Raw genomic sequence first — 115,343 nt, 5'->3', positions numbered from 1 at the left:
GAAATGTTCCAATGCGTGTCCAAAGGTCTTGACGAATGCCCCTGGCGCACTCCACGGAGCCGCGCGTGTTTCAGAGCCGCCCGCGCGCCTTCACGTCCAGGTACGCGTTGAGCGCGGCGGCGCCGAACGCGCGGGCCGGCGCGCGCACCACCAGGGCCCCGGCGTCCCGCAGCGTGGTGGCGGTGCGGCGGTATTCGGCCTCCATGCGCACGGCGACCTGGCGCGCGTAGGCGGCCGTCGCGTCGCCGGGCACGTCGGTGGCGGCGGCCTCCAGGTCCTCATCCAGCAGCGACGCGACGACGGGCAGGTGCCGGGGCCGCAGGGCCAGCGTGCGCGTGAGGAGCGTGGCGGACGCGTCCGGATCCACCAGGTCGGTGAAGAGCACCACCAGCGCGCGGCGCGTCTGGCGGGCGAAGGCGAAGTCGAACGCGCGGCCGTAGTCGCTCTCCTCCAGGCCGGCCTCGGCGCGGTAGAGGGACTCGGTGATGAGGCGCAGGTGTTCGGCGCCCTTGCGCGGGGGGAGGAAGGCGCGCACGTCGCTGGCGAAGGCCACGACGCCCACCACGTCGCCCGCGTCCAGGCTCACGCGCGCGAGCCTCAGCGCCGCGTCCACCGCGTGGTCCAGCTTGCGCCGTCCCTGCACGCGGCCCGCCATGTGACGGCCGCAGTCCAGCAGCAGCAGCACCGGCTGGTGACGCTCCGGTTGCCACGTGCGCACCAGCGTGTGGCCGTGGCGCGCGGAGGACTTCCAGTCGATGTGGCGGAAGTCGTCGCCCGGGCGGTACTCGCGCAGGGACTCGAACTCGCGTCCCTCCATGGCCTTGCGGCGCTGCGTGCGCGCGGACACGGCCTCCGACGCGCGCGCCAGCGTCAGCGCTTCGCGTGAGAGGGCGCTCAGGTCCGGATACACCTTCACGTCCCGGGACGCGGGCAGGCGCACCTGCCGCGAGCACAGGCCCAGCGGCCCCAGCAGGCGCAGGTGCACGTCCCCGAAGCGCGCATCGCCCCGAGACGGCGGACGCACGCGGTACGTCAGCAGGGTGGGGGACGCGCCGGCCTCCAGCGTGAAGGGCTGGCGGTGGCCGTGGCTCTCCACGTCCAGGGGCGGCTCGTCGCGCAGCTCTCCGCGCACGGTGCCGTCGGTGCGCGCGTGCAGCACCCAGCGCACGGCGTTGTCCACGCCGGAGGAGAGGATGGGCTCCACCTCGCGGCGCGCTTCGACGTGCTCCGCCCGGGGGGCGCGCGCGAAGTCCACCGCGCACAGCAGCAGGACGGCGACGTCCACCGCGAGCGCCAGCCACCCGAACGCGGGGCTCGCCACCGTGAGCGCCGCGGGCACGAGCGCCCCGGCGAACAGCGCCACGGCGAGGCCGGTGGGGACGGGACGCCCGACGCTCACCGGGGCACTCGCACCCGTTCGAGCATCTGCCGGAGGACGTCGTCCGCGGTGACGCCCTCCACCTCCGCCTCGGCCTTGAGCAGGAGGCGGTGGTTGAGGACGCTGGAGGCCACGGCCTTCACGTCGTCCGGGGTGACGAAGTCGGTGCCCTTGAGCGCCGCGTGCGCCTTGGAGGCCGCGAGCAGGGCCTGCGCCGCGCGGGGGCTCGCGCCCAGGCGCACGCGCGGGTGGGCCCGGGTGTCGCGCACCAGCTGCACGACGTACTGGAGGATGGAGTCGTCGCACGCGACGCGGGCCGCGCGGTCCTGGAGCTCCGTCAGCGTGGCGGCATCCAGCACGCGCGACACGCCGGGCGGCTTGCCCTCGCGCTGGTGGTAGGCGCGCAGCAGCGACGTCTCCGAGTCCGCGTCCGGGTAGCCCACGCGCACGCGCATGAGGAAGCGATCCAGCTGCGCCTCGGGGAGGGGATAGGTGCCCTCCAGCTCCAGCGGGTTCTGCGTGGCGACGACGAAGAAGTGCGGCGGCAGCGGGTGGGTGACGCCGTCGATGGTGACCTGCCGCTCCTCCATGGCCTCCAGCAGCGCCGCCTGCGTCTTGGGCGGGGTGCGGTTGATCTCATCCGCGACCAGGACCTCCGTGAAGACGGGGCCCTTCATGAGGCGGAAGGACTGGGACTGGGGCTGGAAGATGTTGGTGCCCAGGATGTCCGCGGGCATCAGGTCCGGCGTGAACTGCACGCGGGAGAAGGACAGCCCCAGGGCGCCGGCCATGCTGCGCGCGGTGAGCGTCTTGGCGACGCCGGGCACGCCCTCCAGCAGCACGTGGCCCCGCGCGAGGAAGGCCGTCACCAGGTCGGCGAGGACGCGGGGCTGGCCCACGACGGCCGAGCCCAGCGCATCGAGGAGGCGGGAGAGGGGCGTGGCGTCGGACATGGTGGCCGGCGACGGTAGCCCGCCTCCCGGCCGGCACGGCAGCGAAATCCTCGCCGCCGGGGCCCGTGGCCAATCGCTAATCCGCCGGGCGGCGCAGGCCCATCAGGCTCCCGAGCAGCGCGACCACCGCGCCCAGCACGCCCAGGAAACAGCCGATGCTCGGCGATGAGTTCATCATCTCCGAGTTGCCGAGCGGCGACGGCACCATGTGCGTGTCCGACGACAGCTTCAGGAAGACGAGCGACCAGACGAGACAGATGACGCTGCTCGCCGTCTGCGCGCCCCACGGCAACATGGGGTTCACCCAGGCCATGGTGTTGCGCACCCGGATGCCGACGAACACCATCGTGGAGACGGCGAAGAGGAACGAGATGAAGCCCAGACTGATGAGGCCCAGGAAGTCCCCGTCCTCGGCCGTCTCCTTCCAGGGCATGAAGCAGGAGAGCACCACCAGCGCCGCGCCCCAGAAGGCGATGCGGTCCGCGCCCTCCAGCTCGCCCAGGAACGAGCGCGCGTCGGCCAGCAGGACCTCCGGATCCTCGATGGGGGCCCGGCTGGCGCCCGGGTCGCGCCCTTCGCGAGCCCAGGGGTCGGACGCGCCGCCGTCGGAGTCCAGGTCGTCCTCGTCGCGGGACACGGGGGCCGGGGCGGGAGCGCGGCGGGCGGCGGTGCTTCGCGCCGGAGCGGCCTTCGCGGCGGGCCCGCTGCGCGTCGGGGGACGCGCAGCGCGCTCCTTGGCGATGTCGTCCATGCTCCGCACGTTGGTGGAGTCATCGCTGGACGGCGGGGCCGCACGGGCGCCCGGTTTGGGACGGGCCGGGGCCGGGCGCGCGCGCGGGACGGGGGCGGAGGGGCGCGACTTCGGCTGCGGTCCGACCCCGGTGCTCACGTCATCGGCAGCCTCTTCCTCGGCGCCCGCGAGGAAGGACTGGTCGATGATGTAGTCACATTCGGGGCAGATGGCGGTGTCGTCCGCGACCTTGCTGTTGCAGCCTGGGCAGTTCAGGGCCGGTGCTCCGGGAGGGGGGAACGGCCCGGCATCTTCCCGGCCCTCGCGCGCGCGTGTCAAACCCGTTCAGCGCCATAACCCCTGGATTTTCGCGGGGAATTGACCTACCCCCTCCCGACATGGCCCGTCTGCCCGCCGCCGTGTCCACTGGCCTCCTCCTGTTGACCGCGTGTGTGCGCGCGGTGCCGCCGACCGACGTGGGAGGGCCTCCAGATGCCACCCTGGAGCGGATCGCGGACTGGGAGGACCGCCGCTCGCTGGGTGGGGGAGAGCTCGTACGACTCGCCACGGTGGCCCCGGACCCGGCGGTCCGGCGCCGTGCCCTGCGGGCGCTCGCGCGCATCCAGGACGTGACGACGCTGGACGCGGTGCGCTCCGGCCTGACGGCCCCGGACGCGACCGTGCGCGACGAAGCGGCGTTCGCGGCGGGGGAGCTGGGGCTGTCGTGGGAGCCCCTGCTGGACGAGGCCCGGGCGGCGCTGACCGACGCCCTGGTCCAGGCCGAGTCCACGGAGGCCGACGCCACGGTGCGCGCCACGCTGCTGGAGTCGCTGGGCAAGCTGGCCACGCCCGGCGCGGTGGAGGCGCTGACGGCGCGCCTGTCCCCGCCGGACGGTGTCTGGGCGGCGCCCGCGGCGAAGGCCCTGGGCGTGGCGGCGCGCAAGGCCGGGGCTCCCTCGGTGGCGGGGGTGCCCCTGCCGACGATGGTGGCGCTGACGCAGCCCGAGCGTCCCCAGGTGGTGCGCTACGGCGGTGCCTACCTCCTGGCGACGGCGAAGCGCCCGGACGCGGTGCCCGCGTTGCGAGCCTGCGCGGGTGACGCGGATCCGGACGTACGGGCGCTCTGCGCGAAGGGGCTAGGGGACGTGGGCGGAGTCGCTGACACGCAGGTGTTGGCGCCGTTGCTCGAAGACGCGACGCCGCGCGTGGCGGCGGAGGCGGCGCGGACGCTGGCGAAGTGGGGGGCGAAGTGCCCGCCCGACGAAGGGACCCGGTGCCTTCCCCTGAGCGCCCTGACCACGCTCGAAGGCAAGGTGTCGCGGGTGGCCTCGGGGAACGCGGCGCAGGCCCATGCCCTGCTGGCGGTCGCGCAGCAGGGGCTGCCGCTCAGCGGTCAGCCCCTGTTGAGCCGCTTCCGCCGTGCGCTGGCGGACGCCGACCGGAGCGCGGTGTCCGACGAAGCGCGCGAGGATCTCGCGTGGCTGGACTGCCGGTTCGCCGCGGCGATGGACCGACAGACGGGCGAGCTGGCGCAGGTCCGTGGGTGCGGCTTCGGCCGGGTCTCCGAACCCCGGCGCCTGTCGCTGGGCCTGCACGAGGTGGCGCGCTTCACGCCAGCGGCTTCCGCGGCGTCGGGCCACGGCGCCCCAACGTCCGGTGCCGCGTCCTCCGTCGCATCACCGCCGGGCAAGAGCGGCTCCTCCGCCGGTGCCGCCTTCGCGGTGCCGCTGCTGAACCACGAAAGTCCCCTGGTGCGCGGCGCGGCGCTGGACGCGCTGTCCGAGCGACCGGTGCCGGAAGCCTCGGCCCCGGTGCGGGCCCTCATCGCGGGAGACGACGCGGTGGTGGCGGGGCTCGCCGCAGCCACGGCGGGCAAGCTGAAGGACACCGGGGCGTTGCCCGCGGTGGAGGCCCTGGCGGCGCGCGTGCCCGGTGAGCCGGACCTCGCGGAGTCGGTTGCGGGCGCGCTCGTCGCGCTGCAGGGAGGGGCCGCCGAACCCCGGCTGCGGGAGTGGCTCGCCCATCCGCACGCGAACGTCCGGCGGGTGGCGGCCGAATCGCTCACGACGCTGACGGGCGCCCCGGTGCGCTCATCCCGCGTGGAGCTGCCCGCGGACACCTACCGTCCCCCGGCCGCGCCCCCGGGCACGACGCTCACGCTGCGCACGCGCAAGGGGGACATCACCGTCCTGCTGGACCCCGACGCGCCGCTCACGGGGGGCAACCTGGTGGCGCTCGCGAAGCGGGGCTACTTCCGGGGCATCACCTTCCACCGCGTGGTGCCGGACTTCGTCGCGCAGGGGGGAGATCCGCGCGGAGACGGGGAGGGCGGCCCGGGGCACTCCATCCGCTGCGAGATGACGCGCCGTCCGTACACGCGCGGCGTCGTGGGCATGGCGCTGTCGGGCAAGGACACCGGCGGCAGCCAGTTCTTCTTCACGCACGCGCCGCAGCCCCACCTGGACGGTCGCTACACGGTGTTCGGCCAGGTCGTCGCCGGCATGGACACCGTGGACGCGCTGCTGGAGGGCACGGTCATCGACGACGTCATCGTCGGCACCCGCGCTCCGTAGGATGCGGGCCTCAGGCCCCGCTGGCGCGCGCGGGCTCCGTCTCGCCCTTCGCGTTGAGCTGTCCGCCGTTCCAGCGGCGGTCCTCCGCCTCCTCCATCACCTCCACCTCGCGGCGGATGCGGGCCCACTCGGTCTCCGGCAGGTTCAGGAAGGCCTCCGCGAGCGCCGGATCGAACTGCGTGCCCGCGCAGCGGCGGACCTCGTCGCGCGCCACGCTCATGGGGCGGCCCTTGCGGTAGGGGCGGTCGGACGTGATGGCATCCAGCGTGTCCACGAGACAGAAGATGCGCGCGCCCACGACGATGTCCTCGCCCTTGAGCCCCAGCGGGTAGCCCTTGCCGTCCCAGCGCTCCTGGTGCTGCAGGACGATGAGCGCCGCCTCGTGCAGGTAGGGCATCTTCGCCAGCATCCGGTAGCCGAACTCCGGGTGCTGCTTCATCTCCACCCACTCGTCCGGCGTCAGCGGGCCGGGCTTGAGCAGGATGGAGTCCCGCACGCCAATCTTTCCAATGTCGTGCAGCAGCGCGCCCTGCTCCACCACGTCCAACGCGGGGCCCGTGAGGCCAATCTCCTGCGCCAGCCGCCGCGCGTACAGCGACACGCGCCGCGAATGCCACTGCGTCTCCGTGTCCCGGTAGTCCAGCGCGCTGATGAGTCCGTCCAGGAGCCCCGCGGTGCGCTCGATGACCCGGCGCTCCAGGTCCTGGTTGATCTCCAGCAGCTCCTCGTTCTTGTCCGCCACCTCGCGCGTCAGCCGCGCGTTGGCCTCCACCAGCCGGCGGTGCTCCACCGCCTGCCGCACGCTGCTCGTCAGCTCGCTCAGCGCCCACGGCTTGCCCAGCAGGCGGAACACCTCGCCCCGGTTCACCGCCTCCGACGCCGTCTTGAAGTCCGCCGCCGCCGTCAGCATCAGCCGCACCGCCCGGGGGTTCTTCTCCCGGAGCGCCGCCAGCAGCTCGACGCCGTTGAGGTACGGCATCATGAAGTCCGTCAGCACCACGTCGAAGCCCTGCTCCCGCGCCGCCTGCATGGGGTCGCTGTGGGTCACGACCTCGTAACCTTCCGCCTGCAGGATGCGAGACAGCGCCGAGAGGATCAGCACGTCGTCGTCCACCACGAGGATTCGGGCCATGGGTGCGTACACTCCGAGTGAGTGGGGCTGCGCGATTCTCAAAGTCTTATACCGGGTTCGGGAGCGGCCAGACAGGCCCCCCCAAGCTTTCCAGTACCGCTAAACTGCCGGAATCCTTGAAGATTCACCGTAACCCGTGCTCGCCGGACTCCACGTCACGCTTGCCTGCCTGCGGAGGCGTGTTCTATGGTGCGTCCCTACCCGCCGTAAATGCTTGTAACCCCTTGGAATTCGGGAGCAATTTCCGATGGCTAAAGCCCCTGATGGGCCAGTGCCGGTCGTGGTGATGGGGCTGGGGTTCATCGGGCAGGAGATTGCCAAGGCGGCCCTGTCGTCCCAGGAAGTGGAGCTCATCGGCGCGGTGGACTCGCAGCCCACGCTGGTGGGTCGCCCCCTGGGCGACGTGCTGGGGCAGGCGGGGCCGCGCTTCAAGATCTCCGAATCCCTGGAGCGCGCGGTGGGGCGCCGCAAGGGCGTGGTGGTGCTGCACGCCACCAGCTCGCGGCTCGCGCAGGTGATGGACCAGCTGATGGAGGCCCTGAAGCTGGGCCTCCCGGTGGCGAGCACCTGCGAGGAGCTGGCGTTCCCGTACCTCAAGTACCCGGAGCTGGCGGAGAAGCTGGAGCGCGCGGCGCAGAAGGCCGGCGTCGCCATCGTGGGCACCGGCGTGAACCCGGGCTTCGTGCTGGATCGGCTGGTGGCCACGGCAGGCCAGGTGTGTGGTCCGGTGCGCAAGGCGACGGTGAGCCGGGTGGTGGATGCCCGCACGCGGCGTGAAGCCCTCCAGCGCAAGGTGGGCGCGGGCCTGACGGAGGAGGAGTTCTTCGACCTGGTGGACCGCGAGGAGCTGGGCCACGTGGGCCTGATTGAGTCCGCGGCGCTGGCCGCGCTGGGCCTGGGCCTGGACTGCGACGACTTCGAGGAGGAGGTCGCGCCCGTGTTCGCCGAGGAGGACATCACCGGCGGCGCATTTGTGGTGAAGAAAGGCCGCGTCGCGGGCATGTTCCAGTCCGTGGTGGGATTGGAGGAGGGTCAGGAGCGGGTGCGCCTGGAGCTGACCATCGCGGTGGGGGCGGAAGATCCAAGGGACCGCATCGAAATCGACGCGGACCCCAGACTGGTGCTGGAAATCCCGGGGGGAGTGGCGGGCGACCGGGCCACCGCGAACGCGCTGGTGAATGCCGCGCCACGATTGACGGCCGCGGAGGCAGGGCTCCTGACGGTGCTCGAGCTTCCGGCAGGACGCTGAAGACTCATCAGGAGAGGGAAATGCTGGACAAGAATGCGATTGGCCGCGCCTCGCCGCCGACGCTCAACGAGGTGGAGAAGGGCGCCATCCGGCGCTTCGCCGAGGCGATTGGCGATTACAATCCCATCTACTACGACGAGGAGTACGCCCGGGCCTCGGGCTACCCCACCATCGTCGCGCCGCCCACGTTCCCCGCGTCGTTCCATTCCGCCGCGGACCTGCGGGAGCTGCTGGGGGTAGGCATCAAGAGCCTGCTGCACGCCGAACAGGGGTTCGACTACGAGCGGCCCATCTTCGCGGGGGACCGCATCTACGTGTCCACCCGCGTCTCGGACGTCTTCGAGCGACCCAACATGTCCGGCAAGATGGACATCGCGGTCATCGAGGACGAAGGCCGTGACGAGGAGGGCAACCTCGTCTTCCGCGCACGCCGCACGCTCGTCGTGCGGGCCGCCAAGGAGAACGTTTGATGCCCGCGCGCAAGCTCTACTTCGAATCCATCCGCGTCGGTGACGAGCTTCCGGCGCTGGCCAAGGCCCCGGTGGATCGCGTGCAGCTGTCCCGGTACGCAGGCGCCTCCGGCGACTACAACCCGGTGCACGTGGACGAGCTCTACGCCAAGAGCGTGGGCATGCCGTCCGTCTACGCCCCGGGCATGCTCGTCATGGGCATGCTCGGCCAGCTCATCAGCGACTGGGCGCGCGGCGGCCAGCTGCGGCGCTACAACGTCCGCTTCATCAAGATGGTGTGGCCGGGCGACACCGTGGTCTGCAAGGGCCGGGTGAGCGACCGCCACGGCTCCGGCGGCCGGTACTTCGTCGAAATCGACCTCTGGGCGGAGAACCAGAAGGGCGAGCTCGTCATGAAGGGCGGCTCGCAGATCCAGCTCTTCTACTCCCTGGAGGACGAGAACCGGCAGCGCTCCGGCCAGTCCCCCATCGTGGTGGAGGTGCCCCGGGAGAGCCTGGTCGTCCCGGCCCCCCAGAGCGCCACCCCGGAGGCCGCCTCCAGCGCGCCCACCGCCCCCGAGGAGGAGGACGACGAGGACGAGGAGTCGGACGAGCCCCGGACCGGCGCCTCGTCCAAGAAGACCGCGCCCCGGGAGAAGCCCGCCGCCAAGACGGCGTCCCTCCCCGTGGCCAAGAAGGCGAAGAAGTAGGCGCTCGCAGTCCAGGTCCCGCGTTCGAGAAGGGCGACTTCGCTCGCTGCTCAACGCGGGGTGTCATTCAGGGTTGACTCAAAAATCAGCCGACGCCACACTTCCTACGTCAGCTGGGCCGCTGACCTCCTCCCGCCAGACGGGTAGGGGGCAGCGAGCCCCCACGCAGGAGTGGCCATGTCCGCCGGCATCAACACCTACAAGACCGACCTTCGAGAGATCTTCTTCACGCTGTTCGAGCAGTTCGGCTTCGGCCAGGTGGCGGGACAGGCTCCCTACGACGCCTGGGGTCCGGACGAGGCGAAGGCGGTGCTGACGGAGACGTACCGCTTCGCGCGCGAGGTGCTGGGGCCCCTCAACGCGTCGGGCGACCGCGAGGGCTGCCGGGTGGAGAACGGCGCCGTCTTCGTGCCCAAGGGCTTCAAGGACGCGTGGCAGAAGCTCTACGAGCAGGGCTTCAAGACGGTGGCGGTGAGCCCCGACCACGGCGGCCAGGGCGCGCCGATGATGCTCCAGGTGACGGTGGAGGAGATCCTCTCCGGCGCCAACACCGCCTTCAACATGTACCCGGGCCTGGCCTTCGGCGCGGCGGAAGTCATCGCGGAGTGTGGGACGCCCGCGCAGCAGAAGCAGTTCGTGGAGCGCATGCTCAACGGCACCTGGGGCGGCACCATGTGCCTCACGGAGCCGCACGCCGGCTCCGACGTGGGCGCGGCCAAGTCCACCGCGCGCCGCAACGCGGACGGCACGTACAGCATCCGGGGCACGAAGATCTTCATCTCCGGCGGCGACCACGACATGGCCGGCAACATCATCCACCTGGTGCTCGCGCGCGTGGATGGCGCTCCGGCCGGCACCAAGGGCCTGTCGCTGTTCATCGTCCCCAAGCTGCGCATCAACGAGGACGGCTCCGCGGGTCAGGCCAACGACGTCACCGTGGCGTCCATCGAGCACAAGATGGGCATCAACGGCTCGGCCACCTGTGTCCTCAACTTCGGTGAGAACGACGCGTGTCTGGGCGAGCTCGTCGGCACCGTCGAGCACGTCGGCATGAGCCAGATGTTCAAGATGATGAACGGCGCGCGCATCGCCGTGGGCATCCAGGGCGTGAGCCTCGCGGCGGCCGCGTACTACAACGCGGTGGACTACGCGAAGGACCGCAAGCAGGGCTCCCACTTCACCAAGTGGAAGGACCCGTCCGCGCCCCGCGCGCCCATCATCGAGCACCCGGACGTCCGCCGCATGCTGCTGGACATCAAGGCGCACGTGGAGGGCATCCGCTCGCTCATCATCAAGCTGGCCATGCACCTGGACAAGGCGAAGCAGCTGGCGGGCAAGGACGACGACGCGGCCAGCTACCACCGGGGCCAGGTGGAGGTGCTGACGCCGCTGGTGAAGTCCTACGGCTCCGACCAGGCCTTCCGCCTGTGCGCGCAGGCCATCCAGGTCTACGGCGGCGCCGGCTACATCCAGGACTACCCGGTGGAGCAGTACACGCGCGACTCGAAGATCTTCTCCATCTACGAGGGCACCAACCACATCCAGGCCATGGACCTGGTCGGCCGCAAGATGGGGCAGGCGGGCGGCGCGCACTTCCAGCAGTTCATGGGCGACGTGGGCAGCTTCGTGGAAGCGCACCGCGAGCACCCGGTGCTGGGCGAGGCCGTGAAGACGCTGGCCGGCGCGCAGGAAGGCCTGATGTCCAGCGCGATGGCGCTGTTCGGCTGGTCGCAGGACCAGGGCCGCTTCCCGCTCATCCCGCTGTCCGCCAACCGCTTCCTCAACATGATGTCGGAAGTGGCCGTGGGCTGGCTGCTGCTGGACGCGGCCGTCATCGCGGAGAAGGCGTCCGCCTCCGTGAGCGCGGAGCACCCGGACAAGGCCTTCTACGAAGGCAAGAAGTTCAGCGCCCTGTGGTACGCGCGCAACGTGCTGCCCAACGTGGAGTACGCCGCGCGGCTCATCGCGGCCGAGGACACGTCGCCCATGGACATCACCGACGCGGCGTTCGCGTCCGTCTAGGGGACAGCGCTCCAGGCTGAGAAGCAGAAAGGCCCTCCGGCAGTCGTGCCGGGGGGCCTTTGTCTTGGGGGGCGCTGACGGCTTCAGTTGCCTTCGCGCACGCCGATGGCGAGCTGTCCCAGGCCGGCCTGCTTCGCCAGCTCCATCACCTGCACCACGGTGCCGTGGGAGACGCCTTCGTCCGCCTGCACGATGACCACGGTGTCCGGGTTCAGCTCCTTCGCCTTGTCGAAGGCCTGCTTCAGCTCCGCCTCCGCGACGACGTTGCCGGCGAGCACGTAGCGGCCGTCCGACAGCACCGCCACGGAGATGTCGTTGGTGCGCGCGGTGACGTCCGCGGCGCCGCCCTTGGGCAGGTTCACCTTCAGGCCCGTCTTGGTGCCGCCGCCCGGGCCCTGCTGGGTGATGACGGAGCTGGTCACCATGAAGATGATGAGCAGCACCAGCATCACGTCCACCAGGGGCGTGATGTTGATCTCCGCGAAGCCCGCGCCGTCGCCCTCATCGTCGGAGGAGCCCGGCGTCTTTCCCATGGCCATGGTGGACGTTCCCTCCGGTTACGACGAGGCGGGCTGCGGATCCGCGCGCGGGGCGGGCGGGGGGGCGGTTTCGCGCGACGGGGGCGGCTCCGGCAGGACGGCGCCGGTGGCGCGCTCCTTGAGCAGCTCGGAGAACTCGTCACCCAGCAGGCGCAGCTCCACCAGCACCCGCGCGAGCCGGGCCTGGAAGTAGTTGTAGAAGACCATCGCCTGCACGGCGACGAGGATGCCCACGGCGGTGGCCACGAGCGCTTCGGAGATGCCCGCCATCACGGCCGCGGAGCCGCCGGTGCCGCCGGCCTCCACGTCCACGCCCAGGTCCTTGAAGGAGCGCATGATGCCGGCCACGGTGCCGAAGAGGCCCACGAAGGGCGTCGTCGAACCGATGGTCGCGAGCAGCCACAGGTTGCGCCGCAGCTTGAGGCCCACCTGGGCGCGCTCGCGCTCCACGGCGGACTCGATGCCATTGCCCCCGCTGGCGCGGCTGCGCTCCCAGCGATCGAAGCCCGCGAGGAAGATGTCGGCGGCCACCGCGTCGGAGCGCTCGGCGGCGGTGCGGGCCGCGGCCACGTCCCCGCGCAGCAGGTGCTTGTTGACGATTTCGCCCAGGTTGCGGGAGCGCTCGCTCACGCCCCAGAGGGCGATGAGCCTTTCGATGGCCACGCCCAGGGCCACCACGGAGGCGCCCAGGAGGAGGGCGAGGGTGACGCCGCCCAGGCGAAGGTAATGAAGTAGATCGTTCAGGCTCATGGTTGATGACCGGGCAGGGAGCCCTGGCTCACACTAGGACATATGAACCGCGCAGCCGCCGCAATCTTCCTGGCCCTCCTCTGTTCGGCCTGCCCCAAACGCCTCGAATTCGGCCCGGAGGGCCGCATCGAGGACGCCCAGACGCTCTACCAGCACGTGCAGCAGCGCCAGGGGCAGGTCGTCACCCTGGAGGGCGACTCCAAGCTCCGGGTGGACTCCCCCCAGGGCAGCGGGACCCTCTCCACCTTCCTCTCCGTCACCCGCCCGGGCCTCATCCACCTGGAGACGTACGACTTCTTCAACCGCCCGGTCGCCTCGCTCGTCTCCAACGGGGCGCGCTTCGGCGTCTACCAGGCCCAGGGCAACACGTACTACCAGGGGCCCGCCAGCCCGGAGAACGTGTCCCGCTTCCTGCCCATCGTGCTGCCGAGCGAGGAGCTGGTGGCCGTCATGCTGGGCCAGGTGCCCCTGCTGCCCCCGGAGTCCATGACCCTGGCGCTGGACGAGAAGGAGCGCGTGTACGTGCTGACGCTGGTGCGGGGGGCGGCCACACAGACACTCCGCGTGGATCCCCGACACCTGCGGGTGGTGAAGAGCGAGGTCCGGGGCGTGCCGGGCTACGACCTGGCGTTCGAGGACTTCAAGCAGCGCGGCGAGCTGCTCTTCCCCGGCAAGGTCATCCTCACGGCGGACCAGGCGGACACGCAGCTGGAGCTGCGGTACACGGAGATCACCCTCAACGGCCGGCCGGACCTGACGCTCTACGAGCTGACGCCCCCGGAGGGGGCCCGGGTGGTGGACGTGGACGAGCGGGGGCGGGAGCTGGGCGGGGGCGCGGTGTCGCCGCCGCCCCCAGCGCCGGGTTCCTGAGCTTCCAGGCGTCGAAAGGCAGCGCCCCGGCCCAAGTCGGGTACACTGACGCGCACGACATGGCACAGATCAAGCTCGGAGAACTGCTGATCAAGGCGAACGTCCTGCAGGAGAGCCAGCTCAAGGCGGCGCTCGCCGAGCAGGCCAAGTGGGGCGGGAAGCTGGGAGAGATCCTCGTCCGGATGAACCTCGTGTCCGAGGACATCCTCGTGCGCGCCCTGTCGAAACAGCTGGGCATGCCGGCGGTCAACCTGGACGCCGTGCAGATGGTGCCGCCGCACGTGAAGGCCAAGATTCCCTCGCAGACGGCGCGCGACTTCTCCGTCGTGCCGCTCCAACTGCGCGACGACGGCAAGACGCTGGTCGTGGCCATGTCGGATCCGCTCAACGTGCGGGTGCTCGACGAGCTGCGGGCCCTGTCCAAGTGCCGCATCGTGGCGAACGTGGCGGGGCGCACGTCCGTGGCGCGGGCGTTCGCGCGCCTCTACGAGGAGTCCGCGGAGCTGGAGGACGCGGACACGAACTTCAAGGTGGTGGACGCCCAGGGGCGCACCGTCGTGAAGAACCTCAAGGACCTGGATCCGGCCGCCGCCGTCGCCACGTCCGCCCCGGCCCGGCCGGCCGCCCCCGCCGCCCGGCCCGCGCCGCCCGCGGAGGCCCCCCGCGCGGCGGCCTCCGGCAGCCCCGCGGAGCTGCTCAAGAGCGTGGAAGAGGTCCAGCGCAAGGAGGTCGCCGCGCTCAAGGCCATGGTGGAGCTGCTCATCGAGAAGGGCGTTTTCTCCCGCGAGGAATACCTCGCCAAGGTCAAGCGGTAGCCAGCGGCCATGCGCAAGAAGATTGGTGAACTCCTCGTCCAGGCCGGAGTGGTCACGGACGAGCAGGTGAAGCAGGCGCTGGCCTCCGGGCGGCGGGGTCAGGGCCGCAAGCTGGGCGAGGTGCTGATGTCCATGGGCCTGTGCACGGGCCGGGACATCGCGCGCGCGCTGGCGGCGCAGCACGAGCTGCCCTTCGTGGAGATCCCCGAGTACATCCCGCACGGGGTGGCCTCGCTGGTGTCCATGGACTTCCAGACCGAGCACCGCGTGCTGCTCTTCGCGCTGGAGCAGGACGGCCGCAGCGAGAAGCTCCACGTCGCCGTGGAGGACCCCGGCAACCTGATGCTGGTGGATGAACTGCGCTTCCAGCTGCGCAAGCCCCTGAAGGTGTTCGTCGCCTCGTCGGACGACATGGATCAGGCGCTCGCGCGCGGCCGGGGCGAACCGCTGGACATCGTGGAGGCTGAACCCATGGATGAGATGGACGACGCGGACGACTCGCCGGACATCCTGCCGTCACCCCCGGCCGCGCCCGCGCGGCCTTCGTCGCGTCCGCCCGCGCCGCCTCCGACGCTGGACTGGGACCTGCCCCCGCCGCCGCCCTCCGACTCGCGCTCCGACGGCGCGGACGTGCTGGAGGACCTGCTGGGCGCGAAGCCCCGCGCCGCGCCGCCTCCGCCGCCCAGGCCCGCCGCGCCCAGGGCGCCGCCGCCCCCTCCGCTGGAGGACGCGGACCCCAGCAAGCCGCGCGTGCCGGTGGTGGTCTTCGGCGGCGCCGCCCAGGGCGCGCGTCCGTCGGTGGCGCTGACGCCCACGCCGGACTTCTCCGAGGAGGACCTGGCGGTGCTGGACGACATCGAGCGCATCTCGCGCGGCGAGGAGGCCAGCCTGGACACGGAGAAGGTGAAGCCCGCGCGCATGGTCGCGAGCCTCATCCGCCTGCTCATCCGCAAGGGCCTCATCCAGGAGTCGGAGTTCCTGGAGGAGCTGGCCCAGAAGTGACCGGGGCCGCGCCGCCGTCCGACGCCCCGGCCCCGCTGCTGGACGTGCGCGGGCTCACCACCCAGCTGTCGCTGGAGCGAGGGCCGGTGCGCGCGGTGGACGGCGTGTCCTTCACCGTCCCCCCGGGAGGCACGCTGGGGGTGGTGGGGGAGAGCGGCTGCGGCAAGAGCCTCACGGCGCTGTCGGTGATGCGGCTCGTCCCGGAGCCGCCCGGCCGGGTGGTGGCAGGCGAAGTGCTCTTCCGGGGACAGGACCTGCTGCGCCTGCCGGAGCCGGAGATGCGGCGCGTGCGCGGGCGGCACGTGGCCATGGTCTTCCAGGAGCCCATGACGTCGCTCAACCCGGTGTTCACCGTGGGCGAACAGATTGGCGAGGGCGTCCGGCTGCACCTGAAGGCGTCCCGGGCCCAGGCGCGCGAGCGCGCGGTGGAGATGCTGCGGCAGGTGGGCATCCCGGCCCCCGGCGAGCGCGTGGACGCGTACCCGCACCAGCTCTCCGGCGGCATGCGCCAGCGGGTGATGATCGCCATGGCGCTCGCGTGCGACCCGGCGCTGCTCATCGCGGACGAGCCCACCACGGCGCTGGACGTCACCATCCAGGCCCAGATCCTCGACCTGCTCAAGCGCCTGCAGACCGAGCGCCACATGGCGGTGATGCTCATCACCCACGACCTGGGCGTGGTGGCGGGCAGCTGCGACGCGGTGGCGGTGATGTACGCGGGCCGCATCGTGGAGCAGGCCCCGGTGAAGGAGCTGTTCGCCCGGCCCGCGCACCCGTACACGGCGGGCCTGCTGCGCTCCATCCCGTCCCTGCACGACGCGGGCGCGGCGGTGGAGGGGGAGAAGCGCCGGCTGAAGGCGATCCCCGGCATGGTGCCCTCGCTGGGCGCGCTGCCGTCCGGCTGCGCGTTCCGCGACCGGTGCGACCGCGCCTCCGAGCTGTGCGCCCGCGTCACGCCCGCGCTGGAGCCCAAGCGCGGAGGCCAGTGGGCTGCCTGCCACCACCCGGTGCCCGCGCCATGAGCGAACCGCTGCTCCAGGTGCGCGACCTCAAGGTGCACTTCCCGGTGCGCGGCGGCTTCTTCGGGCGCTCGAAGGGCGCGGTGCGCGCGGTGGACGGGGTGTCCTTCGACGTCGCGCGCGGCGAGACGCTGGGCCTGGTGGGGGAGAGTGGCTGCGGCAAGAGCACGCTGGGGCGCGCCGTGCTGCGCCTGCTGGAGCCCACGGCCGGCTCCATCCGCGTGGACGGACGGGAGCTCACCGGCCTGTCCCAGCGCCAGCTGCGCCCCCTGCGCCGGCGCATGCAGCTCGTCTTCCAGGACCCCTACGCGTCGCTCAACCCGCGCATGACGGTGGGGGACATCCTCGCGGAGCCCTTCGCCATCCACGGCCTCGCGAAGGGCCGGGCGCGCGAGGAGGAGGTGCTGGCGCTGCTGGACGCCATGGGCCTGCCCCGCGAGGCCCGGCACCGCTACCCGCACGAGTTCTCCGGAGGGCAGCGTCAGCGCATCGGGATTGCTCGTGCCATCGCGTTGCGACCGGACCTGGTGGTGGCGGACGAGCCCATCAGCGCGCTGGACGTGTCCATCCAGGCGCAGATCGTCAACCTGCTGGTGGACCTGCAGCGCGAGCGCGGGCTCACCTACGTCTTCATCGCGCACGACCTGAAGATCGTGGAGTACGTGTCCACGCGGGTGGCGGTGATGTACCTGGGCCGCATCGTGGAGGTGGCGCCGTCGCGCGCGCTGTACGCGGCGCCCCGGCACCCGTACACGCAGGCGCTGCTGTCCGCGGTGCCCGTGCCGGATCCGGAGCGTCCCCGCGCGCGCCTGCTGCTGCCGGGGGAGCCGCCCTCGCCCCTGTCGCCTCCGTCCGGGTGCGCGTTCCACCCGCGCTGCCCCTTCGTGATGGAGCGCTGCCGGCGTGAGTCGCCGCCGCTGTATCCCCTGGGCGGAGGCCATGCCGCCGCGTGCTTCCTGGCGGAGGGGGATGCCCGGCGTTCGGGGCCCGTTCCCACCGATGCCGCGTCCGACGGAGGTCCCGGTGTTCTGGCTCAGCCATCATCACGCGGATGAGTACAACCGCACGTACGTGCTGGGGGGCGTGCGCGTCTGCGCGCGCTGTCTGGGCACATATCCGGTGCTCGCCGCCGCCTTCGTGGGGCTGTTCGTGCTGCGGGCGCCGCTCGCATGGACGTGGGACGTGCCGGTGGGCGTGGCGCTCACGCTGCCCGCGCTGGTGGACTGGGCGGTGGGGCGCTTCCGTCCGGCCTCGGGGAACAACGCGGTGCGCACGCTGACCGGGGTGCTGCTGGGATTGGGACTTGCCCGCTCGCTCTACATCCACGTGCAACGGCCCCTCCCGGCGGTGCTGCTGGCGCAGGCACTTCTGGTGACAGGGGTGGCGGTCCCTGTCATTCTCGCCACTTACCGGCGTCCACGGCCGGAATAGACCTTTCCCGCGTGCCTGTCCGTTACAGGCAACGGGCGGGAAGGGGATGGCACCCGTGGCTTCATGGGCACAGGGGGAGAGTTGGCACCCGAAACCTCAGACGAGCGGCTGATGCTCGCCTTCCAGGCGGGAGACGCGCGCGCGTTCGAAGCGCTGATGCGAAAGCACCGCGCGCCGGTGTTCAACTTCATCCTGCGCTTCGTCGGGCAGCGGGCGCGCGCGGAGGACGTGCTGCAGGAGACGTGGCTCAAGGTGGTTCGCAGCGCCCGGGAATACACGCCGAAGGCCCGGTTCACGACCTGGCTGTACACCATCGCGAGGAACCTCTGCGTGGACAGCACGCGCAAAGAGAGCTACCGCCAGACGACGTCCCTGGAAGCCCCCGTGGGTGGCACGGACGGGGACGAGGGACGTCCGTTGGGCGAGGGGCTGCCGGACTCCGGTGTCAGCCCGGAGCGCGGGGCGCACAACGCGCGCCTGCGGCCCCTGCTGGAGCGGGCCCTCGCGGGTCTGCCGGAAGAGCAGCGTGAGGTGTTCGTGCTGCGCGAGTACAGCGGCATCCCGTTCAAGGAGATCGCCGAGGTGACGGGCGTGTCCGAGAACACGGTGAAGAGTCGGATGCGCTACGCGTTGGAGGGACTGCGCCGTCGTCTGGGAGAGCTGGGCGTGGATGGCGACCTGTCGGAGGATGGAAGGACGGTGGCGGGATGAGTGCCCAGAATGCCCATGCGCACGAGGACCGGCTCCTCGACTTCGCCTACGGCGAGCTTCCGGCGTCGGAGGCCGAGTCGCTGGAGCAGCACGTCCAGGGCTGCGCGCGCTGTGCGAAGGCCCTGGCGGACATCCGTGGCGTGCGCTCCACGATGGCGCGCCTGTCGGTGGAACCCGCGCCGGACGCCGGCCTGGAGTCGCTCCTGGCGTACGCGCAGCAGTCCGCGCGCCGCGCCGCCGCTGGGCCCGAACCGAAGCCCTCGCGCTGGCGCCGCTGGCTGCTGCCCATGGTGGGCCTGGCCTCGGTGAGCACCTTCGGCCTGCTGACGCTGGAGGTCAGCAAGGGCGTCAACCTGGAGCCGGCGCTGTCACAGCGGGCCGCGCCCGCCGCGAAGAATGACCTGGCCGCCGTGGCCCCGCCCCCGCCCTCGCCCAAGGCCGCCATGAAGGCCGAAGCGTCCCCCCCGCGGGACGTGGCGGAGGGCGCGCTCCTGGACCGTGCGCTGGAGCAGCAGGCCTCCTCCGCCGTTGGAGGCAAGGGCGGACTTGATGGACGGCCCTCGGACTGGATGAACGCGGGCAGCGGTGGCGCGATGCTGGAGCGGCGCCGCGCGGCGGGTCTGGAGTCGAAGAAGCGGATGTCCGACTCCAAGAAGGCGGAGGCGGAGGAGTACGCGGCGCCAGCGGCCCGGAAGGAAGCCAAGGCGAAGGGCTCGGTGCTCGCGGAGGCCCCCGCCGCCTGGGCCCCTGCCGCCAGCATGGACTCCGCGTCCGGTGCGGACGACAAGCTCCAGAAGCAAGAGGGAGAATCGCTGCGGCTGGGCGGTGCGTCCTATGGACGGGGCCTCTCCAAGGATGATGCCGACGCCGAGGAACAGCTCGCAGCGCCCCCACCGCCCTCGCCCGTGGTCGCCGCCGCGCCCGTGGCGCCTTCCATGCCGGCGCCCACCGGCTCCGTCCAGCGTGAGCAGGGGGCCCCCGGCAAGTCGATGCCCGCCCAGGAGCAAGCGCCCGCGGCCGTCGCGAAGCCCGAGCCCAGGCCCGCGGAGAAGTCGGCCCGCGCGGATGCGATGACCGCCCGCGATCTGTCGCGTCAGGCCCAGGACGCCGCGAGTCGGGGTGACCGCGCCCGGGAGTCCCAACTGCTGCGCGCCGCGCTCGCGGCCGGTGCGAGCGGAAGCGAACGCCTGTCGCTGCTCTCGCGCCTGTGCGAATCGGAGTACGCCCAGGGCCGCAGGTCCGAGGGCGCGGAGGTCTGCGCGCGGATCATCGCCGAGGCGCCCGACTCCGCCGAGGCCCAGCGGGCCGGGCGTTGGCTGGGCCAGGGCGTGGGGGCGACGGTGCCCGTGCCCGCGAAGCGCGCGGCCCCGGCCTCACCCCCCGTGAAGGGTGGCCCGTAGCGTGGGCGGAAGGCCGCGGCCCGCGGCGTCGGAAGTCCAGATGACCGATGCATGGGGCCGCCAGAGCCTGGATACTGGGAGCATGAGGCCGGACGTGGATCATCCCCCCGTGAATCCCCCCCGGAAGGCAGCGCCCTCCGCATGGCGCCGGGCCCGCCGCGGCCAGGCCCTGGTCGAGTACTCCGTGCTCAACTGGGTGCTGCTCGTGGCGCTCGTCGTCGGCGCGACGGTGAAGATCCGCTGGAGCGAGGACCGTCAGGCGAACGTCATCGACCTGTTCCTCGAGGCCTACGAGATCTATTACGACTCGTTCTACTTCGTGCTGAACCTGCCGTTCCCCTGACACACGGGGACGACGCGGATCACCGGGTAGGGCGGGCCATCCAACCCGGCAGGCGGGGAGGCTCGGGGACCCCTGGGTCTCCCGGGATTCCGTTCTATCATGAGAGGTGGTTTTGACACCTGCTCTGGGGCATGGCTAACATCCCACCCGTTCGCGCCCTGGCATCGCCCCTCGTCAAAGCTGTCTTGCCGCCACGACGGCGCCCCACCGTTCTGGAGGACCTTGAACCATGTTGAAGGGTAAGACCCCGCTCGTCGTCGCGCTGGTGCTCGGTTTGCTCGCGGGCATCGTGGCCTATTCGGCCATCAAGAAGAAGGAATCGGATGTGCGTCGCGGGTGGAACCTGGTGCCCGTGGTGGTGGCGGGCCAGGACATGCCCGAAGGGACGGTCATCACGTACGAGATGATCTCCCAGCGCTCCGTGCCGGAGCAGTTCGTCACCTCGTCGGTGGTGAAGCCGGACTCGGCCAACTACATCGTGAACCAGAAGGTGCTGGTGGCGCTGCAGGCCGGCGATCCCATCCTCTGGAGCCAGTTCGAGACGACGAAGGCCGCCGAGCGCCTGTCGACCAAGGTGCAGAAGAAGGCGCGCGCCATCACCATCGAAGCGAAGCAGACCACGGCGGTGGGCGGTTGGATCCGGCCCAACGACCACGTGGACATCATCGGCACGTTCCGCGATCCGCAGACGGACGAGAGCGTCGCGGTGACGCTGCTGCAGAACATCATCGTGGTGGCGACGGGCAAGATCACCGGCACCACCAACATCAACCTCATCCCGGAGAACCAGCGCGAGTACAGCAACGTGTCGCTGATGGTGCTGCCGGAAGAGGCGGAGATCCTGGTGCTGGCGGCGGAGTTGGGCAACCTGACCCTGTCGCTGCGCAACGAGGACGACGTGGACCTCATCGAGGAGCGCGGCCGCGCCACCATCAGCACGCTGCTGTCCGGCGAGCGCACCCGGGTGCTGGAGCAGAAGCGCCGGGAGATCATCCAGATCATCAAGGGCGGTGGCAGCGAGAAGGCCTCGGCCGGCTCTCCGTAGTGGCCCGCGGGGGCTGCTTCGTCTGAAGCGGCCCCGCCGGCTTCTCCCTCCACCCCCGGGGATTCGCGCCCATGCTCGCAGGTATCGTCCTCCTCCTCGTCACCGGCTCGGTGTTCTTCTTCAGCCTGGTGATCTTCAGCGTCCTGTCGAAGGCGTATGAGCAGTACCAGGAGCGCTACGTCGCCAAGTCGATGAACGACTTGAGCGACATGTTCCTCTTCATCGACGCGCGGCAGATGTTGATCCTCAACATCGCCTGCATGTGCCTTCTGGGCATCCTCAGCTACATCATCTTCAACCCCATCCTGGCGGTGCTCGCGACCATCTTCGGCTTCTTCCTGCCGATGCTGATGGTGAAGCACTACCGCAAGCGCCGGATCAAGAAGTTCAACGTGCAGCTGGTGGACGCGCTCCAGGCCATGGCCAACGCGTTCAAGGCGGGCCTGACGTTCCCCCAGGCCATCGAGCACGTGGCGCGCGAGGCGATGCCGCCCCTGTCGCAGGAGTTCGGCCTCTTCGTGAAGGAAGTGAAGCTGGGCGTCCCCCTGGAGGAGGCCCTGGTGAACATGGGCCGCCGCGTGGGCAGCGACGACCTGGAGCTGGTGGTGGTGTCCACCAACATCGCGCGCCAGCTGGGCGGCAACATGGCGGAGATGTTCGAGACCATCTCCACGGTGATCCGCGAGCGCTTCCGCCTGGAGGGCAAGATCGACGCCCTCACGTCACAGGGCAAGCTGCAGGGGTGGATCGTCGCGGCCATGCCGGCGGTGCTCGGCATGGTGCTCAACTACATGCGTCCGGACCTGATGGAGCCGATGTTGGATCACTTCTTCGGCTACGTCCTGGTGACCATCATCGCCATCATGGAGATCATGGGCATCCTCATCATCCGGCGCATCGTCAACATCGACATCTGAAACGAGGCGTACCGTGCAGGAGATCCTGACAGCGTTCCTGATCGGCGGCTCGGCGCTGCTCACCGCGGGTGCGGTGGCGTTCCTGGGCGTGGGCCTCTACCACAACGTCTTCGAGCACTTCCTCACGGAGGTCCGCGACGAGTCCGCGGGCGGCGTGAAGGGCGTGGGCTCCGTCGCCATCCGCAAGCTGGGCGCGATGAACCGCCGCTTCATGTGGCCGGGCTACGAGTCCAAGACGCGCCGCAAGCTCATCAAGGCGGGTGAGCCGTCGCAGTACAAGCCCGAGGACATCATGGCGCTGCAGGAAGTCAGCGCCTTCCTGGCCCTGCTCGCGGGCCTCTTCGTCGTCAACGGCATCGGGATGAACCTGGCCTGGTCGCTGCTGGTGATGCTGCTGGGCCTGTTCTATCCGCTCATCTGGTTGAACGATCAGGTGAAGCGCCGTCACCTGGCCATCAGCCGCGCGCTTCCGTACAACCTGGACCTGCTGACGCTGTCGGTGGAAGCGGGCATGGACTTCACGGGCGCGCTGGCGAAGGTGGTGGAGAAGGGCCGTCAGGGGCCGCTGCGCGAGGAGCTCCAGCTCGTGCTCAAGCAGCTCAAGATGGGCAAGACGCGTGAAGAGGGCTTGAAGAGCATGATCGCGCGCGTGGACCTGCCGCCCCTGACGACGTTCGTCACGGCGCTGATCCAGGCGGACAAGATGGGCACCAGCCTTGGAAAGGTGCTGCGCATCCAGTCCACGCAGATGCGCATTGACCGGACGCAGCGCGCGGAGAAGCTGGCGGGTGAAGCGCCGGTGAAGATGCTCTTCCCGCTCATCGCCTGCATCTTCCCGACGGTGTTCATGGTGCTCTTCGGGCCCATCGTGTTCCAGTTCATGTACGGCAACGTCGGGGGCTAGTCCTCTGCCCATCCTGCTCACCATCACCCAGGGGCTCCAGGTTGGGAGGGAGCTCGCCTTCGAGCAGGCCGAAGTGAAGATCGGCCGTACCTCGGAGAACGATCTGGTGCTGCATGACCACGGGGTCTCCCGGCGTCATGCACGCATCACGACGAGGGACGGGCGCTACTTCGCCGAGGACGTGGGCAGTGCCAACGGCACGCAGCTCAACGGCCAGCCGCTCGGGGGCCAGAAGCAGCTGTGCGACGGGGATCGCATCACCGTCGGGCCGGTGGAGTTCACCTTCGTCTGGGTGCCACAGGACGAAGAGGCGGACGTCACCCGGCCCATCCGCAGGGTGCTCGCGCCGCCGCACGCGCAGGTGTCGCCCCAGGGCCTGGAGCAGGCCTCGCTCGCGGCGATAGAGGCCGCGCCCACGAGCTTCCAGCAGTCGATACCCGCGATGACGCCGCCGTCGTTCCTGCCGACCCCGCGCTCTGACGCCGGGGCTCGAAGCATGGCGACGACCGCGGTGCCGCTGGTGCCCATGCCCGCGAGGAAGCCGGAGGCCCTGGCGCCTTCGCCGAAGCAGTCCTCCGCGCCGGATGTTCCGGCGGTCGGAGCGCCCGCGCCGGGCCGCTCCTCCGCGCCGGGTCTTCCATCGGTTGGGGTATCCACGCCGAACAAGGTCGCGCCTGCCGCAGGGGCGACTCCCGCGCAGGGCAGGGCTTCGGGTCCGGGCCTTCCGTCGGTCGGGGCGTCCGCTCCGGACAAGGCGGGCCCTCCTGGGCCTCCCGTGCTTGATGCCGCCGCGCCGAAGAAGGCTGAGCCGCGCCTGCCTGCTGGTGCGCCCGCGCTGAACCGCCCCGCACTCGGTCGCGGCGCCGCGGCGGCGAAGTCACCGGCGCTCCAGCCGAGTCCTGACGCTCCATCGATTCCTGCGGGAGCGCCTGCCCCGCGAAAGGACGCGCCGCCCCTCGCTCCCGCTGCCAGTGGCAAGGCGCCCGCGCCAAGGAGCGCGGTGGCGTCGGTGCCACTGCTGCCGTCCGTCCCTGCGCTGACGGCTCCCGTGGCGTCCACATCAGCGCGTGGCGCGCCGGCGTCGGTGCCACTGCTGCCGTCCGTCCCGCCGCTGACGGCTCCCGTGGCTCACCCGTCAGCGCGTGGCGCAGTGGCTTCGGTGCCGCTGCTGCCATCCGTGCCGGCGTTGACGACTCCCTCGGCCGAGCGTGGCGCTCCGGCGCCCGTGGCTCCGGGCCTTCCCGTGCTGTCGCCCCCGGGGTTGATGCCCCCGCCGCCTCCAGTGGCCACTGCCGCCGCTTCGTGGGCCGCGCCTCCGCCGGGCCTGCCCCTGGTGGACCTGGACGAGCCCGAGGAGCGCACGCTGATGGCGATCTCCACGGTGGCGTCGCCGGAGCCAATTGCTTCGCCGCCCCCGGTGGCCTCCTTCGACCTGGCCTTCCCGGATCCGGACGAGCCCGAGGAGCGCACGCTGATGGCGATCTCCACGGTGGCGTCGCCGGAGCCATTCGCTCCGCCGCCCCCGGTGGCCTCCGCCGACCTGGCCTTCCTGGATCCAGACGAGCCCGAGGAGCGCACGCTGATGGCGATCTCCACGGTGGCGTCGCCGGAGCCATTCGCTCCGCCGCCCCCGGTGGCCTCCGCCGAGCTGGCCTTCCCGGATCCGGACGAGCCCGAAGAGCGCACGTTGATGGCGATCCCCGCCGTCCAGGCCCCGCCCGAACCCCCACCCGGGAACGCCCCACCGCCGGAAGTCGTCGCGGCGGCGGCGCCCCCTCCGTTGGTGCAGGAAGAGGAGGTCGAGGAGCGGACCGTCCTCGACCTGCGGCCCATCACGCAGGTCAACCCGCTCGTTCCACGCCCCGTGCTTCATGTCGCGCCCGCGGCGAAGCCCGCCGTCCCCGTTACCCCCGCCGTCAGCGAGGAGCCGGCGACCTACGTGGGCAAGGACCAGGCCCTCCCTCCCTCCCCGCCGGACGAGCCCTCCGAGACGAAGACCTTCATCGGACAGGATGGCCCCGTTCCGCCGCCGCCTCCGATGCCCGATCCGGTGACGTTCGTGGGCAAGGAGCGACGGGACGTCGCGGCGCCCCCGGCGATGCTGGCCGGCGCCTCGCCGTCAGGAGGCGCAGACCTGCTGGCCCTGCTGAGCCCGGAGGAGAACGACTCCACCCAGTCCCTCCCGCCGTCGGACTCGGAAGCGTCCTCCGTGCAGCCGGCGCGTTCCGTGACGGTGGTCGCGAAGGTCGAACCCTCGACCGCCGCCGACAGGGCCCGGAGGCGCCGTCAGCTCGCCCGGACGCTGGGGGGCCAGGTCATCCTCGCCTGGAACCGCCAGTCCCGGCTCCGCCGCGTCGGCTTCGTCTCCCTGGCGTGCGTCGTCGTGCTGGCGACGCTGTTCGGCGTCGTCTCCCTCGTGTCCCGCAGTTCGCTCGGGCTGCCGGGCCGGGAGCCCTTCAAGCTGGGCCTGGAGACGGTGCCGGACTCGTTCGGCCTGGGGCAGGGCGTCCGCTGGATCCACGCGGACGACAAGGTCTTCGACTTCCGCTTCGTGTCGCCCACGCGCGCGGTGGCCGTGCTGCACTACCAGGCCAGCAACATCTCCAAGGACGAGGTCAACCTGTCGCTCAACGGCGTGTCCCTGGGCTGGGTCCCCCCCGACACGGCCCAGACGCAGGAGCGCGAGCTGGAGCAGGTCATGCCCCCGGGCCTGCTGCGTCGCAACGAGAACAACCAGGTGCTCTTCGACAACGCCCTCAACCCTCCAGGTCAGGAGAGCTGGCGCATCTGGAACCTCCGGCTGGAGATCATCCCGGTGCCGGAGCTGCCGCCGGACCAGCTGCTGGCTTCCGCTCGGGAGGCCGTCACGGCGGGTGCCCGGTTCTACGAGCTCAAGGACGTGGGCGGGGAGAACCTCTTCAGGGCCTGGCAGCAGTACCGCTCCGCGTGGATCACCCTGGAGGCGCTCGACGAAAAGCCGGACCTCTACGGCGAGGTCCGGGAGCGGATCGCCCAGATCTCAACGGAGCTGGACCACCGCTGCGGGAAGCTGATGCTGGAATTCCAGCAGGCCGTCCAGTTCCGCAGCCGACGCCAGGCGGTCGCGGCCCTGGCGGAAGTGCGGAGACGCTTCCCTAGCACCGAGCATCGCTGCCACAATCTGGCCGTGGAAAAAGCCTATGAGCATGAACTCTAGCCTCACGGTTCGTGCCCCCCTCATCAGGACGCGGTGAACACCATGTCGAACGGTCCTCCCCCAGCCCGCCGAAGGCCTGCTTCGGGCACGCCCTCTTCCGGGACCGGACAACGCGCGCCGGTCCGTCGGTCGACCGCGGGTGCCGCCGCGGTCAAGCCCGCGAAGCTCGTGGTCATCGCCGGTCCCAGCGAGGGCGAGGAGTTCCCGCTCGCAGACACCGAGTACACGGTGGGCCGTGCGTCCGACAACCCCATCTGCCTCCAGGACACGTCCGTCTCGCGCAAGCACATCACGCTGCGCAAGGAGTCCGCGGGCTGGTTCGTCAGCGACATGAAGTCGGGCAACGGCACGCTCGTCAACGGCGAGCCCGTCACCGACGAGACGCTGCTGGCCAACGGCGACGTCATCACGATGGGCGACTCGGAGGTGCGCTACGAGGACACGGCCAACAGCACCGCCAAGGTGCAGGCCCCGTCGAGCCCCCGTCCCCGTCCGGCGGGCTCCGGGAGCCGCTCCTCCGCGTCGGTCCCCGTGCGTCCCAGCCCCCGGGGTGAGGGTCGGGCGCGCCCGCAGACGTCGCGGGCCTCCGCCGCCGCGGAGCTGACGCCGGAGGTGCAGCGCAAGCGGATGCGGATGAAGCTGGGCGCCGCGGGCGTGGTGGTGGTGCTCCTCGCCGGCCTGGGCATCGCTCGGGCGCGCATGAAGGCGCAGGAGGAGGTGCAGATCCGCATCGAGCAGGAGCAGATCGAGTACCGCGCGCAGCTGGGGGGCCTCTTCCAGGAGGCCAAGAACCTGGTGCGTGAAGGCCAGTGGCAGCAGGCCAAGGTGAAGCTGCAGGAGCTCCAGGAGCGGGCGCCCGAGTACCCAGGCGTGGCCGACTACCTGAGCGCCGCGGAGAAGGAGATCCCCAACCAGGGGCACCTGGCCGCGGCGCAGGCGGCCATCACCAAGGGGGAGCTCGCCACGGCGCAGGCGGCGCTCGCCAAGGTGAGCAACGACACGCAGCTCTACGAGCAGGTGAAGACGGTGCGCCGGGCGCTCGCCGACGCGGCGGACGCGCGCACGAAGGAGGCCAACACGAAGATGGCCACCCGCCAGCTCGAGGACGTGCAGAAGGCCAAGGCCATCACGGACGACGTGCTCGCGACCTTCCCGGAGCACCGCGACGGCAAGCTCATCAACGAGGAGGCCCAGCGCATCATCGCGGACCTGACCCGTCCGGGGCCCGTCAAGGTGGTCGTGGCGCCCAAGCCGTGGGAGCCCGCGGTGGACCGCTTCCGCGACGGTGACATCTCCGGCGCGGTGGCCATCCTCAACACCTGCATGGGCAAGACGCCCCAGTGCAAGCAGATCATGGGGCAGATGACGGAGTTCGGGAATCTCTACAAGAAGCTGGAGGACCTGGACGCCAAGGGCCTGACGCGACTGCTGGCGCTCGACAAGGACATCACCGACGGCCGGGGCAGCAAGATGGCGCGCAACGCGGGCACCCGCGCGGCGACGACCTTCTACAAGAGCGCCGCCGCCGCGAAGGCCTCCGCGCAGTACACGCGCGCGATGGAGTTCGCCCGCCGCGCGCTCCAGGCGGACCCCAACCACGCGGGCGCCGCCAACATCGTCAGCGACCTGCGGGGCAAGGCGAAGGACCTGTACATGCAGGCCTACTCCATCAAGGACTCCAGCCCGGACGAAGCGCTGCCCCAGTTCAAGGACGTCGTCTCCATGACGCCGCCCGACGACGAGCTGCACGGCAAGGCCCGGGGCTGGGTGGAGAAGCTGTCGCGATGAAGAAGCGCAAGGGCGCGGAGCCGCCGCCCCCCGAGGATCCGGGGCAGGGCGATCTCTTCGGCACGTCGCTCCTGCCGCCCCTGCGTCCTTCCACCACGGTGGCGAAGCTCGCGGCGGAGAAGCCCTCCGCCGCGCTCCCGCCGAAGGCCGAACCCGCCGCGCCGCCCCCGGCCCCCATCCCGGTGCCGCGCCCGGAGCGCACCGTGCTGACGGTGGGGGAGCTGACCCGCCAGATAAAGCAGACGGTGGAGTCGCGCTTCCCGCGCGTCCTGGTGCGCGGCGAGGTGTCCAGCTTCCGGGGCGCCAACGCGCGCGGCCACTGGTACTTCACGCTCAAGGACGCGGACGCGTCCATCGACGCCAAGGTGTGGGCCTCGATGGCGTCGCGGATCCGCTTCGCGCTGCGCGACGGCATGGAGGTCCTGGCCGAGGGCAGCGTGGACCTGTACGAGCCGCAGGGGCGCTACAGCCTCATCGTCAGCCGGCTGGAGCCGGTGGGCGAGGGCGCGATGGCGCTCGCGTTCGAGCAGCTCAAGCAGCGGCTGGCGGCCGAGGGCCTCATCGGCGACCGGCGCGTGCGGCCACCCCGGGCCGTGCCCTTCCTGCCCCGGCGGATCGGCGTCGTCACCAGCCGCACCGGCGCGGCGCTCCAGGACTTCCTGCGCGTGCTGCACTCGCGCAACCCCCGGCTGGGCGTGCTGCTGGCGGACGCGCGCGTGCAGGGCGAGGGCGCCGCGGAGGACGTGGCGCGGGCCATCGAGCGGCTGGGCCGCACCGACGTGGACGTCATCGTCGTGACGCGCGGCGGAGGGTCCGTGGAGGACCTCTGGACGTTCAACGAGGAGCGGGTGGCGCGCGCCATCCACGCCTCGCCGGTGCCGGTGGTGTCCGCCATCGGACACGAAATCGACTTCACCATCGCGGACTTCGTCGCGGACCTGCGCTCGCCCACGCCCAGCGCGGCGGCGGAGCGGCTGTCGCCGGTGCTGGCGGACCTGGAGCTGACGCTGGCCACGCAGTCCGGGCGGCTGCGCCGGGCGTTCGAGCGCCGCGTGCTGGAGCTGCGCGAGCGCCAAGGCCAGCTCGCCGCGCGGCTCACGGATCCACGCCGCGCGGTCAACCAGCAGCGCCTGCACCTGTCCGAACAGGTGGAGGCGATGATGCGCGTGCTGCGTCCCCAGGCGCGCGAACACCGCGAGCGGCTGCGCGCCCTGCAGGAGCGGCTGCAGCGGGCGCGGCCCCAGACGCGGCTGGGGGAGCAGCGGGCGCACCTGCTCAAGCTCGCCATGCGCCTGTCGGAAGCGGCGCGCGCGGGGGTGTCCCGGCGGCGGGGCGGGCTCGCGGACGCACGGCTGGGCCTGGAGCGCGCCACGCCCACGGCGCGGGTGGCGGAGGAGCGGGCGCGGGTGGCCCGGGCGCGCTCGCGGCTGCTCGAGCTCCAGCGCGGGGCGCTGTCCTCCGCCCAGACGCATTTCGGACGCCTGGGCGGGCAACTGGACGCCCTGAGTCCGCTGAAGGTCATGTCGCGCGGCTACGCGGTGACGTTCCGGCAGCGGGACGGCGTCGTGGTGCGTTCCATGGGGGACGTGGTGGTGGGGGACGTGCTGGGCATCAAGCTGGCCGCCCATGGCGCCCAGACGCTGGGTGGGTGTGAAGAAATCGAAGCCACCGTCACCGGCCTGAAAGGGCCGGTGGACTGCTAGCGGGCCACCCTCTACATTCCGCGCCCCGCTCGGGGAGGTGGATGGCCGTGGCGAAGTCGGAAAAGAACCCGAAGGTGGAGGCCGCCCCCGAGCAGTACGGGGACGTGGTGTCGCGTCTGGAGCAGACGGTGTCGCGGCTGGAGAGCGGCGAGCTGTCGCTGGAGGACTCGCTCAAGGCGTTCGAGGAGGGCATCCGCCTCGTCCGCCGGGGAGAGAAGCTCCTCACGGAGGCCGAACAGCGCATCGAACAGTTGCTCGTCGACGAGGACGGCCAGGAGGTCGTCGCGCCGTTGGCGGTCGCGTCGCGCCCCGCTCCCCAGGCTGCTCCCCGGGCGAGCGGCGCGGCCCGCCCGCCACCGGAGGACGACGTGCCGTTCTAGGAAACAGGGGAAGGGCGGAGGCCGGGAATGTCGAAGCCGAAAATCACCATTGTCGATGACGACCGTGACACGCGCGAGCTGCTCTCCGAGGCCCTGGGCTCGGAAGGCTTCGAGGTGACTTCAGCGGCCAACGGCCTGCGGTTGGTCGCGTCGCTGGAGCTGCACCGGCCGCACGCCATCCTCCTGGACGTGAACATGTCCTGGATCAACGGCTTCGAGCTGTGTCAGGCCGTGAAGCAGAACAAGCAGTTCCGGGACATCCCCATCATCTTCATCAGCGGGCGGGGAGACCCGGAGGACAAGCGGCGGGGCATGGAGGTCGGCGCCGCTGACTACTTCGTGAAGCCGCTGGAACTGGACACGCTCGTCCAACGCATCCGCGAACTCATCCCCACCGACACGGTGCAGGAGCCCTGAAGCCGATGGCCGCCTTCGAACTGGAACCCTTCATGCGCTCGCACCAGTCGCGGGTGGAGGAGCTGCTGCGCGAGCGCGCCGACCGGCTGGTCCCCGCCGGCACGCCGCCCCGGCTGGCGGAGGCCATGCGCTACTCGCTGCTCGCGGGCGGCAAGCGGCTGCGCCCCGTGCTGTGCATCGCGTTCGCGGACGCGGTGGCGAAGGCCAGCTCCCTGAACCCGGTGGCCGTGGATGCCGCGTGCGCGGTGGAGTACGTGCACACGTATTCGCTGGTGCACGACGACCTGCCCTGCCTGGACAACGACGACCTGCGCCGGGGCAAGCCGACGAACCACAAGGTCTTCGGCGAGCCGCTGGCGCTGCTGGCCGGGGACGGCCTGCTCACGGAGGCCTTCACGGTGCTGGCCACCGGGCCGGAGCCGGTGCGCGGCCTGCTGTGCGCGGAGCTGGCGCGCGCGGCGGGCGCGGCGGGCATGGTGGGCGGCCAGGTGCTGGACATCGCGAAGGACCGCGAGGCGACGCTCGCGTACCTGCTGCGGCTGCACCGGATGAAGACGGGCGCGCTCATCCGCGCGGCGTGCCGCCTGGGCGTGCTGGCCGGTGGGGGCGACGCGGCGGCGCTCGCGAGCGCGGAGACCTACGGCGACGCGGTGGGGCTGGCGTTCCAGATCGCCGACGACGTGCTGGACGTGACGTCGAGCGCGGAGCAGCTGGGCAAGCCCGCGGGCGCGGACGCGGAGGCCGGGCGCTTCACCTTCCCGGCGGTGCTGGGGCTGGAGGAGTCGCGGCGCATGGCCCGGGAGCTGGTGTCGAAGGCGCAGGAGGCCGTGCGCCCGCTGGAGGGCAGCGACGGTCCGCTGGCCGCCCTGGCGCGCTACTCGGTGGAGCGGACGTCCTGATGGCGGACGTGCTGTCCGGCGTGTCCTCTCCCGCGGAGGTGCGCGCGCTCCCCGAGGATGCGCTGCCCGGCCTGTGCGAGGCGCTGCGCGAGGCCATCATCACGCTGTGCGGCCGCGTGGGTGGACACCTGGGCGCGTCGCTGGGCGCGGTGGAGCTGGTGGTGGCCCTGCACCGCGTCTTCCACACGCCGCAGGACGCGCTCCTCTTCGACGTGGGGCACCAGGCGTACGCGCACAAGCTGCTCACCGGCCGGCGCGACCGCATCCACACGCTGCGGCAGGCGGGCGGCATCGCGCCCTTCCTGGATCCGCGCGAGAGCCCCCACGACGCCCTGGCGGCGGGCCATGCGTGCACGGCCATCTCCGCGGCGCTGGGCGTGCTCGCGGGCCGGCGGCAGCTGGGCCACCGGGGCCACGTCGTGGCGGTGGTGGGGGACGGGGCGCTCACGGGCGGCCTGAGCTTCGAGGGCCTCAACAACGCCGGGGGCAGCCACCTGCCGCTGGTGGTGGTGGTCAACGACAACCAGATGTCCATCAGCGCGAACGTGGGCGCCATCCCCGCGCTGCTGCGCACGCGCAACGCCCGCGCCTTCTTCGAATCGCTGGGCTTCACCTACCTGGGCCCGGTGGACGGGCACGACCTGGGCGCGCTCACGCACGCGCTGCGCGAGGCGAAGGCCTCCGGGCGCCCGGTGGTGGTGCACGCGCTGACGAAGAAGGGGCGCGGCTTCCCGCCCGCGGAGGCCGACGAGCAGACGCGCGGCCACGCGATGGGGCCGTACGAATGGCGCGCCGGCAAGCTCGTGCGCTCGCGCGGCGGACTGCCCACCTTCAGCGAGGCGTTCGCGACGGTGCTGGGCGAGGCCCTGGAGAAGGATCCGCGCGTGGTGGCCGTCACGCCCGCGATGCTGGAGGGCTCCGCGCTCACCGGCCTGAAGGCGCGCTTCCCGGACCGCGTGCACGACGTGGGCATCGCGGAGCAGCACGCCGTCACCTTCTGCGCCGGGCTGGCGGCGGCGGGGGCCCGGCCGGTGTGCGTCGTCTACTCCACCTTCCTCCAGCGCGCGTATGATCAGGTGGTCCACGACGTGTGCCTGCCGGGGCTGCCCGTCGTCTTCGCGGTGGACCGCGCGGGGCTCGTGGGCGCGGACGGCGCCACGCACCAGGGCGCCTACGACGTGTCCTTCCTGCGGCCCCTGCCGGGCCTGACGCAGTGGGCGCCGGTGGTGGGGGAGGACCTGGCGCCCATGCTCACCACCGCGCTCCAGGCGTCCGGGCCGTCCGTGCTGCGCTTCCCGCGCGGCACGCTGCCGGCGGTGCCCCCGGAGCTGCTCGTGGGGGACGCCCCCGTGTCGGGAGCCCGCTGGCTGAAGCGCGCGCAGGCGCCCCGGCTGACGCTGGTGACGCTGGGCCCGCTGGGGCTCGCGGCCCTGGAGGCCGTGCGGGACGAACCGGACTGGAGCGTGCTGGACGCGCGCCGGGCCTGGCCGCTGGACGAAGCGGCGCTGCTGGAGGCCGCGGCGTGCGGGCAGGTGGTGGTGGCCGAGGAGGGCACCACCCGTGGCGGACTGGGCAGCGCGGTGCTGGAGCTGTACGCGGCAGTCGGTGTGCACCCCCGGGTGAAGCTGCTGGGCATGCCGGACGTGTTCCTGCCGCACGGGGACGCGCGGGTGCAGCGCGCGGAGCTGGGGCTGGACGCGGTGGGCCTGCGGCGCGCGGGCCGGGGGCTGCTGGGAGAGGGGGCCCCGTGAAGTTGAAGAAGGAGCGGCTGGACGTGCTGGTGGTGGAGCGGGGCCTGGCGGAGTCGCGCACCAAGGCCCAGGCGCTCATCCTCGCGGGCCAGGTGGTGGTGGGGGACCAGCGCGTGGACAAGCCCGGCGCGCAGGTGCTGGTGGAGTCCGACCTGCGCCTCAAGGGGGAGGTGCTGCCGTACGTGTCGCGCGGCGGCCTCAAGCTCAAGGGGGCCATGGACCGCTTCGGCCTGGACGTGACGGGCCGCGTGGGCGCGGACATCGGCGCCAGCACGGGGGGCTTCACCGACTGCCTGCTCCAGCACGGCGCGGTGCGGGTGCACGCCATCGACGTGGGCTACGGGCAGCTCCATGAGAAGCTGCGCAAGGACCCGCGCGTGCGCTCGCGCGAGCGGGTGAACGCGCGCTACCTCACGGAGGAGGACCTGCCGGAGAAGGTGGGCGTGGTCGTCATCGACGTGAGCTTCATCTCGCTCACCCAGGTGTTGCCGTCGGTGCTGACGTACCTGTCACCCGGGGGGCTGCTGGTGGCGCTGGTGAAGCCCCAGTTCGAGGTGGGCCCGGACCGGGTGGGCAAGGGCGGCGTGGTGAGGGACCCCCTCGCCCGGCAGGACGCCATCGACACCGTGACGGCGTTCGTGCGCGCGCAGGGCCTCACCGTGCGCGGGCTGATGGACTCGCCCGTGCCCGGGCCGGCGGGCAACGTGGAAGCGCTCCTCGTCGCCGACCGGCCCTGAGCCGTCCGCTACGGCCGGACCGCGCGGTACTCGGACAGGGGCAGCGCCTGCACCAGCCGGTTGCCCACGCGCATCCACAGCCGCTCGGCATCGTCGATGGTGCACGACAGGGTGCTGGCGACCTCGTAGCGGAACAGCTCGCCGCGCTCGGCGGAGTCGATGGCGACGATCTCCTTGGGCAGGGTGGGCAGGCCGGTGTTGTCCGGAGGCGCGCCGTTGAGCAGGATGACCGAAGGGCTGGTGTTGCGGCCCAACTGCACCTGGAGCACCTGCAGGCTGCCGGACGTATCCAGCGACTTGCCGTCCTTGTTGACGACGGCGCCCAGGTTGTTCGTGTCGAGGAACCACACGCGCTGCAGACCGATGGCCGCCAGCCGTGAGCCGCCCGCGTAGGGCAGGAGGAACTGGAGGGGCGCGGGCAGGTCGATGCTCTGCCACTTGAACGCGTTGCCCTCGCAGCCATCCGCGTTCGCGGCGCACGCGATGACGCGCGAGTGTTTGTTGGCCAGGCCGAACGCCATGTAGACGGTGTCACCGTCCGGGCTGAGCGACGTCACGGGGAGGACCTCGATGGCGCCGGCGTAGTCGTAGATCTTCCGCTCCTGCACCAGCACGCCCGTCGCCGCGTCCAGCGTGGCCACGACGACCTGGAGCACGTCCGACGTGCCGACCTCCTTGTAGTTGGCGTACGGAACCAGCACCACCTCGGCCTTCTGCTGGGGCGTGGCGATGGGCTGCAGCGGCGGCTTGTACGTCCAGTCGAAGCTGCCGCCCATCGAGGTGTGCTTCATGCGCGAGACGCTCACCACGTCCCGCACGATGGCGTCCCCGTTGGTCATCACCGACAGGTCCTTCAGCTTGTACGTCGTCGCCGTGCGGCCGCTGATGACGAAGTTCGAGCTCACCGCCACCGCGCCCACGCCGGGCGTCCAGACCCAGCGCTTGTTGCTGACGCTGTTCAGGGGGGTGATGACCGTGTAGGGCGAGCACGGGATGCCCATCTCCACCTGGGCGAGCACCTCGCCCGTGGCGCCCACCCGGTAGAGCGTGCCCACGCCCGTCGTGGGGTTGCCGCACCCGATGAAGCTGATGTTGGAGCCCGAACCGTCGGCGACGAAGAAGTCCGTCACCACCTGGGCGTTGGGATCCGGGTCCTTGATCACCTTCGTCACCGGCAGGAACGTGGTGGCCTGGGGCTGGGACACGTTGCTGCGGCCGTCCGAACAGGTGGCCCGGGCATTGAGCGCCAGCCTCACGGCGATGCCCTTGGTGTACTTGATGTCCTTCGCCAGCAGCTCGAACTCCATGGCGCCGCTGGTGTAGGGGAACGTCTGGAGGAACGTGTCCTGGTCATAGATGGACAGCTGCGACACGGTGTCGCAGCCGGACACGCTCACGCGGAGCATCAGCGAGGGGGCCGCCGAGTTGGGCTCGATGACCGAGAGCTCCACCACCGGCGGATCCGGCACGGGCGGCGGCTTCGGATCGCCACAGGCCGCGAACGCGGCGAGGGCAGAGAGGGCGAGCGAGGCCTGGAGGGCCCGCGACGCGAACAGGCGCGGTAGTGCGAGGTTCATGGGGCGCCACTCTACCGTGCCTCCCGGACAACCGGGCGGCACCCGGGGCACCGCACCCCAGGCTCCAGGAGCTTCTCCAGGAGACGCTTGGGCGGGATTCCTGATCGCGAACCACCCCTCGCACGCCCCGCCCGGTCGTCCGCGATCCACCCACCCGCCGGGTTTCCCCTGCCTGCTGGCCCTGCGTTCGACCGGGCATCCCGTGGCGGTAGGGGAAGAAAGTCACAGCCGTGGCGTTCCGGTGGGGGCCAGGTTGCTGCCCCCAGGAAGCCCATGGCCCGGGTCGTTCCCGGTCATCCCAGCGTCACGCATGCGCGGAATCCCGGGCGTTCACCTCTGGCCGGGGTATACGTCGCGCGCCTTCACTCACCCCTCTGCCTCGGAAGAGGCCCGTCCATCCGCTGGCTCACGGACGGGTTAGACGGCATGATCCAGAATCGACCATGACCCCTTACGCACCCAACGGGCTTTCGCAGTGTCGTTCCCTGTCTGGGCGGGGCGGAGGCGTGCCGTGAGGATCGAGATGTTGTCGGAGCAGCGGGGACGGGTGCTGGTGCTGGCGGCGAAGGCCGCGGGCGACGCGCTGGTGGAGCGGCTGACGGCGAGCGGCTACCAGTGCGGCACCACGGAGCGGGAGAGCGGGCTGGCGGAGATGGTGGATCAGCTCCAGCCGGAGGTGGTGCTGCTGTCGGTGACGGCCAAGCGGGCGGCCGAGCTGCTGGAGACGGTGCGCAAGGTCGACAGGCTGAACCGGCTGCCGGTGCTGGTGGATCAGGGCCGGGCGCGCTCCGCGGAGGCCTTCAAGCGGCTGGCGGTGGACGACTTCGTGCGCGGCGCGGATGAGCTGGTGCCCCGGCTGGAGTCCGCCCTGCGCGCCTGGAGGCTGAAGGAGCGCGAGGAGCGCATCCGCCTGCGCATGGGGATGCTGCTGGAGATCACCCAGGCGGCGACCAGCTCGCTGGAGCTGGAGGAGATCCTCCGCATCGCGGTGGACAAGGTGGGCCAGGTCACCGGCACGGACCGCTGCTCGGTGGTGCTGGTGGAGGGCAGCCACGCGCGCACGGCCACGGTCGTCGCGACGCAGGAGGACCCGAGCCTCGTCCAACTGGACATCGAGGTGGCGCGCTACCCGGAGCTGCGCCGCGCGCTGGAGACGCGCCAGCCGGTGTTGATCGAGGAGGCGCAGCGCGATCCGCTCATGGCGGAGGTGCGCACGTCGCTCCTGCCGCAGGGCGTGAAGTCCATCCTGGTGCAGCCGCTCATCTGTCAGGACGACCTGCTGGGCGCGCTGTTCCTGCGCGTGTCGCGCGGGGATGCGTCCATCGGCCGCGACGAGCAGGAGTTCGCGCAGGCGGTGGCGGGCGTGCTCGCCAACTCCATCCGCAACGCGCGCCTGCACACGGCGGTGAAGAAGAAGCGCGAGGACCTGGAGCTGGCGTACGTGGAGCGCTACCGCGAGCTCAACGACGCGAACCGCCGCCTGAAGGAGCTCAACCGCCTCAAGGATGAGATCATCGCGGTGTGCAGCCACGACCTGCGCGCCCCCCTCCAGGTGCTGCTGGGCCACGGCCGGCTGCTGCTGGAAGGCCCGCTGGAGACGCAGCAGAAGCAGTCCGCGGAGGCGATGATCCGCCAGGGCCGGAAGATCCTCACCCTGGTCGAGTCCCTGCTGGAGAAGGGCAAGGGCGAGGCGGCGCGGTTGTCCATCGAGCCGCGCGTCCTGGACGTGGCGCAGCTGTGCCGCGACGCGGTGGGGGAGCTGGAGATCCTCGCCGCGGAGAAGGCCGTGGCGCTGCGCTCCGAGTGCCCCGACAGCCTGATGCTGATTGGCGACGAGGTGAAGCTGCACGAGGTGCTGCAGAACCTCATCAGCAACGCCATCCAGCACGCCAGCGACACCCGGGGCGAGGTGGTGGTGCGCACGCAGCGGCTGTCGCGTCCGGACGGCGACGCGGTGCGGGTGATGGTGAGCGACAACGGGGTGGGCATCCCCCCGGACGAGCTGCACCTCGTGTTCGATCGCTACCGGCACGGGCCCAAGGGCACGGGGCTGGGGCTGGCCATCTGCAAGGAGTTCGTGGAGCTGCACGGCGGGGAGATCTGGGCGGAGAGCCCGTCCGACGGCGGCTGCACCTTCGTCTTCACGCTGCCGCTGGCGCAGGAGGCCGCGCGCAACCCCCGGCCGCAGCCCGCGCCCGGCTCCGCGCCCGAGCAGCCGCGCGTGCTGGTGGTGGAGGACGAGCCGGAGATCGCCGCGGTGCTGTCGGAGGTGCTGCGCTCGAAGTACCGCGTGGAGGTGGCGCGCGACGGCGCGGAAGGCCTGGCCAAGGCGCGCGCGTCCCGGCCGGACCTGGTGGTGATGGACGTCTTCCTGCCCAAGCTGGACGGGTTGGACGCGGCCATGGCGCTCAAGTCGTCCTCGGACACGGCGCACATCCCCGTCATCCTGCTGTCCGCCCACCAGGGCGTGGCCGACAAGGTCCGCGCGCTCAACCTGGGCGCGGTGGACTACATGGCCAAGCCCTTCAACGCGGTGGAGCTGCTCAACCGCACCGAGCGGGCCCTCAAGCTGCGCCAGGGTGAGAAGGATCAGCAGGACAAGGCGACCCCGCTCCAGAAGCGCACCGGCAGCGACCCGGCGACGGGGCTGCATGATCGGCGCGGGCTGTTGCTGCGGCTGGAGCAGGAGGTGGCCCGCAGCCGGCGCTACCACCGCGCGCTCACGCTGGCGGTGCTCCGGCCGGATCGCACGCTGGAAGCGCTGCCCTCCAACATGGCGGACGTGATGCGCAAGCGGGTGCGACACCCGGACGCCATCGCCCACCTGGGGCAGGGCGTCTTCGCGGTGGTGCTGCCCGAGTGCAACGCGGACGCCGCGCGCACGGTCATCAACCGGTTGATGCCGGACGTGGAGAAGGTGACCTCCATCGAGTACCGCGCCGCCCTGGCGGACGTGAGCCAGGACAGCGACCCGGTGGAGAAGCTGTTGGAGAAGCTGGGCGCACCGCCGCCCGAGGCCCTCTAGTCCTCTGGTCGCGCCCCCTGCCGCGGGAAAAAGGGGGCGCGCCGCGCTACACTTGGCTTTCGCGTGCGCAAGCTCCCGTTCCTCAGCCGTGCCGCCGTGCTGTGCCTCGCCCTGGCCACCGGGAGCGCGGGCGCCGCGCCAGCGCCCCAACGGGCCGCCGCGAAGGCCCCGGCGAAGAGGGCTCCGGCGAAGAAGGCCTCCCACGTGGACCGCGAGGCGATGCTCGAGGCCATGGACGCGGCCGCGCACGACGACCCGGCCGCGTCGTCCGCCAGCTACGCGCACTACCTCCAGTCCCGCCTGCTGCACCTGGCGGGCAACCACCGGGGCGCGGTGGACGAGCTGCGCCTGGCGCTCGCCACCGACGACGGCAACCCGCGGCTGCTCACCCAACTGGGCGAGGAGTACGCGCGCCTGGGCGACCTGGAGCGCGCCGAGCGCGAGCTGCGCCGGGCGGTGGAGAAGTCCCCCAGGTACTACCCCGCCCACGTGCTCCTGGGGCGGGTGCTGATGGAGTCCGGCCGGCTCGCGCGGGCCCGCCAGCACCTGCGCCGCGCGGTGGGCCTGCGCCCGCGCGACCCGGAGGCGTACCTGGTGCTGTCACAGCTCCACCTGGACGCGAAGGCGCCGGACGAAGCGGTGAAGGTGGTGGAGGCGCTCGCGCACGCGCTGCCCGGTGAGGCCTCCGGCTACCGGCGCCTGGGGCTGGCGCTGGCCGAGCGCGGCGACACGGCCCGGGCCGAGAAGCTGCTCGCGAAGGCCGCCGAGCGCGATCCGGGGGACGTGGAGGTGTGGTCCACGCTGGCCCGCCTGTACGAGGAGGCGGGGCGGGCGAAGGAGGCGGAGGACGCGCTGGCGCGCGCGCTGGAGGCGGATCCCGACAGCCGTGAGGTGTTGCTGTCGGCGGGGCGGGCCGCGCTCAAGGGCGGTTCGCTGACGCGGGCCCGGGCGTACTTCGACCGGCTGCTGTCGCTGTCGTCCTCGCCGGAGCTGGCGGTGCGGGTGGCCTTCAGCTACCTGTCCGCGCACCAGTCCGCCGCCGCGGAGGCCGTGCTGGTCGCCGCCCGGAAGGACGCGCCGGACGAACCCCGGCTGGCGTACTACGCGGGCCTCGTCGCCGAACGGATGCGCCGCTTCTCCGCCGCCGCCACGGCCTTCGCCGACGTGCCCCCCAACGCGGAGGTGTTCCCCGACGCGCGCGTGCGCCGGGCCCGCTGCCTGTCCCTGGCGGGCGACCATGCCCGGGCGCTGGTGCTCTACCGCGCCGCCGTGAAGGAGGCGCCCGAGGACCTGGAGCTGCGCGTCGCCTACGCCCGGGCGCTGGAGCGCGGCGGCGCGCCGGCGAAGGCGGAAGGCGTGCTGCGCGAGGCCCTGGGAGGGGAGGGCGCCGCGATGGCCTACGAGGCCCTGGCCTCCCTGCTGGAGCGGCAGGGGCGCCCCGGCGAGGCGCTCACGCTGCTGCGCGACGCCGTCGCCCGTTCGCCCAGGAACCAGGACCTGCTCTTCTCCCTGGGCGCCGCGCTGGAGCGCCAGGGGGATGTGGCCGGGGCGCTGTCGCGCATGCGCGCGGTGCTCGCGGTGGCGCCGGAGCACTCCGCGGCGATGAACTTCATCGGCTACCTGCTGGCGCAGCAAGGCCGGGACCTGGACGAAGCGGAGCGGCTGGTGCGGCGCGCGCTGGCGCTGCGGCCGGACAGCGCGGCCTACGTGGACTCGCTGGGGTGGGTCTATTTCCAGCGCGGCGAGGCGCGCAAGGCGGTGGAGCTGCTGGAGCGCGCGGTGGAGCTGGCCCCTGACGAGCCCGCCATCCTGGAGCACCTGGGGGATGCCTACCTCAAGGCCGCCCGCGCCTCGGACGCCGCCGCGTCCTGGAAGCGCGCGCTGGACGTGCTGACCCTGGAGCCGGAGGCCGCGGAGCCCGCCGGCCAGCGCACGGCGTTGGAGCGCAAGCTGAAGGCGCTACCCTCGACAGCGCCGGGCCGCTAAGGTCCCGGCACCCATGGCCCGCCACGACGAAGGCTTCTTCACCGGCAAGGACAACACCCGGCTGTTCTGGACGCTGGACCAGCCGGACGCGGGTGCTCCGCGCGCGCACGTCGCCATCGTCCATGGCTACGGCGACCACATCGGCCGCTACCGGCCCGTCATCGACGCGCTGGTGGCGGAAGGCTTCGCGGTGCACGGCTTCGACTACCGGGGCCACGGCCGCGCCGACGGACGCCGCGCCTACGCGAACAAGTGGCCCGACTTCCTGGAGGACCTGGACGGCTTCTGGCAGCGCGTGCGCGCCGCCGCCGGCACCCAGAAGATCTTCCTCCTGGCGCACAGCCACGGCGGCCTGATGGCCGTGCACGCGCTGGCCAAGGGGATGGAGGGCCTCAGCGGGGCCATCCTCTCCGCGCCCTACCTCAAGCTGGCCATCACCCCGCCCGCGGCGAAGGTCCTCGCCGCCCGCATGGTGGGCTCCCTGGTGCCGTGGCTGCGCGTCAGCTCCGGGCTCACCCCGGACATGCTCAGCACCGACCTGGACATGCAGAAGGCGGTCGGCGCGGACCCGCTGTACGTCCCCTTCGCCACGCCGCGCTGGTTCGTGGAGTCCACGCTGGCCCAGGCGCAGACACAGCTTTTGGCGCCGAAGATTCAAGTGCCGCTGTTCATCCTGTGCGGCCAGGAGGACGGGGTGGCGCTTCCCGCGGCGGCGCGGGCCTTCTTCGAAGTGGCGGGGACGGCCGACAAGAAGTTCAAGGAGTACCCGGGCATGCGGCACGAACCGCTCAACGAACGGGATCGCTCGGCGGTGTTCCAGGACATCTCCGGCTGGATCTCCGCGCATCTCTGACATAATCAGGTCGCCCCGCTCCGGAATGGAGCAGGCGCTGGCGAGGATCACCTCATGGCACAGGGTGAAACGGGCATCATTGGCAAGGGCATCGTCATCAGGGGCAACCTCACGGGCGGAGGAGACCTGGTCATCGAAGGGCGTGTGGAGGGGCAGATCGCCCTGAAGAACCACCTCACCATCGAAGGCACCGGCAAGGTGCAGGCGGACATCCGCGCCGAGGAGCTGACCATCAACGGCGAGGCGAGCGGCAACATCGACGCGTCGACCCGTGTGGCCATCAACGCCTCGGCGAAGGTCGCGGGCGACATCAAGGCTCCGCGCGTCGTCATCGAGGATGGCGCCGTGTTCAACGGCTCCATCGAGATGGACGTGAAGTTGCCGGACGACATCTAGCATCCACCGGGGTTCGTCCCACGGACCCCCCAGGCGCAAGCTTCGAGAAGGCGGACAACACTCATGGCGAATACGGTCATTGGTTCGAGCATCGTCATCGACGGGGAGATTTCCGGTGACGAGGTCCTGGTCATCCAGGGCACCGTGAAGGGGAAGATCTCCCTCAAGGAGAGCCTCTACGTGGAGGGCTCCGGCGTCGTCGAGGCGGACATCGACACGCAGAACGTGGAGATCGCCGGCCGGGTGACGGGCAACATCGTCGCCAGCGACAAGGTGGAGCTCAAGACGGACTGCCGCGTGGTGGGCGACATCAAGGCCCCGCGCATCCTCATCGCCGATGGCGCCTCCTTCAAGGGCAACGTCGACATGGACATGAAGGAGCGCTGATCCGTGGCCACCGCCAAGGAGCTCGCAGACAATGCCGTGGACAACACCGTGGTGGGGCCGTCCATCCTCATCAGCGGTCGTCTCACGGGTGACGAGGACCTCACGGTCCGCGGGCGCGTCGAGGGTGAACTGACCCTCAGCCGCACCCTCATCGTGGAGCCCTCGGGCGTGGTGAAGGCCAACGTGGCGGTGAAGAACGCCATCGTCAGCGGCGTGGTGGTGGGCAACATCAACGCCACCGAGAGCGTGGAGCTCACCCGCGAAGGCCGCATGGTGGGCGACATCCGCGCCCCCCGCGTCATCATCGTGGACGGCGCCAGCTTCCGCGGCCGCGTGGACATGGGCGACGTGGAGCCGGGCCGTCTGCCGGCCGAGCGCCCCGCGGTGGCGCGTCCCCAGGCCGTCACGCGTCCCACGGTGCGCCCCGGCGCCACGCCGCCGCGCCCCCCGACGCCTCCGGCGGCGCCCTCGCGCGCCCCGACCCCGCCGCCTCCTCCGGCGCGCCCCGCGCCCACGAGCTCGGCGCCCGCGACCGTGGTGTCCCGGCCCTCGGCTCCGGCCAGCAAGCCGCTGCCGCCGCCGCCGCCCGCGACGCCCACGTTCACCCCGCGCGCGCCGGAACCGCCGCGTCCGCCACCCACTGAGCAGGCGAGCAGTGCCTCGGGACCCATGTCCCGCGTCGTGGCCGCTGGCGCGAAGAAGAAGGTCGTGGTGAAGAAGTCCCGCTAGAGCCCGCCCACCGCGCCGCCGTTTCCGGCGGCGCGGGGGTGGAACAACCGGGGGTGCCACCATGGACGCCGAGCACAGGGCCGAGGGACAGGAAGGAATGCCGGGCACACCTGGGGAGAACGCGACGTCGTCCCCGCAGGAGGGCGCGTCCGAAGCGTCCCCGCCGGGGCCTGGCGAAGGCGTGGCAGGGACCTCGCACGCGCAGGGCGAGGGTGGGGAAGTCATTTCGGAAGGCGCCTCTCAGGCGGGAGCGGGTGGCGAGGCCGTGAGTGGAGCGCGCGCGGAAGCAGGCGGGACGGACGTGTCCGGAGCAGGTGACGCATTCGGAGCCCCGGTGGAAGCTGGCGATGGGACCCGGGATGCGGGCACCGCGTCCGCGAAGCCCTCCGATGCCGACACGGCGTCCGGAAGTGGTGTCGACGCGGGTGACTCGTCCGGGATGGGCTCCGAGGCTGGCGCGGCGTCCGGGAGCGACTCCCTGGCAGGCGCCGATGCGGGGGCCTCCCCGATGACGGGCTCCGACTCAGGCAACGTGTCCGACGCGGGTGCTTCTTCAATGACGGGTCCTGAGGCAGGTGGCGAGTCTGGCGCCGGCCACGATGCGGGGGCGTCGTCCGCGATGGACCCCGGGGCGGATGCCTCGTCCGGAGCGGGCTCCGATACCGGGGCCTCGTCCGGAGCGGGCTCCGACACGGGCGCGTCGAACGAGGCAGGCGCGGCCTCCGCGCAGGACGCCTCCCAGGAGCCCTCGGGTCCGGGCCGCTACGTCGAGCTGTCGTCAGGCGGAGACGGGCCAGAGGCTTCCGGTGGGGACCCGGCCAGTGAACCGAAGGACGCGACGCGCTCCGGCCCGGTGTCAGGGGTGGACGCGGCGCTGCTGAGCGCGGGCATCTGGGACGTGGCGAGCCGCGCGAGCCAGGAAGAGGCCCCCGGCCCGGATGGCGGCTCCGAAGAAGACGTGGCGACCCCGGGTGAGGCACCCCTCGCGGAGGCCATGGAGCCCCGCGTGATGGGACAGGTGACGGCGATGGTGTTGCCGCTGGAGCGACTGGAGGAGGACACCACCTTCCGTCTGCGGGACGAAGGCGACGTGTCCGAGCTGGCCACGGACCTGGCGCGCCTGGGACAGCTGTTCCCGGTGGACGTGCGCCCGCGCGGGGACGAGCGCTACCAGCTCATCTGCGGCTTCCGGCGCGTGGCGGCGCTGCGCTTCCTCAAGCGCGACCAGGTGCAGGTCCGCGTGCACGAGGAGCTGTCCGACGAGGACGCGCTGCTCTTGTCCCTGGCGGAGGCCATCCACGCCACGCCGGTGGAGCACGACACGCTGGAGGCCAAGCGGGACGCGCTGGAGGCCGAAGGCCGGCTGACCGCGCCGGTGCGCGACATGCTGGAGAAGGCGCTCGCCACCGACGAGACGCTGGCCCCGGAGGGCGTGGAAGAGGAGATCGACGCGGATGAGCTGGCGGCGGACGTCGCGCAGCGCATGGGCGCCCTCAACCAGGACCTGTCGCTGCTGGCGGACGTGTTCTCGTCGCTGGACGAATCCCGGCGCGCGGAGCTGTTGATGCAGGTGCGCTACTCGGCGGAGCTGGTGAAGTACCTGGAGGGTTTGTAGGCCATGGCGGAACCGTTCACTCGCGACCGCGCCCGGCTCCTGGAGGTGCTCACCCAGCGCTCCTTCGAGCGGCGGCGCGTGGTGCTCTCCTCCGGCAAGGAGTCGGACTTCTACATCGACTGCAAGCGCACGGCGCTGCTCGCCGAGGGCCACTACCTCATCGGCCGGCTGCTGCTGGAGGCCATCCGGCGCGACGCCCCGTCGGCGGTGGCCGCCGGCGGCCTGACGCTCGGCGCGGATCCGCTCGCGTCGGCGGTGAGCCTCACCAGCTTCCTGGAGGGCTCCCCGCTGCACGCGTTCATCGTGCGCAAGGAGCCCAAGGGCCACGGCACCGGCCAGTGGATTGAAGGCCTGTCCGCGCTGGGCCCCGGCGCTCCGGTGGCCATCGTGGAGGACGTGGTGACGACGGGCGCGTCCACGCTCAAGGCCATCGAGCGCGCGAAGCTGGAGGGCCTGACGGTGCTGGGCGCCTTCGCGCTGGTGGACCGGTTGGAGGGGGGACGGGAGGCCGTGGAGGCCTCGGGCCACCGTCTCACCACGTTGTTCACGCGCAAGGACTTCATCCCGTGAGAAGGCTGCTGAGGGCCGTGGTGCTGCTGGGCGTGCTGGGCGGCTGCGCCAACACGCCCCCCGTCGTCGGGGAGCCCGCGCCCACGCTGGATGATCCGAAGGCGGAGGCCGCGTACATGGCGGTGTTGGATCGCTACTCGGACCGCAAGGAGATCTACGACGGCTTCGACACGCGCATCTTCGCGGGGGCCACGCTCCAGACGCCCGCCTTCCGCGATGCCCGCGTCCGTCGCCGCGCGCTCTTCCAGTCGCTGCCGCCCGCCAAGGTGGAGGCGCTGCTCGCGGAGGAGCAGGCCGAGGCGGCGAAGTTCCACGAGTTCTTCATGGGCGTGCACGTCAACGACTCGCGCTACGAAGACTTCGCCAACCGCAACAGCATCTGGCGGCTGGCGCTGGTGACGCCCGCGGGAGAGGTGACGCCGGTGGAGATCCGCCGCATCGGCCGGTCGGACCTCAACGTGCGCGCGTACTACCCGTACACCAGCCTCTTCTGGGTGGGCTACCGCGTGCGCTTCCCGCGCACCTTCGCGGAGGGCCAGCCCGTCATCCCCGAAGGCACCGACCAGGTGATGCTGCGCGTGGCCTCGTCGCTGGGCAACGCGGAGCTCAAGGTGAAGGCGCACTGAAGCGCTGGGGCCGCCGGCCTACGTCTGCTGGCCGTCCTTGAGCCACTTCGCCGTCACCGGCATCGTGGGCCCCGCGAGCAGGCGGTCCAGGAGCGCGTCCGGCGAAGGCTCCACCGCGAAGGGCATCGCCTGCGTCTCCGGCACGAAGCCGGCCTCCACCATGCGCCGCACCAGCGCCAGCAGCGGCTGGAAGAAGCCATCCACGTCCAGGAGGCCCATGGGCTTGCGGTGCAGCCCCAACTGGGCCCAGGTGACGATCTCGAACAGCTCGTCCAGGGTGCCGAAGCCGCCGGGCAGGGCGAGGAAGGCGTCCGCGCGCTCGGCCATCAGCGCCTTGCGCGAGTGCATGGAGTCCACCCGGTGCAGCTCCGTCAGGCGCGGGTGGCCCAGCTCCTTCGCGTCCATGAAGTGGGGCAGCACGCCCACGGCCCTGCCGCCGCCCGCCAGCACCGCGTCCGCCACCGCGCCCATCAACCCCACGCTGGCGCCGCCGTAGACGAGCGTCAGCCCCCGCCGGGCCAGCGCGGCGCCCAGCTTCGTGGCCGCCTCGCGGTACTCGGGGCGCACGCCCGAGCGCGAGCCACAGAAGACGCAGACGCTGCGCACGTTCGTGTCCGCCATGTCAGAAGCCTCCGTGCCGCTCGGGGTGGGAGGCGACCAGGGCCAGGGCCGCGGCGATGAACAGCAGCACCGGGATGGCGCGCGCGTAGAACTTCCGGCCCTGGCGCAGCGCCATGCCGCACGGGAGGCCGAAGAGGAACCCGCCCAGGTGTCCCGCCCAGCTCACGCCGGGCAGCAGGCTGATGACCGCCACCTGCACCAGCCAGAAGTACAGGTCCTTGCGGCCCTGCTGCGTGGCGATGGGCAGCATCGCGCCGCCCCAGCCCAGGATCATCCCGGAGGCGCCCACCGTCTGGACGTTGAAGTTGAAGAAGAGCGCGAACGCGGAGCCGCCCAGCGCGGTGACGAGCGACAGCGCCAGGAAGCGCAGGCTGCCGATGCCGCGCTCCAGCGTCTGGCCCATCGTGAAGACGACGGACATGTTGAAGAACAGGTGCAGCGCGTTGCCGTGCTCGAACACCATGCCCAGCAGGCGCCAGTACTCGCCCGCCCGCACCGACGGCCCGAAGAGGGACAGCGGTTTCAGGACCCCCACCACCGTCCCGTCCGGGGCCACCATCGTCTGCCCCAGCGAACCGCCCAGGAAGAACATCCCCACGGCGCCGGCCATCAGCGCGTAGCAGACGTACGGGCGGGGCAGGGCGCCCTGGGGATGCGGCGGGCCGGGCGGCGGACCGTCGCCGTCGTGGCCGCGCGGGGTGGGGGCTTGCTCGTCTCCCAGGCCGGAGGGGCCCGGCAGATCATGCTGCGTACGGCGCGGCGTCGACATGGCGGCTCACAGCTCCCGGGACAGCACGGTGTCTCGCGTGCCCTGGTGCTCATCGGTGTGGGGGTAGTCCAGGGTGTAGTGCAGCCCCCGGCTCTCCTTGCGACGGCTGGCGCAGTCCACGATGAGGTGCGCCACCTCCGCGATGTTGCGCAGCTCGATGACGTCGCGGGTCACCTTGAAGCGCCAGTAGTAGTCGCGGATCTCCTCGCGCAGCAGCTCCAGCCGGCGGCGCGCGCGCATCAGCCGCTTGTCCGTGCGCACGATGCCGACGTAGTTCCACATCAGGCGGCGGATCTCATCCCAGTTGTGGGTGACGACCACGCTCTCATCGGAGTCCACCGCGCTGCCGGAGTCCCACGCGGGCGGCTCCTCCTTGAGGTGCGACAGCGCGGCGATCTCCTCCGCCGCCACCTGCACCGCGCGGTGGCCGAACACCAGGCCCTCCAGCAGCGAATTGGACGCGAGCCGGTTGGCGCCGTGCAGGCCCGTGGAGGACACCTCGCCAATGGCGTAGAGGCCCGGCACGTTGGTGCGCCCGTTCAGGTCCGTCACCACGCCGCCGCACTGGTAGTGGGCCGCGGGCACGACGGGGATGGGCTGCACGGCCATGTCGATGTTGAAGGCCTTGCAGGCGGCGTAGATGTTGGGGAAGCGCTCGGTGAGGTACGCGCGGCCCAGGTGCGTCATGTCCAGGTAGACGCTGTCGTTGCCCGTGCGCTTCAGCTCCGCGTCGATGGCGCGCGCCACCACGTCGCGCGGGGCCAGCGCCCCCATGGGGTGGTAGCGCTCCATGAACGTCTGCCCGCCCTTGAGCCGCAGCTTGCCGCCCTCGCCGCGCAGCGCCTCGCTGATGAGGAAGCTCTTGGCCTCCGGGTGGAACAGGCAGGTGGGGTGGAACTGGTAGAACTCCATGTTCGCGATGCGCGCGCCCGCGCGGTACGCCATGGCCACCCCGTCCCCCGTCGCGACGTCCGGGTTGGACGTGTACAGGTACACCTTGCCCGCGCCGCCGGTGGCCAGCACCGTCACCTTGGCCAGGAAGCGCTCGATGGCGCCCGTCTCCAGGAGCGCGTACACGCCCACGCACCGGCTGGCGGAGGGCGCGTGCGGACGCCGGTCGAGCATCAGGTCGATGGCGGCGGTGTTCTGGAAGAAGGTGATGTTGGGCTGCTCGTCGCACGCGGCCAGGAGCGCGCGCTGCACCTCGCGGCCGGTGATGTCGCCCGCGTGGACGACCCGGCGGGCGGAGTGGCCGCCCTCGCGCGTGAGGTCGAACTCGCTGCCGCGCATGTCGAACTCCGCGCCCAGCGCCACCAGCTCCTTCAGGCGGGTGGGGCCCTCGCGCACCGTCACCTCCACCGCGTCCCGGTGGCACAGGCCCGCGCCCGCCACGAGCGTGTCCTCGATGTGGGCATCGAACGTGTCGGTGGGCGCCAGCACCCCGGCGATTCCGCCCTGCGCGTAGGCGGTGTTTCCCTCGCCCCGCTCACGCTTGGTGAGCACCGCGACGGTGCCATGCCGGGCCGCCTGCAGGGCGAACGACAGGCCTGCCACGCCTCCGCCCAGGACCAGGAAATCAAACCGATGGGGCATGGCGAACAGCCATAATGGCGGTAAGTGCCGGAAACAAGGCGTTTTCTTGAGGACTTTCCGGCCGTTGTCTAAGGTTTCGGCCGCCGCCATGCGTGTCCTGACCGCCCTCCTTGCCCTGCTGTCCCTCGCCCCCACGGCTGCGTTCGCCGACGGCATCTACAGCTACGTGGAGAAGGACGGCACCATCGTCTACACGAACGTGCCGCCGGGGGGCTCGCGCAAGGCGCGCAAGCTGGCCGGGACCTTCACGCCCGCGCCCGCCACCAACGCGCCGGTGCGGGGCCGCTCGCGCACGCCCCAGGAACTGGATCCGCACATCGCCAAGGCGGCCCTGCGCTACCGCATCCCGTCCGCGCTGGTGCGCGCCATCATGCACACGGAGAGCAACTTCAACCCGAACGCGCTCAGCCACAAGGGCGCCAGCGGGCTGATGCAGCTCATGCCGGCCACCGCGTCGGACATGTACGTGAAGGACATCTTCGACTCGAAGGAGAACATCGAGGGCGGCGTGCGCTACCTGCGCGTGCTGGCCAACATGTTCGACGGCGACATGGTGAAGATGGTCGCCGCGTACAACGCCGGGCCGGACGCCGTGAAGAAGTACAAGGGCCAGGTGCCGCCCTACGCGGAGACGCAGGCGTACGTGCGCAAGGTCGTCCAGCTCTACTACCACTACAAGGAGCGCGAGCGGCTTGCGCAGGCCGAGGCCAGCAGCCGTGAGCCCACACCCGAGAATGACGACGCGCACGAAGGGGACGAAGGAGCAGGGCCCCGCTGACGAGGAGTTCCTCCAGCAGTTGTACCGTGGCGGGGAGCTGCTGGGCGCCGGCAAGGTCATTGAAGCGAAGGACTTCCTGGAGCGTGCGCACCAGCTCCAGCCGCGGCACGAGAAGGCCCAGAACCTGCTGGGCCTGGCGTATTTCAAGCTGGGCCTCTTCGACCGCGCCGCCGACCTGTACGAGATGCTCGTGCGGGACAACCCGGTGGACCCCACGCTGCGCGTCAACCTGGGGCTCGTCTACCTGAAGACGAACGCGCTCCAGCGCGCGGCGCGTGAATTCGAGACGGCCACCGACCTGGCCCCGGACCACAAGAAGGCCCACAACTACCTGGGCCTGACCTTCGCCCAGATGGGCGAGTACGGCCGCGCGCGCGAACACTTCCTCCTGTCCGGCAGCGACGCCATGGCGGAGAAGATGTCGCGCGCCATCGCCGGCGAGGGCTTCAGCCGTCCCGCCGCGCAGCCCCGCGCGCGCGACGCGGAGGGCGGGGAAGGGGAGGCGCCCGGCACCGGCGAGAGCGACTGGGGCGCCCAGTTCGGCCTGGACGAAGCGCCTCGCGCTGGCGGTCGCACGGCCCGCGCGCCCACCAAGGCGACCCCGCCGCCCCGCCCAGCGGACGACGAGCTGAGCTTCGCCGACGACGAGGGGCCGAGGGCCTCGGGCTCCGAAGCGGTCCTGGCCGCGGAGGAGACGGCCTCCGACGACGAGGAGGCCCGGGCGCTGGCCGCGACGACGGACGCGGACACCTCCGGTGACGACGTGGAGGTGTCGGACGAGCTGCCCCCCACGCCGGTGTCGGAGGAGATCGAAGTCTCCGAGGAGCCGCCCGTCCTCGCCTCCGACCTGGAGTCGGAGCCCGGCGCCGCCTTCGAGGAGACCTCCGCCGCGCTGGCCGCGAGCGGATCCCCCGCGCCTCGCACCGCCGTCATGCCCGCGACGCCTTCCCCCGCCGCGAGCGGATCCGGACCTGGCGTGAACCCGCCCCTGCTCACGGAGTGGGTGCCCACGGTGGCGCTGCCGGGCGTGTCGCCGGGGCAGCCCTTCGTGCAGGGGCCGGCGGGCTGCGCCCTGACGGTGAACGGGGAGCTGCTCACGCGGCTGGAGGGGCTCGTCGCGGTGCAGGGACAGGTCACCTTCCAGCCGGAGATGAAGCGCTTCCGGGGCCGGGCCACGGACAAGCCCTTCGGCGAGGGCGAGCAGGCGATGGTGCGCGCCCGGGGCCAGGGCACGCTGCACCTGGAGCCGGCCGGCGGGCGGCAGCTGGTGGCGGTGGTGCTGGACGACGAGTCCGTCTACCTGCGCGACCCGTGCGTCTTCGCCTTCGAGGAGCCGGTGGTGTTCGAGAACGGCCGCGTGCCGTCGGACCTGGCGCCGGACCTGGACCTGGTGCACCTGCGCGGGCAGGGGCGGGTGCTGCTGAGCCTGTCCGGGCCGCTGCGCTCGGTGGCGGTGACCATGGACGCGCCGGTGTCGGTGCCGCTGTCGCATCTGGTGGGCTGGCTGGGCAACCTCACGCCCCGCGTGGTGCCGCTGCTCCAGTCCGCGGGCGGGGAGACGGTGCGCTCGGCGGTGGAGCTGGGCGGTGAAGGTTTTGCCCTCATCGCACTCGGGGTCCGGTAGAAAGCGCGCCCATGGCCACGGACCGAGCTCTCAGGAAGCAGAAGAAGCGCGAGGAGCGGGCCCGCAAGCGCGCCTCCCGCCGTCCCAGCATCCTGGTGCAGGAGTTCTGGAACCTGCCCAACATGCTCACGCTGGGGCGCATCCTCATCATCCCCCTGTTCGTCTGGCTCACCTACGACGCGGATCCGCTCCACTCGCTGCTCGCGGGGCTCGTGTTCGCGGTGGCCTCCATCACCGACGTGGTGGACGGCTACCTGGCCCGCAAGTGGAACCTCATCACCGTGGTGGGCAAGTTCATGGACCCGCTGGCGGACAAGCTCATCGCCATGGCCGCCCTGGTGATGATGGTCCGCCTGGGCCGCATCGCCGCCTGGGTCGTCATCGTGCTGCTGGCGCGCGAGTTCATCGTCAGCGGCCTGCGCACCATCGCCGCCAGCGAGGGCATGGTCATCGCCGCCGGCCAGGAGGGGAAGTGGAAGACGTCCCTCCAGTTGGTGGGGATCATCTCCCTGTGCGTCCACTACGTGCACCCCCTGGACCTGGGCTTCCAGACCGTCACCGTGGACTACAACCAGGTGGGCAAGGTGCTCGTCTACCTGTCGGGCGCCTTCTCGGTCTGGAGCGCGGTCGTCTACTTCCGCGCCTTCCTGTCCATGCTGGCCCGGAGGGGGGCCGCGGATCCGGATGCGAAAAGTGTTTGACGGGTGCGAAGGCCCTCTGTATACCCCATCTCACTTCCGGCGCGGCACCGCCCGACGGAAAGCAGCAAGCGGTTGGCAGTACGGCAGTCCTGATGCGGGAATAGCTCAGCGGTAGAGCATCGCCTTGCCAAGGCGAGGGTCGAGGGTTCAAATCCCTTTTCCCGCTCCAAAAATAAAGGCCCTCTGGGAAACCAGGGGGCCTTTTTCTTTTCCGGGAGGGGCGTCGCGGCGGCGTCCAGCGGCAGCGCGGCGCACCGGGGCGAGCGGCCGGATGGGCGGGCCCGCGAGCGCATGGAAGTCCCGTTGCTCACCTCTTCCGCTTCGCATGATGTATGGATGGCCCTGCATGCTTCGCAACCTGCGTGAGCTCTACCAATACCGGGGCCTCCTGCTCAGCCTGACCCAACGGGAGCTCAAGGCGCGGTACCGGAATTCGGTGCTCGGCTTCCTGTGGACGTTCCTCAACCCCATGCTGCAGATGGGCGTCTACTCCCTGCTCTTCACCGTCTACATGCGGCAGAACATCCCGGGGTACACGTACTTCGTGTTCGTGGGGCTGCTGCCGTGGATCTGGTTCGCCACGTCGCTGGGGGGCGGTGCCAGCTCCATCAGTGATCGGCGCGACCTGCTCACCAAGGTGCGCTTCCCGGCGCAGGTGCTGCCGGCCACGGTGGTGGTGACCAACCTGTGCAACTACGTGCTGTCGCTGCCCCTGATGCTGGGGCTGGGGCTGCTCCTGGGCTACGTGCCCACGTGGCACGTGGTGGCCTTCCCGGTGGTGCTGCTCACCCAGCTGAGCATCACGGTGGCGCTGGTCTACATCGTGTCCGCGCTGAACGTGACGTTCCGGGACCTGCAGCAGATCATCGGCAACCTGCTGACCATGTGGTTCTTCGTCACGCCCGTCTTCTACCAGGTGCACACGCTGCCCGAGGCCGCTCAGGGTCCGCTCGTGCTGCTCAACCCGATGGCGGTGATGGTGACGTCCTACCAGGCCATCTTCTACGAGCACCAGCTCCCCCAGCCCGGCCCGCTCCTGCTGTGGATGGGCATCTCCATGGGGCTGCTCTGGGTGGCCGCCGGCATCTTCGAGCGTCGGCGCGAGGACTTCGCGGAGTTCATATGAGCAGCGACATCGCGTCGCCAGACGCCATCGTCCTGCGGAACGTGGTGAAGCGCTTCCGCAAGAGCACCATCCGCCGCGAGTACACCACCATCAAGTCGGAGCTCATCCGCATGCTCCGGGGCAAGCGCGACGTGGACGGCAAGTCCATGATCGAAGCGCTCCGGGGCGTGGACCTCGTGGTGCCCCGTGGCAAGACGGTGGGCATCATCGGGCGCAACGGCTCCGGCAAGAGCACGCTGCTCAAGCTCATCTCCGGCATCTACACGCCCACGACGGGCACCATCGACATCCACGGGCGCATCAGCGCGCTCCTGGACCTGGGCGCGGGCTTCCACCCGGACTTCTCCGGCCGGGAGAACATCCTCATCAACGGCATCATCCTGGGCATGACGCGCGCCGAGGTGAAGTCCCGGATGCAGGACATCATCACCTTCAGCGAGCTGGGCGACTTCATCGACGAGCCGGTGCGCACCTACTCCAGCGGCATGTACATGCGGCTGGCGTTCTCGGTGGCCACGCACGTGGATCCGGACATCCTCATCATCGATGAGATCCTGGCCGTGGGCGACGAGCACTTCGGCAAGAAGAGCCTCGCGAAGATGACGGAGTTCAAGCGGGCCGGGAAGACCATCGTCATCGTCACCCACGACCTGGGGACGCTGGAGCGCTGGTGCGACCTGGGGGCGTGGATCGACGCCGGCCGCATCCGCGAGTTCGGTCCTCCCGCGGACGTCATCAAGAGCTACAAGCGCGCGGTGGAGCTGGCCGAAGAGCGGGGCATGTCCATGGAGTCGCCCGCGCTGGCGTCGGATGGCGGGGCCCTGCCTTCGCTCGCGGCGCCCATCGCCGCGCCGTCGCCGCTGGAGCTGGACGCGGTGCGGCTGCTGCGCCGGGACGGCACCCCGGCCGAGTGGGTGGACACCGAGGACGGGGTGGAGCTGTGCGTGGGGTTCACCACCCGGACGTCCTCGCCGGCGCTGGGCTTCGGCCTGGAGCTGACGCGCGCGGACGGGGTGGTCGTCTACGGCACGAACACCTTCGTGGAGCGCGTGCCCTTCCACGCGGAGACACCCGGAAGCGGGACGGTGCGCTTCGTCGTCGACCGGCTGGGGCTCACCGCGGGGCGCTACGCCTTCACGGTGACGGTCCAGGACGCGGCCGGGCAGGTGCTGCAGAAGCGCGAAGCCGCGTGCTCCTTCGAGGTGCGCTCCGGTGTCCAGGACGTGGGCGTGACGCGGCCCGCGCATCGCTGGGTCGTGGAGGGTGTCGGGGCGCGCGTGGCGCAGGTGCGAGACGTAGGCTCGTGAGCGGGCGGGATGCGGCAGGCCGGGGGGAGCCGGGCATCTGGCTGGGCATCGTGCTGTACCGGAACCCGGCGCGGGAGCTGGAGCGACTCAGCGCTTCGCTCCAGTGGAACCGCGACGCCGCGGGCGCTCCCGCCTTCCGCGTGGTGTGGCTGGACAACTCGCCGGACGACTCGCTGCGGGCGGTGGTGGGCGGCCTGGATGCGCGGGCGGACTACCGGTACTCCGGACAGAACCTGGGCTTCGGCGGTGCGCACAACCGGCTGATGGCGGAGGCCTTCGGGAAGGCCGGGGCGCGCCACTACATCTGCGTGAACCCGGATGGGGTGCTGCACCCGGACTGCGTGCGGGAGCTGGTCCACGAAGCGGACCGGCAGTCGGACACCGGCCTGGTGGAGGCGCGCCTGTTCCCGGATGAACACCCCAAGCCGTATGATCCGGCGACGGGGGAGACGCCCTGGTGCAGTGGGTGCGTGCTGCTCGTCACGCGGAAGCTGCATGCGCGGGCGGGCGGCTTCGACGAGCGCTTCTTCATGTACTGCGAGGACGTGGACCTGTCGTGGCGCGCCCGGGGCCTGGGGCTGTCCATCCGGGTGGCTCCGGCGGCACGCGTGCACCACTACACCGTCACCCGCGAGGAGAGCCCGCTGCGGGAGCGGATGGTGCGCCGCAGCGCGGCCCTCCTGGGGGCGAAGTATGGGAATGCCGCCTTCATGCACGACCGCCTCCGGGAGTACGCCGCGCTGGGAGGCGAGCCGTTCGCCGTGCCGGAGCTGGTGAAGCCGGGATGGCGCCTCTCGCGGATCGCCGAATTCGGCCACCACCTGGAGTTCGCGCGGAGGCGCTGGTGAGCGCCCGACCGGAGACGGTCGCGCCCTTCGATGCCGGGGCTCGGTGGACCGCGCTCGTGCTGTCGCGCGTGCGCGCCGGGGCGGTGGTGTGCCTCGTGGGCGAAGCGAAGCCCCTGGCGGTGGCGCTGCGCGCCCACGGGTGTGACGTGCGGGAGCAGCCCGGACCGGGGTGGACGCGTCCCGAAGGGGCCGAGCCGTCCCTGGTGGTGCTCACCGGTGACGCCGTGGCGCACGTGCTGACGGGCGGGCTGGAGGTGCTGCGACAGGACGCGCCCCGGGCGGAGCTGCTGTTCCGCCTGCGCAACGCTGGCTCGGCCAGCGCGCTCCTGGAGACGTGGCTGGGCACCGCGCCCGTCCGTGCCGGCATCTCGGAGCAGGGGATGCTGCGGCGGCTGTCCGACGTGGGCTATCGCGTCGCCCACCGGGAGGTTCAGCCTGGGGCGCCAGGCAACACCGGGCTGGCGACGGACACCGAACAGGCCCTGCGGGCGTTGCTGGCCCAGCTCTCCCCGTCCACGCAGGTGGAGGAGGGGCTGTACGTCGTCGTCCCGGATGCGCCCGCGCGGGCGCTCGAACCGGGGCTGCTCAGCGTCGTGCTCACGCATGATCCGCGCGCCTCCGCCGCGACCCTGGACGAAGCCCTCTTCGCGCTGGCGTGTCAGGAGCAGCAGCCGCTGGAGCTGCTCCTCGCGGCGCCGGAGGGCAGCGCCCTGTCCGCCGCCCAGGCCTCGCTGGAGCGCTACGCGACGCTGGGCACCTTCCAGCCTCGCACGGTGCGCGCGCCCGCGGGTGAGCTGCACGCGGAGGCGCTCCGTCAGGCCCGGGGCCAGTACGTGTCCCTCCTGGATTCGCGGTGCCTGGTGTATCCGCGCCACTACGCGCGGCTCGTCCAGGCGCTCCAGCAAGGCGGCGCGGCGTGGGCCGTCTCCCGGTCCTTCCGCACCGAGTGGGCGTCCACGTCCGGGGCCATGCCCTACGTGGGCTCGAAGGAGCCGTTCCCGCTGGGGGAGCGGTTGGAGGTGGATCAACTCACCCTGCACCCGGAGCTCGTCCACGCGCTGGTCATCGACCGGACGCGGATCGGTCCCTTCCCGTTGACCGGGGCGGGGCAGGGGGCGGGGATCGCGGACCTGACGGTGCGGCTGGCGGCGCTCTTCGTGCCCGAGTTCCTCGGCGGCATCGCCTCGTGCGAGGTGCGCGGGCCCCGAAGGGCTCCGGTGGACGGTGAGGCTCCGGTGTCGCCGGAACACTGGCTGCTGCGCTCCGTGAGTGCCTGGACCGGCGCCGTCGGACAGGCCCGTGAGGAAGCCCTGCTGGCGCGCGAGTTCCGTCACCGCCTCGTGGACGGGGTGAACGCGCGGCTTCACTCCATCCCCTGGATCCACGACACGCTGCGAGCGCTGGCGGATCGGCTCAAGCCCGACCGCACCCCCTGAGGCGGCCATGAACCACTCCACCCGCAGTGGGGGGCTCCCGCCGCCGCTCGACGCCTTCACGCAGGTGCTCGGCTTCGATGTGCCCCCATCCCACCGGGAGCGCTGGAGCACGGCCATCACCACCGCGAAGCGCCTGGGCACGGCGGGGCTCGGCCCCGTGCAGCGGTTGCTGCTGGCGCGCCAGGTCTGCTTCAACGCCGTGCTGACGGAGCTGCTGCGGCACCCGGAGCGGACGCTGCCGGAGCGCGCGCGTGGGGAGCTCGCGGGACTCGTGAATCCGCTGCCCGTGGCCCTGCCGGGGCCGGTGGCGAAGCGTGCCGGGTGGCTCCTGGCGGCGCCGGGACTGCGTGAGCAGCGGGCCTGGAACGCGGCCGTCGTGGCGTTGCTCTCCGGGCCGGGCTGGCCGCGGCGCACCGATGGCGTGCGCGAACCCCTGGACGCACTGGAGGCCCGCTGTGACGTGCTGGCGCGGGAGCCGCGGACGTCCGTGGGGATGCCACTGTGGCGCGAGGTATGGCGACGGCAAATAGGCTTCAACCATGCCTGCGTCCGGACCTTGCGGCACATGCTGGGCGCGGCCCGGCCCGTCGTGGTGATGCCCGAGCCGGAGGCCTATGCGCGCGCCGCCCGCGAGCAGGAGGCCCACGACGTCGCGGTGGCCACCGCCGCCTTGGAGCGCCTGACGCATCGGCCCCTCATCAGCATCATCACGCCCGCGTGGGAGACGCCGCTGGACGTGCTCCAGGCCTGCGTCGCTTCCGTGACGGCGCAGGTGTATCCGCGCTGGGAGCTGTGCATCGTGGACGATGGTTCGCGGGGTGGGGAGGTCGCCGCCACGCTGCGACGGCTCGCCGCCGGGGATGCGCGCATCCGCTTCGAGCGGCTGTCGGAGAACCAGGGCATCGCTCGCGCGACGAATGCAGCGCTGGCGATGGCCACGGGGGAGTACGTCGGGTTCCTGGACCATGACGACCTGCTGGCCCCGCACGCGCTCGCGGAGATGGTGCTGCGTCTGGCGTCCGCTCCCGACACGGACGTCCTCTACTCGGACGAGGACAAGGTGGACGCGCGGGGGCAGCGCTTCGCGCCCTACCTGAAGCCGGAGCTGTCTCCGGAGATGCTGCGCGCGGTGAACTACGTGTGTCACTTCCTGGTGGTTCGCACGTCGCTGCTCCGGGAGGTCGGTGGCATCCGGCCCGGCTTCGAGGGGGCGCAGGACCATGAGCTGCTCCTGCGTCTGATGGAGCGCACGCGGCGCTTCGCCCACATCCCGAAGGTGCTCTACCACTGGCGCACGTTGCCCGGCTCCACGGCCACGGACGCCAGCGCCAAGCCCGCGGCATCCGAGGCAGGTCGTCGCGCCGTGGCCGCGCACCTGGAGCGCTCGGGAGAGGCGGCGACGGTCGAGACCTCCGCACCAGGGCTGTATCGGATCCGCCGTCCGCTCGGCGCTCGCCCGCGAGTGTCCGTGCTGATGTCGGCTGCGAGCACCGAGGCGGAGCTCGCCGCGCTGCTCGCCCTGACGGATGGCCTGGACGTGGAGGTGCTCGTCCCCGTTTCTGGGGAGGACAGCCCGAAGGCTTCCGCGCCAGATGCGCCGGCAGGGATGGAGCCGCGTTCTACGCGCGACAGCATGGAGTCTCCTGCTTCGCCCGGAGGCAATGCGCGGGCCGTGCGCGTCCCGGTGGACGGGGCGCTCACCCCCGGGGCCGTGGCCAACCGCCTGCTCCGCGAAGCCCAGGGAGCGCTGGTGTTGTGCCTGGAGGCGGGCACGTTGCCGACCGAACCCGGATGGCTGACCGAGCTGGCGTCGCAGGCCCTTCGCCCCGACGTGGGCGTGGTCGGCGCGCAAGTCGTCTCGCCCGGAGGGCACGTGCTGCACGCGGGCCTGGGGCTGGGCGCGGAAGGTCAGGCGCTTCGGCCCTTCGCGGGGCTTCCGGCTCCCACGCTCTCCACCTTCGGGGGCTCCCACTGGCCGCGTGAGCTGCTGGCCGTCTCCACTGCGTGCTCGATGAGTCGGCGCGAGGTGCTGGAGTCACTGGGCGGATGGGACGAGGGCTTCACTTCGTCGGAGGCGCAAGGCGTGGACCTGTGCCTGCGTGCGGGGGCTCGGGGCCTTCGCGTGCTGTACACCCCGCATGCACGACTGGTGCGGACGCACGCGCGAGTCGATGGGGCCTGGCGCGCGCCGGAGATCGCAAGGCTGCGTGAGACCTGGGCGCGACAGCCGCGCTCGGAGCGGGGCGATCCCTTCGGTCATCCCCGGCGCGAGCGGGCAGGGCAGGGCGGCCCGGAAGGAACAGGACCATGAGTGAGGATCGACACGGAAGCCGCGGACGCAGGTTGTCGCGGCGCATGCGGGAGACCCTGCACCAGGTTCACCGGGGGCTGACGCGGCCCACGGTTCACCTGACGCCAGCTCCTGGCGCGGGCGTGACCGCCGAGCACGGCGGTCCCTTCGAGTGGCGCGCGGACGGCGCCGGGGCCCACCTGGCGCTTCTTCCCGGCGCGGCGGCCCTGCCCACGGGGTGGACGGAGTTCTCCTTCCGGCTCCTGACCGGGGAGGCCGGCGCCGCGTCGCCCGTGCTCATCGTGGACACGGACGTCGCTGGAGCCGAGCAGAGCATCCGCCTGCCGCTCGACGCCGACGGTCGTGCGCGGATGCTCGTCCGTCTTCCAGAGGCCGTGCTCGCCCTGCGCCTGGGCCCGGTGAACGGCCCCACGCGCTTCCACCTGTCCGACGTGCGCGCGGTGCAGGTGGCGCCCGCGGAAGCCGCGGTGCGCATGACGTGGCCCCTGGCGCTGCGACTCGCGCGGGAGCCCGAGCGCATTCCGCGCGTGGCCCGCCGTTACCTGGACGCGCTGCGCACCGGGGGCCTGCGGGCCGTGGACGGCGTGCTGGGCCAGAAGTCCAACGGCCATCTCTCGCTCGAAAGCTACGAGGCCTGGGTTCGCCAGTACGACACGCTCGGTGACGCGGACCGGGAGGCGCTCCGCCACGCGGCGGAGGCGTTCGCCTGGAAGCCGCTCGTGTCCGTGGTGATGCCGACCTACAACACCCCGGAGGTGTGGCTGCGGCGGGCCATCGACTCCGTGCGCGCGCAGCTCTATCCGCACTGGGAGCTGTGCATCGCGGACGACGCCTCCCGTCAACCGCACGTGCGCGCCGTGCTGGAGGAATACGCCCGGCGCGATGCCCGCATCCGCTACGTCGTCCGGCCCGCCAATGGGCACATCTCCGCGGCCTCCAACTCCGCCCTGGAGCTGGTCCAGGGCCAGTTCATCGCGCTCCTGGACCATGACGACGAACTCACGGAGGACGCCCTGCTCCGGGTGGTGGAGGTCCTCAACGCGCACCCCGACGCGGACATCGTCTACAGCGACGAGGACAAGATTGATCCGCAGGGCCGCCGATTCGATCCGTACTTCAAGCCCGCGTTCAACCTGGACCTGTTCCGCACCCAGAACCTCATCAGCCATCTGGGCGTCTACCGCACGGAGCGCGTGCGCGAGGTGGGCGGCTTCCGCGTGGGCTTCGAAGGCAGTCAGGACCACGACCTGGCCCTGCGCGTGGTGGAGCGCACCTTGGCGGATCGCATCCAGCACGTTCCGCGCGTGCTCTACCTCTGGCGCGCCATCCCCGGCTCCACCGCGCTGGACGCGGGGGAGAAGAGCTATGCCAGCATCGCGGCGAGCAGGGCGCTCCAGGAGCACCTGGACCGGACGGAGCCTGGCGCGCGCCTCGAGCCGGGACCCAACGCCTCGCTCCACCGCGTCCGCCACCCGCTCCCCACGCCCAGGCCCCACGTCACGGCCATCCTCCAGGCCCGCACGGCCTCCGAGGCCATGGTTCGTCTGGACGCCTGGCGGGCCACCGCGGAAGGGTGGGACGTGGATTGGCGCGTGGCCTCGGGAAGTCCTGAGCAGGCCTCCCTGTCCGCCAACGAAGCCGCGCGCGACGCCCCTGGCGAAGTGCTCATCTTCCTCGCCGCGGACCTCTCTCCGGAGGGGGCGGACTGGCTCGCGGAGCTGGTCTCGCAGGCCCTGCGTCCGGAGGTGGGCGCCGTGGGCGCGAAGCTGCTCGCGCCGGACGGTCGCGTCGAACACGCGGGCTTCGTGCTGGGCATGGGCGCGGATGGCGTCGCCGGAGGTCCGTACCGGGGCCTGTCCCGCGAATCCACCGGCCATATCGGTCGCGCGGCGGTGCAGCAGCGGGTGTCCGCGGTCAGCGCGGCGTGCCTCGCCGTGCGACGAAGCGTCTTCGAGCGCGTGGGGGGCTTCGACGCGGCCGTCCTGCCGGGGCCCTGGCGCGACGTGGACCTGTGCCTGCGGCTCGCGCAGCACGGCCTGATGACCGTCTGGACGCCGCACGCGGTGTTGATCCACGCCACCGCCCCCATGTCACCTGATGCGGACCCGCTGTCCTCGTCAGCGGCCACCGCGTTCAAGGCCCGGTGGAAAGAAACAGTGGGCGATGAGCCCTTCCACAGCCCCAACCACGCACTGGGAAATGGCCCCCTGCGCTTCGCCTGGCCACCTCGCCGGGCGCGTTGATTCGCCCGCTGGAGAAAGCCGCGGTGCTGGTTCCCTCCCTGTGGGGCGAGCGGCCTGCCAGTCTTGACGCTCCCCAGGTGTGATGACATGGAAGGGCTTTCACCCTTGGGGGGCGCCTGTTCGAGACTCCGCCTCCCGCGCCAACGCCTGGATAGGGGGGCGTGCCTTCCATTCGCGAGGGCCGCGTCTTTCCGACACCACGACCATGCACCCACTGCTCAATCCCCTGGAACACCCTCTCAGCCTGACGCTCCCCAATCGGCTGCTGGCCTCCTCCGCGTGGGTGGAGCACGTCCCGTTCGCGATGTTCATCGTGGACCTGCTCCGGCCCGGGACGCTGGTGGAGCTGGGGACGCACACCGGGGTGTCGTACTCCGCGTTCTGCCAGGCGGTGGACGCGCTGAAGCTGGAGACCCGGTGCCACGCGGTGGACACGTGGCAGGGGGACCCGCACGCCGGATTCTACGGTCCGGATGTGCTCGCGGACCTGCGCGCGCACCATGACCCGCTCTACAGCGGGTTCTCCCAACTGCACCAGATGACCTTCTCCGAGGCCGCCAGCGTCTTCGCGGACGGCTCCATCGACCTGCTCCACATCGACGGCTGCCACGAATACGAGCAGGTGAAGGCGGACTTCGAACAGTGGCTGCCCCGGATGAGCTCGCGCGGCGTCATCCTCTTCCACGACACCCGGGTGCGGGAGCGCAACTTCGGCGTCTGGCGGCTGTGGGAGGAGATCTCGGGCCGCCATCCCTCCTTCGAGTTCTTCCATGGCCACGGCCTGGGCGTCCTCGCCGTGGGGGCGGAGCAGCCGGAGGGCCTGCGCGCGCTGGTGGAGACCCGGGGCGAGGACCGGGAGCGCGTGAAGGCGGTCTTCGCCGCCCTGGGCGCGCGGCTGTCGCTCCTCTTGGAGGGACAGACCCTCAGGACGGAGTACGGCCGGGTGAGCCAGCAGGTCGCGGAGGGCGCGCAGCGGCTGGAGCGGCTCCAGGCGGAGCTGGAAGCCTCTAACCAGCGGGCACACGGCGCCGCCGCCGACCTGCGGGAGCAGCAGGGGCGGCTCGCCAGGATGGGCCTGTCCCAGCAGCTGCTGCAGGAGGAGCTGGCGCGCAAGAACGCGCGCCTCGCGGAGCTTGATGCGCTGGCGTCGCACCAGGGAAGCCAGCTGGCGCACATCTCCGGGAGCCTCGCCTGGAAGACCATCAACCGGTACTGGTCCGTGCGCGAGCGCGTGCTGCCACCCGGCACCCGGCGCGGCAACCTCTACCAGCGCGGCAAGCGGACGCTGCACTCCGTGGGCGCGAAGCTGGTGGAGCTGCCCGCCGCGCGCCGCACGGCCCGTGCGCTCAAGAGCGCCGCGGCCACGGTCGTCGTCCCGGCGCACACCCCGCCCCCGCCCCCCCCGGCACCCTGGACCCTGCCTCTGACGGAGCGCTCGCAGGCGAGCATGGGTCGGCGCGTGCTCATCATCGCGGAGCTGTCGCTGCCCCAGTGCAAGCGCTACCGCGTGGACCAGAAGGTCGCGATGTTCCACCGGCTGGGCTACGAGGTCACCGTCCTGCCGTGGAATGACCACGTGGAGTGCAAGACGGCGCTCCAGTTCCACGGCCTGGTCATCTACTACCGGGTCCCGGCGTTCCCTTCGGTGGTGGAGACCCTGGAGGAGACGAAGCGCCTGGGGATTCCCCACTTCTTCGACGTCGACGACCTCATCTTCGACGTGGAGGAGTACCAGCGGAACAGCAACGTGCAGCGCCTGCCCCAGGAGGAGCGAGACCTGCTGCTCAGCGGCGCCGCGCTCTACCGTAAGACGCTCAGCCTCTGCGAGCATGGCATCGCCAGCACGCCGACCATCGCGGAGCACATGGCGCGCGTCGTTCCCGGGAAGGTCTACGTCGTCGAGAACTGCCTGGACGACGGCATCCTGGAACTCGCCCGGGAGATGGAGCAGCGGCCGTTCTCGGTGGATCCGGGCACGATCACCATCGGCTACGGCAGCGGCACCCGCACGCATGACGCCGACTTCACCATCGCGGCGGACGCCATCCTTGCGGTGATGGAGCGCCACGCGAACGTGCGTCTGGCCATCCACGGCTTCCTGGAGTTGCCCAAGGACTTCGAGCGCGTCTCCGAGCGCGTCTTCCGCATCCCGTTCCTGGACGCGGATGACTACCTGCGTGCGCTCGCGTCGTGGCAGATCAGCATCGCGCCGCTGGAGCCCACGGTCTTCAACGACGCCAAGAGCAACATCAAGTTCATCGAGGCGTCCATCTTCCGCGTGCCCGCGGTGTGTTCGGGCGCGGGACCGTTCCGTGAGATCGTCGAACACGGCCGCAACGGGATGATCGCCACGACCCGCGAGGAGTGGGAGTCCGCCCTGTCCGCGCTGGTGGAGGACGCCGCCTTGCGCCAGCGGCTGGGCGAGGAGGCGCACCGCAGCGTGATGGCGCGCTACCACCCCGCGGTGGTGGCCACCGAACGGCTCCAGCCCGTCCTTTCGCACCTGCCGCCCGCGCCCCCGCCGCGCCTCAAGGTGTTGGAGGCCAACGTCCTCTTCGCGCCGCTGAGCTTCGGCGGGGCCACGCTCGTCGCCGAACAGGTGGCGCACCGGCTCCAGGCGGAGGGCTGCGACGTCACCGTGTTCACCGGCATCATGAACTCGCCGCTGCCGGCCTACACGGTGGTTCGCTACGAGACGCAGGGCCTGCCCGTCATCGCCACGCAGCTCGCGCACGGCGGTGACCGCGCGCTCGACTACCAGAACCCGCGCATGGGGACGACGTTCGTCCAGGTCCTCAAGACCGTGCGCCCGGACGTGGTGCACTTCCACTCCATCCAGATGCTGAGCGCGTCGCTGGCGACGGCGTGCGCCGCGGAAGGCATCCCCTACACCATCACCCTGCACGACGCGTGGTGGCTGTGCGAACGCCAGTTCATGGTCAAGGAGGACGCCACCTACTGCAACCAGAAGGGCATCGACCTGCGCGTCTGCTCCAAGTGCGTGCCGGACACCCGCTTCACCTTCAAGCGCACGGTCGCGCTGCGCAAGGTGCTGGACGGCGCGGCCCTGCTGCTCACGCCCAGCGAGTTCCAGCGCCAGCTCTACATCGCCAACGGCATCGCGCCGGAGCGCATCGTCGTGAACAAGAACGGCGTGCTGCTGCCCACGCAGCCCCGGCCCACGCGGGATGAGCAGTCCCCGGTGCGCTTCGCCTACCTGGGCGGGCGCGCGGTGCACAAAGGCTACTTCTGGCTCAAGGACATCCTCGAGGCAATGCCAGAGTCCCGCTACGTCCTGAAGATGACCGACATCCAGCTGCGCATGGGAGCGGCGTCCATCGACGCGAAGGACTGGAAGGTGGCAGGTGGCGTGGAAGTCGTCCCTCCGTATGATCAGGACGGCCTGGATGCCTTCTTCGAAGGCATTGACGTGTTGCTCATGCCCTCCCAGTGGAAGGAGAGCTTCGGCCTGGCGGTGCGCGAGGCGTTGGCCCGCGATGTCTGGGTCGTCACCACGGCGTCAGGCGGCGTCACCGAGGACATCGTGGAGGGCATCAACGGCAACATCCTGGAGATTGGCGACCGGGAAGGCTTCAGCCGCGTGCTGCGCGAGCTGATTGCCCACCCGGAGCGGCTGGCGCGCTTCCGCAATCCCAAGCGCGCCACCGTGCGCGACTATGTGAAGCAGGCCCAGGAGCTCCGGACCCTGCTGGATGGTATTGTGAGCAACCCGGTCCAGAAGCGGGCCGCGAGCTGAGCCCTGGGCCGCAGTGAACACAGTCACTGCCTGAATGGAGACTCCCGTGCGTCTTTCCCAACTGCGGTCGCTGATTCCTAGCTCGTTCAAGTCGGTCATCCGTGAGTCGCTGGGCGTCGCCCAGCTCCACACCCGCCTGTCCGAAACCGAGAACCAGCTGGCGGCGGTGCGGGAGCGCCTGGGGCCGTCCCCATCCCCATCCCCTGCGCCCACGACGGCCCTGCCCGGCATCACCCGGGAGCTCATCGCGGCCCAGTACCTCCGGGGTGAGGGTCTGGAGATTGGCGCCCTCCACAACCCGACGAAGGTGCCCGCGGGAGTCCGGGTCCGCTACGTGGACGTGGCGCCCATTGAAGTGCTGCGCGCCCGGTTCCCGGAGGCCGGGGACCGCATCACGGTGCCCGACATCGTGGACAACGGGGAGGAGCTGGGCCGGGTGGCGACGTCATCCCAGGACTTCATCATCGCCAACCACTTCCTGGAGCACTGTGAAGATCCCATCGGCGCGATGAAGAACTTCATCCGCGTGCTGAAGCCGGGGGGCATCATCTTCATGGCCGTCCCCGACAAGCGCTTCACCTTCGACAGCGTCCGGGACGTCACCACCACCGAACACGTGGTGGAGGATCACCTGAAGGGCCCGGAAGTGTCCCGCCGCGACCACTACGACGAGTGGCTGCGCATCATCGACAAGAAGAGCGGCGATGAGCTGGCGCACCTGACGAACCTGTTCGTCCAGGACCGCGTGAACATCCACTTCCACGTATGGACCTTCGACGGGATGTTCGAGCTGTTCTCCGCGGCCAGGAACCGGGTGGGCCTGCCCTTTGATATCAAGATGGCCTTCCTGGACCCGCCCTGCCTGGAGGTGGTGTGGATCCTGGAGGTCACCAAGCCGCGGGACTGAGCCTCACACCGCGCCGTAGTAGCGCTGGTACACCGTGGTGAGCGTCACGCCGACGGACAGCGCGATGAAGCCGGCGATCAACACCGGCTTGAGCCGCGCCAGCGTGCGCGGTGCCCACGCGGGCGGGGCCAGGGCCACCACCAGCAGGGGCGCATAGGGCAGCAGGTAGCGGCCCTGCACGCCGTCCACGCGGTCCGCTCCCGGAGGCGTCCACGCCAGGTAGAGCATGGCCTGGATGGCGAGCACGCCCGCCACGGCGACGCCCAGCGCCACCACGCGCACGCGCCAGCCCACCGTGGGCGAGGGGGCCGCGTCCAGCGCCATCACCCCCAGCAGCAGCGCGCCCAGGCCCAGCAGCACGGGCCTCGACACCGGAGTGTCCAGCCAGCCGAGCACGCCACCCGCCTGATGGAGGAAGTCCGGCAACCGCGTCCAGAAGTCCGACACCAGCACCCCCATCACCTGGAACGGGTGCGCGCGGACATGGGCCACCTGCGCCACCACTTCGCTCGGACGGAAGATGTCCCTCACCGTGCTGGACCACGCGAACTGGAGCAGCGCGGGGACGGCCACGACGGCGACGACGGCCAGCGCATAGCGTCCGGGCGTCCCCATCCGGGTGAGCGGCAGCAGCAGGAACACCAGCGTCAGGGGCAGGTAGGCCTGCTTGCACAGGGCCACGAACACCGCGCTCAAGAGCAGCAGTCCCAGCTGCTTCGCCCCGAGCGGCCCCGGGTGCGCGAAGGTGTAGTGCAGCGATAGCGCCACGAGCAGCAGGCACGCCGACAGGGTGATGGGGTCCGCGGACACCGAGGCCCGCTGGAACAGCACCATGGGCGTGAGCGCCAGCAGCGCGAACGCCCACCGCTGGAAGGGCATCAGCCGCAGCGCCAGCGCCGTGAGCGCCAGCGCCACCAGCACGTTGCCCAGCCGGCCCGCCCACAGCACCACCACCGGCGGCGCCTCCAGGATTCGCGCGGGCGCCATGCCCAGCGATTGAGGGAAGTACACCAGCGGGAAGTAGATGGCGGACGCGGCGAAGTGCCACTCCACGGTATCCCGGGGCGCGAGCGCGGCGTGCATGGCGTCGCGCAGGCGCTGCCGGTCCTGCCGCACGTTGGCGTGACCCCCGACCCCCTCCGACACGTGCTCCGCCACCTGGACCACGCTGCGCGGAAGCTGCCCGCCCGCGGACGCCGTCGGAAGCCGCGTGGCCGTCAGCTGGCCCTCGGAGATCTGGTACGCCCGGAAGAAGTGCGCCGGTTCGTCCGCCACCTGGAACGGGGGCGTGAGGAAGCTCAGCACCCCGCCCAGCACGGCGGCCACGACCAGGAAGACGTTGATGGGCGCGATGAAGAACGGGCGCAGGGGAGACGGGGTCGGCGAAGACGCGAGCATGGAAGGGGGGTCGTTCCGCGAAGGCTCAGGCGGCGTGGGGGTCGTGCCGGGCGGCGGCGGGGACGGAGTCGGAGCGGGGCGGGGCGCGCGCGAGGCGCTCATGCTCCGTGGAGGTGAGCAGGGCCACCTCCTGCGCCAGCCGCTTGAGCTGCTGGCGCTGCTCCGCCACCTGGAGGCTCAACCGGTACACGACCCACATCAGGGCCGACAGGGCGAGGAAGAAGAGGGCCGAGGGCGCGTAGTAGATGCCCATGGCCGACGCCAGCGTGTCGATGCCATGGCGCCACAGGGACAGGCCCGCGATGGTCGCGGCGACCAGCAACCAGGCGAAGGTATGACGCTCGTTGGTGCGCCGGCCTCGGGCCGACCACAGCACCGTGAACGCGAAGGCGGCCGCGAAGGCCACGCCAATGAGGCTGGAGCGAAGCATGGGCATCAGACGGGACGGACCCGCTCCATGAGGAGGGCGAAGGACACCTTCGCCATGTAGAAGGCCGACTTCCACGGCGTCAGCGAGCTGGTACCGGTGAGGCGCGGCCGCATGCGCACGGCCACCTCCGCGATGGGGAAGCCCTGCCGCGCCGCCATGAGGACGCTCTCGGGTTCCGGGTAGTCGTGGGGGTGGGTGCGCGCGAAGAAGCGGATGGCCTGGGGCCCGAAGCCCCGGAAGCCGGAGGTCGGGTCGGTGATGCGCTGGCGGCTCAGCGTGGACAGCAGCCCCGCGAGGAACTGGTTGCCGAAGCGGCGCAGCCACGTGGAGCGGAAGCTCGCGACCCCCGCGAACCGGCTGCCGATGACGAGCTCCACGCCAGACTGGAGCGCCTCGCGCAGGGCAGGGACGGAGGCCGGATCATGCTGGCCGTCGCCGTCCATGCGGATGACCTGTGCGTAGCCGTGCCGCGAGGCGTAGAGCAGGCCGCTTGCCTCACCCGCGGCGACGCCCAGGTTGAAGGGATGGGTCAGGACGAATGCGCCAGCGGCCCGGGCACGCTCCGCCGTCTGGTCCCGCGAGCCGTCGTCCACGACGAGCACGTCCAGGTCCGGCAGGGCTTCACGCAGCTCCGCCACCGTGGTGGCGATGCATTCCTCTTCGTTGAAGGCCAGCAACACGATGAGGCCCCGTCGGGTGTCCATGCTTCCCTTTCCTGTCTCTTCGGGGGCTTCTACCGTTTACCACGGGGACCAAACAACCCTCCTGCCCCCCAGGCCCGAGCCTGCCCCTCGCGTGCGATGTAGCTCCAGGTGTCCCGCCATCGTAGGCCCTCGGCCAAGGCGACCGACCCTGGTCTGCCAGGGTGACGGGCGGGCGGGGGAGCCGTCATGGGGCATGCGCCCGGTCAGCAGCGAGGCTGCCCGCCTCGAAGCCCAGGTCGCCAAAGGCCTCCACTGGCTCCTGGCCCCGTGTCGCAGCAGGGCCTCCATGGGGAGGCCCGGGTGATGGGAATCCCAGGCAGGACAGGCGGGGGATGACACCCTACCTGTCGGTGCATGGCGATGTCTGTCCATGCCTGGAGGCTATCGGCGTCTGGATTTGCGGCGAGCCGGCTCCGCGCCTGCGTCTTGCCCGGAGGGCTTCCCGGGGGGCACGACCTCCGGTCCGCTCCGAGGGAGGTGGGCGTCGAGCTGTTCCAGCCGCTTCTCCACTTCCTGGCGCCAGAGCGTCTGCGTTCGCGCCTGCACCCGCTGGTGCTCGTGGATGAGCGCGAGCGCCTCCAGGATGGCCTCGTTGAACTCCACCTGCCGGCGCAGCGCTTCGTTGATGAAGGGCTGGAACGTCAGCCGGAAGGCGCGCTTGGCCATGACGAGCGCGGGGCCCACCACGGGCCGGTGGGAGGTCGGCGCATCCGCGTAGCGGCTGTCGCGCTTGCGCCGGGCGGCCTCCAGGAAGGTCGGCCACGCGGAGCTTGAGGCCTGCTCCTGGGTGGCGCTGAACTTGCCGCGCAGTGCCTCCACCGCTTCGGGCGGGGGCGCCGGCAACCGTCGCAGGGCTTCGGCCACGGCCTCCGGGGTGGGCTGGGTGCTGATGAGGTCCTCAGCGCGCATGCGTGCGTCCTCCTTCGTCCAGGGCCCGGGCCACGTCCGCCGCGAGCGCGTCCACGTCCTGGCCGGGCTTCAGCTCCCACAGCCGGGACCCCAGCGCACCGCGAACCCCCGCATCCGGCGCGCGAGGGGGCTCCCAGAGGCCCCAGGCGCGGGCCTGGACCTGGGCCGCCGTCCTGCGCGCCACCTCTTCATCCGCGCCAGCGAACAGCACGGGGCCGGTGACGGAGCACACGCCCGTCTCCAGGGACGAGGACGGGGGCACGTCCTGGCGCATCCGGGAGGCCGGCTCATCCGGCGTGAAGTGCCACACCGGGGTGCCGTCCTGCGATGACTCGCGGGGGGAGAGCTGCAGCGGCATCACCTGACGCCTCACCGTCCAGAGCCGTGCGCCGGGCAGCCGGTCCACCACGGCGCGCGCCAGTCGCGACATGGGCGCGTCCGGCGACGCGTCGAAGCCCGGGCAGACCACGGTGGCGCCGTCGGGGCCTTGCTTCGAGGCGGCCGGGGTGTGGCCCTCCAGGAACGGGGCCAGGGCTTCTCGCACGCGCCGTGCGACCGTCGGCTGGTCCAGCGGGGTCAGCCGCTCGCGCTGGGCGGCCACCACCCTCGCGCGCAGGCCAGCATCGCGCTCCAGCACCGCGAGCAGCCCCGCCACCTCCACGGGGTCGTCCGACAGCGTGGTGAGGCCCGCGCCGCCCATGGTCTCCGGCACCGCCGCGGCGCCATACGCCACCACCGGCACGCCCCGGTACATCGCCTCCAGCAGGGGCACGCCGAAGCCCTCATGGCGGCTCATGGACAGGTAGGCCGTGGCGGAGGCGAAGCACGCGGAAAGCTGCGCCGCGTCCACCCGGCCCAGGAACACGACGCGCTCGGGGCCCAGCTGCTCGCGGAGCGCGAGCACGGTCGCGTCATAGAGGGTGTCGCGGCGCAGCGTCCCCGCCACCAGCAGCCGGCTGCGCGGCTGGTACAGGCGCTGATACGCGGTGAAGACGCGCAGCACGTCCTCCAGGCGCTTGCTGGGCACCATGCGGCCCACGAACAGGACGTTCGCGCACCCGTCCTCCATCTGCGCCTGGAGCGCCGGATCCGCCGGCACGTCGAAGGCGTTCCAGTCCACCGCGAAGGGCAGCACCGCCGCGTCCCGGTAGCCCGCCGCGGCCAGCTCCTCCGCGCTGAAGTGTGAGTAGGCCCACGCGTGCGTCACGTGGTCGCGCAGCGCCCGCAGCTCCTCGCGCGCCAGCGCGCAGCCGCTCATCACGTTGCGATCCACGCCCTCGAAGAACCGGGCCGGCGTGACGTTGTGGTACAGCAGCGCCTTGCGCCCCTTCGCCCGGGCCACGAGGGGGACGAGGCGCGACTGGAAGCTGTGGTGGACGAGCAGCGCGCTGTCGGCGCGGGCCTCGCGCGGGTAGTCCCGGGCCGGGCGCACCTGATCGCGGCAGGCCTCGTCCCACTCGGCCGCGTAGATCTCCGAAGCGTAACCCCAGCCGCGCAGCAGGTCCCGCAGGTAGCGCACCTGGTTGCCCACGGCGTCGCCCCACGCGAGGTGCGCGACCAGCTGGTGGACCCCTCCGACGCTCGGGGAGGCGGTCCCTTGCTTGCTGTTCCAGAGGCTCACGGTGACCATGGCGTTTACAACCGGCACGCACCGGCGACAAGTGGGCGCGGCCTTGCCTTGACGGGGCTCCCCTGCCTCCGCTACGGAGGGCGCTTTCTCCTGCGTCCGAGTGGTGGCTTGTCAATGAACGTCCTGGTGACAGGGGGCTGCGGCTTCATCGGCTCCAATCTGGTGAAGTACCTGCGTCGCGAGCGGCCCGACTGGAAGATCGTCAACCTCGATAAGCTCACCTACGCGGGCAACCTCGAGACGCTCGCGGACCTGGAAGGCGACCCGAAGCACGTCTTCGTGCGCGGCGACATTGGCAACCGCGAGCTGGTGGAGCACCTGATGGTGCAGCACTCCATCAACGCGGTGATGCACCTGGCGGCGGAGAGCCACGTGGACCGCTCCATCCTGGGGCCGGAGATCTTCGTCACCACGAACGTGCTGGGCACCCAGCAGCTGCTGGAGGCCAGCCGGGCTCGCGGCGTGAAGCGCTTCCTGATGGTCTCCACGGACGAGGTGTACGGCTCGCTGGGCCCCACGGGCGCGTTCACGGAAGCCTCGCCCCTGCAGCCGTCCAGCCCTTATTCGGCGTCGAAGACGAGCTCGGACCTCATCGCGCTGGCGTACCACCACACGTTCAAGATGGACGTGGTGGTGACGCGCTGCTCGAACAACTACGGCCGCTACCAGTTCCCGGAGAAGCTCATCCCGCTGATGGTGGTGAACGCGCTGCACGACAAGCCGCTGCCCGTCTACGGCGACGGCGCCAACGTGCGCGACTGGCTCCACGTCGAGGACCACTGCCAGGGTCTGCTCGTGGCGCTGGAGAAGGGCCGGCCGGGCGAGGTCTACAACATCGGCGGCGGCTCCGAGCGTCGCAACATCGAGATCGTCAAGGGCATCCTGGGCCTGCTGGGCAAGCCCGAGTCGCTCATCCAGTACGTGGCGGATCGCCCCGGGCATGACCGGCGCTACGCCATCGACCCGACGAAGATCCGCACGGAGCTGGGCTGGAAGGCGAACCACACCTTCGAGCAGGGGCTGGCGGACACGGTGAAGTGGTTCGTGGAGAACCGCGCCTGGTGGGAGCGGGTGACGAGCGGCGCGTACCGCCAGTACTTCGACACGCAGTACCGGACCCGCCTCCAGGGGCGGGGCTAGGCCATGCGCCTTCTGGTCACGGGGGCCAACGGCCTGGTGGGCAGCCGCGTCTGCGCGCTGCTGACGCAGCAGGGGCACGACGTGGTGGGGCTGGGGCGCGGTCCCCGGCGCACGGGCGGGACGCACCGCTACGTGGAGGTGGACCTGACGCGTGAGGCGGACGTGGCCGCGGCCATCGCCGCCGCGGCGCCCGAGGTGATCATCCACCCCGCCTCCATGACGGAGGTGGACGCCTGCGAGAAGGACCCGGAGGCCGCCTTCGCGGCGAACGTCACCGCCACGGCGGCGGTGGCCCGGGGCGCCCGAGCGCTGGGCGCGCACCTGGTGCACGTGTCCACGGACTACGTGTTCGACGGGGATGCGGGCCCGTACTCCGAGGACGCCCTGCCGAACCCCAAAGGCGTGTACGCGCTCACCAAGCACATGGCGGAGCAGGCGGCGCGCACCTTCGTGCCGGGCTGCGCCATCGCGCGCACGGCGGTGGTGTATGGCTGGCCGGCGGCGGGGCGTCCCAACTTCGGCGCCTGGCTGGTGGGCGCGCTGGAGAAGGGGCAGCCCGTGAAGCTCTTCGAGGACCAGGTGGTATCCCCGAGCTTCGCGGACAGCGTGGCCGCGATGCTGGCGGAGCTGGGCGTGCGGCGCCTGGGCGGGGTGTGGAACACCTGCGGCGGCACCGTCATCGACCGGGTGGGGTTTGGCCGGGCGCTGTGCGAGGTGTTCGGCTTCGACGCGTCGCTCATCACGCCCACGCGCATGGCGGACCTGAAGCTCGCGAGCCCCCGGCCGCTGCGCAGTGGCCTGACGACGGACAAGGTGCGCGCGGAGCTGGAAGCCAGGCCGCTGGCGCTGCCCGAATCGCTGGCGCGCTTCCACGCGGCCTGGAAGGCGAACCGTCCCGTTTGATCATCCGCGCGTGGCGGCCGACCGCGCGCATCCCTCCACGCGCCCTCCCGGGACTCCGGGACGGGCCGTGGAATGCAAGGAGCATCCATGAAGGGAATCGTTCTCGCGGGCGGCTCGGGCACGCGCCTGTATCCGCTGACGCGCGTGGTGAGCAAGCAGCTCTTGCCCGTCTACGACAAGCCGATGATCTACTACCCGGTGACGACGCTGATGCTGGCGGGCATCCGGGAGATCCTCATCATCTCCACGCCGCAGGATCTGCCGCGCTTTCGCGAGCTGCTGGGCGACGGTGAGCAGTGGGGCGTGCGCTTCCAATACGCGGAGCAGCCGAAGCCGGAGGGGCTGGCGCAGGCCTTCGTCATCGGCCGGGACTTCGTGGGCAAGGACCCGGTGTCGCTCATCCTGGGCGACAACATCTTCTACGGCCACGGCATGGGAGAGCTCACGCAGCGGGCCTCACGGCGCACGCAGGGCGCGACGGTGTTCGGCTACTACGTGAAGGATCCGGAGCGCTACGGCGTGGTGGAGCTCAACGCGCAGCACCAGGCGGTGAGCATCGAGGAGAAGCCGGCGAAGCCGAAGTCGCACTACGCCGTCACGGGGTTGTACTTCTACGACAACCAGGTGGTGGACATCGCCGCCAACCTCAAGCCCGGACGGCGCGGTGAGTATGAAATCACCGACGTGAACGCGGAGTACCTGCGGCGCGGTGAGCTCAACGTGGAGCTGATGGGCCGCGGCTACGCGTGGCTGGACACCGGCACGCACGAGTCGCTGATGCAGGCGTCCAACTACATCGAGATCATCGAGCGTCGGCAGGGCCTCAAGGTCGCGTGCCCGGAGGAGATCGCCTTCCGCATGGGCTACATCGACGACAAGCAGCTGGCGGCGCTGGCGGCGCCCATGCGCAAGAACGAGTACGGCCAGTACCTGTTGGATCTCATCGAGAACCGGGGAGCGGTGTCGTGAAGGTCACCCCCCTGGAACTCCCCGAAGTCCTCCTGTTGGAGCCGAAGGTGTTCGGCGACGACCGGGGCTTCTTCCTCGAGTCCTACAACGCGAAGCGCTACGCGGACGCGGGCATCCCCGGCCCCTTCGTGCAGGACAACCTGTCCCGCTCCGTGAAGGGCACCCTCCGGGGGCTGCACTTCCAGGAGCCGAACGCGCAGGGCAAGCTGGTGCAGTGCCTGGCGGGCGCGGTGTGGGACGTGGCGGTGGACGTGCGGCGCGGGTCGCCCACGTTCGGCCGCTGGGTGGCCGCGGAGCTGTCGTTCGAGAACAAGCGGCAGCTGTGGGTGCCGCCGGGCTTCGCGCACGGCTTCTGCGTGCTGAGCGACTCCGCGGACTTCTTCTACAAGTGCACCGCGCTGTACTCCCCGGAGACCGAGCGCAGCGTGCACTGGAATGATCCGGACCTGGCCATCCCGTGGCCGGTGAGCGCGCCGCTGCTGTCGGGCAAGGATCAGCAGGCGCCCCGGTTGAAGGACGCCCCCGTCCTGCCCGTTTTCTGACGCTGCGCTGACGCCTGGAGCAGGCGGGCAGGCGTGACGCCGGGGCTTGTCGTTCCTGACGTCCTGCGCGGTCAGCAGGCAGGGAGGCAGGCCCTGTCCACGGGGAGGAAGCCAGTCAGGGGATGGAATGCCCAATCTCCTCCGAGCGGTCGCGTCGTACCTCGGAGGAGACGGCATGGTTTTGCCCGGCAAGGGAATGAGTTGGAAGGAGTTCTTCAAGTCCCTCAAGGCCGAGTGGGGGCGGGACAACGTGGGCAACGTGGCGGGGGCGCTGACGTTCCAGGGCATCCTCGCGCTGTTCCCGTTCCTGCTGTTCCTCGTGTCGCTTGCGGGCGTGCTGATTGATCCGCGTCAGGCGCAGCTGCTCATCCAGGAGCTGTCGCGCGTGGCGCCCCAGGAGGTGACGAAGATCCTGGGCGAGCGCCTGGAGGCGCTGGCGAACAGCAACCCGGTGGGGCTGCTGACCATCGGTGGTGTGGGCGCCATCTGGGCGGCGTCGGGCGGCATCGTGGGGCTGATGGAGGCGCTCAACACGGTGTACGGCGTGGAGGAGAAGCGCCCGTTCTGGAAGAAGCGGGGCATCGCGCTCCTGACGACGCTGGGTACAGCGGTGGTCGCGGTGCTGGCGGCCATCGTCGCGGTCGTCACGCCGGCGGTGGCGAACAAGCTGGGCGAGCCGCTGGGGACGGTCGTCATGTGGCTGCGCCTGCCGGTGGCCGGGTTCCTGATGATGTGCCTTTGGGCCGTGCTGTACTACGCGCTGCCGGACGTGAAGCAGAAGTTCAAGTTCATCACGCCGGGCTCGGTGGTGGGCGTGCTCATCTGGGTGGCCGCGTCGTGGGCGTTCTCCATGTACGTGGCGAACTTCGGCTCGTACGACGTGAACTACGGCGCCATCGGCGGCGTCATCGTGCTCCTTCTGTGGATGTGGATCTCCGCGCAGGTCATCCTGCTGGGCGCGGAGATCAACGGCATCCTGGAGCACAAGTCGCCGGACGGTAAGTCGCCGGGGCAGCGCGATCCGGACCAGGCCGGGGCGAACGTGACGAAGTCGGAGGCGGAGGCGGAGGGCGCGGACCTGCCCGGCGCCACCGACTTCCGACCCAAGCCGCCGGTGCCGCCGTACGGCACGGCGCCGGTGCCGCTGAGCAAGACGCCCCTGGCGGCGGCGGCGAAGGTGGCCGCGGGCGTGGGCCTGGGCGTGTTCCTGATGCGCCGCAAGTCCCCGGTGCGGTAGGGCCTGGGACACGGTGCCTGACGACGGCGGGCGGTCTCCTCGCGGAGGCCGCCCGTTGGCGTTTCAGGGCAGGGGCGTGGTGACGTAGTCCTTCCCGTCCGAGTGACAGCCGTGGCAGGTGTCGTGGGCGCGGCCGTAGTAGTTGTTGTCGTAGTTCGGGGCGAAGCCCTCGTAGAAGAGCCAGGTGTCCTTGCCGGCCCCGTCGGCGATCTTCACGTCCAGCGCGTGGCCCCGGAGGGTCTTGCCGTCGCTTTCGAACATCTCCTTGACGAGGATGCTCCCCACCGGGTGCGTGGCATTGCCATCGCGCAGCGAGCCCACGACGCGATCATTGAAGAAGACGCGGACCTTGCTGCCGTGGGGGGCGCGGGTCTCGTGGATGGTGGGCTCCGCGAGCCACGACTTGTAGCGACCGGAGCGTACGAAGTCGGTGATGCCCTGCTCGGAGGTGTCGAGTTCCTCGACGACGCCCAGGCCTTCATCCACCGACGACGAGGGGCCACAGGCGCTGGTGAGCAGCAGGACGGAGGTCAGCAGGAGGCGTGGGTGCATTCCTGCGTTACGCGCGTGCGCCCGGTGGGGTTACGGGGGGCTGCTCAATGCTCTGAATAGGTGTGGGAGAGGAAGAAGGTCAGCGAGGTGACCACCTCGGGGATGTCGATCTCGAACCAGCCCCGGTTCAGGTCCGCAGGGGTGACCTGGTAGTGGACGGTGCCGAATTCGTCGTCGAGGGAGAAGTCATCGACGTCGAAGATGGAGATCTCGATGGGGTTCTTGAGGAGGTTGGAGGACACCACCTGGCAGCTCCCCGAGGACCACCGGGGCTCCAGGCTCTGGACGGTTTCTGTCCGAGAGCGCTCGGGGGCGGAAGGGCAGCGCATCTCGACGACGACATCCGGCGGTGAGCCATCCAGGTCCCAATCCGGATCCTCATCGTCAAACGGGTCATGGTCGAGGATCGAAGCGCGGATGGGCTGCACCCGGGTGCGCATCACGCCCACGATGCAGGTCTGCTGCTCCAGGTGACAGACCGAGCCGCTGGCACAGCCCTCACACGCGGCACCGCCCCCGGGGCCGCAGGCATCGTCGCGCTGCTCGCGGATGCACTCGGCCTCCGCCGTGCAGCACCCGTCCCGGCAGTTGTCCGGGGTGCACTCCGAGGGCCCACAGGCAGGGAGCAACAGCGCGCAGGTCAGGGCGAGGAGGACGGAGGCGAGTCGATTCATGACGGTTCAGGGACTCACTTACTCCAACGCAGCAGCTTCGCGCGAGCCGTGTCGGAAAGTTGGGTCACCACGAACTGTTCGAGCAGTGAGGGATCCGGCTCCTTGCGCACGGGCTCCACCATGAAGTCCCAGGTCTCGAAGTCGTCCGCGTCTTGGAACAGGATCAGCCCCACTCCCATGCGCTGCGCCTCCGACGTGAGTCGAGCGATGTCCGAGTCGTCGGGGTTCTCCGGCGTCTCAAACAGCGCGAAGGCATGCGTGGCCGTTCTCGCGTGCGCGGCGGCCTCGAAGACGCCGGTGATGTTGAACTGCCAGCTCGGCTTGATTTCGAAGGTCCAGATGTCGAAGGTGCGGCCGGGCCAGTGAGTAAAGGTCCGCATGCTGATGGCGGTGATGTCGGGGCGGGTCCACACGCCCCCTGTCTTCTTCCCGCCCTGGTTCGCGGTGATCTCGATGTGGAAGTCGTGCAGCCCGCGCTCCTTCGTCCACTTCTCGTGCAGCACTTCCAGGCACGGGGCGTAGAGGTTGGCCTCCGCTCCCTCTTTGGGCTCGGGAGGAAGCTCCACGATGCTGCCGGTGAAGGGGTTCGTGTCGGAGGGTTTGATCTCCTTGACGATGTTGACGCTGCCACCGCGCCCCCGGCCTCGGAGGATCTGTCCATCCTCGATGAGCTTTTCGCGCAGCCGCCAGTACTCGGACTCAGACCAACCCAATTGGTTCATCAGGTTGGTGTTTCCAGAGGAGCCTCCGTTCTCGATCAAGACCTCGAGGAACTTCCGGCGCTGGGCTTCATCGATGGGTCGTCCTGCCATGGAAATGTCTCCTTGCGCTGGCTGCATCAAGCCACAGCCCGGATGGATTTGCTTCGCTCCTCCTCAAGGAGCGCCAATGTCTTGCGATACTCAGCTGCTTCCGCGAGCTGGGTCAGCTCGAACTCCCCGTGGTGCTTGCGCACGGCGGCGGCGATCTCCTCCAGGCTGACGCGGAAGAACTCCTTGCGCTCATTGATGCGATTGACGCGCCGGTCCGTGAACGTGCGGTGCAACGCGCTCTCCAGCGCGGGTGCATCCGAGGTCCGGATGATGGCGTGGACGTCGAACTCGAAGGGGACGGAGGCATCCCCCAGCTCGTCGATGCGGTCCTGCGGCACCAGCCGTCGCGTCATGCCCAGCTTGTAGACGCCCTCTCCGAACGAGCCGATGTTGGAGATGACGTAGACGTGCCCCGTCCGCGTGAGCTGCGCCTGAGAGATGGCCCGCTGCTTCTCCAGGTCTTCGGCCACCCTCCGCTCCAGCTCCGCGATGCGCTCCAGCATCCGCTGCTGCTCGGGGCCCTTGGCCTTTTCGTAGTCCAGCCGGGCCCGGGCCAGGGCCTCCGCATCGCGCTTCGCTTCACGCTCTGCTTCCAGCTTCGCCTTCTCCAGCTCTCGCTGGGCGGCTTCCTCCTCCCGCATCTGCTCCCGGATGCGGCGCTGCTCGTCTCGTTCTCGCTGAAGTCGCTCCGCGTACTCATAGGCCAGCCGCAATTCATCTGACTTGAGTGAGACGTAGCTGCTCGCGATGGTGCAGTGTTGTGAATTCGTTAGATCATTGATTGCGTCCGCTGCCTTTTTGAGGCGAGCTTCCATCGTCTTGATGTTTTTATAGGTCACCTTGGCGATGCAGGCGTCAGCCTCGCCGTTGAAGGCTCTGAGCATCAGCTTCAGTGTGCGATCAATCTGCTTCTTGCCCTCGGCTTTGCTGCCGTTGACCTCCCATTGGATGGCGCACGTTGCTGCGTGTTTGTTCTGCAGCATGGACTTCTGTGACTTACGGATCTCGTCCAGGCGCGACTCATATTCGGCCACGGTGGAGAAGGCATAGACTGGCTTGTAGAAGGCGCAGGCCAGTAGGATGGTTTCCTCATCCAGAGGGCGAAGCTCTTCGCGCAGTCGTACGATGGATTCTTCCAGCTCGTGGCATTCCATGCGCAGTTGCTGGCGTTTTGCCTCTGCATCAGCAACGGAGCGCGCGGCGGCCACGGTTGCCCGCGATGCATCTTCGTGCATGCGGTGACAGGCTGCGGCAACTTGCTTCCGCTCGGCAGCGATGGCTCGTGATGAATCCGCTTTCGCTCGAGCGAGCTGGGCTTCCAATCGCGCTTGTTCGTCCAGCCGTTCTCTGGCAGCTGCGTTGCGGGATTGAGCCAATTCCTGGGCTGCGCGATGTCGCTCGGTCTCAAGTGCAGCCGTCGCGGCCTCTTGCGTCAGAGCAATGGCATCCTTGAGCCGTCGCTGTTCGGCCTCCAGATCCACAATGGGCCTGAATCGCTCCTGTTCGGCCCGTAGCTCGCGCCTCGTCCGGCTCGCCACTCCCGCGAGAATCAGGACCAACAATCCCAGCCCGATGGCAACGATCGACATGGAGTTCCCCCACGGCAGCGGGAAAGTCTAGTTCAGGCACTCAGCGAACGCATCTGCCCCTCGGCGGGAGGGTCTTCGCGGACCACCACGGGCAGCTCTGCCGCCTGTTCTTCCTGTAACAGCATGTCCACGCGCGCGATGGTTGCTCAGCCGCTCGAAGATGAGGCCGGGGAGTTCATCCACCAGCCGCAGCGACGTCCTGGAGGTGTGCCGGAAGTGGAGGAGCCGGTTGGATGCGCTCAGGTCCAGGAGCCGCGTGCGCTGCCTTTCAAGCTCCTTCAGCAGGACCGGATCTTGCGGAGTCATGGGTGCGTGCCCCTCCCCGGGTCGTCACGGGGAGGGCGACCTGGCACGCGGTGTTCTGACGCATTCCGCAGGGTGGGGGCATCCCCCGAGAGGGGTATGGACACGCCACGGAATTCAGCGTGGCGTCGTCAGGGCCCGATGACTCAATCGCAGTTTTCAAACACCAGGATGCCTGGGCCGTACGGGGTCAGCACGGGGACCCACGCTTCGGTGACTTCATCCAGGCGCTCCCGGTCCAGGGCCAGGTGGAGTCTCTCACCCAAGACCTGATCGGGGTGGGTCGCGTGCCACATCGGAACGCGGCTGACGAGGAGGGCCAGTCGCTCGAAGTGCGAGGGCGTCCAGACCTCACGCATGTAGGGATGGCCCCGGAACCCTTTCTTGAAGAAGTCGAAGAGCGCGTGCTCCACGTTGAACACTTCATCGTCGTCTGGATCCAGGCTCAAATCGACGGAATGGAGCGGAACGAAGAAGCCCTCTGCCCACCGCATTTCGTTCAGGTGCCCGTCGCACTGGTTCCCATACATCACACCCGTGGGGGCCTGGACGATGACGCCAAGCCCAAAGGGCCGCAGGCCATCCGGGTTCAAGAAGACATAGTGGGGCACCATGGCTCCCTCCTCGTAGCACTTCAAGCCCACGAAAATCGCCGCCTCGCTTCCGGGCACTCCGGAGGCGGGCGGCGATGGGTCCTTCGCTTGAACGAGGCCTACCGGCGCTTCATCGCCGCGTCCGCGTGCTTCTCGCGGAACTCGGAGTAGGGGCCGTTGAAGTCGAGCACTTCCTTGCCCGCCTCCATGCTCCAGATGCGCGTGGCGACCTCGGAGATGAGCTCCTGGTCGTGCGTGACGACGATGACCGTGCCCTCGAACTTCTGGAGGCCTTCGGCCAGCGCCGCGATGGACTCCAGGTCCAGGTGGTTCGTCGGCTCGTCCAGGATGAGCACGTTGTCCTGCATGATCATCAGCTTCGACAGGAGCACGCGCACCGTCTCACCACCGGAGAGCGTGTCCGTGTTCTTCATCCGCTCCTCGCCCGAGAACAGCATCCGGCCCAGCACGCCGGAGATCTCCTCGTTCGTCAGCTTCTCGCTGATCTCCCGCAGGTAGCCGAAGCAGGTCGTGCCCTTGTAGATGACCCCGTGGTGGTCCTGCGGCAGGTAGCCCACCGACGCCTGATGGCCCCAGGTGATGGTGCCACCGTCCGGCTCCGTCTTCCCGGCCAGCATCTTCACCAGCGTGGACTTGCCCACGGCGTTGCGGCCGATGACACAGATGCGCTCGCCCTTGCAGACCAGCCCGGTGAACGGCTTGATGACCTGCACGCCGTCGTAGGACTTCTTCAGGCCCTCGAACATCAGCGTCTGCCGGCCGCTGACCACCTTCTGGTCGAACCGGATGAAGGGCCGCGCGATGTTCGAGCGCTTCAGGTCCTCCGTCTTCAGCTTGTCGATCTGCTTGATGCGGCTCTGCACCTGCGAGGCGCGCGTGCCGGCGTGGAAGCGCGCCACGAAGTCCTGCAACTGGAGGATCTTCTTCTTCTTCTCCTCCGTCTCCGACTCCACCCGGGTCCGCAGCTGCGACTTCTGCCGGACCATGTCGTCGTAACCACCCGTGTACTGGATGATGGTCTCGTAATCGATGTCCGCGATGTGCGTGCAGATGGAGTTCAGGAAGTGCCGGTCGTGGCTGATGGTGATCAGCACGCCCTCGTAGTCGTGGAGGAAGTTCTCCAGCCAGCGGATGGAATCAATGTCCAGGTTGTTCGTGGGCTCGTCGAGCAGCAGCCCGTCCGGCTTGCCGAACAGCGCCTGCGCGAGCAACACGCGCAGCTTCAGGCCGCCGGTGAGCTGGCGCATGGGCTCTTCGTGGAAGGCCTCGTCGATGCCAAGGCCCGCCAGCAGCGTGGCCGCGTCGCTCTCCGCGGAGTAGCCGTCCTCTTCCGCGATGACGCCTTCCAGCTCACCCAGCCGGTTGCCGTCCTCCTCGGTGATGTCCGACTTGGCGAGCAGCTTGTTCTTCTCATCCATCGCCGCCCACAGGTGGCGGTTGCCCATCAGCACCACGTCCAGGACGCGGTCGTTCTCGTAGCGGAAGTGGTCCTGGCGCAGGATGCCCAGCTTGCGCGGGCGGATGATGTCGCCCATGTCCTGCTCCTCGTCACCGGCGAGGATCTTCATGAAGGTGGACTTGCCGGCACCGTTCGGTCCGGTCAGGCCGTAGCGACGGCCCGGCGAGAAGGCGACGTTGACCTCCTCGAAAAGCTTCTTGGGCCCATAGGCCTTGGAGACGTTGATGACGTTGAACATGGCGGCGGCTTGTAGCGGAAATGGCGCGTCCACCAAAGACGCGCGGTGAATCCAGGCCCGGTGGCGTACCGGAGAGCCCAATGTAACCGCCGGCACGCCCCGGAAATGCCGGCTTCCCACCCCATTTCAACCCCCCCATGCCCCCAGGGGCGACCCGGGCCCCCGGGTCCAGGTAGGGAAACCCGCCCCCTGGCCGGTGGGGAGGGCCGGGGCCGGCCTCCTGGAGACCGGGCGGGCGTTCCGGCGGAAGCGGGTGCCTCCTGGCGGGCGCCACGGGTATAAGGCCCCGACAATGGCCGTCCGCTTTGAACTCCTGAACACCGACCCCACTGGCGCCCGCTCGGGCATCCTGCACACCCGCAAGGGGTCCTTCCCCACGCCGATGTTCATGCCGGTGGCGACCCACGCGGGCTTCCGCCACCTCGGGATGGAGGAGGTGAAGGAGACGGGGGCGAAGATCCTCCTCGCCAACACCTACCACCTGATGCTCCGCCCCGGCGCGGAGGTGTTCGAGCGCTTCGGCGGCATCCACCCGTTCATGGGGTGGGATGGCGCCGTGCTGACGGACTCGGGCGGGTTTCAGATCTTCTCCCTGCCGGAGGACCGGCTCATCACGGAGAAGGGCGCGCACTTCCGCAGCTTCTACGACAACAGCCGGCAGCTCCTGAGCCCCGAGTCCAGCATCGCCATGCAGCAGGCGATCAACTCGGAGATCATGATGGTGCTGGACGTGTGCATCGACTCGCGCACGGACGAGGCGGGCACGCGCGAGGCCATGGAGCGCACCCACCGCTGGGCGGTGCGCAGCCTGGCCGCGAAGGAGAAGCGCTCCACGGGACAGGCGCTGTTCGGCATCGTCCAGGGCGGCGTGCACCCGGCCCTGCGCGACGCGAGCGCGGAGTTCCTCACGAAGCTGCCCTTCGACGGGTTCGCCATCGGCGGGCTGGCGGTGGGGGAGACGAAGGTGGAGCGCGACACGATGACCGAGCGCGCCACCGCGTCCCTGCCGCAGGACAAGCCGCGCTACCTCATGGGCGTGGGCACCCCCACGGACCTGCTGGAGGCGGTGCTGCGCGGCGTGGACATGTTCGACTGCATCATCCCCACCAAGATGGCGCAGCAGGGCTACGCGTACACGTTCCAGGGGCTGGTGCGCATCACCCGCCAGGCGTACCGCCTGGAGGACGGGCCGCTGGATCCGGAGTGTGACTGCTACGTGTGCAAGCGGTACTCGCGCGGCTACCTCCAGCACCTGATGCGCGGCAAGCACCACCTGGGCTCGCGCTTCCTGTCGGTGCACAACGTGCGGCACTACCAGAAGCTCATGGAGCGCATCCGCGAGGGCATCCTGCGCAACGGCTACGCGCAGACGTACCGCGAGCTGAAGGCCGCCGTGGCCACGCCCAAGGACCTGAAGGACGAGGCCGCCGCCACCGCGGTCACCCTGAAGGACGTGGGCTGAAGCCCCGGCGGTGGGCGCGGGCGCGCGTCCCGTCGTCCGCCCCCCGACCGGGTTGGGCGCCAGGGTGAAGGCCGGCGCGGTGCGGCGCCTGCGGGCGGGTTAGCCTGGGGAGCCCCGGGCGCGCAGGTGTCCGGCCCTCTTCGCCGCATGGACTCCCGCGTCGCCACCCTCCTGAGCCACGTTCGCGCGCAGGCCGAGAACCGGCCCGGCGTGTACCGCATGCTCGGGCCCGCCGGGGAGCTGCTCTACGTGGGCAAGTCCGTGCGGGTGCGCACGCGGCTCCTGTCGTACTTCCGCGCGGACGAGGGCGAGAAGGCGGCGGAGATCATCGCGCAGGCGCACCGGGTGGAGTGGGAGTACACGGCCAGCGAGTTCGCGGCGCTCCTGCACGAGTTCCGGCTCATCAAGGGCCACCGGCCGCTCTACAACGTGGAGCACAAGAAGGACCGCGCGCACTGCTTCCTGCAACTCACGCGGGAGGCCGTGCCCCGGCTGCGCGTCGTGGCGCAGCCCGGCGGCGGTGGCAACGCGGAGTACTTCGGGCCCTTCCACGGCCGGCACACCATGGCGGAGGTGGTGCGCGCGGTGAACGACCTGCTGGAGCTGCGTGACTGTCCCTCCGACACGCCCATGCGGCTGGCGGACCAGTTCCAGCTCTTCGCGATGAAGGACGACCCCCGGTGCATGCGGGGCCAGACGGCGCGGTGCCTGTCGCCCTGCGCGAGCGGGTGCACGCAGGCGGAGTACCTGGCCCAGGTCGCGCTGGCGCGGGCGTTCCTCAATGGCGCGTCGGACCGGCCGCTGGTCATCCTGCGCGAGCGCATGGCGATGGCGGCGCGGCGGCTCCAGTTCGAGTACGCGGCGGAGCTGCGCGACCGCGCCGAACGGCTGGAGCACGTCCAGGCGTGGATCGTCGAGCTGGGCCGGACGCTGCGGCGGCTGTCCCTGATCTACACGGTGCGGGGGCAGGGCGGCGGCGAGGACCGCACGTACGTGCTGCGGCGGGGGCGGATCCGCGCGGAGGTGCCCGCGCCCCGGACGGACGAGGAGCAGGCGGCGCTGGAGGCGCGGGTGCGGGACATCTTCGCGTTGCCGGAGCCGGAAGCCATCGGCCTTCGTGCCCAGGAGGCGCAGGAGGTGATGCTCATCGCGAAGTGGTTCCGCCTGCACCCGGATGAGCTGGAGGGCACGGTGCCGGCCTCTGCGCGCACCGGCGAGGCGGCGGCGTCCGAGGAGGCCGCCGAAGCGCGGGCCGAGCTGGCCCGGACGCTGGAGCGCACCGTCGAGGGGCCGGGTGGGGAAGCGCCGGGGCCCCCTAACGCAGCTGCCGGATGACGCGGCAGGGATTGCCCGCGGCGAAGACGTAGGGCGGGATGTCCCGGGTCACCACGCTGCCAGCGCCGATGGTGGTGCCCTCCCCGATGGTGACGCCCGGGCAGATGATGGAGCCGCCGCCAATCCACACCTTGGCGCCGATGGTGATGGGGCGCCCCAGCTCCGGGCCCTTGATGCGCTCGTCCGCGTCCAGGGGATGTGTGGCCGCGTAGAGCTGCACGCCGGGGCCCATGAACACGTCATCCCCCAGCGTCACCGGATTGCAGTCGAGGATGACGCATTGGAAGTTCATGAACACGCGCGCGCCCAGCCGGATGTGCGCGCCGTAGTCGCAGAAGAACGGGGGCTCGATCCAGGTGCCTTCGCCCACCGCGCCCAGGAGCCGGGTCAGCAGGTCCGCGCGCTGCTTCGGCTCGTCCTGGGTGGACTGGTTGTACTCGCGCAGGAGCTTGCGCGCGTGGGCCCGCTCGGCCATCAGCTGGGGGTCCGTCGCGAGGTACAGCTCGCCCGCGAGCATCTTCTCCTTCTCGGTCCGTGCCATGCCGACAGGGTAGGCATGAAACGCGAGGGCCTCCACGGTGCAGTGCGCAACCTCCTGTCATGCACGGACAGGGGTCCATGGTGAACAGCCGGCGTGGAGCCCGTCTCTGGAAGGGTGACACCGCCTACGGGGGCCAGGGAGGATGGCGGACATGAGGATGGAACAGGTCGACGAGACGCTGGAGCGCATCCGCCGCGAGGTCGCGCGGACGCCGGACGGGGTGCTGGCCTTCGATGGGGACGGCACCCTGTGGAGCGGGGACGTGGGGGACGATCTGTTCCTCGCGCTGCTGGAGCACGGCGGTGTGCGGCCCGAGGCCCGGGTGGCGCTGGAGCGGCTGGGCGCCCTGCACGGCGTGGAGGCGCACCCGGACGTGGTGACGCTGGCGCGCGGGCTGTTCGCGGCGTTCGAGGCCGGACGGCTGCCGGAGAAGGACACCTACGAGATGATGGCGTGGGTGTTCGCGGGCTGGCACGCGGACGAGGTGCGCGGCTTCGCCCACGACGTCGTGGCGCGAAAGGGCGTGGCCGGCCGCATCCATCCGGAGGCCCTTCGGGTGGTGGAGTGGGCGCGTGGCCAGGGCGTGGACTGCTATGTCGTCAGCGCGTCTCCGCGCGCGGTGGTGGAGGCCGCGGTGCGCGAAGTGGGCCTGACGGCGGAGTTCGTGCTGGCCTGCACGCCGAGGGAAGAGAACGGACGGCTGCTGACATCCGTCTTCGATCCCGTCCCCTACGGCCCCGGGAAGGTGAGCTGTCTGCGGCAGCGCACGGACCGGCCGCTGTGCGCCGCCTTCGGTGACAACGTGTTCGACCTGGACCTGCTCGCGGCCGCGCGCGTCCCGGTGGCCATCCGCCCCAAGCCACGGCTGCGCGACCGCGCGTCGGAGCTCCCGGCCCTGGTGCAGTTGCAGCCCGAAACGGCCTGAAGCACATGGCGGTGGAGCGCGGCCCCGTGGAAGGGGCCGCGCCCACCGGATGCAGCGCTACTTGACCGCGCCCGACACCGGGACGAACTGCACCCGGCGGTTCTCGCTCTTGCCCTCGGGCGTGTCGTTGGTCGCCAGCGGACGGTCGGGGCCGAAGCCCTTCGCCTCCATCCGGGAGCCCGCGATGCCCTTCTGGATGAGGTACGCGCGCACCCGCTCCGCGCGCTGCTGGCTCAGCGTGCGGTTGAGCTCATCCGGACCGCTGTTGTCCGTGTGGCCCTCGACCCGGATCGTGAGCTGGGGGTTCGCCTTCAGGTAGTCCGCGATGGCGTCCAGCTGGCGCTGCTCGTCCTCCTGGAACTCCGCCAGGCCCGACGGGAAGCGGACGTGGTGCTCCAGCGGCGACTTCGTCGGCTTCGCGGGGGGCGGCTCCTCGGCGGGGCAACCCCGGTTCTCCGCGGTGCCGGCCTGGTTCGGGCACGCGTCCTCGCCATCCGGGACGCCGTCCTTGTCCTTGTCCTTGTCCGTGTCCTTCACGGGGCAGCCACGGTTCTCCGCGGTGCCGGCCTCGTTCGGGCACGCGTCCTCTCCGTCCGGGACGCCGTCCTTGTCCGTGTCCGTCACGGTCGCGGGGCAGCCGCCGTTCTCCGGGGTGCCAGCCTCCTGCGGGCACTTGTCCTCGTCGTCCGGGACGCCGTCCTTGTCCGCGTCCGGCGCGGGGCAGCCCTGGTAGCGCGGCAGGCCCTTCTCGGAGGAGCACTTGTCCTCGCGATCCACCACGCCGTCGCCGTCCGAGTCCGTGTCCGGGCAGCCGCCGTTCTCCACCGAGCCGGCTTCCAACGGGCACTTGTCCTGGCCGTTGCGCACCGAATCGCCGTCGTCATCCTGGTCCGGGCACTCGGCCGGGGTGTGGCTGCGGCCGCTCTGGCACTTGTCCTCACGAGGCGGCTTGTGCGCGTACGCGATGCCGCCCGCGATGCGGAACGACGGCGTGCCCGGGATGTCCGTGAAGCCGTGGCCACCGATGGCGAACGCCTCGAAGCCGGAGCCGCCCAGGGGCAGGCGCAGGCCTCCCAGCAGCTCCAGCGCGAAGTCCGACTCCACCAGGGACTCGGCGGCCTGCAACGCGACCTCCGCGCGCAGCCCCTCGCCGCGCGTCGCCACCACCACGCCCTGCTCCAGCTCGGTGCCCACGTCGCGGCCGGGCTCGACCTCGCGCGAGCGGATCCGCACGCCCGCGTTGGCGCCCAGGACCACGGGGCCCACCTCGCGGCTCACGGCCACGCGGGGCGCGAACTGGAACCCCGCCCAGCCCTGCTGCCGGCCGAACGCGTCCGCGGTGCCACCCGGAATCCCGATGTCCAGGCCCAGGCCGAGGAACACCGGGTCTCCGTCCTCGCGGCGCAGGAGCGCGTAGCGCGCCCCCAGCTCCGGCGTCCCCAGGCCGAAGGACTTCGGCTCCGACACGCCGACCAGCGACCCGGCGCCGCTTCCTGCCTGGTGGATGATCACCGGCAGCTTCGCGGACAGCTCCAGGTTCTGGATGGGCGACCACGCGCCCGCGAGCCAGCCGGAGGTCCGGTAGTGGATGATGGAGCGCTCCAGCCCGTCGCTGCCCTTCAAGAGCAGGATGCCGCGCTCGTGGTGGGCCATGAGGAGCAGGCGGTAGCCGCCCTCGGGGAGCACGTTGCCGGTGTCCACCAGCATGGAGTCCGTGCCCGCCGGGGTGAAGCGCAGGCGCTCCAGGTCCAGCGGGACGAGGGGACCGGTGGTCTGCCCGAAGGCAGCGGGTGCGACGGCGGTGGCCAGCAGCGCGGCCAGCGCCCAGCTCTGAGCCTGGGTACGCAAGGGGAAGTCCATTCGAGAAAGGAAGGGGCGTGCGGGGCGTTTGGATCCGTGGCGCATGGCTCAGTGCACCCCGCTGACGGTGCGACGGCGGCGCAGACCGCTCCACGACGCGAGGACCGAGAGGAGCGCCAGCGCGGGGAGCGCGCCATTGCCGGTGCCCTGGCAGCCGCCACCTGCGATCTCCACGACGGTGGCCTGGACTCGCACCTGGAACGTGCACTGGGAGGAGTTACCGGCCGCGTCCGTGGCCGTGACGGTGACCTGCGTGGCCCCCGGCCGGAAGGCGCTGCCCGACGCGGGCGAGGACGTCACCGTCGGCGGCGAGGAGACGGTGTCCGTGGCCGTGGGCTCGAACGTCACCACCGCGCCGGAGGGCTCGCTCGAGACCACCGACACATCCGCCGGGCAGCTGACGGCGGGCGGCGTGGTGTCCTGCACGATGACGCGGAACGTGCATGAGACCTGGGAGCTGGGGAGCGTCGCGGTGACGGTCGTGGTGCCCACGGGGAACTGGTCGCCCGAGTCCGCCGAGTAGTCCACCAGCGCGCCGACCTGATCGGGGACCGCGGGCGGATACGTCACGATGGCGCCATTGGCGCCCGTCGCTTCGGCGGTCACGTCCGAGGGGCAGGTGAGGCCCGGGAGCGGCCCGGCCGTGACGGTGATGGACACGGTGGCCACGTTGCCGTCCTGGGCGCAGTCGCGGGCCCGGAAGGTGAAGCTGTCGTCGCCCACGTAGCCCGGCGTCGGGGTGTACGTGACGTTGGGCGGCGTACCGCTCAGCGTGCCGTGCTGGGGCGGGGTGACGACGGTGAAGCTCAACACCTGGCCCACATCCGGGTCGGTCCCGGTGAGGATGATGGCCGCGGGCGTGTCCACCGCCGAGGTGACGGTCTGATCCAGCGCCGTGGGCGCCTGGTTGGCGACCACCTGCACCATGCGTCCGCCGGGGATGGCGTTGGCGAAGACGGAGAGCGCGTAGGTGCCCAGCGGCGTGCCGGCGGGAACGGTCACCGTCGCGCGGGTGGAAGAGAAGTCGGAGCTGGGGAGCGTCCAGAGGCGACCGCCCTCCGCGGCCTTCAGGCGCACGAGGGGGAAGTCCGTGGGGGAGTCCAGGTAGCCGCCGCCGCTCGCGCCGGAGATGCCGCGGAACAGGAGGCCTTCAAGGACGGTGGGGCAGGCGGCCACCAGGGTCGCCGGGTTGTTCACCACCGGCTTCCACGCGGGCTGGGCGCCGGTGCCCTCGAACAGCTGGGCGCTGGGCGCGCCCGAACCTCCCGCGACGATCACGTTCCCCGACGGAAGGGCCACGGCGATGAGGCCTCCCGTTACAGCGGGGGCGTTGGTGGTGCTCCACGCGCGGGTGGTGGGATCGTAGAGCTCCGCCGAGTCGGCGTAGTCGCCATTGAGGGTCAGCCCGCCCGCGACCAGGACCTTGCCGGAGGGCATCAATGAAGCGGAGTGGAGGTAGCGCGCCTGCGCGAGCGTCCCGGCCGGGGACCACGCGTTGGTGCCGGGGTCGTAGAGTTCCGCGGACGTGAGTTCCACGAAGCTCGCGATGCCCGCCACCGCCAGGACCTGCCCGGAAGGCAGCAGTGTCAACGTCAGCTCGTCACGGGGTTGGGCGAGCGCCGCCGCCGGAGCCCAGGTGTTGGTCGCGGGATCGTACAGCTCCGCGGAGGCAAGGGCTGCACCGCCGGTGTCATGACCGCCCACGACGAGCACCCGACCATCGGTGAGCAACACGGCGGAATGCGCGCCGCGTGCGGCGGCGAGGGGGGACGCCGTGGCCCAGGTGTTGGCCGTGGGGTCGTACAGCAACGCGGTGTTGAGCACCGTCGCGTTGCGCTGACCGCCCACGACGAGCACGCGTCCATCGGGAAGGAGGGTGGCGGTGTGGAGGTGACGCGGAGCGGGGAGCGGGACCACCGGCTCCCAGACGTTGGTGTCGGGGTTGTAGCGCTCGGCGGAGTCCACCGACGTGTTCACGTTGCGTCCGCCCAGGAGCAGCACCTGACCCGAGGGCAGGAGGGTCGCGGTGGCGCGCTCGCGGGGAGAGGCGAGGTCGGGCGTGGGGGTCCAGGCGTTGGTCGTCGGGTCATACACCTCCGACACTGCTGACGAGCCGATGTCCGAGCGGCCCCCGGTGACGAGCACCCGGCCCGTGGGCAGCAGCACGGCCTGGGGATCCGTGCGGGGCGTGCCCATGGCGCCAGCAGGAGACCAGCGGTTGACCGCGGGGTCGTAGAGTTCGGTCTCCGCGTAGAAGGTGAGGCTGGGGGCACTGGTGTATCCGCCCGTGACCAACACCTTGCCGGTGGGCAGCAGCGTCGCCGTGTGGTTCTCGCGGCCAATGCTCATCGCGCCTGCGGGGGTCCACGTGCCCGTGCCGGGATCATAGATTTCCGAGACGATCTGCGGGGCCGCGCCGGTGCCAGGGGACCCTCCGGTGACCAGGACCCGCCCATCGGGCAGCAGCGTGGCCATGTGGCCCGAGCGCTCGAACGCGAGGCTCGCGGTGGCGGTCCAGGTGTTGGCCGCAGGATCATAGAGTTCCGAATGGGGGGAGACCCCGCCGCTGGTGAAGCCGCCCGCGAGCAGCACGCGTCCATCCGGCAGCAGGGTGCTGGTGGCGTAGTGCCGGGGGACCAAGGGGGGCGCCGCAGCGGACCAGGTGCCGGTCGCGGGGTCATAGAGGTCCGCGCCGGGCACTTCGCCTGCCTGATTGAAGCCGCTCACCGCGAGCACCCGCCCGTCCTTCAGCAGGGTGGCGACGTGCGCGCTCCGGCCCTGGGGCATGGCGCCCGTGGGGAGGAACGTGTTGGTCATGGGGTCGTACAGTTCGGCGGAAGCGAGCCGGATGCCGCCAGAACCGGTGCCGCCCGCGACCAGCACCTGTCCCGAGTTCAGGAGGGTGAGGGTGGGGAGCCCACGGGTCTGCGCCATGTTGCCCGTGGCGGACCACGTGCCCGACGCCGGGTCGTAGATGCGTCCCGAGGCGGACCCATCGCTCATGACGAGCACCTGTCCGCTGGGGAGCGGCAAGCCCAGGGTGACGTTGCCCTGGATGCCGGAAGCGCCCGCGCCGCGCCAGGCACCGGTCGCCGGATTGAAGAGTTCCGAGGCGGTCACGAAGCCGGTCCGGTTGACCCCGTTGACGACCAGGAGCTCACCGGAGGGAAGCAGGACGGCGGCATGCTGTGCGCGCTCGCTGGCCATGGGCGCGGTGGCGGCCCAGCCCGGGGGCGAGGCGAGGGGGGCGCGCGTGGCCCCTTCACCCGGGGGGTGCTCCTTCGTGCCGCAGGCAAGAAGACTCAAGCCCGCGACGAACACCAGGACCCTGCTCCAGACAGCGTTCTGTGACCGCATCGACGACACTCCGATCCGCGAGGCCGGAACGAACGCGACCGCGTCCGCCCGCCGTGAACGACCAGGGAGCGCCTTACCAGTGGGGTGGGTCCACGGGCAACGCGTGAGAAAAATCCTTCACGGTTGATCCAGGCGCCGGGCGGTGCCGGGCGATGCCTCCGGTGGGTTTCCGTCCTACGCGGAGGTGGGATGGCACCGGAGGCGTGACGTTCCGGTCCGCAGCCGCCGCTGACCGGGCCACGGTCGCGAGGGAAGGCTTCGCGGTGCTTCCCTCACGGCTCGCGGAGCGCGCGGCGACGCCAGAACTCCTGCTCGGGCCAGCGGCGCTCCAGCGCGTACCACGCCGCCAGGTTGCGTCGGTACGCGGCGTCGATGTCGGCCAGGGTCCCGGCGTAGTCGCTCGTCGCGGAGGGGTCGCCGGAGAGCGCCCGGTCCGTGGCCTCCGCGGCGGCAAGGCCGGTGAACAGGGCGTTGAACAGGCCCTGGGAGGAGAGGGGATCAAAGCTCAGCGCCGCGTCCCCGGCCGCAAGCCAACCGTCGCCCACGGGGGACACCAGGACCGAACCGTGGGCGGTGATGACGCCGGGTGTGCCCGTGTCCTCGAACCGCGTGTCGGAGAGCTGCGCACCCAGGGTGGGGGAGCGCGCCGCGTGGCTCCGCAATCCGGCCGCCGTGCGCAAGGCCTCCGCCGCGGGGAGGTCCGCGTCGGAGTGCCAGGCCAGCACCCGTCGGCCGTCCGGCAGGGGCGCGGATGACCGCCTTCACGATGCTGTCATCCCGTGGCTCGGGCCGGACGCCGGGCCGGGGGGGGCCGGGCCGGGGTTCGGGTGCGCCCTTCAGGGGCTGGCCATTGGCGCGGTGCCGGGCCGCGGCGCCCGCGGCGTAGACCGCCTTGCGCACCACCGCGATGGAGGATGCGTCGCAGGGGGCGTTCTCCGGCGGGGTCCGCCAGATGTTGAAGGACAGGCCCTGGCCGTAGTCGGCCTGTCCGCGCTCACCGATGTCCTGGCGGGGCAGCACCAGCGTGGCGATCTGCACGAACGGGCTCTGCTTCTCCGACCAGTCGTCCATGGCCCGATCCAGCGGCATCGTGGACGGGTGGGTGCGGCGCTGGATCATGAACCGGAAGCGATAGCCGTCCCGCGAGAGCCGGTGGGCCATGTCCGTGGCCAGGTAGTCGGGGGCGTCATCCGGCACGTCCTGGGGCGCGGTCTCCGGCTCCAGTCTGTATTTGACCACCTCCTTGCCCAGCTTGAACGGGAGGATGGCCCAATAGGTGCTGGTGAGGACGCTGCCCCACGGCGCCGTCATCGCGTCCAGCACGGCCTGGGTGTCGGGGTGCTGTTTGAGATAGCCGGGATAGTCCTTGAGGACGACGCCCGCATAGGTGAACTCACACATCGCCTTCGCGTCCTGCACGAAGAAGCGCGGGAAGTTCTGCAGGATGAGGTCCGCGGTGGTGCCCGGCTCGCCCAGCCCGTTCGCGCCAGGAACTCCGAACAGCTTGATGCCCACGCCCAGCGTGCTGCCCAGGTCCGGATCGGTGGGGGAGGTGTCGCTGGAGAACCGCACCCAGGCTTCCATCCGGTCCTGGGCGAAGATGCCTACCCGCAGCTTGCGGTCCACGCCCGGAAGGACTTCGAAGTGGCCATGCGCCACTCGGAGCATGCGATGGATTGACGGCGCGTGAACAATGGCAGACGTCTTGATGCGCGGCAATCCGGACGGCCTCCGTGGGAAGAGGCCCAGGGGCGCCGGACTGGGGGACGCGCTGATGACGGCCATGTCCCTTTCAGTCGAGGAAGCGGCGCCACCAGCGGCGGGCTTCCGCTTCGGTGAACCCATCCCAGGTGTTGAAGGGGCGGAAGGGTTGGAGCCAGGGCTCCAGGACCCGGGCGAGTTCACGGTATGCCAACAGCGGTTCATCCAGCTTCGTGTCTCCGGCCAGCGGGGCCGCCCCGAGGCTGACCACCGCGCGTCCCCCGGTGAGCTCCTGGACCGTGGTGTCTGGGGCGCTCAGGCGCGAACGAAGCGTCTGGGCACCGCCCACGGCTTCGAGGACGGAGGGTCCCAGGAAGTTCAGCCAGTGCACGCCGTCGATCTGGTCGCCCAGGTCCAAGGTGGCGCCTGTGTTCGGTACGTCCCAACCTGGATGCCGGATCAGCTCATCCTTGAGGATGGGGAGGATTCTTGAGCGACCCCGCGTAAAGGAGAGCGACAGTCCGGCGTGGCCCGTCGTGGAGGGAAGAAGCTCCGCGAGCGCCAAGGCGAGTTCTCGTAGCTTGTCGGGGCCGTGGTCCGTGAGGAAGCGAATCGGGACACTGACGCTCAGTTCGCTGAGTTCGGGCGATGTCTCACGCCAGGGTAGCCGGGCCCAGTAACTGAATTCATAACCAGAGGGCTCAAACGTGTCCCCGGTCAAACGTACTCCGGTATCAAACCCTCGCTTGGTCAAGATCCAAAACCAGGTGGAGTCCTCGTCCATGTCGTCGAGAAATCCAAAACGAGGCGTTTCCAGGTGCTTGCGGATGCTTGCCCAGGCGGGGGCTGTGAGCGGGAATGGATCTTCGTTGATATCGGGGTTGTGACCCGTCGTCAGTTTGCTGCCATCATCTCCAATGTTCTGGAGGTAGATGTCGAGCAATTGCTGCATGAGCGGGGCCAAGGCCCTGTGGTCATGTGGCAGGTAGAAGATGACTCGTGCCACGATCTGCACCCGTGGGAGCTGCTCGGCGAAGTGCTCCGATGAGGAGTATCTAGTCACGAATGACTCCCAGTTGAGGTGTGATGATCGCGGGATTGCACTCTCCTCCGATTTGCTTGTAGCGACCCATCTGCCGTTGCGTGGCGGAGTTGTCGCGCGGATTCTCCTTGCCGGCCTTGGTGCATGGAAACTTGAAGTCGTAGATGCACTGGACCTGTCCTGGCTGGCCTGAGGCGTGAATCGCGAAATCCGGCTTCATGGATCCCGGCCGGCGGTCCGTTAATGCGTATTCGCCCGGTTTGCCGTTGGGGCCATAGCGTGGCTCAATGGAGATGTTGTCGGGAAAGAGTCGGAGGATTTCCTGCTGGGCGCACATGAAAGCGCGCTCGTGTTTCATCCTGCCCAGCTCCGTCTTGCGGGTGATGGGGGCGCCCTCTTTGTCCTTGCCGATGAGCCGATTGCATTCGGCATCATCCGGGATGACTCCCTTTCCGTACTCCCGCTCGTTGATCTTGAAATGCGCCTCCTTCGCGCACTCCACCAGCAGGTACTCAATCCTCGCCACGTCCGCGGCCTCCAGGACGCGCAGGGTGGCATGGGCAGTGGTCGCCGCCCTCGCGGCACGCCCTGCCCACGGCAGGATGGCGTCATTGCCCGTCTGGGTGTAGCAGGCGGGATTGCGAAGACAGATGTTCGTCGCGGAGTCCGCGCCCTGGCCGAAATGGCCCGGCCCCGAAGCGCAGGACAGGCAGAGCAGGGCGGCCAGCCCACCCAGCCACCGGCTCAAGCCCTCAGTCATCCTCTTCGTCCATGTCATGCGCGGCCGCATTGAAGAGGCCGAACCCTCCGGCCTCCTCCCGCGTGATTCCCGCCCGCCGCAGCGCAGGCGAATCCCGCGTCTGTCCCACCGCCATCCAGCGCGGCGCGGCCAGCAGCACCCCATGCTTTGGCAATGCCGGCAGCAGGTGCTCCAGGTCGTCGAGGATGAACTCCGCGTGCCCCACGCCCTCGGGCTCGCGCAGTCCTTCCGGGGAATGCCATGGGCCTCCGTCCAGATGGCCGAACGGAAAGCTCTCCGTCCCGCTCGCGCCCCCGTACCCGCCCTCCAACAACAGCCGGACCCGCTCCGCGCTCCCCGTCACCGTGGGAAGGCAGACCTGCGTCAGCCAGGTCCACGTCGCCGTGCCCTGCTCCACGGGCCAGTCCAGCTCCACCGTGTCGTCCGCCTTCTCCAGCAGCGCGTCGATGTACGCACACGCCGCCCGGGGCCCCAGCACGCCGCCCCGCCGCGCCTCCTCCGCCGCCGCCTCCCACAGCTCCTCGCGGTAGTAGTGCGCGAAGTAGAAGCCGGGCTCCACCAGCTCCGCCTTCGCACCGCGCGGAAGCTTCGCCAGCACCAGGCCGCTCGACAGGTACGCCGGCCCCGTGGCCCGGGGATGGAACTGGCTGAAGGCGGCACGGAATGCCCGCACCGCCACGCCTGCTTCCTCCGTGGACTCCATCCCGTCCGGGCACCCCGCCCGCAGGTGGAAGTCATCGAAGCGCAGGAACACGTCCACCCCGATGCCCATCGCGTTCTGGCACAGCGACTCCAGGCACGCCGCCAGCGGATGCCCCGCGCCCACCCGCTCCGGGGCCTCCCACGCCGCCGCCGTGATGGCCCGGGTCCGCGCGTCCACCCGGAGCGCCAGCCGCACCCGGCCCCCCTCGCACGGTGCCTCCCCGTGGCGCACGTCCTCGCCCTCGAGCCGGCCCCGGTGTTCCTGCGCTGGAATCGTCATGCTAGGCAGCCATCCTTCCGCACCCGCCCCCTTCCAGGCCAGGAACCCGCGCCCCCATGTCCGAGTCCGACCCATCGAACCCGCGCGACGGCGACTTCGAGCTCGTCACCCTGCGCAACGGCCACCGCGCCGTGCGCCACCTGGGACACGGTGAGGTCATGCACCCCGCCGTGGGCCCGTGGCAGGAGGCCCTGGGCCTCTACGTGGACCAGCCCCGCCTCGCGGACCGCCTGCGCCAGCCCGGCCCGCCGCTCGTCATCCTCGACGTGGGCCTGGGCGCCGCCACCAACGCCGTCGCCGCGCTCACCCGCGCCCGCGAGCTGGGCCCGGAGCGCGCAAGGGAGCTGCACGTCGTCAGCCTGGAGGTGGACCTGGCCCCGCTGCGCCTCGCGCTCGCGGACGCCGAAGGCTTCCCCTTCCTCCAGCCCTTCCGTGCCGCCGCGGAGAGCCTCATGCGCGACGGCTCCTGGGAGGAGCCCGGCCTCCGGTGGACCCTCAAGCTGGGCGACGCCGTGCCCTTCCTGGACGGCGAGCTGCCCCTGGCCGACCTCGTCTTCTTCGACCCGTTCTCCCCCGCGTCCAACCCGGACATGTGGACCGAGTCCGTGCTGGCCCGGGTGCGCCGGCACTGCCGCGAGGACGGGGAGGGGGCCCTGCTGATGACCTACAGCGCGGCCACGCCCACCCGCGTCACCCTGCTGCTCGCCGGCTTCTTCGTGGGCGCCGGGGCGTCCACCGGCACGAAGGGGGAGACCACCGTGGCCTCGACCCGCTTCGAATCCCTCGCCGCACCCCTGGGGACCCGGTGGAGGGAGCGCTGGGAGCGCTCGTCCTCCCGGGCCCCGCACGGGGCCGAACTCACGCCTGAGGTCGAGCGTCGCCTGCGGACCCATCCTCAGTGGCGCTGAGTGCCCCCTCGGACGGCGCTTCACTCCAGCGCAGGTGAAACGTCGCGGCCGTGCCGTCGAACTCCTCCGGCAGCGCCACCACCCGCCAGCCGCCGCACAGCGCCACCGCGCGCGCCAGCAGCCCCGCCGCGAACGTCGGCTGATCCGCCAGCACGTCGTTCATCCACAGCTCCAGCGAAGTCGCGCTGCGCTCCACGATTTTGACTTCACTGAAGTTGTTGCCGGCGCGAAAGCCGAGGTCCGCGCGCAGCAGCATCCGCCGGGGGCCGGCGAGCTTGCCCACGCCCAGCAGCGCGCGACCAAAGAAGGTGCCGAAGTAGGCGTCCATGAAGCGCTCGCCCAGCGAGTAGTAAGCCGCTTCCGCGGGCACGCCGCCGTAGACGTGGCCGGCCGCGATGCGCAGGAACTCGCGCCACTGCTCCAGGGTGTAGGTGCGCTCCAGCTTCGCGTCGAGGTCCAGCCCCGCCCGCTTCAGGTGCTCCACGCACGCGGGCGTCAGGCGGTTCTCCAGCGCTCGAACGAACAACGCGTCGACGGTCTGGGCGAAGACAAGCTTCTCTGGATTCATGCGGCGCACCCTACACGAAGCCCCCCATGCGATGCTCCCCCACCTGTGCACTTGCGTTCAGTGTCGCCGCCTCCGAGTGTCAGGAAGCCGGCGTGCGCCGCACCCGTCGTGAACTCCGGGTGTTTCATGACCCCGGCTGCGCGGCACCCACGGCGCGCGCCACGAGTCCTCGCAGCCATGGGTGGGCCGGGTCTCCGTCGAACCGTTCGCGCCAGGCTGGATGAAGGAGGGGACGGAGGGGCCGGGCGATGCGCCGGCCACCTCCCTCCAACTGGTGCACGATGGGGGCCGACCGGAGATTGAACCGGAAGGTACGGCCACCCCACGCGAGAAGAGCGCACCATGGACGAGCAGCGCCCCCCCAGGCCCCCGGCACGGACGGATCCCTCCATCGATCTGCTCCACCAGCGCACGCGCCAGCCACTGGAGGTCCTCTTCTCGCCCCGCAGCGTCGCGGTGGTGGGGGCGAGCGAGCGGGCCGGCAGCGTGGGCCGCACCGTGCTGTGGAACCTCATCAGCAGCCCTTTTGGCGGCACCGTCTATCCCGTCAACCCGCAGCGCCCCAACGTGCTCGGCATCAAGGCGTGGCCGTCCCTGCGCGCCCTGCCGGAGACGGTGGACCTGGCCGTCATCGTCACGCCCGCGAAGTCCGTGCCGGCCATCATCCGCGAGTGCGCGGAGGTCGGCGTCCGGGGCGCCATCATCATCTCCGCGGGCTTCAAGGAGACGGGCCCGGAGGGCGTGAAGCTGGAGCAGGAGGTGCTGCGCATCGCGCAGGCCGGGAACGTGCGCATCATCGGGCCCAACTGCCTGGGCGTGATGCGGCCCACCACCGGCTTCAACGCCACGTTCGCCAAGGGCATGGCCCGGCCCGGCAACGTGGCCTTCATCAGCCAGTCCGGCGCGCTGCTCACCGCCATCCTCGACTGGAGCCTGCGCGAGTCCGTGGGCTTCAGCGCCTTCGTGTCCGTGGGCTCCATGCTGGACGTGGGGTGGGGCGACCTCATCGACTTCCTGGCCGATGATCCGATGACGCGCTCCATCCTGCTGTACATGGAGTCCATCGGCGACGCGCGCGCCTTCCTGTCCGCCGCGCGCGAGGTGGCTCTCACCAAGCCCATCATCGTCATCAAGGCCGGCCGCACCGCGCAGGCCGCGCAGGCCGCCGCGTCCCACACCGGCACGCTCGCCGGCAGCGACGAGGTGCTGAGCGCCGCCTTCCGCCGCGCGGGCGTGCTGCGCGTGGACTCCATCGAGGACCTGTTCCACATGGCGGAGGTGCTCGCCCGTCAGCCCCGGCCCTCCGGCCGCAGGCTCACGCTGCTCACCAACGCGGGCGGCCCCGCGGTGCTCGCCACGGACGCGCTGGTCGCGGGTGGGGGAGAGCTGGCCACGCTGTCAGACGACACGCGCGCCCAACTGGACGCGTTCCTGCCCGCGCCATGGAGCCACGGCAACCCGGTGGACATCCTGGGCGACGCGGACGGGGAGCGCTACGCGAAGGCCCTGGAGGTGACGGGCGCGGATCCCCACAGCGACGGCCTGCTCGTCATCCTCACGCCGCAGGACATGACGGAGCCCACGAAGACGGCCGACCGCCTCAAGGGCTACGCGAAGCTGCCCGGCAAGCCCGTGCTCGCCAGTTGGATGGGAGGCTCCGAGGTCGCCGCCGGCGAGCGCATCCTCAACGACGCGGGCATCCCGACCTTCGGCTACCCGGACACGGCGGCCCGCGTCTTCAATTACATGTGGCGCTACTCGGACAACATCGCGGGCCTGTACGAAACGCCCACGCTGGCGGAGGAGCCCACCGGCGGGGGCCGCGACGTGGCGCGGGCCCTGGTGGAGGAAGCCCGCGCCGCTGGCCGGGGCATCCTGTCCGAATACGAATCCAAGCGCCTGCTGGCCGCCTACGGCATCCCCACCGTGGAGACGTGGCTCGCGACCACCGAGGACGGCGCCGTGGAGAAGGCCCGCGCGCTGGGCTTCCCCGTGGTGCTCAAGCTGCACTCGCTCACGGTGACGCACAAGACGGACGTGGGCGGTGTGCGCCTGGACCTGCGGGACGAGGACAGCGTGCGTCAGGCCTTCCGCGCCATCCGCGACGCGCTGGCGGAGCGGGGGCTGGCGGACGCGTTCGACGGCGTCACCGTGCAGCCCATGGTGAAGCTGGACGGCTACGAGCTCATCCTGGGCAGCAGCCTGGACGCGCAGTTCGGGCCGGTGCTGCTCTTCGGCGCGGGGGGCACGCTGGTGGAGGTGTTCCAGGACCGGGCCCTGGGCCTGCCGCCCCTCAACACCACGCTGGCGCGGCGGATGATGGAGCGCACGCGCATCCACCACGCGCTGAAGGGCGTGCGCGGCCGGGCCCCCGTGGACCAGGGCGCGCTGGAGCGCCTGCTGGTGCGCTTCAGCCAGCTGGTGGTGGAGCAGCCCTTCATCCGCGAGCTGGACATCAACCCGCTGCTCGTCTCCGCCGAGCGCATCATCGCCCTGGACGCCCGCGTGGTGCTGCACCCGGCGGACGCCACGGCCGCGTCGCTGCCCCGGCTGGCCATTGAGCCGTATCCGCACCAGTACGCGCGGTTCTTCACGCTGAAGAACGGCGAGCAGCTCATGCTGCGCCCCATCCGCCCGGAGGACGAGCCCGCGATGACGCGCTTCCACCAGGCGCTGTCCGAACAGACGGTGTTCCTGCGCTACGCGGGCCTGATGAAGCTGAGCCAGCGCGTGGCCCATGAGCGGCTGGCGCGCATCTGCTTCAACGACTACGCGCGGGAGATGGCGCTCGTCGCGGAGCGGCGCTCCCCGGACCTGAAGGAGGGAGGGGAGATCCTGGCGGTGGGCCGGCTCACGCGCCTGAGGGGCACGAAGGACGCGGAGTTCGCCATCACCGTCAGCGACGTCGCGCAGCGCCAGGGCCTGGGGGAGGAGCTGCTCCGGCGGCTGGTGGACGTCGGTCGGGACTGGGGCCTGCAGCGGATCGTCGCGGACATCCTCACGCGCAACCGCGGCATGCAGGCCGTCAGCCGGAAGGTGGGCTTCAGCATCCTCGAGAACGAGGAGCTGGCCCCGGACATGGTCAAGGCCGTGAAGGTGATTGGCTGACCGTGCCCGGGGCCTCAAGCCCCTACAGCGGCGCTACACGTCGTCGCAGGGCGTGCCCAGCCGCGCGCCCGTGTAGACGCCCAGCTCGTTGTAGATGAAGGGCAGGTTGTCGCCCACGGGCACCGCGCGCAGCTTCTGGCGCTTGCTCTTCACCACCCAGAAGGACGGCTCCTCGCGGTCCACCACGAGGCGCAGGTCGCCGCCCTGGGTGGAGAAGATCTCGCCCTGCGAGTCGGTGACGACGTTGAGCATCTTCTGCGGCTTCACCTGGCCGCGCTGGCCCGTGAAGATGCGGAAGGACTTGTTGTCCGCGCCGATGCCGCGCTCCACCAGGTAGTACGTGCCCTTGTCATCCCGCAGCAGTGCGTACGGCTGGAACTTCATCAGGCTGGGCGCGAAGGTGGACTTGCGCAGCAGCTCCTTCGCCTTGTCCGCCTCCAGCGGCTGCTGGGGCAGGGCGCGGTCGCCGCAGCTGAGCGTGCACGTCTTCGCGTCCTCGCTGAGCTCCAGCCGCGAAATCACGCGGTAGTCCACGCCGCGGAAGTTCGGGTTGGACTTGGGGTTGAAGAAGCGGGGCTCGAAGAAGTCCGCCTGCGTCGCGCTGTTGCTGCTGACGTTGGGCACCTGCACGAAGGACTTGCCGTCGCCGTAGAACAGCTGGCCGTCCGCTTCCGGCGTGGTGGGGACAAGGACGGTGTAGTGCCCCTTGCCGTCCGTGCACACGCGGGTGGACTCCAGGACCATGCGGTCCTTGAGCCGCTTCTCCTGCGCCCAGGGCGGATCCATTGCGAGCGCGGCTTGCGGGGCCATGACGAACCCCAGGGCGATGACCATGTGTCGAAGTGACATGTTGTTCTGGGCTCCGGCCTAGAGGTTGTCGGTGAAGTAGGTGGTGGTCGCTTCGGCCTGGATGAGGTCGCCGTCCGTCACGGACCAGATGACCTTCTGGGCTTCCAGCGTCACCGCCGCCTTGGCGTCCACGCGGCACTCCACCGTCTGGACCTTCTGCTGGACGGTGCGCTTCGCCTCCTCCGAGCGGCTGCACAGCTGCTGCAGCGACTCCAGGGGGCCCGCGCAGTAGCTGGGGATGGACAGCTTGTTGAGGATGGGATCCGGGATGGTGTCCCACGCGATGGTGGTGGCCATCTTGGAACCGCACGCCTTGTTCGCCTCGGCCAGCTTCTCCCCCAGCTCCTTCTCCGCCTGGTCCGTCCAGAACTTGCGATCAAAGTCGAGGAAGGGCTTGAGGTCGCCGTCCTCCTCCGCCTCCTCGTAGCGCGCGAAGACCTTCTCCACCTTCAGCGCGGCGGTGCGGCCCGTGTCCGGCTTCAGGTGCGTGTAGCCGGAGGCGCCCGCAGGGCTGAGGATGAGGTCCTCGAAGCCGCCCCGGTCGTGCACCGTGACGAAGCGCTGGGTGCGGCCGCGCCACTTCGTCCAGTACCCGGTGCCGCGGTCCCGATCCACGCTCGCGATGACGACCTTGCCGTCCAGCTCGCTCTTCGTGCCGTTGAACTCCACCAACGCCTTCTTCGAGTCGTGCGGCTCCAGCGGGATGATGGTGACCTGCTCACCGGCCTCGTTGGAGTACACCTTGCCCGTCGCGGGCTTCATGCCCGCCACGGCGCTGTCGAGCCGCACGCCCCGGGCACAGCCCAGGGACAGGGCCACGACGCTCACTGCCAGTAGAACTCTCACAGGAACTCCTTGAATGGGGGCGCGCTTGCGTAGCGCTCCGCGCGCCAGGGACGACCTCAGAGGTCGATATCGTGCTTCTGACAGTATTGTCGGACCTTGGGACGCTCCGTTGCGGGCACCCGGGTCCAATTGGCCTTCGTATTCGCCAGATCGCCCTGCTTGCAGTACACGCGGGTGAGCAGCGAGTACGACGCGCCGGTGACCTTCGTGCGCTGGCTGCGGCGGATGTGAAGCAGGGCCTCTTCCAGATGGCCCGCGTCCAGCGCCCCCTGCGCCGCCGCCAGGTCCTCGCGGACGTTGTCGGGCAGCTTCTCCGCGGACTGCGATGGCGCGGTCGACGGGTTCCGCGCCACCTTCGGCTTGACGTCGGTGGATGGCTCCCCGTCCGGCTTCTTGTCGGAGGACGGGTCGGCGTCCGGCGTGGGCGTCGTCGTCGTGGTCTCGGTGGGCGTCACCGGCTTCTTCTGCTCCGGGGTCGGCGTCGGGACGTCGACGGGCGGCGCGACGACCACCGCGGGCGGCGGGGTGACCACCGCGACCTGCTGGGGCGTCGTGCCCGCGCCGCGCCAGAAGAACGCGACGGTGAAGGCCGCGATGACCACGACGCCCACGGCCACGCCCACCTGCCATCCGGGGCGGGCGCGGGGGACGGGCCGCGCGTCCAGCGACTCCGTCCGGGGGCCCGACGCGTCGACGGACGCCGGCCCGGCGGCGTCCTGCCCGGCGTGGGGGCGCATGCCCACGGTGGGGACGTGCTCCTCGGACGGCAGGGAGGGCAGCCGGGGGATGGACGCGGGGGGCTGCGTCGTCGGGCGCGAGGGCTTCGACTCGGGCAGCGTCTGAAGCGGGCTGCCCGTCAGGTCCAGGATGAACGAGCCCACGTCCGGATACCGGTCCGCCGGCTGCTTGGCCATCGCGCGCTGGATGGCCGCCACCACGTGCGGGGGCGTGCCCGGCGCCAGCGACAGCAGGGGCGCGGGCTCCAGGTGGACGATCTGGTAGATGAGCTCCGCGATGTTGTCGCCGGAGTAGGGCGGCTGGCCGGCGATCATCTCGTAGACCATGCAGCCGAACGAGAAGAGGTCCGTCCTCGCGTCCACGTTGCTGTTGTGGCCCATGGCCTGCTCGGGCGCCATGTACTGCGGCGTCCCCATCAGCACCGAGTCCAGCGTCTGCACCGTGCGCGAGTCGATGAGCTTGGAGATGCCGAAATCGAGCAGCTTCACGCGCTCGCTCACCACGCCCCCCGCCTCCGTGGGGACCAGGAACACGTTGCCCGGCTTCAGGTCGCGGTGCACCACGCCCGCGCGGTGCGCCGCCTGGAGCGCCGCGCCCATCTGCCGGGAGATGGAGAAGACCTCCGCCAGGGGCAGCTGCTTCTGCTTGCGCAGCCGGCGCGACAGCCCTTCGCCGCGCAGGTACTCCATCACCATGAAGGGCGTGCCGTCCTCCAGGGTGTCGAAGTCCAGCACCTCCACGATGTTCGGGTGGCCCAGCCGCGAGGCGATCTCCGCCTCGCGCCGGAAGCGCACCGCCACCTCCGGCGACAGCGACTCGGCGCCGTGCAGCACCTTGATGGCCACCTGCTTGCCCGGCAGCCGCAGGTGGCGGGCGAGGAAGACCGCCCCCATCCCGCCCTTGCCCAGGACGGTGCCAATCTCATAGGTGGCGTTCAGGATCCGTCCCGTGGTGAGGGGCTCGGACTGGACGGAGGTGGGTTCGGTCGGCTTTTGCATCGGCGGTTCTTTTTCCTACTAAACCGGGCCGACATGATTGGAAAGCACCTGGGTCGGATCCTCCCCAGCAGGTCGGGGGCGTACCTCCGGATTCGCAAGTTCTGAGAGGACAAGCCGCTTTTTCCCGGGCGGCGCCACGAACGGGGGCCGCTCGGAGGCGCGGGGCCTCACGAACGCCACGAGCCCCCTGGTGGCTCCAGGAGGCTCGTGGCGCGAACAGCGGGCCGCCCGGTCCTACGGGGGGGGCATGGGCAGCAGCCGCATCTGGAGGGCCTCTGCTTCCTGGATGTGGAGCTGGACCTGCTGCCGCTGGGTCTGGAGCTCCTGGGCCATGGCCGGCAGGGTGACCTGGGGCGTCAGGAGGCTGTCGCCGATGAAGGCGGTGCGCGCGTGCGCGTTGAGCTGTGCGCTCATCAGCGCCAGGTCGAACGCGGCGCCCTGGGGTGCTTCGGGCCCCTGGAGGATCTCCATCACCTGCTGGACCTCCGCCTGCAACTGGAGGCTCAGCGGGGTGTCCTCGGGGGTGATGCCCTGGCTTTGCAGGAACGCATCCAGCCGCTGCCGCGCGGCGGTGTGCTCGGTGACCATGGCGGTGTTGAAGTCGCGCACGGCGGGATCGGTGGCGAGCGGCGCGCCGAAGCCGCCGAGCATCACCTCTCCTTCATTCGCCACCTGCAGCACGCGGGCGATCTGCGCGTCGGTGAGCGTCAGCACCGTGCCGGCGTCCGCGACGGTCTGGAGTCCGGGCGGAGGATTGGTGTCCTTGTCATCGGCGTCGGCGCCGCACGCTGAGCCACCCAGCACCATCGCCCCCGCCAGTACCGCACCCAGCCAATATCCTGCCAATCGCATGCACGACCTCCTTCTGGGGATTGAGCACGCAGGGTGGGGACCTCCTCGTGGAGCGGCCATCAGCGGCTCAGCCGATGCCACTGTGGAGCAGTCCACAGGCCGCCCCACGCAGCGCGCCCGCCCCGGGGCCGGCCGTCAGGTCGCCTGCCGCCAGCGAAGCGGTTCCGGGACGCGCGATTTTCCCGGCGACCCGGGGCACCAACCCCTAGAGTCATCCTTGAGGAGCGACCAAGCCGACACCCGCGCCCCGCTCGTCGCCCTGCTGCCCATGAGCCAAACCCTGGCAAGCTCGGAATGAACTTCCGAACTTGCAGCGCACTCCGCCAGGCCGTTGTCGTTGCCGTCGCCGCAGTTGGGTGTGCGACCTCTCAGGAGGTGCCTGAGACCTACGCTTGGGCGCCTGTGCGCCCGCCCGCAGTGCCCGGCACGGGCCTCCCCACCCGCGGGCAGCCAGGGCAGGCTCCCCCCCAGCCCCTGCCACGAAGCCCGCACAAGCGCATGTTGCCGCCCACCCGGGAGCCGGGCCTATGGGCCGGAGACGCGCCTCGGGCCTCGCAGGAACCGGAGGCGAACTCCACACCGGAGAGGTCCCAATCGAACAGGAGCGACCCGCCTGTCCCGGTGACGGCGGAGCGCCGTTTGGAGTGCGACCCCATACCGGTGCCGCACGCGGGCGAGGATGCCTCGCATGACGCGTGCGCCGACACGTTTCCGCCCAACCGTTACCCCGGAATGGATGTGCGCGTGGGCGGTGTGCGCTTTGATGCGCTGCAAGTCGGCGTGCGCGTGCTGTGGGAGATCAAGACCCACCGATTTGACACATACAATGCCTTCCTCCGGGAGCGAACGATCCTGGAGCAAGTGCCGTTGCTGAAGGAAGAGCGGGACATCGCGGAGGCATGTGGCTATGGATTCGTTGTCAGGGTGAGCACCCAGGCGCACAAAGACGCGTTGCTCGACGAGGATATATCCCTCCATGTTGTCGTCACGGGGTGTAAGCGATGACAAGGCAGAGAACCCTCATTCATATCGTCTTCGCGCCTGCGCTTGTGGGCGACGACGGTCGCACGCTCGCGGTCGTCCACGGAATCGAACGGGCGCTCTCTGGTGTGCGTTTGGAGTGGGAGCTGTCTAAGGAGGGGCGGCCCATCGCGTTGCCGCGACGCGATGGGTGGCTCGCTGAAGCGGCGGTGCGCGGGGAGTTCCCGTTGCTGTGCAACGGCGACGAGAATTACCCGGTGACGGTTCATGGGTCGCGGACATCCGGGCGCCAGGCGCCGGGCGGCCAGCCGTTGCTCGATGTCCACGCAAAGCTGCCGTTGGATGCGGTCGGCATCGCAGCGGCGGCGGAGATGCTGGAAGGCGTGGCGGAAGGCGCACGCGCGTTCTGGGGGCGCGTGTTGCCGGAGGGAGTGGCGCCGGAGGTGGCGAAACAGTTTCGCCATTCGATGGAGCAGCCGCATGTTCCGCCGCGGGGACTCCCTGCGCTCAACCTTCCCAAGCACCTCCGCTCGCCTGAGATCCCCCATTACCTCGGGTGGCTGAACTACTGGTCGGCAGCCACCGCACAGAGCCTCGGGTTCCCGGACCCTGCCCGCGATGCGGACCTGCTCTCTCGGGCGCGGCGCACGGCCACGGGCGGGTGGGTGGTTCGGCTCACGGAGACGCCGCTGGATCTCGACAACCCCGCGCACCTTGAGGCGCTCGTGCGGGCGTACGAGCGTTTCCCGGAAATTGGCGGGCGCGTGACTCCGGGCTGATCTGGAGCTGTTCGACGGGGCCCGCCCGGACAGCAGCAGCTCCAGCCCTTGCTGGCGCTGTAGAAGGCCAAGGCACCCGCGCTCTTGCGCAGGAAGCGGTGGAAGTCTTCCGCCGACGCGGCCAGGAGCAGCGAGCAGGTGCCCTGGCCAGAAAGAGGGGCCCGTGAGTCCCCGCCGCGTGGGTTGAAGGCCGCAGGGCCCGCCTGGCTGGAGCTTCGCTGGAGGTGACGGAAGTACTCTGCCTGTCACCAGAGCAGGCCGGGAGGGTGCGCTGGCTGCGCCCGGCGGCGATTGAACCCCAACCGGGAGGGCCGCATCGCCCTGGGACTGTACGTCGCCCGGTGAGCGCGGCCCTGGACACCAGGGCGGTTGTCGCGTTCGAACAACTTGAATCCACCAGCGCGCGATTTTTCACGGTGGCCCCCGCGCCAACCCCTAGAGTCATCCTTGATGAGTGCCCAAGCCGACACCCGCGCCCCGCTCGCCGCCCTGCTGCCGAAGCCCGGCGAGCCTCCTCTCGACGCCGATGAGATCCTCAACCGCTTCGTCGGCTACGTTGCCACCAACGGGCTGAGCCTGTACTCCGCCCAGGAGGAGGCCATCCTGGAGCTGCTGAGCGACAAGCACCTGTTCCTCAAGACGCCCACGGGCTCCGGCAAGTCGCTGGTGGCCATGGCGCTGCACTTCAAGGCCATGGCCGAGGGCAAGGTGTCGTTCTACACGTGCCCCATCAAGGCGCTGGTGAACGAGAAGTTCTTCCAGCTCTCCAAGGCCTTCGGCCCGGAGAACGTGGGCATGCTCACGGGCGACGCGAGCATCAACCGCGAGGCGCCCATCCTCTGCTGCACGGCGGAGATCCTCGCGAACCTGGCGCTGCGCGACGCGTCCGCGCGCGTGGACGCGGTGGTGATGGACGAGTTCCACTACTACTCCGACAAGGAGCGCGGCACGGCCTGGCAGATTCCGCTGCTGGCGCTGCCCAAGACGCAGTTCCTGCTGATGTCCGCGACGCTGGGGGACACGCACATCATCGAGCAGAGCCTGGAGCAGCTCACCGGCCGCGAGGTGGCCACGGTGCGAAGCTCCGAGCGCCCCGTGCCGCTGGACTTCGACTACCGCGAGGCGGCGCTGCACGAGACCATCCAGGACCTCATCGCGCGCGGGAAGTACCCCATCTACCTGGTGAACTTCACGCAGCGCGCCGCCGCCGAGCAGGCGCAAAATCTGATGTCGGTGGACTTCAACACCAAGGAGGAGAAGGAGGAGCTGCGGCAGGCGCTGATGGACGCGCCCTTCGACACGCCCTACGGCAAGGACTTCCAGCGCTACCTGCGCCACGGCATCGGCATGCACCACGCGGGCCTGCTGCCCAAGTACCGGCTGCTGGTGGAGAAGCTGGCGCAGCAGGGCCTGCTCAAGGTCATCAGCGGCACGGACACGCTGGGCGTGGGCGTGAACATCCCCATCCGCACGGTGCTCTTCACGCAGTTGTTCAAGTTCAACGGCGAGAAGCTGACGACGCTGAGCGTGCGCGACTTCAAGCAGATCTCCGGCCGCGCGGGCCGCAAGGGCTACGACACCGAAGGCAGCGTGGTGGCGCAGGCGCCCGAGTACGTCGTGGAGAACATCAAGCAGGCGGCCAAGGAGGCCGCGGGCAAGAAGAAGACGCCCAAGGCGAAGCCGCCGCAGAAGGGCTTCGTGCAGTACGACCGGAGCACCTTCGAGCGGCTCCAGAACGGCATGCCGGAGCCGCTGGAGTCCCGCTTCGAGGTGAGCCACGGCCTCCTGCTCAACCTGCTCCAGAGCGACAAGACGGAGGGCAGCGGCGGCTACAAGCGGCTGGTGCAGTTGGTGCGCCGCTCGCACAGCTCCGAGTACACGAAGAAGAAGCTCCTGAAGGACGCGGCGATGTACTTCCGCACGCTGCGCGAGGCGGGCATCGTGCAGGTGGTGCAGTGGGAGGGCCGCTCCTCCACGGTGGAGGTGGCGGGCGAGCTGCAACGCGACTTCAGCCTCAACCACACGCTGTCGCTGTACCTGCATGAGACGCTGGAGCTGTTGGACCCCGCGGTGGAGACGTACGCGCTGGACGTCGTCACGCTGGTGGAGTCCATCCTGGAGAACCCGGACGTGGTGCTGTACGCGCAGCTGCACCAGCTCAAGGGCGAGAAGATCCAGGAGATGAAGGCGCAGGGCATGGAGTACGACGACCGGATGGAGGAGCTGGAGAAGCTGGAGTGGCCCAAGCCCAACCGCGACTTCGTCTACGGCACCTTCAACGCCTTCGCGCGCAAGCACCCGTGGGTGGGCGAGGAGAACATCCGGCCCAAGGCCATCGTGCGCGACATGTTCGAGCGCTTCATGTCCTTCCACGACTACGTGCGCGAGTACGGCCTGCAGCGCAGCGAGGGCGTGCTGCTGCGCTACGTGGGGGACGTCTACAAGTCGCTGGCGCAGACGGTGCCGGAGAAGTTCCGCAACGAGGAGGTGGACGACATCATCGACCACCTCCGCGCGACGCTGCGTCAGGTGGACTCCAGCCTCCTGGACGAGTGGGAGCGGATGAAGAACCCGGGCGCGCCGCTGGAGGCGAAGCCGGTGGTGGACCTGAAGCCCAAGGAGCTCACCGAGGACCCGAAGGCCTTCGCCGCGCGCGTGCGCGAGGAGCTGCACCGGCTGCTGCGCGCCCTGGGCCAGCGCCGCTTCCTGGACGCGCTGGGCATGCTGGACAACGCCCTGGGCGAATGGACCGCGCCCAAGCTGGAGCAGGCGATGGCGCCGTACTTCGAGGAGCACAAGCTGGTGGTGCTCACGCCCCAGGCGCGCAAGCCGGCGAACACCCAGCTCAAGGAGGCCGGCACCCGGCAGTGGGAGGCCCAGCAGCGCATCATGGACCCGGAGGGCCACGGGGACTGGGTCATCGACTGTGAGATCGACCTGCGCGGCCGCCGCATGGACGACGGCCCCATCCTGATGCTGCGCCGCATTGGCGGCATGAGCGCGTGGACATGAGGCCCTGACGGACGCTCAGCGCGGGGGCGGCCTGGAGTCCCGGGCCGCCGCGCGCACGGTGTCCGCCGCCGCGTCCACCTCCGCGAGGATGCGGCGCGCGTGGTGGAGCAGGGCCTCTCCGGTGGGCAGCAGCCGCATGCCCCGGGGGATGCGCTCGAACAGGGGCGTGCCCAGCTCATCCTCCAGCGCGAGGATGTGACGGCTGAGCGGCGGCTGGGTGAGGTGGAGCCGGAGCGCGGCCCGGCCCACGTGGCCCTCTTCCGCCACCGCGACGAAGGACTGGAGGTGCGTGATGCTCACGCGCCCCAGGCTAGCGCGGGATGGGCGCCGGGTGCACCCGGCCGGACGATGCCAGAACAGCATTGGACGCTCCGAAGGGGCGGGTGCCACCTTGCCTGCCATGGGCATTCCACTCTTCAAGGGCACCGAGGTTGAACGGCTGCGCCTCGCGGGACTCGCGGCGGCCGGCACGCTGGCGCACGTCGCCGGGAAGCTGACGCCGGGCGTGACGACGGCGGACATCGACGCTTGGGTGCGCGAGGACACGGCGCGCCGGGGCGGCACCCCCAGCCAGCTTGGCTACAAGGGGTTTCCCGCCACGGTGTGCACCAGCCGCAACCAGGTGGTGTGCCATGGCATCCCGCGCCGGGACGAACTCTTGAAATCCGGCGACATCGTCAACGTGGACGTGACGACGTGCCTGGATGGCTTCCACGGCGACACGTCCGCCACGTTCCTCATTGGAGACGTGTCCTCCGACGCGAAGCACGTCGTGGACGTGGCGCGGCGGTGCCGGGACGCGGGCGTGGCGGTGGTGCGGCACGGCGCGCGGCTGGGGGACATTGGCGCGGCGGTGATGGCGCTGGCGAAGGCGGAGGGGTGCAGCGTGGTGGAGGAGTTCGGGGGGCACGGCATCGGCCGGCAGATGCACGGCCCCCCGCACGTGTCCCACGTCGGGAAGGCCGGCACGGGCATCACGCTGCGCTCGGGGATGGTGCTCACCATCGAGCCCATGGTGAACCTGGGCCGCCCGGACATCCGGATGATGCCGGACGGGTGGACGGTGGTGACGGCGGACGGCAGCCTGTCCGCCCAGTTCGAACACACGGTGCTCGTCACCCGGGACGGCTGCGAGGTGCTGACGCCGGGCGAGCTGGAGCTCCACGTCCCTGGCGGGTGTTGAGAAGGGGGCGCTTGCGTTTGCCTGCCCGGTCGCGGTTCGGGCGGTTCTCATTGGCAGCGTCGGGGCCGGTGATAATTTGCCGCCCATGAAGAAGATCCTGGTCGCGCTCCTCGTGCTCATCGTCCTGGCGGTCGCGGGCGTGGGCGGGGCGTTCTGGTACATGCAGAAGGCCGTCACGACGCCCCACGCCTCGGCGGAGGCCACCCCGAAGGAGTTCGTGGTGAAGAAGGGCGCGTCGGCGCGCTCGCTGGGCCAGCAGCTGGAAGCCCAGGGTTTCCTCGACGACGCCCGCGTCTGGCGCTTCCACCTGTGGCGCAAAGGCAGCCTCAACGTGAAGGCGGGCCGCTTCATGCTGAGCCCCACCGCGTCGGTGGAGCAGCTGGCCACCGCGCTGGAAGGCGCCCCGCTGCCGGAGGACGTGCCCTTCGTGATGATCGAGGGCTGGCGCCTGCGCGACACCGACCAGGTGCTCGCCGCGCAGGGGCTCATCAAGCCGGGGGAGTACATCGCCGCGGCCAGCCGCCCGGAGCGCTTCACCGCGCCGTTCCCGCTGCCCACGCGCGGGCTGGAGGGCTACCTGTACCCGGAGACCTACGGCATCGTCGTGGAGGGCTTCCGCGTGGAGGCCTTCATCCAGCGGCAGCTGGACACCTTCCGCGCCCGCTTCTACGACGCGCACCGGGAGGAGATCGCCAAGAGCGGCCGGTCGCTGCACGACATCATCGTGATGGCCTCCATGCTGGAGCGCGAGGAGCCCATGCCCTCGCAGCGCGCGCTGGTCGCCGGCATCCTCTGGAAGCGCGTGGACAAGGGCTTCGCCCTGGGCGTGGACGCGACGAGCCGCTACGAGCTGGCGGAGTGGAATGATCGCAAGGCGTTCCTCAAGAAGCTGCGCGACAAGTCCGACCCGTGGAACTCGCGCTCCCGCCTGGGCCTGCCGCCGGGCCCCATTGGCGCGCCGACGGTGGACTCGCTCGTCGCCGCGCTGCGGCCGGTGAAGAGCGACTTCTGGTACTACCTGCACGACGCGCAGAAGATCCTGCGCCCCTCGCGCAACGCGCAGGAACACGAAGCGCTCCGGGCCAAGTACAACGTGTACTGAGCCCGCGATGACCTCCGCCCCTCCGGATTCGCATCCTCCCGCCGCCCCACCATCCACCGACGTGGAGGCCCTGCGGCGGGAGGTGGCCACGCTGCGCGAGGAGTCCTCGCGGCTGCGGCGGATGCTCGACACGGCGGCGCGGATCGCCTGGTCGCATGATGTCCGCGCGGGCGGGGGCGAGCCGGTGGCGCCGGCCTGGCAGGCCTTCACCGGGCAGTCCCTGGAGGCGTTCGGGAACCAGGGCTGGCTCACGGTCCTGCACCCGGACGACCGCGCGGGGGCGCTCGCGTCCTGGGCGGACGCCGTCGCCGCGAAGCGGTCCTTCTCCACGCGCTACCGCGTGCGCCGCGCGGATGGCGTCTACGTGTGGATGCTCGCGAAGGGCACGCCGGTGCTGGGGCCGGACGGCGAGGTGCAGGAGTGGGTGGGCACCTGTTCGGACATCCAGGACCAGTGCCTCCGCGAGGAGCGGGCCGCGTTCCTGGCCCGGGCCGGGGAGCTGTTCTCGTCGTCGCTGGACGCGGCCGCCACGCTGGCGACGCTCGCGAACCTGTCGGTGCCGGCGCACGCGGACTGGTGCCTCGTGGACCTGCTGCACGAGGACGGCCACTTCGAGCGCTCCCAGGTGGTGACGGCGGATCCCGCCCAGCTGCCGCTCGCGAATACCGTGCGGGGCCTGTCGCCCGTTCCTCGCGACCAGCCCGTCTATCCGCCCTCGGTGGCGCTGACGACGGGCCGCTCCACCCTGGTGCCGGAGGTCACGGCGCCGCTGCTGGAGGCGGTGGCGCAGGACGCGAACCACCTGGCGACGATGCACCAGGTGGGCATGCGCTCGCTGCTCACGGTGCCGCTGATGGCCCGGGGCCACATCCTGGGCGCGCTGACGTTCATCCTCACCAGGTCCGGTCGCCACTATGGCGACGAGGACCTCCAGTTCGCGCAGGAGCTGGCGAACCTGGCGGCCCTGGCCGTGGACAACGCGCGGCTGCTCCAGGGCGCGCGCGACGCCATCCGCCTGCGGGACGAATTCCTGTCCGTCGCCAGCCACGAGCTGAAGACGCCGCTGACGCCGCTCAGCCTGAAGCTCCAGGTGCTCTCGCGCGCGGTGAGGGCGCACCCGGACTCGCCGCTGGCGCCGGTGATTGAAGCCCACGTGGAGACGGGCCACCGGCAGGTGCGCCGGCTGACGGAGCTGATGAACGACCTGCTGGACGTGTCCCGCATCAGCGCCGGCACCTTCCGGTTGCAGCGCGAGGCCATGGACGTCGCCGCCCTGGTGCGCGAAGTGTCCGCGCGGTTCGCGCCGCGCTTCGCCCTGGAGCACTGTCCCTTCACGGTGGAGGCCCCGGAGTCGGTGCCGGGCTGCTTCGACAGGCCTCGGCTGGCCCAGGTGTTGGATCACCTCCTGGACAACGCCCTCAAGTACGGGGCGGGCACCCCGGTGTCCCTGACGCTCACGACGGACGGCGCGGCGGCGCGGATCCGCGTGCGCGACGGGGGCATCGGCATCGCGCCCGAGCAGCGCTCGCGCCTCTTCGAGCGCTACGGCCGCGCGGTGTCCGAGCGCCACTACGGCGGCCTGGGCCTGGGCCTCTACCTCACCCGCACCATCGTGGAGGCCGAGGGCGGCCGGGTGTCCCTGGAGAGCAGGCCCGGCGAGGGCGCGGAGTTCGAGGTGATGCTGCCGCTCCAGCAGGCCTGAGAGGGCCGTGGGGCCTACGACGGCTCGGGCTCCGGCGCCTTCTTGAACATCTCCGCGAGGATGCGCTCCGCCGCGTCCGCGAGCAGGTCCCGGGCCATGCGCGTCTCCTCGCCGAAGATGCCGCTGGATGTCCGCGCGTCCAGGACGTGCGTCGCGAGCAGCGAGAACGCGGCCGCCTCGTCGAACGTGGCCTCCGATGACAGGACGCGCTTGCCCGGGTGCTGGTTCTCCTCGTGGAAGCGGCCCTCCCAGTGCTCTCCCAGGGTGAGGGTGAAGTACTGCGTCGCCACGTTGCCGGGCCGCGACATGTGCGAGGCGGCGACCACCGCCCGGAGCTGCTCGCGCTCGTCCGGCGTCATCTGGCGCTTCCACGCCTCCACGGAGGCGTGCATGGTCTCAATCTGGTCCCTCGCCGCGTCCTCCGCGTTCTTCAGCAGGTCCGGCACCTGGGCGTGGATGAACGTGGCCAGGTCCTCCCGCGCCACGCGGCCCGCGCGGAGCACGTCGTCCACGAGCGCGAGCGAGGCGTCCAGCACGCGGTGCTGCCGGCCCAGGGCCTCGGCCGGAAGTCCCCGGGCCTCGAAGCCGTCGCGCGAGGCGGTGATGAGCCCGCGCAGGGTGCGAAGGCGGGCGCGGGTGTCCTCATCCAGCGCCTCCGGCTGCTGCGCGAGCAGCACGTAGAGCGCGAGCGGGACGTGGGTGACGACCTTGTACGCGTGGTAGCGCCGCGTGCGCGCGGGGGCCTCGAAGCGCTGGCCTCCCTTGCGCAGGATGAGCACGTCGTCGATCTGCGCGATGACCGGCCCCATGCGCGACAGCACCGCGTCGCGGCGCGCGGCGTATGCGTCCCGGAACGCCTGGTTGAGCTGTGAGAGCGGATCCGCGGGCTCCAGCGCCACGGCGCGCGCGACCTCGGAGGGCGGTTCGGGGGGAGGGGAGGGGGAGGCGGGATCCATGGGGCACTCGGCCATGGCGCGCACGCTAGCGGCCCCGGTCGCCCCTTCCGTGGGGACCTCCGCGCGGGTGTCGGGATTCCTGCAACCGCGCGCCGCGCCCCGTCCGTGATGCGACGAAGGCCGGCCCCGCGACGACGCGGGACCGGCCTCCGGGTTCAGCGGTTCAACGCTCCAACCGGTGACGGCTTCAGTCGACCGGGCGGACCTGGACCTGCATCACGGTCCCGGCCTTGTTCTCGCTCAGGACCTCGATGATGGTGCCCGTCTTCGGGACCTTCACGCCGGCGTACGGCTGCGTGGCGGACCAGAACTCGTTCAGGTCGTTGAACACCGGCACCGCGGGCTGCGAGGGGTACTCGCTGCGCGGGAAGCCGTTGGGCTTGAGCGACAGCGGGAAGCTGGGCTGCAGGCCGAACGTCGCGTCGTGCGTCTGCACGCGGCCGGACCAGTAGCGGCCGTCGCTGCGCTGCAGGGGCTGCGGGCGCGAGTCGATGGGCAGGATGCGGCCCTCACCCGGGTGCACGGACACGCGGTTGTCGGGCACGGACGTGTCCCAGTAGGTGATGAGCAGGCCGGGGTTGTACGAATAGCGCTCGGCGTAGTCGCCGAGGCCGTCCGCGCTGAAGCCGTAGTTGTACGGCCCCGTCTCCAGGCCCGCGTCATAGCCGCGGAACTGCCGCCACTCGGCGATGTAGTAGTTGTCGTAGAACGTCTGGTTGCCGTCGTTCAGGAAGAACGTGGCCTGATCCCAGTACTTGTCGCCGTTCTCCGCGTCGTCGCCGAAGACGTACTTGTTCTTCGCCCAGAGCTGGAAGCCGTCCACCAGGAAGCCCCGGCCGAACTCCGCGCCGTCCGTCTTGTAGCGGATCTTCAGCGTGACCTTCTTGCCCGCGTGGGCGGACAGGTCGAACGACAGCGGCACCCAGCCGTCGGACAGGCCGGTGATGCCGTTGCCCAGGTTGTTGCCCCACGGGTTCGTGGTGCGGCTCACCGGGCTGGGCAGGTTGACGAACGGGCCGTCCTCCACCGCGAGCGCGACGTAGGCGTAGTCCCAGTCCTCCTCGATGTCGAACCACGTGGAGAACGTGAACGTGA

At 70.7% G+C, this 115,343-nt stretch carries 99 protein-coding genes and 1 tRNA gene (1 of these 100 cut by a window edge); 62 read left to right on the top strand and 38 right to left on the bottom strand.

Annotation, left to right across the window (positions count from 1 at the left end):
• Positions 1-70 precede the first annotated feature (70 nt).
• From OV207_RS05280 to OV207_RS05270, 3 genes are all read right to left on the bottom strand, one after another.
• Complete coding sequence (locus OV207_RS05280; RefSeq protein ID WP_267553120.1) at positions 71-1,399, bottom strand: DUF58 domain-containing protein; 1,329 nt, start codon at positions 1,397-1,399, stop codon at positions 71-73.
• Entirely contained in the window at positions 1,396-2,331 is a 936-nt protein-coding gene (locus tag OV207_RS05275; RefSeq protein WP_267553118.1) for an AAA family ATPase, read from the bottom strand. Before OV207_RS05275 ends, OV207_RS05280 begins: the two co-directional genes overlap by 4 nt.
• 76 nt (positions 2,332-2,407) lie before the next feature.
• Positions 2,408-3,400, bottom strand: coding sequence for a hypothetical protein (locus OV207_RS05270; protein ID WP_267553116.1), 993 nt, complete (start codon positions 3,398-3,400; stop codon positions 2,408-2,410).
• Between the two features lie 59 nt (positions 3,401-3,459).
• Between OV207_RS05270 and OV207_RS05265 the strand changes: the two genes are divergently transcribed.
• Positions 3,460-5,634, top strand: coding sequence for a peptidylprolyl isomerase (locus OV207_RS05265; protein WP_267553115.1), 2,175 nt, complete (start codon positions 3,460-3,462; stop codon positions 5,632-5,634).
• A gap of 10 nt (positions 5,635-5,644) precedes the next feature.
• On the opposite strand, the gene OV207_RS05260 is transcribed toward OV207_RS05265, so the two are convergent.
• Positions 5,645-6,766, bottom strand: coding sequence for an HD domain-containing phosphohydrolase (locus OV207_RS05260; RefSeq protein ID WP_267553114.1), 1,122 nt, complete (start codon positions 6,764-6,766; stop codon positions 5,645-5,647).
• 247 nt (positions 6,767-7,013) lie between these two features.
• Between OV207_RS05260 and OV207_RS05255 the strand changes: the two genes are divergently transcribed.
• From OV207_RS05255 to OV207_RS05240, 4 genes are all read left to right on the top strand, one after another.
• Positions 7,014-8,015 (top strand): dihydrodipicolinate reductase, encoded by a 1,002-nt coding sequence (locus OV207_RS05255; protein WP_267553112.1) that lies wholly within the window; start codon positions 7,014-7,016, stop codon positions 8,013-8,015.
• Between the two features lie 20 nt (positions 8,016-8,035).
• Positions 8,036-8,485 carry a MaoC family dehydratase N-terminal domain-containing protein gene (locus OV207_RS05250; RefSeq protein WP_120537878.1) on the top strand — a complete coding sequence of 150 codons (450 nt, stop codon included), beginning with the start codon at positions 8,036-8,038 and terminating at the stop codon, positions 8,483-8,485.
• Complete coding sequence (locus tag OV207_RS05245; protein WP_193428639.1) at positions 8,485-9,174, top strand: MaoC family dehydratase; 690 nt, start codon at positions 8,485-8,487, stop codon at positions 9,172-9,174. Before OV207_RS05250 ends, OV207_RS05245 begins: the two co-directional genes overlap by 1 nt.
• A gap of 177 nt (positions 9,175-9,351) precedes the next feature.
• A complete protein-coding gene (locus OV207_RS05240) occupies positions 9,352-11,196 on the top strand; it encodes an acyl-CoA dehydrogenase (protein WP_193428640.1) in 1,845 nt (614 codons plus the stop codon).
• Positions 11,197-11,279: 83 nt separating this feature from the next.
• Here OV207_RS05240 and OV207_RS05235 read toward each other — a convergent pair whose 3' ends face one another.
• Together OV207_RS05235 and OV207_RS05230 are read right to left on the bottom strand one after the other, a co-directional pair.
• Entirely contained in the window at positions 11,280-11,735 is a 456-nt protein-coding gene (locus tag OV207_RS05235; RefSeq protein ID WP_193428641.1) for an ExbD/TolR family protein, read from the bottom strand.
• 18 nt (positions 11,736-11,753) lie between these two features.
• The gene (locus OV207_RS05230; protein ID WP_267553110.1) at positions 11,754-12,485 is read right to left on the bottom strand and encodes a MotA/TolQ/ExbB proton channel family protein; all 732 of its coding nucleotides are present in this window, start codon (positions 12,483-12,485) and stop codon (positions 11,754-11,756) included.
• A 42-nt stretch (positions 12,486-12,527) separates the two neighbouring features.
• Between OV207_RS05230 and OV207_RS05225 the strand changes: the two genes are divergently transcribed.
• The 20 genes from OV207_RS05225 (at position 12,528) to OV207_RS05130 (ending at position 33,813) form a co-directional block, all read left to right on the top strand.
• Entirely contained in the window at positions 12,528-13,355 is an 828-nt protein-coding gene (locus OV207_RS05225; protein WP_267553108.1) for a DUF4292 domain-containing protein, read from the top strand.
• A 59-nt stretch (positions 13,356-13,414) separates the two neighbouring features.
• Entirely contained in the window at positions 13,415-14,170 is a 756-nt protein-coding gene (locus OV207_RS05220) for a general secretion pathway protein GspE (protein ID WP_193428644.1), read from the top strand.
• A gap of 9 nt (positions 14,171-14,179) precedes the next feature.
• A complete protein-coding gene (locus tag OV207_RS05215; protein WP_193428645.1) occupies positions 14,180-15,172 on the top strand; it encodes a general secretion pathway protein GspE in 993 nt (330 codons plus the stop codon).
• On the top strand, positions 15,169-16,194 hold the full coding sequence (locus OV207_RS05210) for an ABC transporter ATP-binding protein (protein ID WP_267553106.1): 1,026 nt from the start codon (positions 15,169-15,171) through the stop codon (positions 16,192-16,194). Before OV207_RS05215 ends, OV207_RS05210 begins: the two co-directional genes overlap by 4 nt.
• A complete protein-coding gene (locus OV207_RS05205; RefSeq protein ID WP_267553104.1) occupies positions 16,191-17,246 on the top strand; it encodes an ABC transporter ATP-binding protein in 1,056 nt (351 codons plus the stop codon). The genes OV207_RS05210 and OV207_RS05205 overlap by 4 nt, the downstream gene beginning before the upstream one ends.
• Positions 17,215-17,622, top strand: coding sequence for a DUF2085 domain-containing protein (locus tag OV207_RS05200; RefSeq protein WP_267553101.1), 408 nt, complete (start codon positions 17,215-17,217; stop codon positions 17,620-17,622). The genes OV207_RS05205 and OV207_RS05200 overlap by 32 nt, the downstream gene beginning before the upstream one ends.
• Before the next feature lie 63 nt (positions 17,623-17,685).
• Entirely contained in the window at positions 17,686-18,333 is a 648-nt protein-coding gene (locus tag OV207_RS05195; RefSeq protein WP_193428649.1) for an RNA polymerase sigma factor, read from the top strand.
• On the top strand, positions 18,330-19,733 hold the full coding sequence (locus OV207_RS05190) for an anti-sigma factor family protein (RefSeq protein ID WP_267553098.1): 1,404 nt from the start codon (positions 18,330-18,332) through the stop codon (positions 19,731-19,733). The genes OV207_RS05195 and OV207_RS05190 overlap by 4 nt, the downstream gene beginning before the upstream one ends.
• Positions 19,734-19,842: 109 nt before the next feature.
• Positions 19,843-20,076, top strand: a complete 234-nt coding sequence (locus OV207_RS05185; protein ID WP_267553097.1) for a hypothetical protein — start codon at positions 19,843-19,845, stop codon at positions 20,074-20,076.
• Positions 20,077-20,305: 229 nt separating this feature from the next.
• Positions 20,306-21,121, top strand: coding sequence for a Flp pilus assembly protein CpaB (gene cpaB / locus OV207_RS05180; protein ID WP_193428651.1), 816 nt, complete (start codon positions 20,306-20,308; stop codon positions 21,119-21,121).
• Between the two features lie 71 nt (positions 21,122-21,192).
• A complete protein-coding gene (locus OV207_RS05175) occupies positions 21,193-22,038 on the top strand; it encodes a type II secretion system F family protein (protein WP_267553095.1) in 846 nt (281 codons plus the stop codon).
• Between the two features lie 13 nt (positions 22,039-22,051).
• Entirely contained in the window at positions 22,052-22,942 is an 891-nt protein-coding gene (locus OV207_RS05170; RefSeq protein WP_267553094.1) for a type II secretion system F family protein, read from the top strand.
• A gap of 4 nt (positions 22,943-22,946) precedes the next feature.
• Positions 22,947-26,138 carry an FHA domain-containing protein gene (locus tag OV207_RS05165; protein ID WP_324291499.1) on the top strand — a complete coding sequence of 1,064 codons (3,192 nt, stop codon included), beginning with the start codon at positions 22,947-22,949 and terminating at the stop codon, positions 26,136-26,138.
• A 168-nt stretch (positions 26,139-26,306) separates the two neighbouring features.
• Positions 26,307-27,926 carry an FHA domain-containing protein gene (locus OV207_RS05160; protein WP_324291498.1) on the top strand — a complete coding sequence of 540 codons (1,620 nt, stop codon included), beginning with the start codon at positions 26,307-26,309 and terminating at the stop codon, positions 27,924-27,926.
• Complete coding sequence (gene xseA, locus OV207_RS05155) at positions 27,923-29,629, top strand: exodeoxyribonuclease VII large subunit (protein WP_193428657.1); 1,707 nt, start codon at positions 27,923-27,925, stop codon at positions 29,627-29,629. Before OV207_RS05160 ends, xseA begins: the two co-directional genes overlap by 4 nt.
• A gap of 41 nt (positions 29,630-29,670) precedes the next feature.
• Positions 29,671-30,009, top strand: coding sequence for an exodeoxyribonuclease VII small subunit (xseB, locus tag OV207_RS05150; protein WP_267553093.1), 339 nt, complete (start codon positions 29,671-29,673; stop codon positions 30,007-30,009).
• Between the two features lie 27 nt (positions 30,010-30,036).
• Positions 30,037-30,426 (top strand): response regulator, encoded by a 390-nt coding sequence (locus OV207_RS05145; RefSeq protein ID WP_193428659.1) that lies wholly within the window; start codon positions 30,037-30,039, stop codon positions 30,424-30,426.
• 5 nt (positions 30,427-30,431) lie between these two features.
• Positions 30,432-31,325, top strand: coding sequence for a polyprenyl synthetase family protein (locus OV207_RS05140; RefSeq protein WP_267553092.1), 894 nt, complete (start codon positions 30,432-30,434; stop codon positions 31,323-31,325).
• Positions 31,325-33,076 carry a 1-deoxy-D-xylulose-5-phosphate synthase gene (locus OV207_RS05135; RefSeq protein ID WP_267553090.1) on the top strand — a complete coding sequence of 584 codons (1,752 nt, stop codon included), beginning with the start codon at positions 31,325-31,327 and terminating at the stop codon, positions 33,074-33,076. The genes OV207_RS05140 and OV207_RS05135 overlap by 1 nt, the downstream gene beginning before the upstream one ends.
• Complete coding sequence (locus OV207_RS05130; RefSeq protein ID WP_267553088.1) at positions 33,073-33,813, top strand: TlyA family RNA methyltransferase; 741 nt, start codon at positions 33,073-33,075, stop codon at positions 33,811-33,813. The genes OV207_RS05135 and OV207_RS05130 overlap by 4 nt, the downstream gene beginning before the upstream one ends.
• Positions 33,814-33,821: 8 nt before the next feature.
• On the opposite strand, the gene OV207_RS05125 is transcribed toward OV207_RS05130, so the two are convergent.
• The gene (locus OV207_RS05125) at positions 33,822-35,390 is read right to left on the bottom strand and encodes a hypothetical protein (protein ID WP_267553087.1); all 1,569 of its coding nucleotides are present in this window, start codon (positions 35,388-35,390) and stop codon (positions 33,822-33,824) included.
• 523 nt (positions 35,391-35,913) lie between these two features.
• Here OV207_RS05125 and OV207_RS05120 point away from each other — a divergent pair.
• From OV207_RS05120 to OV207_RS05080, 9 genes are all read left to right on the top strand, one after another.
• Positions 35,914-38,415 (top strand): ATP-binding protein, encoded by a 2,502-nt coding sequence (locus tag OV207_RS05120; protein ID WP_267553164.1) that lies wholly within the window; start codon positions 35,914-35,916, stop codon positions 38,413-38,415.
• A 219-nt stretch (positions 38,416-38,634) separates the two neighbouring features.
• Positions 38,635-40,401, top strand: a complete 1,767-nt coding sequence (locus tag OV207_RS05115; protein WP_267553163.1) for a tetratricopeptide repeat protein — start codon at positions 38,635-38,637, stop codon at positions 40,399-40,401.
• 13 nt (positions 40,402-40,414) lie between these two features.
• Positions 40,415-41,254, top strand: a complete 840-nt coding sequence (locus tag OV207_RS05110) for an alpha/beta hydrolase (RefSeq protein ID WP_193428664.1) — start codon at positions 40,415-40,417, stop codon at positions 41,252-41,254.
• Between the two features lie 54 nt (positions 41,255-41,308).
• On the top strand, positions 41,309-41,650 hold the full coding sequence (gene bacN, locus OV207_RS05105; RefSeq protein WP_120537550.1) for a bactofilin BacN: 342 nt from the start codon (positions 41,309-41,311) through the stop codon (positions 41,648-41,650).
• Positions 41,651-41,713: 63 nt separating this feature from the next.
• Positions 41,714-42,037, top strand: coding sequence for a bactofilin family protein (locus OV207_RS05100; protein WP_120537551.1), 324 nt, complete (start codon positions 41,714-41,716; stop codon positions 42,035-42,037).
• Between the two features lie 3 nt (positions 42,038-42,040).
• Entirely contained in the window at positions 42,041-42,766 is a 726-nt protein-coding gene (bacP, locus tag OV207_RS05095; protein ID WP_193428665.1) for a bactofilin BacP, read from the top strand.
• A 556-nt stretch (positions 42,767-43,322) separates the two neighbouring features.
• Positions 43,323-44,381 (top strand): ParB/RepB/Spo0J family partition protein, encoded by a 1,059-nt coding sequence (locus tag OV207_RS05090; RefSeq protein WP_267553077.1) that lies wholly within the window; start codon positions 43,323-43,325, stop codon positions 44,379-44,381.
• A gap of 3 nt (positions 44,382-44,384) precedes the next feature.
• Entirely contained in the window at positions 44,385-44,951 is a 567-nt protein-coding gene (pyrE, locus tag OV207_RS05085) for an orotate phosphoribosyltransferase (RefSeq protein ID WP_267553074.1), read from the top strand.
• Positions 44,948-45,577 carry a hypothetical protein gene (locus OV207_RS05080; RefSeq protein WP_193428668.1) on the top strand — a complete coding sequence of 210 codons (630 nt, stop codon included), beginning with the start codon at positions 44,948-44,950 and terminating at the stop codon, positions 45,575-45,577. Before pyrE ends, OV207_RS05080 begins: the two co-directional genes overlap by 4 nt.
• Before the next feature lie 18 nt (positions 45,578-45,595).
• On the opposite strand, the gene OV207_RS05075 is transcribed toward OV207_RS05080, so the two are convergent.
• From OV207_RS05075 to nadB, 3 genes are read right to left on the bottom strand one after another with little or no spacing between them, the layout of a single operon-like run.
• Entirely contained in the window at positions 45,596-46,198 is a 603-nt protein-coding gene (locus OV207_RS05075) for a TIGR00730 family Rossman fold protein (RefSeq protein WP_267553072.1), read from the bottom strand.
• Position 46,199: 1 nt separating this feature from the next.
• Positions 46,200-46,967 carry a rhomboid family intramembrane serine protease gene (locus OV207_RS05070; protein ID WP_267553070.1) on the bottom strand — a complete coding sequence of 256 codons (768 nt, stop codon included), beginning with the start codon at positions 46,965-46,967 and terminating at the stop codon, positions 46,200-46,202.
• A 6-nt stretch (positions 46,968-46,973) separates the two neighbouring features.
• A complete protein-coding gene (gene nadB / locus OV207_RS05065) occupies positions 46,974-48,560 on the bottom strand; it encodes an L-aspartate oxidase (RefSeq protein ID WP_267553068.1) in 1,587 nt (528 codons plus the stop codon).
• Positions 48,561-48,648: 88 nt separating this feature from the next.
• On the opposite strand from nadB, the gene OV207_RS05060 reads away from it, so the two are divergent.
• The 12 genes from OV207_RS05060 (at position 48,649) to OV207_RS05005 (ending at position 65,598) form a co-directional block, all read left to right on the top strand.
• Positions 48,649-49,338: a transglycosylase SLT domain-containing protein gene (locus OV207_RS05060; protein ID WP_267553066.1), complete on the top strand. Its 690-nt coding sequence runs from the start codon at positions 48,649-48,651 to the stop codon at positions 49,336-49,338.
• Complete coding sequence (locus tag OV207_RS05055; RefSeq protein ID WP_267553064.1) at positions 49,295-50,962, top strand: tetratricopeptide repeat protein; 1,668 nt, start codon at positions 49,295-49,297, stop codon at positions 50,960-50,962. Before OV207_RS05060 ends, OV207_RS05055 begins: the two co-directional genes overlap by 44 nt.
• A gap of 11 nt (positions 50,963-50,973) precedes the next feature.
• On the top strand, positions 50,974-51,663 hold the full coding sequence (pgsA, locus tag OV207_RS05050; RefSeq protein WP_193428674.1) for a CDP-diacylglycerol--glycerol-3-phosphate 3-phosphatidyltransferase: 690 nt from the start codon (positions 50,974-50,976) through the stop codon (positions 51,661-51,663).
• A 94-nt stretch (positions 51,664-51,757) separates the two neighbouring features.
• Positions 51,758-51,832, top strand: a tRNA-Gly gene (locus OV207_RS05045).
• 177 nt (positions 51,833-52,009) lie between these two features.
• Complete coding sequence (locus tag OV207_RS05040; protein ID WP_193428675.1) at positions 52,010-52,789, top strand: ABC transporter permease; 780 nt, start codon at positions 52,010-52,012, stop codon at positions 52,787-52,789.
• On the top strand, positions 52,786-54,096 hold the full coding sequence (locus tag OV207_RS05035) for an ABC transporter ATP-binding protein (protein WP_267553061.1): 1,311 nt from the start codon (positions 52,786-52,788) through the stop codon (positions 54,094-54,096). The genes OV207_RS05040 and OV207_RS05035 overlap by 4 nt, the downstream gene beginning before the upstream one ends.
• On the top strand, positions 54,093-54,944 hold the full coding sequence (locus tag OV207_RS05030) for a glycosyltransferase family 2 protein (protein WP_267553059.1): 852 nt from the start codon (positions 54,093-54,095) through the stop codon (positions 54,942-54,944). The genes OV207_RS05035 and OV207_RS05030 overlap by 4 nt, the downstream gene beginning before the upstream one ends.
• Positions 54,941-56,380, top strand: a complete 1,440-nt coding sequence (locus OV207_RS05025; RefSeq protein ID WP_267553057.1) for a glycosyltransferase family 2 protein — start codon at positions 54,941-54,943, stop codon at positions 56,378-56,380. The genes OV207_RS05030 and OV207_RS05025 overlap by 4 nt, the downstream gene beginning before the upstream one ends.
• A 7-nt stretch (positions 56,381-56,387) precedes the next feature.
• Positions 56,388-58,691 carry a glycosyltransferase family 2 protein gene (locus tag OV207_RS05020; protein ID WP_267553055.1) on the top strand — a complete coding sequence of 768 codons (2,304 nt, stop codon included), beginning with the start codon at positions 56,388-56,390 and terminating at the stop codon, positions 58,689-58,691.
• Between the two features lie 44 nt (positions 58,692-58,735).
• Positions 58,736-60,934, top strand: coding sequence for a glycosyltransferase (locus OV207_RS05015; protein WP_267553054.1), 2,199 nt, complete (start codon positions 58,736-58,738; stop codon positions 60,932-60,934).
• A 205-nt stretch (positions 60,935-61,139) separates the two neighbouring features.
• Positions 61,140-64,691 (top strand): class I SAM-dependent methyltransferase, encoded by a 3,552-nt coding sequence (locus OV207_RS05010; protein ID WP_267553053.1) that lies wholly within the window; start codon positions 61,140-61,142, stop codon positions 64,689-64,691.
• 46 nt (positions 64,692-64,737) lie between these two features.
• Complete coding sequence (locus OV207_RS05005) at positions 64,738-65,598, top strand: class I SAM-dependent methyltransferase (RefSeq protein WP_267553052.1); 861 nt, start codon at positions 64,738-64,740, stop codon at positions 65,596-65,598.
• Between the two features lie 3 nt (positions 65,599-65,601).
• Here the strand turns inward: OV207_RS05005 and OV207_RS05000 are convergent, their stop codons facing one another.
• The 5 genes from OV207_RS05000 to OV207_RS04980 all read right to left on the bottom strand — a co-directional run bounded on the left by OV207_RS05000 (position 65,602) and on the right by OV207_RS04980 (position 70,669).
• Positions 65,602-66,996 (bottom strand): DUF2142 domain-containing protein, encoded by a 1,395-nt coding sequence (locus tag OV207_RS05000; protein ID WP_193428683.1) that lies wholly within the window; start codon positions 66,994-66,996, stop codon positions 65,602-65,604.
• Positions 66,997-67,021: 25 nt separating this feature from the next.
• Positions 67,022-67,426, bottom strand: coding sequence for a DUF2304 domain-containing protein (locus OV207_RS04995; RefSeq protein ID WP_193428684.1), 405 nt, complete (start codon positions 67,424-67,426; stop codon positions 67,022-67,024).
• 5 nt (positions 67,427-67,431) lie between these two features.
• Complete coding sequence (locus OV207_RS04990) at positions 67,432-68,130, bottom strand: glycosyltransferase family 2 protein (protein ID WP_193428685.1); 699 nt, start codon at positions 68,128-68,130, stop codon at positions 67,432-67,434.
• A gap of 381 nt (positions 68,131-68,511) precedes the next feature.
• Positions 68,512-69,039 (bottom strand): hypothetical protein, encoded by a 528-nt coding sequence (locus OV207_RS04985; protein WP_267553048.1) that lies wholly within the window; start codon positions 69,037-69,039, stop codon positions 68,512-68,514.
• Positions 69,029-70,669: a glycosyltransferase gene (locus OV207_RS04980; RefSeq protein ID WP_267553046.1), complete on the bottom strand. Its 1,641-nt coding sequence runs from the start codon at positions 70,667-70,669 to the stop codon at positions 69,029-69,031. The genes OV207_RS04985 and OV207_RS04980 overlap by 11 nt, the downstream gene beginning before the upstream one ends.
• Before the next feature lie 114 nt (positions 70,670-70,783).
• Here OV207_RS04980 and rfbB point away from each other — a divergent pair, with 114 nt between their 5' ends.
• The 5 genes from rfbB to OV207_RS04955 all read left to right on the top strand — a co-directional run bounded on the left by rfbB (position 70,784) and on the right by OV207_RS04955 (position 75,460).
• Positions 70,784-71,809, top strand: a complete 1,026-nt coding sequence (gene rfbB / locus OV207_RS04975) for a dTDP-glucose 4,6-dehydratase (protein ID WP_193428688.1) — start codon at positions 70,784-70,786, stop codon at positions 71,807-71,809.
• 3 nt (positions 71,810-71,812) lie between these two features.
• Positions 71,813-72,712, top strand: a complete 900-nt coding sequence (locus OV207_RS04970; RefSeq protein WP_267553044.1) for an SDR family oxidoreductase — start codon at positions 71,813-71,815, stop codon at positions 72,710-72,712.
• A gap of 87 nt (positions 72,713-72,799) precedes the next feature.
• Positions 72,800-73,681, top strand: a complete 882-nt coding sequence (rfbA, locus tag OV207_RS04965; RefSeq protein ID WP_193428690.1) for a glucose-1-phosphate thymidylyltransferase RfbA — start codon at positions 72,800-72,802, stop codon at positions 73,679-73,681.
• Positions 73,678-74,223 (top strand): dTDP-4-dehydrorhamnose 3,5-epimerase, encoded by a 546-nt coding sequence (rfbC, locus tag OV207_RS04960; RefSeq protein WP_267553042.1) that lies wholly within the window; start codon positions 73,678-73,680, stop codon positions 74,221-74,223. Before rfbA ends, rfbC begins: the two co-directional genes overlap by 4 nt.
• A 175-nt stretch (positions 74,224-74,398) precedes the next feature.
• A complete protein-coding gene (locus tag OV207_RS04955; protein ID WP_267553041.1) occupies positions 74,399-75,460 on the top strand; it encodes a YihY/virulence factor BrkB family protein in 1,062 nt (353 codons plus the stop codon).
• A gap of 63 nt (positions 75,461-75,523) precedes the next feature.
• On the opposite strand, the gene OV207_RS04950 is transcribed toward OV207_RS04955, so the two are convergent.
• From OV207_RS04950 to OV207_RS04925, 7 genes are all read right to left on the bottom strand, one after another.
• The gene (locus tag OV207_RS04950) at positions 75,524-76,012 is read right to left on the bottom strand and encodes a hypothetical protein (RefSeq protein ID WP_267553040.1); all 489 of its coding nucleotides are present in this window, start codon (positions 76,010-76,012) and stop codon (positions 75,524-75,526) included.
• Positions 76,013-76,056: 44 nt separating this feature from the next.
• A complete protein-coding gene (locus OV207_RS04945) occupies positions 76,057-76,686 on the bottom strand; it encodes a hypothetical protein (protein WP_267553039.1) in 630 nt (209 codons plus the stop codon).
• A 14-nt stretch (positions 76,687-76,700) separates the two neighbouring features.
• Entirely contained in the window at positions 76,701-77,498 is a 798-nt protein-coding gene (locus OV207_RS04940; RefSeq protein ID WP_267553038.1) for a hypothetical protein, read from the bottom strand.
• 26 nt (positions 77,499-77,524) lie between these two features.
• Positions 77,525-79,087 carry a DUF4041 domain-containing protein gene (locus OV207_RS04935; protein ID WP_267553037.1) on the bottom strand — a complete coding sequence of 521 codons (1,563 nt, stop codon included), beginning with the start codon at positions 79,085-79,087 and terminating at the stop codon, positions 77,525-77,527.
• A 27-nt stretch (positions 79,088-79,114) separates the two neighbouring features.
• On the bottom strand, positions 79,115-79,393 hold the full coding sequence (locus OV207_RS37745) for a DUF4011 domain-containing protein (protein WP_420715178.1): 279 nt from the start codon (positions 79,391-79,393) through the stop codon (positions 79,115-79,117).
• 143 nt (positions 79,394-79,536) lie between these two features.
• The gene (locus tag OV207_RS04930; RefSeq protein ID WP_267553036.1) at positions 79,537-80,004 is read right to left on the bottom strand and encodes a DUF6210 family protein; all 468 of its coding nucleotides are present in this window, start codon (positions 80,002-80,004) and stop codon (positions 79,537-79,539) included.
• Positions 80,005-80,102: 98 nt separating this feature from the next.
• On the bottom strand, positions 80,103-81,701 hold the full coding sequence (locus OV207_RS04925; RefSeq protein ID WP_193428699.1) for an ABC-F family ATP-binding cassette domain-containing protein: 1,599 nt from the start codon (positions 81,699-81,701) through the stop codon (positions 80,103-80,105).
• A gap of 292 nt (positions 81,702-81,993) precedes the next feature.
• Between OV207_RS04925 and tgt the strand changes: the two genes are divergently transcribed.
• A complete protein-coding gene (gene tgt, locus OV207_RS04920; RefSeq protein ID WP_193428700.1) occupies positions 81,994-83,163 on the top strand; it encodes a tRNA guanosine(34) transglycosylase Tgt in 1,170 nt (389 codons plus the stop codon).
• Positions 83,164-83,310: 147 nt separating this feature from the next.
• Complete coding sequence (locus OV207_RS04915) at positions 83,311-84,498, top strand: nuclease (protein ID WP_267553034.1); 1,188 nt, start codon at positions 83,311-83,313, stop codon at positions 84,496-84,498.
• Here the strand turns inward: OV207_RS04915 and OV207_RS04910 are convergent.
• Positions 84,479-85,039, bottom strand: a complete 561-nt coding sequence (locus tag OV207_RS04910) for a sugar O-acetyltransferase (protein ID WP_267553033.1) — start codon at positions 85,037-85,039, stop codon at positions 84,479-84,481. The two genes, OV207_RS04915 and OV207_RS04910, sit on opposite strands and share 20 nt — an antisense overlap.
• A gap of 151 nt (positions 85,040-85,190) precedes the next feature.
• On the opposite strand from OV207_RS04910, the gene OV207_RS04905 reads away from it, so the two are divergent.
• Positions 85,191-85,964, top strand: a complete 774-nt coding sequence (locus OV207_RS04905; protein ID WP_267553032.1) for an HAD family hydrolase — start codon at positions 85,191-85,193, stop codon at positions 85,962-85,964.
• A 57-nt stretch (positions 85,965-86,021) separates the two neighbouring features.
• Here the strand turns inward: OV207_RS04905 and OV207_RS04900 are convergent, their stop codons facing one another.
• From OV207_RS04900 to OV207_RS04870, 7 genes are all read right to left on the bottom strand, one after another.
• Entirely contained in the window at positions 86,022-87,812 is a 1,791-nt protein-coding gene (locus tag OV207_RS04900; RefSeq protein WP_267553031.1) for an OmpA family protein, read from the bottom strand.
• Between the two features lie 60 nt (positions 87,813-87,872).
• Positions 87,873-91,181, bottom strand: a complete 3,309-nt coding sequence (locus tag OV207_RS04895; RefSeq protein ID WP_267553030.1) for a kelch repeat-containing protein — start codon at positions 91,179-91,181, stop codon at positions 87,873-87,875.
• A gap of 272 nt (positions 91,182-91,453) precedes the next feature.
• Complete coding sequence (locus tag OV207_RS04890) at positions 91,454-91,726, bottom strand: NAD(P)/FAD-dependent oxidoreductase (RefSeq protein ID WP_267553028.1); 273 nt, start codon at positions 91,724-91,726, stop codon at positions 91,454-91,456.
• Entirely contained in the window at positions 91,680-92,849 is a 1,170-nt protein-coding gene (locus tag OV207_RS04885; protein WP_267553027.1) for a hypothetical protein, read from the bottom strand. The genes OV207_RS04890 and OV207_RS04885 overlap by 47 nt, the downstream gene beginning before the upstream one ends.
• Before the next feature lie 124 nt (positions 92,850-92,973).
• A complete protein-coding gene (locus tag OV207_RS04880) occupies positions 92,974-93,945 on the bottom strand; it encodes a type VI immunity family protein (protein WP_267553026.1) in 972 nt (323 codons plus the stop codon).
• Positions 93,938-94,672, bottom strand: coding sequence for a hypothetical protein (locus OV207_RS04875; protein ID WP_267553024.1), 735 nt, complete (start codon positions 94,670-94,672; stop codon positions 93,938-93,940). Before OV207_RS04875 ends, OV207_RS04880 begins: the two co-directional genes overlap by 8 nt.
• Positions 94,673-94,676: 4 nt before the next feature.
• The gene (locus OV207_RS04870) at positions 94,677-95,666 is read right to left on the bottom strand and encodes a hypothetical protein (RefSeq protein WP_267553023.1); all 990 of its coding nucleotides are present in this window, start codon (positions 95,664-95,666) and stop codon (positions 94,677-94,679) included.
• Between the two features lie 56 nt (positions 95,667-95,722).
• On the opposite strand from OV207_RS04870, the gene OV207_RS04865 reads away from it, so the two are divergent.
• Positions 95,723-96,574 carry a tRNA (5-methylaminomethyl-2-thiouridine)(34)-methyltransferase MnmD gene (locus tag OV207_RS04865; RefSeq protein ID WP_267553022.1) on the top strand — a complete coding sequence of 284 codons (852 nt, stop codon included), beginning with the start codon at positions 95,723-95,725 and terminating at the stop codon, positions 96,572-96,574.
• On the opposite strand, the gene OV207_RS04860 is transcribed toward OV207_RS04865, so the two are convergent.
• The gene (locus tag OV207_RS04860) at positions 96,525-97,142 is read right to left on the bottom strand and encodes a DUF2378 family protein (RefSeq protein WP_193428710.1); all 618 of its coding nucleotides are present in this window, start codon (positions 97,140-97,142) and stop codon (positions 96,525-96,527) included. The two genes, OV207_RS04865 and OV207_RS04860, sit on opposite strands and share 50 nt — an antisense overlap.
• A gap of 342 nt (positions 97,143-97,484) precedes the next feature.
• Here OV207_RS04860 and OV207_RS04855 point away from each other — a divergent pair, with 342 nt between their 5' ends.
• Positions 97,485-100,250, top strand: coding sequence for a bifunctional acetate--CoA ligase family protein/GNAT family N-acetyltransferase (locus tag OV207_RS04855; protein ID WP_267553021.1), 2,766 nt, complete (start codon positions 97,485-97,487; stop codon positions 100,248-100,250).
• Positions 100,251-100,283: 33 nt separating this feature from the next.
• Here the strand turns inward: OV207_RS04855 and OV207_RS04850 are convergent, their stop codons facing one another.
• The 4 genes from OV207_RS04850 to OV207_RS04835 all read right to left on the bottom strand — a co-directional run bounded on the left by OV207_RS04850 (position 100,284) and on the right by OV207_RS04835 (position 104,533).
• Positions 100,284-101,099 (bottom strand): hypothetical protein, encoded by an 816-nt coding sequence (locus OV207_RS04850; protein WP_267553019.1) that lies wholly within the window; start codon positions 101,097-101,099, stop codon positions 100,284-100,286.
• Positions 101,100-101,117: 18 nt separating this feature from the next.
• On the bottom strand, positions 101,118-101,927 hold the full coding sequence (locus OV207_RS04845) for a hypothetical protein (protein ID WP_267553018.1): 810 nt from the start codon (positions 101,925-101,927) through the stop codon (positions 101,118-101,120).
• 74 nt (positions 101,928-102,001) lie between these two features.
• Complete coding sequence (locus OV207_RS04840) at positions 102,002-103,681, bottom strand: serine/threonine-protein kinase (protein ID WP_267553017.1); 1,680 nt, start codon at positions 103,679-103,681, stop codon at positions 102,002-102,004.
• A gap of 234 nt (positions 103,682-103,915) precedes the next feature.
• Complete coding sequence (locus OV207_RS04835; RefSeq protein ID WP_267553011.1) at positions 103,916-104,533, bottom strand: DUF4142 domain-containing protein; 618 nt, start codon at positions 104,531-104,533, stop codon at positions 103,916-103,918.
• Positions 104,534-104,827: 294 nt separating this feature from the next.
• On the opposite strand from OV207_RS04835, the gene OV207_RS04830 reads away from it, so the two are divergent.
• The 3 genes from OV207_RS04830 (at position 104,828) to OV207_RS04820 (ending at position 109,305) form a co-directional block, all read left to right on the top strand.
• Positions 104,828-105,538 carry a DUF6310 domain-containing protein gene (locus OV207_RS04830; RefSeq protein ID WP_267553009.1) on the top strand — a complete coding sequence of 237 codons (711 nt, stop codon included), beginning with the start codon at positions 104,828-104,830 and terminating at the stop codon, positions 105,536-105,538.
• Positions 105,535-106,293 carry a DUF5953 family protein gene (locus OV207_RS04825; RefSeq protein WP_267553007.1) on the top strand — a complete coding sequence of 253 codons (759 nt, stop codon included), beginning with the start codon at positions 105,535-105,537 and terminating at the stop codon, positions 106,291-106,293. Before OV207_RS04830 ends, OV207_RS04825 begins: the two co-directional genes overlap by 4 nt.
• Before the next feature lie 450 nt (positions 106,294-106,743).
• On the top strand, positions 106,744-109,305 hold the full coding sequence (locus tag OV207_RS04820) for a DEAD/DEAH box helicase (protein WP_267553006.1): 2,562 nt from the start codon (positions 106,744-106,746) through the stop codon (positions 109,303-109,305).
• Positions 109,306-109,320: 15 nt separating this feature from the next.
• Here the strand turns inward: OV207_RS04820 and OV207_RS04815 are convergent, their stop codons facing one another.
• Entirely contained in the window at positions 109,321-109,605 is a 285-nt protein-coding gene (locus OV207_RS04815; protein ID WP_267553005.1) for a LysR family transcriptional regulator, read from the bottom strand.
• Positions 109,606-109,705: 100 nt separating this feature from the next.
• Here OV207_RS04815 and map point away from each other — a divergent pair, with 100 nt between their 5' ends.
• From map to OV207_RS04800, 3 genes are all read left to right on the top strand, one after another.
• On the top strand, positions 109,706-110,488 hold the full coding sequence (gene map, locus OV207_RS04810; RefSeq protein WP_267553004.1) for a type I methionyl aminopeptidase: 783 nt from the start codon (positions 109,706-109,708) through the stop codon (positions 110,486-110,488).
• Between the two features lie 85 nt (positions 110,489-110,573).
• Positions 110,574-111,590, top strand: a complete 1,017-nt coding sequence (gene mltG / locus OV207_RS04805; RefSeq protein WP_193428722.1) for an endolytic transglycosylase MltG — start codon at positions 110,574-110,576, stop codon at positions 111,588-111,590.
• A 7-nt stretch (positions 111,591-111,597) separates the two neighbouring features.
• Positions 111,598-113,292: an ATP-binding protein gene (locus OV207_RS04800; protein ID WP_267553003.1), complete on the top strand. Its 1,695-nt coding sequence runs from the start codon at positions 111,598-111,600 to the stop codon at positions 113,290-113,292.
• Positions 113,293-113,306: 14 nt separating this feature from the next.
• Here the strand turns inward: OV207_RS04800 and OV207_RS04795 are convergent, their stop codons facing one another.
• Both OV207_RS04795 and OV207_RS04790 read right to left on the bottom strand, forming a co-directional pair.
• Positions 113,307-114,248: a hypothetical protein gene (locus OV207_RS04795; protein WP_267553002.1), complete on the bottom strand. Its 942-nt coding sequence runs from the start codon at positions 114,246-114,248 to the stop codon at positions 113,307-113,309.
• A gap of 187 nt (positions 114,249-114,435) precedes the next feature.
• On the bottom strand, positions 114,436-115,343 hold the final stretch of the coding sequence (locus tag OV207_RS04790; protein ID WP_267553001.1) for an immune inhibitor A domain-containing protein. The gene runs 1,438 nt beyond the window's last position; only the last 908 of its 2,346 coding nucleotides appear in the window; its start codon lies off the right edge, out of view; it ends in the stop codon at positions 114,436-114,438.

This window comes from Corallococcus sp. BB11-1, from assembly GCF_026626625.1.
Classification (GTDB): Bacteria; Myxococcota; Myxococcia; order Myxococcales; family Myxococcaceae; genus Corallococcus; species Corallococcus soli.
This window is presented reverse-complemented; position numbering and strand designations above follow the sequence as displayed.

Coding starts and splice junctions, on each gene's coding strand:
- OV207_RS05275 (WP_267553118.1), bottom strand. CDS start 2,331: ATGTCCGACGCCACGCCCCTCTCCCGCCTCCTCGATGCGCTGGGCTCG.
- OV207_RS05265 (WP_267553115.1), top strand. CDS start 3,460: ATGGCCCGTCTGCCCGCCGCCGTGTCCACTGGCCTCCTCCTGTTGACC.
- OV207_RS05260 (WP_267553114.1), bottom strand. CDS start 6,766: ATGGCCCGAATCCTCGTGGTGGACGACGACGTGCTGATCCTCTCGGCG.
- OV207_RS05255 (WP_267553112.1), top strand. CDS start 7,014: ATGGCTAAAGCCCCTGATGGGCCAGTGCCGGTCGTGGTGATGGGGCTG.
- OV207_RS05250 (WP_120537878.1), top strand. CDS start 8,036: ATGCTGGACAAGAATGCGATTGGCCGCGCCTCGCCGCCGACGCTCAAC.
- OV207_RS05245 (WP_193428639.1), top strand. CDS start 8,485: ATGCCCGCGCGCAAGCTCTACTTCGAATCCATCCGCGTCGGTGACGAG.
- OV207_RS05240 (WP_193428640.1), top strand. CDS start 9,352: ATGTCCGCCGGCATCAACACCTACAAGACCGACCTTCGAGAGATCTTC.
- OV207_RS05235 (WP_193428641.1), bottom strand. CDS start 11,735: ATGGCCATGGGAAAGACGCCGGGCTCCTCCGACGATGAGGGCGACGGC.
- OV207_RS05230 (WP_267553110.1), bottom strand. CDS start 12,485: ATGAGCCTGAACGATCTACTTCATTACCTTCGCCTGGGCGGCGTCACC.
- OV207_RS05225 (WP_267553108.1), top strand. CDS start 12,528: ATGAACCGCGCAGCCGCCGCAATCTTCCTGGCCCTCCTCTGTTCGGCC.
- OV207_RS05220 (WP_193428644.1), top strand. CDS start 13,415: ATGGCACAGATCAAGCTCGGAGAACTGCTGATCAAGGCGAACGTCCTG.
- OV207_RS05215 (WP_193428645.1), top strand. CDS start 14,180: ATGCGCAAGAAGATTGGTGAACTCCTCGTCCAGGCCGGAGTGGTCACG.
- OV207_RS05205 (WP_267553104.1), top strand. CDS start 16,191: ATGAGCGAACCGCTGCTCCAGGTGCGCGACCTCAAGGTGCACTTCCCG.
- OV207_RS05195 (WP_193428649.1), top strand. CDS start 17,686: ATGGGCACAGGGGGAGAGTTGGCACCCGAAACCTCAGACGAGCGGCTG.
- OV207_RS05190 (WP_267553098.1), top strand. CDS start 18,330: ATGAGTGCCCAGAATGCCCATGCGCACGAGGACCGGCTCCTCGACTTC.
- cpaB (WP_193428651.1), top strand. CDS start 20,306: ATGTTGAAGGGTAAGACCCCGCTCGTCGTCGCGCTGGTGCTCGGTTTG.
- OV207_RS05175 (WP_267553095.1), top strand. CDS start 21,193: ATGCTCGCAGGTATCGTCCTCCTCCTCGTCACCGGCTCGGTGTTCTTC.
- xseA (WP_193428657.1), top strand. CDS start 27,923: ATGAAGAAGCGCAAGGGCGCGGAGCCGCCGCCCCCCGAGGATCCGGGG.
- xseB (WP_267553093.1), top strand. CDS start 29,671: ATGGCCGTGGCGAAGTCGGAAAAGAACCCGAAGGTGGAGGCCGCCCCC.
- OV207_RS05145 (WP_193428659.1), top strand. CDS start 30,037: ATGTCGAAGCCGAAAATCACCATTGTCGATGACGACCGTGACACGCGC.
- OV207_RS05140 (WP_267553092.1), top strand. CDS start 30,432: ATGGCCGCCTTCGAACTGGAACCCTTCATGCGCTCGCACCAGTCGCGG.
- OV207_RS05135 (WP_267553090.1), top strand. CDS start 31,325: ATGGCGGACGTGCTGTCCGGCGTGTCCTCTCCCGCGGAGGTGCGCGCG.
- OV207_RS05125 (WP_267553087.1), bottom strand. CDS start 35,390: ATGAACCTCGCACTACCGCGCCTGTTCGCGTCGCGGGCCCTCCAGGCC.
- OV207_RS05120 (WP_267553164.1), top strand. CDS start 35,914: ATGTTGTCGGAGCAGCGGGGACGGGTGCTGGTGCTGGCGGCGAAGGCC.
- OV207_RS05115 (WP_267553163.1), top strand. CDS start 38,635: ATGCTCGAGGCCATGGACGCGGCCGCGCACGACGACCCGGCCGCGTCG.
- OV207_RS05110 (WP_193428664.1), top strand. CDS start 40,415: ATGGCCCGCCACGACGAAGGCTTCTTCACCGGCAAGGACAACACCCGG.
- bacN (WP_120537550.1), top strand. CDS start 41,309: ATGGCACAGGGTGAAACGGGCATCATTGGCAAGGGCATCGTCATCAGG.
- OV207_RS05100 (WP_120537551.1), top strand. CDS start 41,714: ATGGCGAATACGGTCATTGGTTCGAGCATCGTCATCGACGGGGAGATT.
- OV207_RS05090 (WP_267553077.1), top strand. CDS start 43,323: ATGACGGGTCCTGAGGCAGGTGGCGAGTCTGGCGCCGGCCACGATGCG.
- pyrE (WP_267553074.1), top strand. CDS start 44,385: ATGGCGGAACCGTTCACTCGCGACCGCGCCCGGCTCCTGGAGGTGCTC.
- OV207_RS05075 (WP_267553072.1), bottom strand. CDS start 46,198: ATGGCGGACACGAACGTGCGCAGCGTCTGCGTCTTCTGTGGCTCGCGC.
- OV207_RS05070 (WP_267553070.1), bottom strand. CDS start 46,967: ATGTCGACGCCGCGCCGTACGCAGCATGATCTGCCGGGCCCCTCCGGC.
- nadB (WP_267553068.1), bottom strand. CDS start 48,560: ATGCCCCATCGGTTTGATTTCCTGGTCCTGGGCGGAGGCGTGGCAGGC.
- OV207_RS05060 (WP_267553066.1), top strand. CDS start 48,649: ATGCGTGTCCTGACCGCCCTCCTTGCCCTGCTGTCCCTCGCCCCCACG.
- OV207_RS05055 (WP_267553064.1), top strand. CDS start 49,295: ATGACGACGCGCACGAAGGGGACGAAGGAGCAGGGCCCCGCTGACGAG.
- pgsA (WP_193428674.1), top strand. CDS start 50,974: ATGGCCACGGACCGAGCTCTCAGGAAGCAGAAGAAGCGCGAGGAGCGG.
- OV207_RS05040 (WP_193428675.1), top strand. CDS start 52,010: ATGCTTCGCAACCTGCGTGAGCTCTACCAATACCGGGGCCTCCTGCTC.
- OV207_RS05035 (WP_267553061.1), top strand. CDS start 52,786: ATGAGCAGCGACATCGCGTCGCCAGACGCCATCGTCCTGCGGAACGTG.
- OV207_RS05020 (WP_267553055.1), top strand. CDS start 56,388: ATGAACCACTCCACCCGCAGTGGGGGGCTCCCGCCGCCGCTCGACGCC.
- OV207_RS05015 (WP_267553054.1), top strand. CDS start 58,736: ATGCGGGAGACCCTGCACCAGGTTCACCGGGGGCTGACGCGGCCCACG.
- OV207_RS05010 (WP_267553053.1), top strand. CDS start 61,140: ATGCACCCACTGCTCAATCCCCTGGAACACCCTCTCAGCCTGACGCTC.
- OV207_RS05000 (WP_193428683.1), bottom strand. CDS start 66,996: ATGCTCGCGTCTTCGCCGACCCCGTCTCCCCTGCGCCCGTTCTTCATC.
- OV207_RS04995 (WP_193428684.1), bottom strand. CDS start 67,426: ATGCTTCGCTCCAGCCTCATTGGCGTGGCCTTCGCGGCCGCCTTCGCG.
- OV207_RS04990 (WP_193428685.1), bottom strand. CDS start 68,130: ATGGACACCCGACGGGGCCTCATCGTGTTGCTGGCCTTCAACGAAGAG.
- OV207_RS04985 (WP_267553048.1), bottom strand. CDS start 69,039: ATGCGCGCTGAGGACCTCATCAGCACCCAGCCCACCCCGGAGGCCGTG.
- OV207_RS04980 (WP_267553046.1), bottom strand. CDS start 70,669: ATGGTCACCGTGAGCCTCTGGAACAGCAAGCAAGGGACCGCCTCCCCG.
- rfbB (WP_193428688.1), top strand. CDS start 70,784: ATGAACGTCCTGGTGACAGGGGGCTGCGGCTTCATCGGCTCCAATCTG.
- OV207_RS04970 (WP_267553044.1), top strand. CDS start 71,813: ATGCGCCTTCTGGTCACGGGGGCCAACGGCCTGGTGGGCAGCCGCGTC.
- rfbA (WP_193428690.1), top strand. CDS start 72,800: ATGAAGGGAATCGTTCTCGCGGGCGGCTCGGGCACGCGCCTGTATCCG.
- OV207_RS04955 (WP_267553041.1), top strand. CDS start 74,399: ATGGTTTTGCCCGGCAAGGGAATGAGTTGGAAGGAGTTCTTCAAGTCC.
- OV207_RS04950 (WP_267553040.1), bottom strand. CDS start 76,012: ATGCACCCACGCCTCCTGCTGACCTCCGTCCTGCTGCTCACCAGCGCC.
- OV207_RS04945 (WP_267553039.1), bottom strand. CDS start 76,686: ATGAATCGACTCGCCTCCGTCCTCCTCGCCCTGACCTGCGCGCTGTTG.
- OV207_RS04940 (WP_267553038.1), bottom strand. CDS start 77,498: ATGGCAGGACGACCCATCGATGAAGCCCAGCGCCGGAAGTTCCTCGAG.
- OV207_RS04935 (WP_267553037.1), bottom strand. CDS start 79,087: ATGTCGATCGTTGCCATCGGGCTGGGATTGTTGGTCCTGATTCTCGCG.
- OV207_RS37745 (WP_420715178.1), bottom strand. CDS start 79,393: ATGACTCCGCAAGATCCGGTCCTGCTGAAGGAGCTTGAAAGGCAGCGC.
- OV207_RS04930 (WP_267553036.1), bottom strand. CDS start 80,004: ATGGTGCCCCACTATGTCTTCTTGAACCCGGATGGCCTGCGGCCCTTT.
- OV207_RS04925 (WP_193428699.1), bottom strand. CDS start 81,701: ATGTTCAACGTCATCAACGTCTCCAAGGCCTATGGGCCCAAGAAGCTT.
- tgt (WP_193428700.1), top strand. CDS start 81,994: ATGGCCGTCCGCTTTGAACTCCTGAACACCGACCCCACTGGCGCCCGC.
- OV207_RS04915 (WP_267553034.1), top strand. CDS start 83,311: ATGGACTCCCGCGTCGCCACCCTCCTGAGCCACGTTCGCGCGCAGGCC.
- OV207_RS04910 (WP_267553033.1), bottom strand. CDS start 85,039: ATGGCACGGACCGAGAAGGAGAAGATGCTCGCGGGCGAGCTGTACCTC.
- OV207_RS04905 (WP_267553032.1), top strand. CDS start 85,191: ATGAGGATGGAACAGGTCGACGAGACGCTGGAGCGCATCCGCCGCGAG.
- OV207_RS04895 (WP_267553030.1), bottom strand. CDS start 91,181: ATGCGGTCACAGAACGCTGTCTGGAGCAGGGTCCTGGTGTTCGTCGCG.
- OV207_RS04885 (WP_267553027.1), bottom strand. CDS start 92,849: ATGCTCCGAGTGGCGCATGGCCACTTCGAAGTCCTTCCGGGCGTGGAC.
- OV207_RS04870 (WP_267553023.1), bottom strand. CDS start 95,666: ATGACGATTCCAGCGCAGGAACACCGGGGCCGGCTCGAGGGCGAGGAC.
- OV207_RS04865 (WP_267553022.1), top strand. CDS start 95,723: ATGTCCGAGTCCGACCCATCGAACCCGCGCGACGGCGACTTCGAGCTC.
- OV207_RS04860 (WP_193428710.1), bottom strand. CDS start 97,142: ATGAATCCAGAGAAGCTTGTCTTCGCCCAGACCGTCGACGCGTTGTTC.
- OV207_RS04855 (WP_267553021.1), top strand. CDS start 97,485: ATGGACGAGCAGCGCCCCCCCAGGCCCCCGGCACGGACGGATCCCTCC.
- OV207_RS04850 (WP_267553019.1), bottom strand. CDS start 101,099: ATGTCACTTCGACACATGGTCATCGCCCTGGGGTTCGTCATGGCCCCG.
- OV207_RS04840 (WP_267553017.1), bottom strand. CDS start 103,681: ATGCAAAAGCCGACCGAACCCACCTCCGTCCAGTCCGAGCCCCTCACC.
- OV207_RS04835 (WP_267553011.1), bottom strand. CDS start 104,533: ATGCGATTGGCAGGATATTGGCTGGGTGCGGTACTGGCGGGGGCGATG.
- OV207_RS04830 (WP_267553009.1), top strand. CDS start 104,828: ATGAACTTCCGAACTTGCAGCGCACTCCGCCAGGCCGTTGTCGTTGCC.
- OV207_RS04825 (WP_267553007.1), top strand. CDS start 105,535: ATGACAAGGCAGAGAACCCTCATTCATATCGTCTTCGCGCCTGCGCTT.
- OV207_RS04820 (WP_267553006.1), top strand. CDS start 106,744: ATGAGTGCCCAAGCCGACACCCGCGCCCCGCTCGCCGCCCTGCTGCCG.
- map (WP_267553004.1), top strand. CDS start 109,706: ATGGGCATTCCACTCTTCAAGGGCACCGAGGTTGAACGGCTGCGCCTC.
- mltG (WP_193428722.1), top strand. CDS start 110,574: ATGAAGAAGATCCTGGTCGCGCTCCTCGTGCTCATCGTCCTGGCGGTC.
- OV207_RS04800 (WP_267553003.1), top strand. CDS start 111,598: ATGACCTCCGCCCCTCCGGATTCGCATCCTCCCGCCGCCCCACCATCC.
- OV207_RS04795 (WP_267553002.1), bottom strand. CDS start 114,248: ATGGATCCCGCCTCCCCCTCCCCTCCCCCCGAACCGCCCTCCGAGGTC.